Consider the following 112,279-nt stretch of genomic DNA (forward strand, 5'->3'; position numbering starts at 1 on the left):
CGTATCGCCGGCGCCAAAGGCACGTTCGGAAAAGGCGACATGCGCGGCCTCGCGGCGCCGGAAACCGCCATTGGTGGCGCCGCCTGCGGTGCACTGGTGCCGATGCTGACCCTCGGCGTTCCGGGTTCAGGTACGACGGCGGTGATGATCGGCGCGCTGTCGCTGTACAACATCACCCCTGGCCCGCTGTTGTTCCAGCAGCAACCGGATATCGTCTGGGGCCTGATCGCGTCGTTGTTCATCGCCAACGTGATGCTGGTGATCCTCAACATCCCGATGATCCGCATCTTTACCCGCATCCTCGCTGTGCCGAACTGGGCGCTGGTGCCGGTGATCGCGATCATCACCGGGATTGGTGTCTACGCGGTGCATGCGACAACGTTCGACTTATTCCTGATGATCGGCATCGGCATCTTCGGCTATATCTTGCGCAAGCTAGACTTTCCGTTGTCGCCCGTGCTGCTGGGCTTCATTCTCGGTGGCCTGATGGAACAAAACCTGCGTCGCGCCCTGTCGATTTCTAACGGTGCGCTGGAAATCCTCTGGTCGAGCCCAATCACGTTCGGTTGCTGGGTGTTGACTGCAATCATGTTGCTGATGCCGCTGCTGCGGATCTGGCGCAAACGTGCAGTCGCCCGGCGCGCTATCGCCGATGTCTGATCGCACCCCGTTCAAAAGCTGGTGGGGAACACCGCTGGTCGGTCTGCTGGGCGGTTACCTCGCCAGCCAGATCGGCTGGCCGCTACCGTGGATGGTCGGCTCGTTACTGGCGATCATCCTGATGCGCTGCCTGACTCCCTGGCAATTGGCGGAAATCCCGGGCGGGCGCAAGTGTGGCCAATGGGTTGTCGGTATCGGCATCGGCCTGCATTTCACCCCGGTGGTGATGGAGCAGGTGCTGAGTCACTTCGGTTTGATCTTCTTCGGTGCGCTGGTTACCAGCCTGTCCGCGGTGGTCGGCGTCTGGTTGATGCGGCGTACCGGGGAAGATCGCGCCACCGCATTCTTTTCCAGCATGCCCGGCGGCTCTGGGGAGATGGTCAATCTCGGCGCCCGCAACGGCGCGGTGCTCAGCCGTGTCGCGGCGGGGCAGAGTTTGCGAGTATTGGTGGTGGTGTTGTGTGTGCCGGCGGCGTTCAAGTATCTGTTGGGCGACGGTGCGCCGATAGGCCATACCGGTAGCGTCGACTGGCGCTGGCTGGCCATTCTGTTCCCGGCGGGCGCTCTTGCCGCCTGGATCTGGGAGCGGCTGCGACAACCCAATCCCTGGCTGTTCGGACCGTTGCTGGTGACTGCGACGGTGAGCATTGCCTGGGACCTGCACATCGGTCTGCCCAACGGCGGCAGTCAGATTGGCCAGTGGCTGATTGGCAGCGGGTTGGGGTGTCACTTCAATCGGCAGTTCTTCCGACGGGCACCGTCGTTCATGGGCCGAACTCTGCTCGGCACGGTATTGACCATGTTGATCGCCACTTTGGCGGCATTGGGTTTGAGTGCGCTGACCCATCTGGATCTGCGCTCACTGACCTTGGGCATGATGCCTGGTGGAATTGCCGAAATGAGCCTGACGGCGGAGACCCTGCAATTGTCGGTACCGCTGGTGACGGCGATGCAGGTGATGCGGCTATTGTTTGTACTGTTTCTGGCGGAGCCGTTGTTTCGGTATTGGAACCGGGAGCCGGATTCTCCCTGATAGACCGAGTCGCCTTCTTCGCGAGCAAGCCCGCTCCCACATTAGACCGTGTATGCCTGGACAACTCGGTCTAATGTGAGAGCGGGCTTGCTCGCGAAGGGGCCGTCCCGGTCAACACATCAGACCGACGGCAATCGCCACTCGATCGGCGTCTCGCCGTTCTGCTCCAGAAACTTGTTCGCCCGGCTGAAGTGCCCGCAGCCAAGGAAGCCGCGATAGGCGGATAACGGCGAGGGGTGGACCGAGGTCAGCACCAGGTGTTTGGTGGCGTCGATGAGTTTCTGCTTGCTCTGGGCATGCGCGCCCCACAGCAGGAACACCAAATGTGGCTGATGCTCGCTGACCACTTCAATAATCCGGTCGGTAAAATGCTGCCAGCCCTTGCCCGCATGGGCGTTGGCATTCGCGCGTTCCACGGTCATGGTGGTGTTGAGCATCAACACGCCCTGCTCTGCCCAACTCTGCAGGTAGCCATGGTTGGGAATGTCGATGTTCAGGTCGCGCTTCAACTCTTTATAGATGTTCACCAGCGATGGCGGTGCCGGCACGCCAGGTTGCACCGAGAAGCACAACCCATGGGCCTGACCCGGGCCGTGGTAAGGGTCCTGACCGAGGATGACCACTTTGACCTTGTCCAGCGGCGTGGAATTGAGCGCGTTGAAGATCATCGGTCCGGGTGGATAGATCTCTTTGCCCGCCGCGCGCTCCTGTTGCAGGAATGTGCGCAACTCTGCCATGTAAGGCTGGTCGAATTCGGCACGCAGAGCCTCCTTCCAGCTCGGTTCGAGTTTGATACGGTCGTCAGCAGTCATGGTTACATCCGGCAAAAACAATGGGGCGAACCCTAGGAAACCCTGTCTTCCTTGTCAATTGATCCGATACAGATCCGGCACTTTCCTATAGAGCGATCATACTAAACGCTCAATTTACCGATCGAGGTCACGATGAATCTGCACTTCGAAGAACTCACCGGCACCGACGGCGCACGCATCGGCATCGCCAGCCTGGATGCCGAAAAGTCCCTCAACGCCCTGTCCTTGCCGATGATCAACGCCCTGCGCGATCAACTGGACGCCTGGGCCAAGGAGCCACAGATCGTTTGCGTGCTGCTGCGGGGCAATGGCGCCAAGGCTTTTTGCGCCGGCGGTGAAGTACGCAGCCTGGTGGAAGCGTGTCGCGCCCATCCCGGCGAAGTGCCGCCCTTGGCTGCACACTTCTTTGCGGCAGAATATCGCCTCGACTTCACCCTGCACACCTACCCGAAACCGCTGATCTGCTGGGGTCATGGTTACGTGTTGGGCGGTGGCATGGGGTTGCTGCAAGGGGCGAGCATCCGCATTGTCACGCCGAGCAGCCGGTTGGCGATGCCGGAGATCAGCATCGGCTTGTACCCGGATGTCGGCGCCAGTTGGTTTCTGTCGCGGTTGCCCGGCAAGCTCGGATTGTTTCTCGGCCTGACCGGCGCCCAGATGAATGGTCGTGACGCGATCGATCTGGACCTCGCCGACCGCTTCCTGCGTGATGATCAACAACATGAGCTGCTCGAAGGTTTGCTGCAATTGAACTGGCAGGAACAGACAGCCATGCAGCTCAACAGCTTGCTCAAGGCCTTGCAACAGGAAGCGATCTCACAACTGCCCGAAGCGCAGTGGCTGCCTCGACGCGAGCTGATCGACGATCTGCTGGATGTCAGCGACGTTCGTTGCGCCTGGAAGGCCATCAGTGCGCTGCGCGATCATGCCGATCCGCTGCTCGATCGTGCCGCCAAAACCATGGCTGAAGGCTCACCCTTGACCGCTCATCTGGTGTGGGAACAGATCGTTCGCGCCCGGCATCTATCGTTGGCTCAAGTCTTTCAGATGGAATACACCATGAGCCTCAATTGCTGCCGTCATCCGGAGTTCAGCGAAGGTGTGCGGGCGCGGTTGATCGACAAGGATCAGAAACCTCGCTGGCACTGGCCGGACATCACTACTGTTCCGGAAGCGGCGGTGGAGGCGCATTTCCATAAGGTCTGGGAAGGACGGCATCCGCTGGCGGATTTATCGGAATACTAAAAATCAGGCACAAAAAAAGCGGCGCTTCATGCGCCGCTTTTTTTGAGTGTTTACCAGCGATTGCCTCGGCCATCGTGATCGCCACCACGGTGATCACTCCTATGGCCCCTTTCGCCACGATGATCTGACCTGCTGTGGCCTCGATAGCCATCACCCCGACCGCTGCGGTGACGGCCATCCCAGCCCCTACGGTCATGACGGTCCCATCCACGATTCTGATAGACCCGGTAGTCTGCTCGTGGTGCCGGCTGGTAATAGCGCGGTGCCGGTTGATAAACCCGCGGCTGGTGGTAATAACGCGGGGACGGCTGGTAATACCGTGCAGGCGGTGAGTAATACCTGCGCGGCGCGGTGTAGTAACGGCCGTCGGAGTAATAAGACCCGCCACCGGAGTAATACGGCGCTGGGGATGTGTAGACCTCGGAACGGTAATAGCCGGATCCTCCATCGGAATAGGGCACGCATGCCCCCAAAGACAATCCCGATAAAACAATCAGCAGAATTTGGCGGAGCTTTTTTTGACAGAGCATGGCGGCCTCCTGGACCGCGGGTGAGCCACACCAGCGACGCTGGCAGGCGACAGTCAATGGTTCGGCGACTGTCGAAATATCAGACAGTGGATTCGGAATCTGGTGCGCTCCCGCAACACGTTGAAACAAGTAGCCGATGAAAGGTTTTTCATCCAGCCCATCAGAAACGGCGCATCCGCAAGCCGGACGCGCCGTGGTATCCCATGAGCTGATCAGCGATGCCCGCGATGGTGTCCGCCGCGATGGTGATGACGGGGACCACTGAAATAATAGTAACGATAGCCCCCATAAAAACGCGGGCCGCCATAGTAGTACGGTGAGTAGTAATAGCCGGGGTAGTAATAGGGTGCCGGATAAATATCAGCGCCACCGGCATAGTAGTAACAGCCGGAGAGGCCCAAACCAAAAAACACACTAAGCAATATTTGGCGGAGCTTTTTTTGACAGAGCATTGAGGCCTCCTGAAAGACCTGCAAGAGCAGTCGACTGACACCTGTTTTGACTTTCAAACCGGTACCGAGTGCCAGACGGTTCCGGCCTTCGGATCAGCGGCCCGTTGCAGTTGGCTTGCGCATGGCTGCTTGCCGGCCGATCATGCGCAGCCTCGGGCCAGATAAACCGGCCGTAATCGAAAGCCCTTCATGAATAAACCTGACCTCTGCCCGGCCTGCGGCGCCTCCAACGATTGCAGCCTGGCTGATCCGCGAACCGTCGATCATGCCTGCTGGTGCTACGGCGTCAGCATTGATCCGGCGGTACTTCAGGCGCTGCCCATCGAATTGCGCGACAAGTCCTGCCTGTGCCCGTCCTGCGCCCAGGTCGAGATGCAGTTGCAAGCAGCCGGCGAGCCGATCACGTAAGATGCGCGGCGCTCTCCCACCGAATCCCCCCACCGAACCCTAGCCATGCGCGTTGACCGCTTCCTCAGCAACCTGCCCCGCTTCAACCGTAAGCAGGTACGCCTGTTGCTGGTGGAAAAACGCATCAGGATCGACGGCAATATCGTTTGCGACCCCCATGCCGAAGTGCTTGAGTTCAGCCGCGTAGAGGTCGACGACGAGGTGCTGCAAGTTGGCAAGCCAGCCCGCTACTTCATGCTGCACAAACCACCCGGCTGCGTCAGCGCCACCCGCGACCCGCAACACCGGACGGTGCTCGACCTGATAGATGAACCCGACAAGGAAGACCTGCACATCGCCGGTCGCCTGGATTTCAACACCACCGGCCTGATGCTGATCACCAACGATGGCAGCTGGTCACGACGCCTGACCCAACCGCAGACCAAACTGCCCAAGGTCTACTACGTCGAGACCGAGCAGGACATCACTGCCGAATACGCGATCACCTTCGCTAAAGGGCTGTATTTCGCCTTCGAAGACCTCACGACACAACCGGCCGAACTGGTCGTACTCGGGCCAAAATCTGCGCGCCTGAGCATCGTCGAGGGCCGCTATCATCAGGTTAAACGGATGTTCGGCCACTTCGACAACAAGGTGTTGCGCCTGCACCGCGAATGCATGGGGCCGCTGGTGCTCGACGACACGTTGAAGCCCGGCGAATACCGGCCGTTGAGCAGCGATGAGATCCGAATGATCTAAGCAGGCGACCGCTCAGCAGAAGCCGCTGAAAATTTTACGAAAGATACTTGCGCGATGACGTGACCCCTGCTTGAATCAGGACGTCGGCGCGAAATGTGACCGACGAGTCATCAAAACTACTCTAAGAAACTTTTTGCCGGCAGAGAACCCTCAGGTTCCGCCTTCCCCCGGCAGACTGCCCGCTTATAACAATACCCGTCGACCAGCGTGCAATGGATCGACATGGGCCTTCAAAAATTCCAGGCGTATGCCTACCTGTCACAAAGCTCGTGCAATCTGATTTGCGCGCATACCCGCTTGCCAGGAGTCTTATGTCATGAGGCCAGAAATCGCTGTGCTGGATATACAAGGTCAGTATCGGGTTTACACGGAGTTCTATCGCGCAGACGCCGCAGAGAAGACCATTATTCTGGTCAACGGATCGATGTCCACGACTGCGTCGTTTGCACAGACCGTGAAAAACCTTTATCCAGAGTTCAATGTGGTGTGCTACGACCAGCCCTACGCGGGCAAGTCCAAGGCTCACAACCTGCATGAAAAAATGCTGACCAAGGAAATCGAAGGGCAGATCCTCCTGGAGCTGATCGACCACTTCGCCGCCGAACACGTGCTGTCGTTTTCCTTTGGTGGCGCCGCCACGCTCGTCGCCCTGGCCCAACAGCCACGGCGCATCGAAAAGGCCGTGATCAGCTCATTCTCGCCGGTGGTCAACGCGCACATGCTCGACTACCTTGAGCGCGGGGTCGACTATCTCGGCAGCCGGGACGGTAACCGGGTCGGTGACTTGGTGAACAGCACCATCGGCAAACACCTGCCGTCGCTGTTCAAGCGTTTCAACTACCGTCACGTCAGTTCGTTGGCCGAACATGAATACGGGCAGATGCACTTTCACATCAGCGACGTGCTCAACAGCGACCGCCAGTGCTACCTGAACGCGGCGAAGAAAATCAACGTACCGGTGCTGTTCATGAATGGCGAATGGGACGAGTACACCGCCGCCGCCGATGCAAAGCTGTTCGCCGGTCACGTGCAGCACAGCACCTTCAGCACCCTGCAGGCCACCGGCCACTTTCTCGACATGGAGCACAAAGCCGCCTGCCGAGACAGCCGCAACGCACTGCTGGGCTTTCTGAAACCGACACAACAAGAAAGCCGACCGCGTTACCACTACGTCCAGGACCACCATGCATTGGCAATCTGAAACAGAGTCATCGCGAGCAAGCTCAGCCCTGCAGGAGCGAGGCTTGCCCGCGAATGACCGCAATGCGGTCTCTGCTTTCGTTTCCCCGTGTTAAAGCCAATCGCGTGCAAAGAAAAACTTCATTTTCACGCGCACATCTGGTACAAAGTCAGCCGCTCTGAGCGGGTGTCGTATAATGGCATTACTCCAGCTTCCCAAGCTGATAACGAGGGTTCGATTCCCTTCACCCGCTCCAATCGAATTTTTTGTCTCACGTCAATTTTTGACGGGGGATGCAGGTAAAGAAAAACCGGCCTTGATGGCCGGTTTTTTTGTGTCTGGGTTTGGTGGAATCGGGCTCTGAGACATCCCCCAATTTCGTCCATTATCCGCTGATCAATGAGTAAATGTGTTTGGGACATTAGCGACTACCTGAAGTCTGTTAGCGTTTTTATCGAAAACCCCAGATTTATTATCAAATTTCATCAAGCGTTAATGTTTTCACCTCTATGAAAATTAACGTTTTCGCATATGATCGATCTTCTGTTAGCGTTTTTCTTGCCCCAGTAAAGGATTTCGTCAATGCAAGTCGGTTTCAAAACCCTCGCAAGCCGTCACGACATCGCACTGGCACAGCCTCTACGAGTCGACTCGATGATCGGCACTGTACGTGTTAGTCGCGAAAGTGACGGAAATGTGGAGAACCGGTATCCGGCAAGCTATCGGCCCGCAGACGATTTCGCAGGACACTTCGAATTCGGCCTCAAATACGAAGAGATCCATCTCGAGTTCTTCGCCCGCCTGTTTGCGGCCATAGGTCCGCAGCCTGTCGAAGACTGGTGTCGACGGGAGCCATTCGGCCAGTACGCCCGTCGCACGGGGTTCCTCTACGAATGGCTGACAGGCGAACGTCTGGATGTGCCAGACGTGACCAATGGCGGCTACGTTGATGTACTTTCGCCACAAAATTACCTGACTCGTCGCGAGGCACTGCGAACACGGCGTTGGCGAGTCAATAACAACCTGCCGGGAACGGCTGGGTTCTGCCCCTTGGTTCGTCGTACGACGCCAGTGCAGGAGGCCCTGCAATTCGATCTACGCGAGGCATTGGATGAATTGGATCAGGCCTTTGGCCCCGACATCCTGATGCGTACCGCCAGTTGGCTGACATTCAAGGAATCGCGCGCGAGCTTTCTCATCGAAAAGGAAGCCGACCAGGCCGATCGCATTCAGCGGTTTGCCCATGTCATTGCCCAGTACTGCGGACATATCGAAGACCCGTTGAGCAACGACAGCCTGCAGTCCCTCCAAGCCGGCATTCTGGGGCGTGATGCTCTTGGACTGGGCTTGCGGCGCTCCACTGTGTTTGTGGGGCAGGCCACGATGCGCGAGGATATCGTGCATTACATTGCCCCCCATTTCGCGGATCTTGCGCAGCTATTGGCAGGACTCAACGAGTTTGAGGTCGCAACGCGCGGTGCGGAGTCAGTGGCACGTGCCGCTGTGTTGGCATTTGGCTTCGTGTACATCCATCCCATGCGCGATGGCAATGGCCGGATTCATCGCTTCCTTATCAACGACACCCTGATTCGGGATAAGGCAGTGCCCGACGGCGTAATACTGCCGGTGTCAGCCACCATCACGAGTTCGATCGACTTCAGGGCCGGCTACGACCGTACGCTCGAAGTGTTCTCGCGACCGTTCATGCGACGTTATGCGGCGGCCTATCGGTTCGGCGAACTCGTGACCTACAAGGACGGGACTCGCAGCAACTTCATCTTCGATGAATACGAAGACGCGTGTTTTGCCTGGCGGTATCCCGATCTAACCGAACATGTCCTGTACACCGCACGCGTCGTTGAACACACGATTCGAAAGGAAATGGCAGATGAAGCCCGAGTACTGGTGATCTTTCAGCGAGCTCAGGAGCAACTGAAAGAGGTACTGGAAATGCCAGACCTGGATGCGAACCGCATCATCCGCTCCATCAAGGAGAATGGCTGGGTGGTGTCCGGCAAACTAAGGAAAGGGTACCCGCAGCTTGAAGATGAGCGCATGGCGGGACGCGTCGTGGAGGCCGTGCGTTCTGCGTTTGAGGATCGAGAGATGGGTGCAGGCGAAGAAGGATCTTTCGGCGAATCTGGATAAGGCGCTGGGGTACTTCGCCCTCGTTAAGCACTTCGACACAGAATTCGTCGAGCTGTGCCAGGCACTACCGCCGCCCCTCAGACCTTGACGCCACCAGCCCAGCATGCTAGCGAATGCTATACTTCCTACGAATTGCATCAAGTGTGCAACGTTCCCCACGTGCACAGACATCGACTGCAAATCTCGGTTAGCGGCTGCAGGACAAGGGAGGTCTGCAGCCAACACGAGATGGGAGGTGTGGCATGAATCGGCACTATTACATCAGTGACAATCTCGATGATCTCGAGGCCGTTGAAAATGAACTGGAAGCCAACGGCATCAATACTGAACAAATTCATGTGCTCAGTGAACAAGTTGCCGAGATTGAAGAGCATCACCTTCACGAGGTCAACTCGTTAATGAAACAGGATGCTGTTCACTCTGGCGAGATTGGTGCGCTGATTGGCTTGCCACTCGCGGCGCTGGTCCTTGGCGGCGCCTATTGGATGGGCTGGACCGAATCCGCCGCAGGCTGGGTGCCTTTTATCTTCCTGGCCATCGTTATATTTGGCTTCTGCATCTGGGAAGGCGGCTTTTTTGGTTTCCAGGTGCCTAATGCTCACTTCCGCAATTTCAAACAGATGGTAGAAGAGGGAAAACATATCTTCTTCGTGGATGTTGAACCGGATCAGGAACCGGTATTGGATCGGGTAATCGAACATCATCCAACGCTGACGATTGCCGGCACGGGAACGGCAGCCCCCCACTGGACAGTGGCCTGGCAGCACAAATGGCATCAGTTCAAGCGGGTGATATCCGGTTAGCCCTGGAGACTCACGGCCCAACCGGAAGCTGTTTATTGGCCGAAGGAAATGACTCGGCTGAAGAACACATAATCTGCTTCGGAGGCCATCAGTCCAACGAGCACCAGCAAACTCAACGGTGGCACTAATATGGCGTAGACCATGGCCAACCGTTCCCAGGCCATGTGCATGAAAATGGAGACAATTAAACCTGCCTTCAACAGCATGAAAATGATAATCAGGGACCACCGGAGGTAACCCTGAAAGTGAAAATAGTCGACGAGATACGACAGCGTGCTGAGGACAAACAACAGCCCCCAGATCTTCAGATACAAACTGATTGGATGTTGCTGACCCTGAGCATGTGCCATCACCGGTGCTCCTCTACCATAAATAGAAGAAAGCAAAAATAAACACCCACACCAAATCCACGAAGTGCCAATAGAGCCCGGCTATCTCCACGTTCTGATAGTTGCCGGAGCGCTCATAATCTCCCCGCAATACTTTCATCGCCACAATGCTGAGGTACAGGGCACCGATTGACACATGCAGGCCGTGGAAACCGGTAATCATGAAAAAGCTGGCTCCAAATTGCGCCGCCCCCATCGGATTGCCCCAGGGGCGCACCCCTTCTGCGATGAGCTTGCTCCATTCAAATGCCTGCATACCGACGAAGGTCACTCCCAAGGCAGCGGTCGCCAGCATCAGGGCAGCCGTTTTCGCGCGATTACGGCGATAGGCGAAATTAACGGCCATGGCCATGGTGCCGCTGCTACTGATCAGCACGAAGGTCATGATGGCGATCAGAATAAGCGGGATTTCTTTACCGCCAATGGTCAAGGCGAACACTTCACTGGGGTTTGGCCAGGCGGTGGTGATGGTCATGCGTACCGACATGTAGCCGGTCAAAAAACAGGTAAAGATAAACGTATCGCTGAGCAGGAATATCCACATCATCGCCTTGCCCCAATGGACCTGCTTGAAAGCTTCCTTGTCCGAGGCCCAGTCGCTGACGATGCCCTGCCAGCCTGGTGGCGACATGACGGGTGAATTGGATGAATCGGACTCGCCGGGGGTGACCGGGTGCGTTGCCATGGTTTTTCACCTCAGGCCGCAGAATCTGGCGATGACTTCATAGGTTTGCGGCGTGCTGGCCAACAAAGCGAATAGCACGAACCAAAGACCCAACAAGTAATGCCAATAGAGGGTACAGAGCTCTACGCTGGCGCTGAGTTGCGCCAACGGCACGCGATGCAGGAATTTAGCGACGATGATGCTCCAGGCTATCAGCCCGCCCAGCAGATGAAGCCCATGCAGGCCGGTCAACAAGTAGAAGAAACTGTTGGCCGGATTGCTGGCGACAAAGTAGCCCCAGGCGACAAACTGCTGCCAGACCCAGAGTTGCCCTATTAAAAAGGCAATCGCAAATACGCCCCCCAATGCAAAACCAATGGCCGTTGCGCCCAGTCGAGCCTGCCGGGCAGCCATACGCGACCACTGCAGTGCGATGCAACTTAAGACCAGAAAAGCCGAATTCAGCCATAGCTGCCAGAGATCGGCTAAAGGCGCCAAGGGGTCTGTCAGGGGGCGCCAATCGGCCATTTGCGAACGGGCAATAAAGGCGAAAAGGAAGAGAAAAAATAACGAACTCACCACGACCAGAAACAAGCGCAGGCCCACTTTTGCGATTTGGCTTCTATCAGCCTCGGTGGCCTGAATATCCCCAGGGTCGCGACTCCAGCTGCCGCCGGGGTCAGCGCCATCGGCGTTTCTCAATAGCAGCTTTTTCATGTTTTAACGTCCGCTATCCTGGTTCCGGCACTCAGTTGCCGCATCTGCTCCAGCTCCTCGGCGGAGACCGTTTGCGGAACGAAGTCCTGCTCTATCCCCGGCACGCTGTAGTCATAGGCCCAGCGATGCACGACCGGCAACTTCGCTCCCCAGTTACCGTGTATCGGCGGTGTGTTCGGCGTTTGCCATTCCAGACTGGCAGCGCCCCAGGGATTACTGCCTGCGGGCTTACCCTTGAATGCACTCCAGGCCAGGTTGAACAGAAACAGCAACTGGGAAACGCCGACGATCAATGCGACCACCGTGATAAAGGCATTCAACTCTTGCGCCGACTGCGGGATGAAGGCGTAGTTTTCATAGACGTAGTAACGGCGTGGCATGCCCTGGAAACCCAGATAGTGCATGGGGAAGAAAATGGCGTAGGTACCCAGAAAGGTAATCCAGAAATGCAACTTGCCCAGGGTGTCGTTCAACATGCGCCCGGTGACTTTCGGGAACCAATGATAAATGCCGCCGAATACCACCAATACCGGTGCGACCCCCATGACCATATGGAAATGGGCGACAACGAAATAAGTGTCCGAGAGCGGAATATCCACAATCACATTGCCGAGAAACAATCCGGTCAGACCGCCGACCAGGAAAGTGACGATAAAGGCCAGGGCAAACAGCATCGGTACGGTCAGATGGATGTCACCCCGCCACAGCGTCAGCACCCAGTTGTAGACTTTCAGTGCGGTTGGCACCGCGATGATCAAGGTGGTGACGGCGAAGAAAAAGCCAAAATACGGGTTCATTCCGCTGACATACATATGGTGCGCCCAGACCACAAAGCTGAGTACGCCAATCGCAATAATGGCCCACACCATCATTCGGTAGCCGAAGATATTTTTACGCGCATGGGTGCTGATCAAGTCGGAGACCAGACCAAACGCAGGAAGAGCCACGATGTAAACTTCCGGATGACCGAAGAACCAGAACAGGTGCTGGAATAATATTGGGCTACCACCCTGGTGATCGATCTGCTGCCCCAGCGAGATCATCGACGGCATAAAGAAGCTGGTGCCCAACAACTTGTCGAACAGCATCATGACCGCACTGACGAACAACGCCGGGAAAGCCAGCAAGGCCATGATCGAGGCCATGAAGATTCCCCATACGGAGAGCGGCATGCGAAACAATGTCATGCCGTGCGTGCGCGCCTGCAACACCGTGGTGACGTAGTTCAGCCCGCCCATGGTGGCTGCAACAATAAAAATAGCCAGCGAGACGAGCATCAGGACGATGCCCCACTCGACCCCCGGTGTTCCCTGAGAAATGGACTGGGGCGGATAAAGCGTCCAGCCCGAACCGGTGGGACCGCCAGGAACAAAGAAACTTGCGAGCAACACCACTACCGCAAGCAGGTAAAACCAGTAACTCAGCATGTTGACGTAGGGGAAGACCATGTCGCGGGCGCCCACCATCAACGGAATCAGATAGTTACCGAAGCCCCCCAGAAACAAGGCCGTCAGCAAGTAAATGACCATGATCATGCCGTGCATGGTCATTGCCTGATAGTAAGCACTGGCGTCCATGAATTCCAAAGTGCCAGGGAAGCCAAGTTGTATGCGCATCAAACCGGACAACACCACGGCAATAACGCCCACGAATAAAGCCGTCAAGGAATACTGAATGGCAATGACCTTGTGATCCTGACTCCAGATGTATTTGGTCAGGAAGCTTTTGGGCTCGTGTAGTGCCTCTGTTTCGGCTTGCTCCGCATAGGCCATCACGTCATCCTCCTGTTCGAAGTTTCGGTGCATTCCTGGCTGCTTTACGGTTACTTCCCTGGCTCCGCCTTGCTCGCATCAGCGTCGGCATTCGCTTTGGATTTGATAAAAGCGATCAGTGCGTTCAACTCCTGATCATTCGGAGCATAGGCCGGCATGACAGCTGCATAGCCTTTAACGATTTTAGTGCCTGGATTAAAAATCGAATCCTCTATATAACCCTCATCGACCTTGATGCTCGTTCCGTCGGAAAGGGTTTCTGTCCCGCCATACAGGCCCTGCCAGGTGGGGCCGACACCTTTGGTGCCATCGACACTGTGGCAGGCCAGGCAGCCGAGCGACTCGGCCAGCCGCTGCCCCTGCGTCGCCATGTCGTCACCTCTGTCCAGCTTTTCGCTGGCAGAAGGTTCTTGCTGTGCAACCCCGATAGATTTGATCAGGGCGACGATAGCGTCCAGTTCATCTTCAGTGAGAGTATAGGCCACCATGACTGGCGGGTAGCCCTGTACCAGCCGGGCTTTCGGATCGAGAATCGACTCTTTCAGGTAGGCCTCATCGACCAGCGCACTGGTGCCGTCGGCAAACTGTTCAGTGCGGCCATACAGCCCCTTCCATCCTGGGCCGAGACGGGTATTGCCATCCTGGCTATGGCAGGCACCGCATCCGTACTTTTCGACCAACGCGCGACCTTTTTCCAGCACGCTGCCCTGACTGGGTTTGGCAGCTGTGGCTAATGTCTGCGCAAAAGTCGGTTGGCTGTTCAGCCATTGATCGAAGGCGCCCTGCTCTTCCACGATCATCTGGCCGCGCATGTTGTAATGACCGACGCCACAAAACTCAGCACACAGGATTTCATACTTCCCGGTTTTAGTTGGCGTAAACCAAAAGTACGACACCATACCTGGCACCATGTCCATCTTGCTGCGAATTTGCGGAATATAAAAATTGTGCAGTACATCTTTAGAGCGCAATAAAACTTTCACTGGCTGATCGAGCGGAAGGCGAACTTCATTGTTTTTTATAAGCACATCGTCCTGACCAACAGGATCTTTGGGATCCAGGCCGAGGGGATTGGCGAAATCAACAAACTTGATATCCGATTTACCCAGCTTCCCGTCCTGGCCGGGAAAACGAAAGGCCCACTGCCACTGCTGGGCGACCACTTCAAGTTCATAAGCATTTTTCGGCACCCGGATGAAATCATTGTAAACAATCAGACCTGGCGCCAACATCGCAGCAATACCTATCGAGGTCACGATAATCAACCAGGTTTCCAGTTTTTTACTTTCTGGCTGATAGTGCGCCTTGGCACCCTCCTTGTGTCGATAACGCATGACGGCGACCGCCATGAATACCGTGATGGCGATGAAAAATATTCCACTGATAATCAAGGTGATGAACAGGGTGGTATCTATAGACCCCCAGTTGGAAGCTGCCGGTGTTGCCTGCCAAGGCGCTATTAGATGGAACAATACGGATGCAATAACGATTAGTATCAGGATAATTGCTATTGCCATTTTCTGTTCATCCTATTCCTGTTGCTCACTGGTTATGCAAACGCATCGCCACTGACGTCCAAGCAGGGCAGAAAATACCGTCCCATTCGGCGGTAAAGTCCGCACGAAGTATAGTGCATGGACGGAACAAGTGCTTTTTTGAACAACCTGAGACAGGGATATCCCAACGAACATTAGTTAATCATTTAAAGCGATTCGCTATATACAACTATGGATATTCAGCATTACGTTTCTATGGACTCACGGGCGTAGCGGACAGCAAGCGAAACCCGGTGCCAGCTATACTCAAATCCTGATGACAGGATGGCAGAACTGGCCAGATGCGGATGGCTTGAGAAGACACTAGCGCTACACAATCCAGCAGTCCACGACGGAGGTTTCGTCATGAGTAACCTGACGATCAAAGGCTGGTGCAAAGCCAGCGGCGAGCAAAAGTCCACCCCAATGGGTGAGATCAGCTTTGATGTCGATGGTCCCCTCCATCTGCGTCTGGAGGAAGCCGAAGAACGCCTGCAGAAAACCCATGAGCCTGAAGCCATGGTTGATGTCGATATGAGCTCAATGGATTTGATCTTGCCAGAGGGATACGGCCCCTTGTCCGACTGCCAAATGCGCGTCTACTTGCAGCACGATCGCGGTCAGTTCCATTTGGTCGGGCATCAAGCGAGGGATGGAAGCTTGGTCTATACAAACGCGGTTTTGATTGATCAGCTGATTTAGAAGCTAAAGCATGATTGGTTTTCTTCAGGGTCGATTTCCCGCTGTCCGCGCCAATGAAGAAATCAAAAACCGGTCCGAAGTGACCGGTTTTTTATGCATGAAATTTGAACTCCCTCGCTCTACAGCACCTCGGCAAAACCCTGCAATACAGAAAGCCGGCCTTGCCCAAGCCATCGTCAAATGCCCTCCTAGACTCGTTTCATATCGCTAAGACATCGGTGCTCAGGATGGCATTGGTGGTTATAGTGTTGATCAATGGATTCTAGTAGATATAGTACCCACAAGCACACCACAGGGAGGTGATGTGAATAGCCGTTTTTTGATAAGCCAAATCGTGCGAATCAAGGGGAGCCATCACCATTTCAAGCATCCGACCAAGCCGGGGCTGGTAACGGTTCCTCATCCGAAAAAGGATCTGCTGAAAAAAACGGCCATCAGTATTTTGCAACAGGCGCTGCTCTGACGAATCACGGACAGCGTCTTCAGAGGATGACAAACATGCTTTACCCGATTGCGATTTCCATGGGCGATGACGAACACGCCTGGGGAGTGGAAGTACCGGATATTCCAGGGTGTTTCTCCGCCGGGGAGGATCTGGATGACGCCATGGCCATGGCGCGCGAAGCCATTGAAGGCCATTTCGAAATATTGGCCGAAGACGGATCCCCGATTCCGCACGCCAACAAAGTGACCTTGCATGCAGCCAATCCGCAATACGCAGGGTGTACATGGGCCGTGGTGGACATCGACGTCACCAAATACCTGGGCAAGGCCCAGAAACTCAACATCACCCTGCCCGGCTACTTGCTCAACCGCATCGACGAATACGTGCTGCATCATCCGGAAGAGAAAAGTCGCTCCGGATTTCTGGCTTCGGCCGCACTCAAGGTTTTGCAGCAGGGCTGATAGTTCAACGGTTGGTCAACCAAAGGGACAAACGACCAGGCGCGTCCCTTTGTAGGTCAGCGCGTGGCCACCATGAACAACCGCGGAAACGGCAACAGCACCGAACCATCGCTCAATGTCGGATAAGCCTTCTCGATCGCTGTCAGATACTGCTCGAGATATTGCTCCCGCTCCGCTTCATTCAGCGGTTCAAGAAAAGGCCGTAAACCGCTGCCCTTGAACCACTCGACCACGCCCGATGCGCCGTCGGCGAGCGGATGATAGTAAGTGGTGCGCCATACATCCACCCGGCTGCAGTGGGCACGCAGCATCGAGTAGTAACCATCCGCATCCTCCATTTCCGTTCGCAGGCCAGCGACACTTGCCAATTTGTCAGCCCAAGGGCCGCTCGCTGCGACTTCGCGCATCAACCTGTGCGACGGTTCGTTGAGGTTGTCGGGCATCTGAATCGCCAGGCTGCCACCGGGCACAAGCCTGGTGACCAATGACGGCAGCAACCGGGCGTGATCGGGAAGCCACTGCAATACTGCGTTGGCGAAAATCACGTCGAACGGGCCGGCATCGTTCCAGACATCGATGTCTGCGGTATTGAATTGCACCTGAGGTAAGCGCTGGCGGGCGGTCTCAATCATATCGGGCGAACTGTCCATCCCTCGCACTGCGGCATTGGGAAAGCGCTGCACCAGCAATTCGGTGGAATTACCGGGGCCGCAACCGATGTCGATGGCCGATCGGACATCCATTGGGGGAATGGCGGCCAGCAAGTCACGCGCCGGGCGTGTGCGCTCATCTTCAAACGCTACGTATTGTTTGGCGTTCCAACTCATATCGCTCTCCTGTCGGTGCAGATTGTAGCCAGAGGCAGACAACCGGTTCGCTACGATACATCGACCGGTCACTCTGCCCCAACCTGACGTCGGAGAAGACAGGAGTCTGAATGGTCATTTTCTTATCGCCAATTCATTGAAGGTAACAACCGTTCGTCGATAGACACACAAAGCGATTTTGACAGTATAAAAATGACATCTATAGTCCTAATCGCGGCTGTTGGAAGGAACCCGACCCGTCATTTCAAGGCAAGGAGCAAGGTCAGCTCGCACCCGTGATCGAGTGGGTTCCCCAGTAGTGTGTTCGCAACGGCCGCAAGGCAAACAAGCGTTGTCGTACCTGGCAGGTAGCCAGGTAATCACTATGTTCAAAGGAGCTTTACTATGTCTCGAGTCACGGATGTACTTGTTTCGATCGACACCGAAACCATTCTGAAAAACTACCCGAACATCAGCAAAAACCCTGCTGCGCCGACGCTGATCGACGTCAATCATGTCTACATGGTGACCAATCAGAACAACGTGGTGAGTGGCCAGGCCGGTGGCGAGCTCAACCTGAAAGCACAGGTAGGCGATCTGATTCGCTGGCGTGAAACCAGCCTGTCGCTAGGCTTCGAGCAAGCAGTGATTTTCTACAAGTTCGTCGGTAACGCCGGCAACGAGTTGATCTCTACGCCCACGCCGCGCATGGCTACCGCATCCTTTGCAGTCCCGAACACCAGCAATCCGTCGGTGCCCAGCTGCCAGAAGGTCGATAACCATTACTGGTCTTCGGAAACCCTTGCCTGCGGCAGCGTGACCTATCACTTCCAGTTTCTGATCGTGAATCGCGACTGCCAGATCATCGGCTGCTGCACATGGGATCCGTTCATTACCATCCATAACTGATGCTGGGCCGGGCCCCTTGACAACGAGGGGCCTACCAGGCTCGTTGCCGCCTCGGCTGGAATGGATTTCTTGCGTGACCGAAGCGGCTAACGGTATGCGTCAACATCATGAAAGGAATCCATGATGACTTCCGAACCGATTACCTCCCCTTCGGCGAGCATCGTGACAGCCAACAATGTGCTGCTGATCGTCGATGCCGAATCGCTGCTTTCCCGTTATCCGCAACCCAGTCTTGAATCGGAGAACCCGACGGTGATTGAAGATGGCTTCATCTTCCCCGTGACAGGTAGCACGGCAACGCAAAGTGCTGAAAATGACAGCAAAATCATACTAACAGGCAACGAAAATATCTTTCATATCCGTGGCAGAACCGTCAGCTTGCTGGCCGAACACAGCATTGTCTTTCACAATATTTCGGTGGTCGATACGGGGATTCTTTCGCCACCCAAATTGGTCGTTAACGGCGAGCAGACAGTCCCCGCGCCCGACCCCGCCAACCCGACCCAACCGGGCAGTCACAAAGCCGATGATCATTACTGGGAGTGCTCGCAACTGACTCATGGTGTGACGACCTGCGAACTGAGCTTCATGCTGATCAACCAGAGTTGTGACGTGTTGGGGTATTTCAGCTGGGAGACTGAGGTGACGTTGTCGGCGTGAATAGATAGATAAAAAAACCAATGCCAGTTCAGCGCGGAACCTGTGGGAGCGGGCTTGCTCGCGAATGCGAGGTTTCAGGCGACATCAATATTGACTATGCCGCCGTCTTCGCGAGCAAGCCCGCTCCCACATGGATTCGCACTTATTTCTTGGCTGCAACGATATAGCAGCCACTCACCGCTATTTACTGTCCGCCCCCTTCTCCTGCATCTGCACCGATGACTTGGTGCCATCAGTATTGTCTTTGGTCTCGTTATCCGAGTTATCGAAGCAGCCCTGCAACGCAAGCAGGCAGCAGCAAAGGTAAAACGTGCGAGCGAGGTTCATGCGGGTCTCCAGTTTCACAGGTTTGAAGTAGTGACCCCATGCCGGTGGAAATGGTTGCGCTTTTTTCGGCTCCGAGCGATCAGCCCTGACAAAGGGTTCACGCATCCAGGCGCAGGCAATGTTCAGCAGAATTTTCGTCATGCCGTTGCTGTCTGAAAATCAGGCGCTCCCCGATGAGGAATACGGCAATGAAATTCGCGAAAATCGCACAGAAACTCTCTCTGTGGGCCGGCCTGCCCCGTACATTTCTGGGGGCGATCGTTCTGATTATCCTGTGGGGTTTGAGCGGGCCGATTTTTCATTTCAACGATACCTGGCAATTGATCATCAACACCTCGACCACCATCATCACTTTCCTGATGGTGTTCCTTATCCAGAACACCCAGAACCGCGACACGGATATTTTGCACTTGAAGATCGATGAGTTATTGCGAGTAACCAAAGAAGCGCAAAACGCGATGCTGGGGCTTGAATCGCTGGATATCAAACAGCTGGAAGAGCTGAGAAAGAAATATCGCACCCTCGGCGAGGGCGAAACGATTCCTCTGGACGGCACTGTCGTCCCGGAAACAAAAAAACAGGATTGAAAGAATGTCGATCCATGCCACGCGGGTGACCGGCGACGTCACCCGCGCACGTGGTGTTAGCGACTGGCTTGCAGGGCCCTGGCCATCTGCAGGTGGTTTTGCAATTTGGGCAGGGTTTCTTCGGCGAACGCTTTGATTTGCGGCACGTCCGTGGTCTGTGCCTGTTGTTGAAGCTGCTCGATGGATTGCTGTGTGGTTTTCACCTGATGGGCAGCGTATGCCTGATCGAAGGACGCGTCGTCCTTCACCTCCGGGATCAACGCTTTGGCCTTGTCCATCACCTCTTCCCGTGGCGCAACCGGTAAATCAAGTTGCTTGGCAATTTTCGCCAGATGCTGGTTGGCGGTGGTGAGGTCGTTGATTACCACGATGGTGTAATCCTTGACCTCTTTGGACTCGGTTTTCTGATGCGCCAGACGATTGGCTTCGATGTCGGCCATGCCTTTGGCCGACGCTTCGTTAATGAATTCTGTGGCTGACTGGGCAAAGGCACTGCTGGCAAACAGACCCAATAAGGTGACAATACCGACATTGCGTAAACGGGTGGCCATCCGGCTCATGGTCGCGCCCTCCTTCTTTGAAAATTCCAACGGGGGCTTTCGCCCCCGTCTTTTAATAAAAACCACTTCACTATTACCGGGATTTTTGTCCACCTTTGCGGCCCATGCCGCCTTTCGCGGAGTCTTTATCAACGGTCGTCGTGGTAGTTTTCCCACCTTTGCGACCGGATTCAGACGCCTTTGTTCGATCGTGGGCACTACCCGGACTCGGATTTTTGGAAGTAGGCATGGTTCTCATCCTCTTGGTGATGATCGCTGCGAGCAGCCGCCCGCATAGAATAAGAATTTCCATCGCCAAAAAGGTTTAGAAAAACTGGCAACGCTGCGACGAACGGTGACGGGCTTTCAGGCTCCCAGACGCAAGTGCTGCTGGCGCTTGGCGCTGTACATCGCCTCATCGGCATGCCTGAACAACTGATTTTCTTCAGTCCCGTGTTCGGGGTAGCGTGCAACGCCAATGCTCGGCTGGATGTGCAGGTTATGTCCGTCCAGGCGCAGGGGTTGATCCAGCACCTGACGGATTTTTCCCGCTACACGCTCGGCATCCTCCGCGGCATGGATGCTGTGCAACAACACCACAAATTCATCACCGCCGATGCGCGCCACGGTGTCGGTTTCCCGCACGCAGCCCTTGAGCCGATTGGCGACCGCTTGCAACAGCATGTCGCCAACCGTATGACCGTGGGTGTCGTTGACAGCCTTGAAGCGGTCGAGATCGACGTAAAGCAACGCCATTCGCCCTGAGTCTGTTCGAGCCAGCGCCAGTGAGGCTTTGAGGCGTTCGCGCAACAATTCGCGATTGGGCAACTGGGTCAGTTGGTCGTATTGAGCCATCCGCTGGAGCCGGGCATGCAGTTGCTTGCGCTCGATAGCGGTTGCGACCTGCGCGCAAACATATTGCAACAGTTCCTTGTCTTGCTCGGTATAACGCTCGCCGCCCGGTACGCTTTTCACGATCAACGCGCCAATAGTGCCGTTCTTCGAACTCAATGGCACGCCCAGCCAGCAGGGCGAATCCTGGCCCGCGACCAGGGCCGCGAATCCCGCCGGTGGATTGTCCTGATCCGGGGTCAGCAGGATCGGCAAGCCGCTGCGAATCACTTCACTGCAAAGACGCCCAGTCACCGTCCCGGACTCCTCGGGTTGCGGTTCATGGTCGTCGACGTGATAGGGGAAGTTCAGCTGCGCGCAATGCTCGTCATACAGCGCCACGGAGAAACTCAATGCCGGAAGCCATTCGCCGATGATCGAATGGATGCGTTTGAACAGCGCCAGCAGATCTTCCGCCGCGTGGGCCGCCTCGGAGATGGCATACAGCGCCGCTTGCCGGGACTCGGCCTGCTTGCGCTCGGTGATGTCCCGCGCCACGGCAATGCGCAACTGATCGACTTCCGACCAGCGCGCCGACCAGAGAATGTGCACCACCCGGCCATCCTTGCGCAGGTAACGATTTTCAAAATTGAGCTTGGGCTCGCCGCCCATGATCTCCCGTGCCGCGTCGAGGGTGCGCTGTCGGTCGGCGGGATGCACCAGGTCGATCATCGACTGGCCGATCAACTCATCGGGGGTGTAACCGAAAATGCGTTCGCAGGCCGCGCTGACAAATACGAAGCGACCTTGTTTATCCACCGCACACACGGCGTCCAGCAAGAGGTCAATGTAGCTCGCCAGTGGGGCGGAATTTCTGGTTTCCATAATGCCGAGCGCGTGTCCGGACAATGCAACATTGAACAAACTTCCTTGACCGGTCATACGCCAGAGCGATGACTGTGCAGCCGAGGCTTCCCTGCGATCAGCTTCAAGCTTTGTTCGTCACCAGCCCCGGCAACGCATGCGCCAGGGCATTGATGGCAAAACCGATAAACATGACCCCGCACAACCGGGTGATCGCCAGTTCATGACGCTGATACAACGTGCGCACCTGACGCGCCCCGACGATGCCTATGAGAATAGCGTAGGCCAAAAGGCCACCAACGAAGCTCAGGATGATCAACCAGGGCAACATCGACCAATGCAGCAACTCTGCACGGCTCGACAGCAGCGCAGTAAAGGTCGCCACTGCTACAGGATAAGCCTTGGGGTTGGTCAAACCGAACAGGATGCCGTGCCAGAACGGCTGCCGCGCCGGGCCCTGAGGCGCCTCGGCACTGCCGCGACGAGCGCGAACCGCGCGCAGGCCCAACCAGAACAGGTAGAGCCCGCTGAGTACGCCCAGCACATCGAACGCGGTGCTACCGATTTCCCGCGCACCGACAATCGCGATCAGCGCCGTGCTGCACCAGACCACATCGCCCAGCAAATGCCCGCACAGAAACCCCGCTCCGGCCCGCCGTCCGCGCGCCGCCCCGATGCCGAACACCGCCAGCACTCCCGGACCCGGCGTAATGCCATAAATGAAGCCCGAAGCGAGAACGGCCATTAGCAGCGATGGAGTCATGGGAATTCCTATTGAAACGCCGGATGAATGGACGCAAGTCTATCTCAGGACCCCGAGCATCGACTTACTGATCGTCGAAGAACTTCATCCCCGCATATGGCCGTTGCCGACAAGCCATCAGCCGCGACGCCAGATCCCCGACATGCGCCTCCAGCTTGTGCCCGTCCGGGTCGAGAAAATAGAACGACGCCCCTTCGCTGCGGTTGTCCCGCCACTCCTGCACGTTGGCCGATCGCAGGCGTTCGACGAACAACGGGAAATGCGCAAAATCAATGCTGAAGGCGTAGTGGGTATAGTCAGCTGCGGGCGCGGATTGGCGTAGCGGATCGCGAGAAAGGCACAACCACAAACCGGGCAATGAGAGATAGGCGCCGGCGTCCCATGTGGCTTCCAGCTGGAATTGCAGCAGATCGCGATAGAACGCCACGCTGCGGTTCAGGTCGGTGACGGCGAGAGTCAGGTGGTTGAGGCCGGTTAGCATGGATTGAGTAACCTTGAGACTGGTTCCGACCGGAGCGTACAACTTAAACGGCCTTGAGCGTAGATCCACTAGTTCTTTGTTGCTGTGAGTCAGTCTTCGCGAGCAAGCCCGCTCCCACATTTAACCGTGTCCAGCTTTGGAATTCGGTCGAGTGTGGGAGCGGGCTTGCTCGCGAAAGCGGTATTCCTGACGCCGCTAATTTCAGAACTTGTCGAGCGTGCGCAGCTTCTGCGGCAACGCCCATAGCAACAACGCAGCAGCGATCAACGCGGCGACGCCGATGACGTACAGGGCCGGCGTGGTGCTGCCGGTCAGGTCCTTGATCCGCCCGACCATGACCGGGCTGACGATCCCGCCGAACTGGCCAAGGGTGTTGATCACCGCGATCCCGCCAGCGGCACCTGCGCCGGCACCGGCCAGCAGTTTCGGCGGCAGGGTCCAGAAACTCGGGATGGAGGCAATGATCCCCGCACCAAGCAAGCCCAGGGCAACAATCAGGAAAGTCGTGTGATTGGCAAAGATCCCTGCGCAAAAGAACCCCACCGCGCCTGCCGCCACCAGACCCGCGACAAACTTGCGTCGCTCGCCTGTCTTGTCGGACAATCGCCCGATTACCACCATGCTGATGGCGCCGCAAATGTAGGGAATGGCGGTCAGCAAGCCGATCATCACCGGACTCTCGGTGCCGGCGCTACGGATCAGCTGCGGTGCCCAGAAATTCAAGCCGTAAGACGCTACTTGGATCAGAAAGTAAATCAGCCCCAACATCAGGAAACCCGGGATCCGCAGCGCGGCCAACAACGAGCCGCCGCTTTTGTGCGGTTCATGGTGAGCGATTCGGCTGGCGAGCAGGGTCTTCTCCGACGGCGTCAGCCAATGGGCGTCTTCGATGCGGTCCTTGAGCAAGGTCAGCACCAATAGACCGAGGCCGATGCAAGGCACGCCACCGAGCAGAAACAGCCAATGCCAGCCGCGCATGTCAAGGACGCCATCAAGGTGTTGCAACACCAGTCCGGAGAACGGTGCGCCAACCAGCCCGGCAAACGCCGACGCGAGAAACAGCATCGAGGTGATGCGCCCGCGGTAGTGCTGCGGAAACCATAACGTCAGGTAATACAACACGCCTGGCGCGAATCCCGCTTCCATCGCACCGATCACGAAGCGCAAGACGTAGAACTGCCATTCGCTGTTGACGAAGACCATGAGAGCGGTGGCGACACCCCAGGACATCATGATCCGGGCAATCCAGCGCCGCGCACCAACCTTGTAGAGCATCATGTTGCTCGGCACTTCGAAGATCACGTAACCAACCACAAACAGCCCGGCGCCGAGGCCATAAGCGGTGTCGCTCAGGCTCAAGTCGGCCTGCAACTGGAACTTGGCGAAGCTGATATTGATGCGGTCGAAAAACGCGAACAGGTAGCAGACCATGATCAATGGCATAAGCCGCCAGGCGACTTTGTGGACCAGGGCTTTTTCGGCGTCGTGGCTAACGAACGGGCTCGCGCCCGCCTCCAGAACATTGAGACTCATAGTATTTCTCCAGATGGGCTTCACGAGGGGTGCCCGATTGTTTTTGTTGTCTGGTTGAGGTGATCTGTGTGGGTGCCTTTATGTGGGAGCGGGCTTGCTCGCGAAGGCGGAGTATCAGTCGACATCAACTCTGAATGTCAGACTGCTTTCGCGAGCAAGCCCGCTCCCACAGGTTTTTCGGTGGTTTCAGGAAGGTGTGGGGTGCAGGTCGCAGTTGCGCCCGGCCTTGGCAAGTTGCCCGGGGACTTCGTGACCCAGCAGTGCCGGCAACCCTCGGGACAACTTCAGCAACAACGGCAGATCGATGCCGGTGTGAATACCCATTTCATCGCACAGGTTGACCAGGTCTTCAGTACAGATGTTGCCCGAAGCACCCGGCGCAAACGGGCAACCGCCAAGGCCGCCGAGGGCTGCGTCGAAGCGTCGGGCACCGGCCTCGTAGGCAGCCAGCACGTTGCACAGACCGAGGCCGCGAGTGTTGTGGAAATGCAGGGTCAGATCCGCCGGAGAAACCCGCTGCAAGACCCGTCGCACCAAGCGATCGACTTGACGCGGATTAGCCATGCCAGTGGTGTCGGCCAGAGTAACGCCCTGGATCCCGAGTTCCTGATAGGCGTCTACGATCTGCAGCACTCGGTCTTCATCGATCGAGCCCTCAAACGGGCAACCGAAGGTCGTGGCGATGCTGCCGTTGAGCCGCACCGGCGTACCGCGAACGAATTCGACGATCTCGCCAAACGCCCTCAATGACGTTTCGCAGCGCATCCGCATATTCGCCAGGTTGTGGGTCTGACTGGCGGACATCACCAGGTTCAGCTCATCGGCCCTCGCGTCCAGCGCTCGTTGTGCGCCTTTGAGGTTGGGGATCAATGCGACATAAATCACGCCCGGCAGTCGGGCGATCCCCTGGAACACTTGCTCACCATCACGTAGCGCTGCAATGGCCTTGGGTGAAACGAACGAGCCCGCTTCGATGCGACTGAACCCTGCCAGCGACAACTGATCGATCAGCGCAATCTTGTCGACGGTTTCAACCCAGGTCGGTTCGATCTGCAAGCCGTCACGCGGGGAAACTTCCTGAACGATCAGCGTCTGCGAATAATCGGTGATCATTGCACCACCCCTTCAGCTTTCAGCCGTTCGATGTCGTGGTCAGTCAGACCAAGTCCCGCGAGGATGCCGTTGGTGTGCTGACCCAGACTCGGTCCCGACCAGTTCACGGCACCGGGGGTCTCGGACAGTTTCGGTACGATGCCCGGCATCTTCACCGTCGCGCCGCCGGGCAGTTCGGCGCTGAGCAGCATGCCCCGCGCCTGGTAGTGCGGATCGGCAATGATATCGGCTACCGAATAGATGCGACCGGCCGGGACTTCAGCGGCTTGCAGGACCGACAGCACTTCGTCGATAGGCAGGCTGCTGGTCCAGTGAGTGATGGCTGCGTCGAGCACATTGCTTTTGGCGGCGCGGCCATCGTTATGCGCAAACTCGGGCGCTTCGGCCAGGTCGACCCGGCCAATCACCGTCATCAGGCGCCGATAGATCGGGTCGCTGTTGCCGGCAATCACCACGTAGGCGCCGTCGGCCGTCAGGTAGGTATTGGACGGCGCAATGCCCGGCAACGCTCCGCCGCTACGCTCACGAACATGGCCCAACATGTCGTATTCCGGTACCAGACTTTCCATCACGTTGAACACGCTTTCGGCCAAAGACACGTCCACCACCTGCCCACCGCCCTGACCGGTCTTGACTCGCAGCAGCGACATCAAGGCGCCGATTACCGCATGCAGCGACGCCAGGGAGTCGCCGAGGCTGACACCGACCCGAGCCGGCGGTGAACCGGGGCTGCCAGTGGTGTAGCGAATCCCGCCCATGGCCTCGCCAATGGCACCGAAACCCGGACGATCACGGTACGGGCCGGTCTGGCCATAACCGGAAATACGCACCAGCGTCAGGTTGGGATTGAGGGCATGTAACACGTCCCAGCCCAGGCCGAGTTTCTCCAAGGCACCGGGGCGCAGGTTTTCGATCAGCACATCGGCGTCGCTCGCCAATCGCTTGACCAGTTCGATGCCTTCAGGGGATTTCAGATTCAGCGCCAGGGACTTCTTGTTTCGCGATTGCAGGTACCACCACAACGACGTGCCTTCGTGCAGCTTGCGCCATTTGCGCAGAGGATCGCCCTGGCCCATGGCTTCGATCTTGATGACGTCGGCGCCAAACTCGGCGAGCATGCGCGCCGCAAACGGCGCGGCGATCAGTGTGCCAATCTCGATCACTTTGATTGCACTCAAGGGGGCAGTCATCGCGGGGTACCTCGTGTTCTTGGAATTTGAGCCAAGGCTAGAGGACCAAGGGGCAAGGAATCCAACCTTCAGTTGGCAACGATCGTTCGCGAAACGCGAATGCCTGGCTGGGGGGATTGCCGCGACCTCAAGTCAGTCTTCGCGAGCAAGCCCGCTCCCACACTGGATCAGTGTCACGCCAAAGATCAAATGTGGGAGCGAGTTTGCTCGCGAAGAGGCCGGCGCTACCCATGAAAATCTCGGCATGAAAACCTCAGGCCGGGACGCGCAACTGCTCAAACAACATCCGGCTCACCGGCGACAGCGTTGCTTCATCGCGCACCACCAGAATCAACGCGCGATCCGACCAGTCATCCGTCAGCGGCACCGCGTGCAAACCCAACGCCCGGCCAAACAGTTCATAGGCCTTTTGCGGCAGGATGCCGATGCCCATGTTGGCCTGGACCATCCGGCACATGGCATCGAACCCCGGCACATGAATCCGCAACCTCAGCACCTTGCCGGCCTTGCGCGCGGCCGCATGGGTGCGCCGGTTGATGGAACTGGCGGCGTGCAAGCCGACGTAATCGCTGCCCAGCGTGTCGGCAAACGCCAGGGTCGAGCGACTCGCCAATGGATGATCGGGCGGCATCAATACCATCAGTTTGTCCTGGCGATAAAGGACACTGTGCAGCCCTTTGACGTCACTGTCGCTGGAGCAGATCCCGAGGTCCGCCACGCCATCGAGCACGCCCTGAATCACTCCGCTGCTGGGGCGTTCTTCGAGGTCAGTCTTGACCTGCGGATGGCGCTCGGAAAAGTCCCGCAGGTCTTCGGGGAGGAACTGAATGATCGCCGACAAATTGGCGAGCATCCGCACATAACCCCGTACACCGTGGCTATGCTCGCCCAGTTCAAGACCCATTTTCTCGACATTGAACAGCATCTGCCGAGCGTGGTGCAGCAGGGTTTCACCGGCTGGCGTCAAGGTCATGCCCTTGGCCTGGCGCACGAACAGGCTGATACCGAACGCCTCCTCCAACTCCATCAAGCGCTTGCTGGCCGCCGACACCGCGATCGCTTCACGGGCGGCGGCACGGGTCAAGGTGCCCTCTTCGTGGACGGCCACAAACAGTTGGAGAGTGATCAGGTCGAGGCGGCGGATCAGGCTTTTTTGCAGCATCAGGCACTCGGTAATGTCGGCTCGGACGAGATCGCAGCATAGCGTTCTTTCCCCCCGAACCGTGCCCTGGTTAAAACGCGCTGCGGAAAATCTCCTCGATCTGCCGCTGATCCGCCGCCCGTGGATTGGTCAGTCCACAAGCGTCTTTGAGGGCGTTGCTGGCCAGCACCGGGATGTCGTTGAGCCTGGCACCGAGCTCACGTAAACCGGCGGGGATTTCCACGTCCCTGGCCAGATCGCGAATGGCCGCGATGGCTGCCTGAGCGCCCTCTTCAGGGCTGAACCCGCGAATGTCGGCGCCCATCGCGCGGGCGACATCGGTCAGGCGATCAGCGCAGACCAGCGCGTTGAAACTCTGCACGTGAGGTAGCAGCACCGCATTGCACACGCCATGGGGCAAGTCGTAGAAACCGCCCAACTGGTGAGCCATCGCGTGAACGTAGCCCAGGGACGCATTGTTGAATGCCATGCCGGCCAGGAACTGCGCGTAAGCCATGTTCTCCCGCGCGATCATGTCACTGCCGTCGCGTACGGCCAGGCGCAGGTTATTGCTGATCAAGGTGATGGCTTTGAGCGCACAGGCATCGGTAATCGGGTTGGCCGCCGTTGAGACGTACGCTTCGATGGCATGAGTCAGCGCGTCCATGCCAGTGGCGGCAGTCAGCCCTTTGGGCATGGCGACCATCAGCGCTGGGTCATTGACCGACAGCAGCGGCGTGACGTTGCGATCGACGATGGCCATTTTCACGTGACGGGATTCGTCGGTGATGATGCAAAAACGGGTCATTTCGCTGGCAGTGCCGGCGGTGGTGTTGATGGCGATCAGCGGCAGTTGCGGTTTGGCCGACCGATCGACGCCTTCGTAGTCACGAATCGTCCCACCGTTAGTGGCGCACAAGGCGATGCCCTTGGCGCAGTCGTGAGGCGAACCGCCGCCCAGAGAGACCACGAAATCACAACGACTTTCCTTGAGCAGACCCAGGCCAAGTTCGACGTTGGCAATGCTTGGATTCGGCTTGGCGCCGTCGAAGATCACTGAGTCGATGTCCTGCAATGCCAGTTTCTCGGCAATCATCGTCGCCACGCCAGCCTTCGCCAACCCGGTGTCGGTGACGATCAGCGCCTTGCGAAAACCATATTTGCGAATGGCGTCCATGGCTTCGTCAAGGCAACCGGTGCCCATGATGTTCACAGCGGGAATGAAAAACGTACTGCTCATGCGCGAGTCTCCTGGCTGAAGCCGAATCAACAGCACAGATCCGGCGGGTGCGCACAGAATCGACTCATTAGTCGTGCGGTAACTTGATCTGGCTCAAGTCCGGGTCGTGATAAAGTCGCCGTCCATCAGACCTTTTGCTTTGAGACGACAAACGCAATGACCGATTTCCAGGATGTCGATGCCCAACTTGAAGACTGGAACGCCTTGCGCACCACCGCCTCTTTCGGCGGCCTGCTGGTGGGTAACGGTGCCAGTCGTGCGGTATGGGACGACTTCGGCTACGACTCGCTGTTCGAAAACGCCCGCACCGTCGAAGAAAAGCCTCTGAGCCAATCCGAGTTGAGTGTGTTCGAGGCGATGCAGACGCGCAGTTTCGAACAAGTGCTTGGTGCGCTGAAAACCACCAGCCGGGTCAACAAGGCGTTGGCCGTCAGCTCTGCCGCACCGCGCAATCGCTATTACGCGATCAAGGAAGCGCTGATCAACACCGTGCATGCAGTGCACATCCCTTGGCGCTTGGTGGTGCCCTCGACGCTGGCGACGATCAATCAGGAGTTGGGCAGCTATCGGACGGTGTTCACCACCAATTACGATTTGCTCAATTATTGGGCGGTTCAACACCGGCCTGACGCTATTACCGATCTGTTCCAGGGCACGGAGCCGCGTTTTGACTTGAGCCTCACCGCGACCGACAAAACCCGGCTGCTGTACCTGCACGGCGGCCTGCATCTGGTGCGCAATCAGGACGGTACCGCGCGTAAATTGATGTCGACCGAAGGTACGTTGCTGGGCAGTTTCGCCATCAACAATACGATCAAGACCCTCGACGACGTGCCGCTGTTCGTCAACGAAGGCCCGACCCAGGACAAGCTCAAGACCATTCGCAGCTCAGATTACCTGTCGTTCTGCTACGACCAGTTACTGGGCCATGGCGATGGGCTGTGCATCTTCGGGCATGCCCTTGGCGAGCAGGACAGTCACATCATCCATGCATTGCGTCAGGCGAAGCCGAAGACAGCGGCGATCTCGATTTACCCGCGCAGCAAGGCGTTCATCCAGCATCAGAAGCGGCATTACATGAAGGTGTTCGAAGGGACGGGAGTGCAGCTGCGGTTTTTTGATTCGAAGACGCATGCGCTGGGCAGCCCGAAGCTGACGGTACCGGTTGAGGTTTAGTGGCGCCGAGGCCGGCCCCTTCGCGGGCAAGCCCGCTCCCACAGGAATTTGTGAACACCGCCGAACCTATATGTGGGAGCGGGCTTGCTCGCGAAGGGGGCTGAACCTTCAACGAAGATGCTGAATGTCAGACTGCTTTCGCGAGTAAACCCGCTCCCACACTGGATGTGTATTGGACTTATCAAGCGGTGTGTTTAGAGCACCGGCAAGGTCTTGTCCTTGATCACCGTGGTCGGACCGTTGGCTTTAACGCTGGCGATGCCTTTATCCCTCGCGGCATCCGATGAGTAGGACTCGCTGCTGCCGATGATCTCGTGGTTACCGGCCTTCAGGTTGAAGTAAGGATGACCGTCCTTGGTGGTTTTTTTCTCGTAGCGTTCGTCCAGCGGACTGTTGGCCTGAACCGAGGCGATACCGCCATCGGCCGCACCGCGAGAGGTGTACAGCTCACTGGTCAGAATGGTTTCGGCATTGGCCGCTTTCAATACAAACTTGAATTGACCGTTGACGGTTTTGCTCACTTCGTACCATCCAGACATGCTTCTACTCCTTGGCGATTGAGAGGTTTCGCGCTTCAGAGTAAAGACCACCTCAACCGCAAGATCAAAAGATCGCAGGCTTCGCCAGCTCCTACATGAGATTGCGTACCTCTGTAGGAGCTGGCGAAGCCTGCGATCTTTTGATGTTCAGGCCGACCGAACCACGCTCATCTGAGGCGGAGCAACCCGGCGCTGGCTCAGATACCGCATACAACTCACTCGCAAGAACGAGGCGAAATTCACCACTTCGCCGCGGTAGTCCATCACCTCTTCATACAGCTTTGCGATCAACTGATTGGTGGTCATGCCGTCGACCTCGGCGATTTCGCTGAGGATGTCCCAGAACTGGTTCTCCAGCCGCAGGGTGGTCACCACCCCGCAGATGCGCAGCGAGCGGGAGCGCGATTCGTAGAGAATCGGATCGGCCTTGACGTAGAGCTCACACATGGAAACGTCCCTCGTTACAGCGTGATTTTGGTGCCCAGCAATCCGAGAAAACCGGCCAGCCAGCTCGGGTGCGCCGGCCAGGCTGGTGCAGTGGCCAGATTGCCTTGAACATGACCTTGCGTCACCGGGATATCGATGAACGTGCCACCGGCCAGACGCACTTCCGGGGCACACGCCGGATAGGCGCTGCACTCACGCCCCTCAAGAATGCCTGCCGCGGCCAACAGTTGCGCACCGTGACACACGGCGGCGATCGGTTTGCCTGCCTTGTCGAACGCTCGCACCAGGTCCAGGACTTTTTCGTTCAGGCGCAGGTACTCCGGCGCCCGACCGCCCGGCACCAGCAGTGCGTCGTAATCTGCGGCGTCTACCTTGGCGAAATCGAAGTTCAGGGCAAACAGGTGACCGGGTTTCTCGCTGTAGGTCTGGTCGCCTTCGAAGTCATGAATCGCTGTGCGGACGGTCTGGCCGGCGGTTTTGTCCGGGCAAACGGCGTGTACCGTGTGGCCGACCATCAGCAACGCCTGGAACGGCACCATCACTTCGTAGTCTTCGACGTAATCGCCGACCAGCATCAGAATTTTTTTAGCCGCCATGGGGAAGACTCCTCTGGAAAATGCATGGGCATGCAGGAGTATTCAAGGTAGTCCTTATCCGGCAGGTCGGGTAATAACCAGCTACTACGCCGATAACCCAGGGCAGATCATTTGATTTGCGGATATGCACGGCCTATGCAGGAGCTGGCGAAGCCTGCGATCTTTTGGCGGTTCTGGAAATGCAAAAGATCAAAAGATCAAAAGATCAAAAGATCAAAAGATCAAAAGATCGCAGCCTGCGGCAGCTCCTACAGGAGCTGCGATCAGCTTAGGTAACCATCAGCCCGCAGCAGTGTTTCCAGGCAATGTTCGCTGATGTGGTAGAAATCCTTCAGTTCCTGGATCTTCACCAACAGCTGAGCCGGGTCCACCGGCTCGGCGCGTTTGACCGCCAGGATCATCTTGTTCTTGTTGGTGTGGTCCAGCGAAATGAACTCAAAGACCTTGGTCTCGTAGCCGCAGGCTTCCAGAAACAGTGCACGTAAACTGTCGGTGACCATTTCCGCCTGCTGGCCCAGGTGCAGGCCGTATTGCAACATCGGCTTGAGCAGCGCCGGGCTCTGGATCTGCAGGCGGATCTGTTTGTGGCAGCACGGCGAGCACATGATGATCGAAGCGCCGGAACGAATGCCGGTGTGAATTGCATAGTCGGTGGCAATGTCGCAGGCATGTAGCGCGATCATTACGTCCAGCTCACTCGGCGCGACGCTGCGCACGTCACCGCATTTGAATACCAGCCCCGGATGTTCCAGCTTCGCAGCGGCGCTGTTGCACAGGCTGACCATGTCTTCGCGCAGCTCGACGCCGGTCACCTCGCCCTCGGCCTTCAGGGTATTGCGCAGGTAGTCGTGGATCGCGAACGTCAGGTAGCCCTTGCCCGAGCCGAAATCCGCCACCCGCACGGGTTTGTCCAGCGCCAGCGGCGACGAGGTCAGCGCATGGCTGAAGACTTCGATGAACTTGTTGATCTGCTTCCACTTGCGCGACATCGCCGGAATCAGCTCATGTTGCGCGTTGGTCACGCCGAGGTCTTTGAGGAACGGCCGACTCAGGTCGAGGAAACGGTTCTTTTCGCGGTTGTGTTCGGAGGACGGCACTTCGCGCAATTGCTGAGGTTTGCTCTTGAACAGCGAAGATTTGCCCTTTTTGCTGTATTCGAGCTGGGCTTCGTCGGTCAATGACAGTAAATGCGCATTTTTGAACGATGCAGGCAACAGCGCAGCAATGGTCGCCACGCCTTCGGCAAGCGGCAGGTTTTTGGTGATGTCGCGGGTCTTGTAGCGATAGACGAAGGACAGGCACGCCTGATCCTTGACCGTCAGTTGCTTGATGATCAGCCGCTGCAAATCCGCTTCGCCACCGACGTACTTGGCCAGCACCAGTTTGATGAAGGCGTTCTGCTCGAGGCTGGCTTGCAGCAGGTCGATGAACTGGGCGTGATGATCCGGCGCGAGGCTGGCGGGAGTGGCGGTGACTGACATGGAAAAAAACGGCCTCGGGCGGTGCGGATCGGGGAATGGTGGGTATTTTAGGGGGGATGGAGTTCATGAACACTGTTATTTGCCAAACGGCAAAGATTCTGTGGCGAGGGAGCTTGCTCCCGCTCGGCTGCGCAGCAGTCGCAAAGCACACAACGAGGTTTATCTGATGGAGTGCGTTCACCGGTTTTGGGGCCGCTTCGCAGCCCAGCGGGAGCAAGCTCCCTCGCCACAAAAGCTGCCGAAGGTTCGGGCCGCGTTCGGACGATCTTTTGATTTAGCTCAACACCACCAACCGATTCGGCAACTCATTGCGCACATGGGTCACCGGCACATGCACCTTGAGCAATTCGCCGCAGGCCTCGATGCATGTCACAAAGCCCTGCAACGTCTGCCCCTGTTTCACCTGTTGCGTAAACGCCGCCACAATCGCGTCCCAGTTCTTGTTGTCCAGCCGTTTGGAAATCCCTTCATCCACCAGAATCTCTACATAACGCTCGGCTTCGGAAACAAAAATCAGCATGCCGGTGCTGCCCACGGTGTGGTGCAGGTTTTGCTCAAGGAACTGCCGCCGCGCCAGGTTCGACGCCCGCCAGTGACGCACCGAGCGCGGGATCAGGCGCGTGGTGACTTTCGGGATTCGGAACAGCAGGCACAACACGATGAAACTGAACCATTGCACCAGCAACAGGCTGTGCATGGTCAGCCAGCCCGTCAGGTAATGCACGATACCCGGCACCACCAGCGCCAGCAGACTGGCCCAGAGCAGCGGGATATACGCGTAATCGTCGGCGCGGGCCGCAAGCACCGTGACCAGTTCGGCATCGGTATCGCGCTCGACCCGGGCAATTGCCTCGGCGACTTTGCGTTGTTCGTGTTCAGTCAGTAATGCCATGGTTATGAATGCCTGCTCGCTATTGTTGTTTTTACCTGCAGTGTTATTACCAGCCGCCAGACGAGCCGCCGCCCCCGAAACTCCCCCCGCCGCCGCTGAAGCCCCCGCCGCCACCGCCAAAACCTCCGCCGCCGAAACCGCCTCCCGAGCCGCCACGGCCGCCGCCGCTAGGCAGAATACCGAACATCTGGCCGACGAAGATCGTCAGGATGAACAGCAACACCAGGAACACGAACAACCCCGGCGGCCGTTCAACGGCATCACTCTCCTGATCACCACGCGGTTCAAACACTGTCGACGGTTCGTCCAGCGGATTGCCGCCCAGCACCACCAGCATCGCCGCGACCCCGTCGCTGATGCCTTTGCTGAAGTTGCCGGCCTTGAACGCGGGCGTGATCACCTGATTGATGATCACCGAACTCTGCGCATCGGTCAGGCGCCCTTCCAGGCCATAACCGACTTCGATCCGCAGCTTGCGCTCGTCACGCGCGACGATCAGCAATGCGCCGTTGTTCTTGTCCTTCTGGCCGATGCCCCAATAGCGCCCCAATTGATAACCGAAATCCGCGATGTCGGCGCCCTGCAAGTCCGGCAATGTGACCACCACCAACTGCTCGCCGGTGGTTTTTTCGTGGGCGTTGAGCTGTTGCGTCAGTTGCTCGCGCACCGCAGGCTCGATCATCTGGGCGTTGTCTACCACCCGACCGGTCAACTCCGGAAACTTCAGCTCGGCCTGGACCGTGAGTGCAAACACCCAGAACACCAGAACCAAGCCTACTTTCAACATGCGCATTGGCAACCTCATCCTTGGCGACGCTTCAAGCCCGTTCCGGCGCTTACTGGAACTTCACTTCAGGCGCTTTCTCGGCACCGGGGCTGGTCGCCTCGAAGGTTTCGCGGATCGGCAGATCGCTATACAACACGGTGTGCCACAGGCGACCGGGAAAGGTGCGGATCTCGGTATTGTATTTCTGCACCGCCAGGATGAAGTCGCGACGCGCCACGGCGATGCGGTTCTCGGTGCCTTCCAGTTGCGATTGCAGCGCCAGGAAGTTCTGGTTGGCCTTCAGGTCCGGGTAGCGCTCGGACACCACCATCAATCGACTCAGCGCACCGGTCAGCTGATTCTGCGCCTGCTCGTACTGTTTGAGCTTTTCCGGATTGTCCAGCGTGCTGGCGTCCACCTGAATCGAGGTGGCCTTGGCGCGGGCTTCGATCACCGCGGTCAGGGTTTCTTGCTCATGCCGGGCATACCCCTTGACGGTTTCCACCAGGTTGGGAATCAGGTCGGCGCGACGCTGGTACTGGTTCTGCACCTGGCCCCAGGCGCCCTTGGCTTGTTCGTCGAGGGTCGGGATATTGTTGATGCCGCAGCCGGTCAGCAGTGTGGTCAGCCACATCAAGGCTGCAACCTGCAGGCTCGACCGATAGTGAAGTCGTACATTCATCTGGTTGATGCTCCCTTGCCTATTCCGTTTGATGAAACAACCTGCGAACTTGAAGCCGACTCTTGGGGCATAATCTGCGCCGCTACTGGATTGCATCGAGCCAATGGGCTAAAAGATGCTCCGGCGCTGACACATAACTGTGCTGCACTCACCTGAACAACAATAGTCGCTCCCAAAATTTTGGCTGACCGGCGTGTATTCACTGCCGTTTAGGCTTTTGAGAAAACCATTCATGAAGAAGCTGTGTTTGCTGGGCCTGTTCGTCAGCCTGGCCAGTCATCCCGTATTGGCCGCCACGACGCCCGCACCGATAGAGGACAAGGACGCCTTCATCAGCCACCTGATGAAGCAAATGACCCTCGATGAAAAGATTGGCCAATTGCGCCTGATCAGCATCGGCCCGGAAATGCCCCGGGAGATGATCCGCAAGGAGATCGCTGCCGGCAATATCGGCGGCACCTTCAACTCGATCACCCGCGCCGAAAACCGTCCGATGCAGGACGCGGCCATGCGCAGCCGGTTGAAAATCCCGATGTTCTTCGCCTATGACGTGATCCATGGCCACCGCACCATTTTCCCGATTCCGCTGGCCCTGGCCTCGAGCTGGGACATGGACGCCATTGGTCGCTCCGGGCGCATCGCCGCCAAGGAAGCGGCGGCTGACAGCCTCGACATCACCTTCGCGCCGATGGTCGACATCTCCCGCGACCCACGCTGGGGCCGCACCTCCGAAGGCTTCGGCGAAGACACCTACCTGGTTTCGCGGATCGCCGGCGTCATGGTCAAGGCGTTCCAGGGCACCGGGGCAAACGCGGCCGACAGCATCATGGCCAGCGTCAAGCATTTTGCCTTGTACGGCGCGGTCGAGGGCGGTCGCGACTACAACGTCGTCGACATGAGCCCGGTCAAGATGTACCAGGATTATCTGCCGCCATACCGCGCCGCCATCGACGCCGGCGCTGGCGGGGTCATGGTTGCGCTGAACTCGATCAACGGCGTGCCGGCCACCGCCAACACTTGGCTGATGAACGACCTGCTGCGCAAGGAATGGGGCTTCAAGGGCCTGGCGGTCAGCGACCACGGGGCGATCTTCGAGCTGATCAAGCACGGCGTCGCCGCTGACGGGCGCGAAGCCGCGAAGCTGGCGATCAAGGCCGGCATCGACATGAGCATGAACGACACCCTCTATGGCAAGGAATTGCCAGGGCTGCTGAAGGCCGGTGAGATCGAACAGAAAGACATCGACAATGCCGTACGTGAAGTGCTCGCCGCCAAGTACGACATGGGCCTGTTCGAAGACCCGTACCTGCGCATCGGCAAGGCCGAGGATGACCCGGTCGACACCTACGCCGAAAGCCGTCTGCACCGCGCCGAGGCCCGTGATATCGCACGCCGCAGCCTGGTATTGCTGAAAAACCAGGGCGACACCCTGCCGCTGAAGAAAACCGCGAAAATCGCGCTGGTCGGTCCATTGGCCAAGGCGCCGATCGACATGATGGGCAGTTGGGCCGCTGCTGGCCGTCCTGAGCAATCGGTGACCTTGTTCGACGGCATGACCCATGCGCTTGGCGCGCAGTCGACGCTGATCTACGCCCGTGGCGCGAACATCACCAGCGACAAGAAAATCCTCGATTACCTGAACTTCCTCAACTTCGACGCGCCGGAAGTGGTGGATGACCCACGTTCGGCCAATGTGTTGATCGATGAAGCGGTCAAGGCTGCCAAACAAGCGGATGTAGTGGTGGCCGCGGTGGGCGAATCCCGTGGCATGTCCCACGAATCGTCGAGCCGTACCGACCTGAACATTCCGGCCAGCCAGCGCGAGCTGATCAAGGCGTTGAAAGCCACCGGCAAACCGCTGGTATTGGTGTTGATGAACGGCCGGCCGCTGTCGATTCTCGAAGAGAACGAGCAAGCTGACGCGATTCTGGAAACCTGGTTCAGCGGCACCGAAGGCGGAAACGCTATCGCTGATGTGCTGTTCGGCGACTACAACCCCTCGGGCAAACTGCCGATCACTGTCCCGCGCTCGGTGGGTCAGATTCCGACCTATTACAACCACCTGAGCATTGGCCGGCCGTTCACGCCGGGCAAACCGGGCAACTACACCTCGCAGTATTTCGAAGACACCACCGGGCCGCTGTTCCCGTTCGGCTTCGGCCTGAGCTACACCCAGTTCAGCCTGACCGACATGGCCTTGTCCTCAACCACTCTGAACAAGACCGGCAAGCTCGACGCCAGCGTCGTAGTGAAAAACACCGGCAAGCGTGACGGCGAAACCGTGGTGCAGTTGTACATCCAGGACGTGACCGGTTCGATGATCCGCCCGGTCAAGGAACTGAAGAACTTCCAGAAAGTAATGCTCAAGGCCGGCGAACAGAAAGTCGTGCACTTCACCATCACCGAGGATGACCTGAAGTTCTACAACGCCCAGCTCAAGTACGCCGCGGAACCGGGCAAGTTCAACGTGCAGATCGGCCTGGACTCCCAGGACGTGACGCAGCAGAGCTTTGAGTTGTTGTAATACCACTTAAAAGCAAAAGATCGCAGCCTTCGGCAGCTCCTACAGGGTGTACACAAAACCTGTGTAGGAGCTGCCGAAGGCTGCGATCTTTTGATCTTGAAAAGACCTACCCCCGCCGATCCAGCAGATTCACCACCAGCCGATCCACCCATCCCCACACCCTTTGCTTGACCCGCCGCCACAACGGTCGGCGTTTCCATGCCTCGAGGCTGACTTCCTGGCTCAGGGCAAAGTCATTTTCGAAACTCGCCGCCACCGCCAGGGTCAGCCCGGGGTCCAGGGCTTCGAGGTTGGCTTCCAGATTGAAACGCAGATTCCAGTGATCGAAATTGCACGAGCCGATGCTCACCCAGTCATCGATCAACACCATTTTCAGGTGCAGGAAACACGGCTGGTACTCGAAGATTTTCACCCCGGCCCGCAGCAAACGCGGGTAGTAGCGATGCCCGGCGTAGCGCACCGACGGGTGATCGGTGCGTGGCCCGGTCAGCAGCAAACGCACATCGACGCCACGAGCGGCCGCCCGACGCAGTGAGCGGCGGACTTTCCAGGTCGGCAGGAAATACGGCGTGGCCAGCCAGATTCGGCGCTGTCCGCTGTTCAGCGCGCGAGTCAGTGATTGCAGAATATCGCGGTGTTGGCGGGCGTCGGCATAGGCGACCCGGCCCATGCCCTCGCCCATGACTGGCACTCGCGGCAAGCGTGGCAAACCAAAGTGCGCAGTGGGTTTCCAGGCGCGACGATAGCGGTTGGCGATCCATTGGCGGTCGAACAGCAACTGCCAGTCGATGACCAAGGGACCGTTGATTTCCACCATCACTTCGTGCCATTCGCTGGTGTCTTCGCCCGGGGTCCAGAACTCATCGGTGACCCCGGTGCCGCCGACCACCGCCAGGCATTGATCCACCAGCAGCAGCTTGCGGTGATCGCGATAAAAGTTGCCCACCCAACGGCGCCAGCTCAGGCGATTGTAGAAACGCAACTCGACACCGGCGGCCATCAGGCGCTGACGCAAGGTCAGGGTAAAGGCCAGGCTGCCGTAGTCATCGAACAGGCAACGCACCCGCACACCGCGTTCGGCAGCCTGGACCAGTGCCTGAACCATCGCCTCGGCGCAGGCTCCCGCTTCCACCAGATACAGTTCCAGTTCGACTTGTTCTTCGGCACGGGCAATTGCCACCAGCATTCGCGGAAAAAACTGCGGGCCATCAATCAGCAGTTCAAAGCGGTTGCCTTCGCGCCACGGGAAAATTGCGCCGCGCATCTCAGCGCGCCGTGAAAATCAGCACCGCACCCACCGGCACCGACAGACTGATGGCCGACAAACCGGCAACCTTGCGCAAGCTTTCCAGGCCCGGGGCCAGGTCGAAGTCTTCAGCGTTGATCACCAACGGTTCGAGGGTCACCACTTGAAAGCGCCGGTCATCGAGACGGGTCGCCAGCAGTTCGGCGTTGTACTGGTGTTGTTTGCCATGCAGGTTGACGGTCAGCGGCAAGCGCAACTCCAGTTGCGCACCGGGCGCCAGGTCGTTGATCGGCCGCAGATCGATTTGCGTGGTGATCAGTGCTTCAGGAAACGTCTGGATATTGAACAGTTCCTTGCGCATGCGTTCGTCACGCAGCGGAATGCCGCTGTTGACCGACTCCAGCTCGACCTCCACCTGCGCCAGGCCCTTGGGATCGACTTTGCCGTGCAGTACCAGAAAGCGCTGCACTTCGGAAATGTTGGCGTTTTTAGTACTGATGAACGACAGCCGCGAAGACTCGCCATCCAGGTACCAATTGGCCTGGGCCGACACGGTGACACCGGCCAGCAGCAGGGAGGCGAGGGTTTTGCAGACAAAGCGGTTGAACATAGAGACTCATGGGCAGATAAACCTGAGCGAACCTTAACTGGCCTGAGGCAGGTTGCAAACTTTCTGTTGCTCCGACCCAACCTTTGTGGCGAGGGAGCTTGCTCCCGCTGGAGTGCGAAGCGCTCCCAAAATCAGACAATGAGTTCTTCCTGTAAGACCTCGGCCGCTGGCATTACGACTGCTTCGCAGCCGAGCGGGAGCAAGCTCCCTCGCCACAAAAAACTGACCGCTTTCACGGTTGCAGGCGACATCCCTGCCGTTCACCAATCCAAACAGCGCTATGGCTGCGTCCCATACCACCCACCGTCACGCGCTTGTTCGCGGCGTCATCGACGAACCCGCTGGTGGGCAAATACTGCCTCACATAGCCCTGGCAATACTCGGCCGGATTGTTCATCACATAGCGGCACGAGCAGTATTCCTTGGCGGTGTAGGCGCTGATGATGTCCGGGAAGGCCCACAGCGCCACCCGCTCCTGCCAGGCCCAACCGAGCAAGGCGATCAGCAGCACCAGCAACAGCGTGCTGAGCGGTCGACGACGAATAAAGCCGCGGCGGCTCAAGGCTGCACCTTCATGGCAAACGCCTTGAGCGCGAATTTGAGCAATTCGTTGTGCCGATAACTGCCATCGCGATCATCGCCGTAGCGCACGATCACCAGCTTTTCGCTGGGAATCACGTACATCGCCTGGCCCCAATGGCCCAGCGCGGCGAAGGTATCGGCGGGGGCATCGGGCCAAGGTTGGGTCGCGCCCTCCACCGCGCGATTAAGCCACCAGTGACCGCCAGGCACGGCTTCATCCTGGTGGGCTTGATAGCGGGCGAAAGGCTCACGACTGAAGTCGACCCAATCCTTGGGCAGCAATTGCTGCTCACGCCAACGACCGTCGCGCGCCATAAACAGGCCGACCCGCGCCAGGTCCCGGGCGGTGAGGTAGGCATAGGACGATGCGACAAACGTGCCCGTGGCATCCGCTTCCCACACCGCACTGCGAATCCCCAAGGGTTCGAACAGCGCGGTCCAGGGATAATCCGGATAACGGGCCGGGCCGACGATGGTTTTCAGTGCGGCGGACAGCAGGTTGCTGTCGCCACTGGAGTAGCGGAATGCCTGACCGGGTTTGGCGTACTCGTCGTGGTCGGCAGTGAACGCGGCCATGTCGCGGTGTCCACGGGTGTAGAGCATGGCCACCACCGAGGACTTCAATGGGGCGTATTCATAATCTTCCTGCCAGTCCAGGCCCGAGGCCCAGTGCAGCAGGTCGGCCATGGTCATGGCGGGGTGTTTCTCCAGCGCAGGATAGAATTTGCGCACCGGATCCTGGAGTTTGAAAAGCCCTTCGCCATAAGCCACACCGAGCACCGCGCCCATCAGGCTTTTGCTGATCGACCAGGTCAGGTGCGGCGTTTGCGCAGTGGTCGGGCCGGCGTAGCGTTCGTAAATCAGTTGGCCGTCGCGGATCACCAGCAAGGCATCGGTGCGAATGCCTTGGTGAGTGGCATCGTCGCGGGGCGTGAAGGCGTAGTTCTCCAGGGCTTGAAGTGCCGGGCCGGTGATTTTCGGGCCGGGCGCCCATTGCTCGGCCGGCCAGTTTTCGGCCTGGGCTGTGAGGCTGAGCAGCATGAGAACCAGGGACAAACCTTTGAACATGAGGGGCGCTCGGAGGAATGAACCTGCAGAGCCTAGTCGAGATAAATGACAGTCTCACGCTACATCCGGTCCCTGTAGGAGCTGCCGAAGGCTGCGATCTTTTGATCTTGATCTTTTCTGAAGATCAAAAGATCGCAGCCTTCGGCAGCTCCTACAGGGGAAATCAGAATCCCGCCAACGCCTTGGCCAACCGCTTGCCCCGCGCCCCCGCCGCCAAATCCATCACCGCCTGATCGCGCTGCCACATCGCCGCCCATTGTGGCGGGCCATCGGCCAGGGCCTGGTTCACTTCAGCCTTGAGCCCGTCGAACTGCGCAAACAACCCGCCCAGCAACACATGCCCGGCCGGATTGTTCGGCGCCTGGTGGCTGACTTCCGCGCACCCGGCCAGCAGCGCCAGCAAGCGCAGTTGCAAGGTTTGCGGCCAGTCGCTGTCCTGGCCAACGCCGAACAGCCACGCCGTCATGGCGCTCAGCACATAGATGTCTTCCAGGGTGCGGAACGGTTTGACGTACGCATCCCAGCCATCCCCCGCGAGCAATTCACATAACGCGTTATCGAGAAACAACCGGCCGTGGCCAATGTCCGGCATCAGCGGCATCGGCGCGAGTTTTTCCAGACGCACACCCGGTTCGCCGGGGTAAACCACCGCAAGGTTCAAGCGCGGTGCTTCGCCGGGTTCTTCACTGCGAGCGGCGACCAGCAACCAGTCGGCAGCATCGCCGGCGGTGACGAAATCCTTGCGCCCACTCAGGCGCAGATCACGCAGCCGGGTTTGCATGTCCGCCACTCGCAAGCTGCGCTGTTCGGTCGCGCACAACGCGCCCAGGCTCAGCGGCGCGCTCGGCCAGAGCATGCGCAACGCCGCCTGATAACCCACCAAAAACGCCAGCCCCGGTGTCGCCATCAGCCGTCCACCGACCACCGCCAATTCGAACGGCGACACCGCGCCCAATTGTTGCAACAAACTTGCAAAGCCTTCCCCCAGATCAGGGTTGGCGGGCAGGCGACCACGGCGTTTCAACAGGGTTTGCCAGGGCATAAGAGGCTCCTTGTGGGCTGTCATATAAGCATCACCAAAGCTTCATGGCGATGACACCGGGGCTACATAGCCTGACTTTGCACAACACGGCTGCATAAAGAAAGTCGATGGCTGTAACCCAAGACGGGTGGCCAGCCCGTACGGAGACTCACAATGACTCAGATCGCCCGCATCAGCGACACCGGCAATGAACGCCGCCTGCAAGCCGAACGCCTGGTGGGCGCCGAGGCGTTGCAAGAAGCCCAGGCCTTGCGCTTCAACGTATTCAGTGGCGAATTCAACGCCAAGCTGAAAGGCGCGGAGCTGGGTCTGGACATGGATGATTATGATGTTCACTGCGCCCACATCGGCGTGCGTGACTTGAACACCGGGCGCCTGGTGGCGACTACCCGTTTGCTCGATCACACAGCGGCCAGCAGCCTGGGCAAGTTCTACAGCGAAGAAGAATTCCGCCTGCACGGTCTGGTCCATTTGAAAGGCCCGATCCTAGAAATCGGTCGCACCTGCGTCGACCCGGCCTACCGCAACGGCGGCACTATCGCTGTGCTTTGGGGTGAACTGGCCGACGTGCTGAACCAGGGCGGCTACAGCTATTTGATGGGGTGCGCGAGCATTCCGATGCAGGACGGCGGCATCCAGGCCCACGCGATCATGCAGCGCCTGCGCGAACGCTACCTGTGCACCGAACACCTGCGGGCCGAACCGAAGAAGCCACTGCCGACGCTGGATATCCCGTCCAACGTCATCGCCGAAATGCCGCCGCTGCTCAAGGCCTACATGCGCCTGGGCGCTAAAATCTGCGGCGAGCCGTGCTGGGACGAAGACTTCCAGGTGGCCGACGTGTTCATCCTGCTCAAGCGCGACGAGCTCTGCCCGCGCTACGCCAAGCACTTCAAGGCGGCTGTGTAATGAGTCGCTTGCGGGTGTACGCGCGAATTGCGCGAGTGCTTTTGGTGGTGGCGCTGGGTTTGAGCATGGCCAGTGTGTTCGGGTTGTTCGAGCGATTGGGAATTGCCCATTCGATGGTCCGTCGCCAGCGCTGGTCGCGGTTTTTCATGGCACGGCTGAGCAATGCCCTGCCCTTTCGCGTCACCGTCCACGGTGAATTGCCCAAGCAACCGATGCTCTGGGTCAGCAATCACGTGTCCTGGACTGACATTCCGTTGCTGGGCATGCTCACGCCGCTGTCGTTCCTGTCCAAGGCCGAAGTGCGCACCTGGCCGGTGGCGGGTTGGCTGGCAGCCAAGGCCGGCAGCCTGTTCATTCGCCGTGGGTCGGGCGACAGTCAGTTGATCCGCAAACAGATGACCCGTCATCTGGAGCAGGAACATCCGCTGCTGATGTTCCCCGAAGGCACCACCACCGATGGCCGCTCACTGCGTACGTTTCATGGTCGTTTGTTGTCCGCGGCGATCGATTCCGAAGTGGCGCTGCAACCGGTGGCGATTCGTTATCTGCGCAATGGCGAGCTCGATACCCTGGCACCGTTCATTGGCGATGATGATTTGCTCTCGCACCTGATGCGCTTGTTCGCCAATGATCGGGGCGAGGTGGAGATTCATCTGCTCAAGCCGATCGAATGCCAGGACCGGGAACGTGCGGCGCTGGCGTTCGAAGCGCAGCAGGCGGTGCAGAGGGCGTTGTTTGGGGCGATTCCGCAGACACAACAGGAGCCGCTACGCCCTGCGATCGCGGCCTGACACAAATCCCCTGTGGGAGCGGGCTTGCTCGCGAAAGCGGTTTGACAGTCAGCACATGTGTTGAATGTGAAGCAGCCTTCGCGAGCAAGCCCGCTTGTATGGTAGGACTTGAAGGGAGGAGGAGGGACAAAGCCCGATTCTGACTGTTAGCGCAGTACAGATCCGTGGGAGATTTCGCCCCTCCTCCTTTCACCCAAGCGCCGATAAAGAATGCATCTGGCTAGACCGACGATAGGAACAAGCCTGCGCCTCTGGGTGAGCCCTTCAAGTGCTCAAAACCATATCCCGGAGGAAATCCAATGGCAATGCCGGTTCCTGTCACAAAGCCGATCGTGGGCGTGGATGTCGCCAAGAACGAACTGATGATTTATCAAGCCGAGCTTGACCTGCTTGAAGAGATTCCCAACAACAAGGCAGCCATCCAGAAGTGGCTGAAGGCCTTGTCGGGACCCGTCGCTATAGCCATTGAGTCGACCAATATCTATCACCTGGAGTTTGCCGATCTGGCTTACGAGGCCGGTTGCACGATTTACATGGTGGGTGGCTATGAACTCAGCCATTACCGCAAAGGGGTGAATGTCCGCGCCAAAACCGATGCGCTGGATGCCCGACTGCTCGCCCGCTATCTGAAGAATGAAGGTGATGATCTTCATCCTTGGACCCCGCCATCCCCGCTGTACCGCCAGCTCTTGAGCCTTTTCCGCCGCCGGGCGGCCTTGGTTCAGGCACGGGTCGGCCTGGTGCAAAGCTGGGCGAATGAACCGTTGCTGAAGGCGGCGTTTGCAGAGCAAGTGAAATCGATGCAGCAGCTTGAGACGCTGGTCGAGAAGACAATTAACGATCATCTGAAAGAAGCCGGTTTACTCGGCCAGTTGAAGCGTTGCCGGAAAGTTGAAGGGATTGGATTTCTCACCGGTGCCCGCCTGCTCACGGCATTTCAGCGGGGCGACTTCAGAAACGCGGATGCCTTCATCGCCTTTCTGGGAATGGATCTGCGCGTGTCGAAGTCAGGGCAAAAAGACGGTCGCCGGAGCTTGACCAAGCGAGGTGACCCGGAAGCTCGCCGGCTTCTGCACAACGCAGCCATGTCGGCCAGCCGTACGCCAGCATGGAAAGGCTTTTACGAAGAGCAAAGAGCTCGCGGATTCAGCACCACTCAGGCGCTGGTGATACTGGCTCGCAAGCTGGCTCGGGTCGTATTCGCCCTGCTGAAAGGACAGAGCGAATATCAACCCAAAGCCGGTTGAGGGCTTCCCCTCAACCATAGAATCTCCCACATTAGATTCGCGGTGTCGCAGCGAATGCCTGCAACTCGGGATAGAACAACCGGAAATCCTCGCTCAACGGTTCATACAATCGTCGTAATTCCTGCATCGCCCCGGCCAACTCCTCCGGCCGGGTCAACCGGCGCGAAATCCCGCGCAGCACCTGCTCCAGCACTTCGAATTCCTGATATGAACCCAGCCAATCATTGGCCACCATGTGCGGCGCAATCTTCGCCAGGCGCTCCGGCAATTGGGACTCGGTGGACAGTACCCTGTACACGTCCGAAGTGAACTGCTCCAGTGGCTGATCCGAGTAAAGCACCCAGTCCCGCGCCAGGCAGTGGTCGAAAAACACATCGAGCACGATCCCGGCGTAACGCCGGCGCGTGAGGGAAAACCGCGACAGGGCGATGTCCACCCGCGGATGGCGATCGGTAAACACGTCGATGCTGCGATGCAACTGGATGGCCGCTTCGATCTCCGGATCGAACTGCCCTTGCAGCCTTCCTTTGACGAAATCGCCATACAGACTGCCGAGCAGTTGACCGGGGCGCTGGCCACCGAGGTGCAGATGTGCGAGATAGTTCATGCGCGCAGCTTAACACTGCGCCATCCATATCGTTATAACCCGATATACCGATTTATGCGGTCATCAGACGAAAATCATATTGGTATATCGCGAAGTACCGATTTAAAGTTCGCCTCATCGCGATATAGCGTTTTACTCATCACGAGCCCAAACCATGACCATCGACCTCGACGAAATAATAAAAGCGCTGGCACACCCAGTACGCCGAGACATCCTCATCTGGCTGAAAGACCCCAAGGTCCAGTTCCCGGAACAACTCCACAACCATGAGTACGGCATTTGCGCCGGACAGATCGATCAACGCTGCGGCCTGTCGCAGTCGACCGTGTCCGCCCATTTGGCGACCTTGCAACGGGCGGGACTGATCAGCAGCCAGAAAGCCGGTCAATGGCACTTCTTCAAACGCAACGAGGACGTGATTCAGGCGTTCCTCGACGCCATCGACAAGGAGCTCCGCGCTCCGACAAGGAACTGACAATGCCCCTCTCGCTACTCATTCTGGCCTTGAGCGCCTTCGCCATCGGCACCACCGAGTTCGTCATCATGGGCCTGTTGCCCGAGGTGGCGGCCGACCTGGGTGTGTCGATCCCCGGCGCCGGCTGGCTGGTGACCGGTTATGCCTTGGGCGTGGCCATTGGTGCACCGTTCATGGCACTGGCCACCGCCAGACTGCCGCGCAAGGCCGCTTTGGTAGCGTTGATGGGCATCTTCATCATCGGCAACCTGCTCTGCGCCCTGGCCAGTGACTACAACGTTTTGATGTTTGCCCGTGTGGTCACCGCGCTGTGCCATGGTGCTTTCTTCGGCATCGGTTCGGTGGTGGCGGCCGGTCTGGTGCCAGCCAACAAACGTGCATCGGCCGTGGCCCTGATGTTCACCGGCCTGACGCTGGCCAACGTGCTCGGCGTGCCGCTGGGCACTGCGCTCGGTCAGGAAGCCGGCTGGCGTTCGACCTTCTGGGCGGTGACCGTGATCGGTGTGATTGCACTGATCGGCCTGATCCGCTTCCTGCCGGCCAAACGCGATGAAGAGAAACTCGACATGCGCGCCGAACTGCGTGCCCTCAAGGGCGCCGGTATCTGGCTGTCGTTGAGCATGACCGCATTGTTCGCCGCTTCGGTCTTCACCTTGTTCACCTATGTCGCCCCGCTGTTGGGCGAGGTCACCGGAGTCTCGCCACGCGGCGTGACCTGGACCTTGATGCTCATCGGCCTGGGCCTGACGGTCGGCAACATCATCGGCGGCAAGCTGGCAGACAAAAGCCTGGCCGCGACGCTGATCGGGGTGTTCGTCGCCATGGCGGTCGTATCCACCGTGTTGACCTGGACCAGCATTGCCCTGATCCCGACCGAAATCACCCTGTTCCTCTGGGCCACCGCGTGCTTCGCCGCCGTGCCTGCCCTGCAAGTGAACGTCGTGACCTACGGCAAGGCGGCACCGAATCTGGTGTCGACCCTCAACATCGGCGCTTTCAACGTCGGCAACGCGCTCGGTGCCTGGGTCGGCGGCAGCGTCATCGCCCATGGCTTCGGTCTCACCCGCGTGCCGCTCGCGGCAGCCGCATTGGCGGTACTCGCACTGCTGGTGACCTTGATCACTTTCCGTCAGAGCGGCAATGCCGAGCTGGCCCCTGTTACTCACTGATCTTTAACGAGGGTTGTATTAAATGACGACTATTTTCGATCCGATCAAACTGGGCGACCTCGAGTTGGCCAACCGCATCATCATGGCACCGCTGACTCGCTGCCGCGCCGATGAAGGCCGTGTGCCAAACGCGCTGATGGCCGAGTACTACGTACAACGCGCCTCTGCCGGCCTGATCCTCAGCGAAGCGACTTCAGTGACGCCAATCGGCGTGGGCTACCCGGACACTCCCGGTATCTGGTCCAACGACCAGGTGCGCGGCTGGAGTAACGTGACCAAAGCCATCCACGGCGCGGGCGGCAAAATCTTCCTGCAACTGTGGCACGTGGGCCGGATTTCCCACCCCTTGTACCTGAACGGCGAAGCACCGGTTGCGCCGAGTGCCATCCAGCCTAAGGGTCATGTCAGCCTGGTGCGTCCATTGGCCGACTTCCCGACCCCGCGCGCCTTGGAAACCGCTGAAATCGCCGACATCATCGACGCTTACCGCGTCGGTGCAGAGAACGCCAAGGCTGCCGGTTTCGATGGTGTGGAAATCCACGGCGCCAACGGTTACCTGCTCGACCAGTTCCTGCAAAGCAGCACCAACCAGCGCACCGACAACTACGGTGGTTCCCTGGAAAACCGTGCGCGCCTGTTGCTGGAAGTCACCGATGCCGCCATTGAAATCTGGGGCGCAGGCCGCGTGGGTGTGCACCTGTCGCCGCGTGCCGATCTGCATGACATGGGCGACGACAACCTGTCCGAGACCTTCACTTATGTCGCTCGCGAACTGGGCAAGCGTGGCATCGCCTTCATTTGCTCGCGCGAAAAAGAAGCCGGCGACAGCCTCGGCCCACAACTGAAGGAAGCCTTCGGCGGCCCGTACATCGCCAACGAACGCTTCACCAAGGACAGCGCCAACGAGTGGCTGGCCAGTGGCAAGGCTGACGCAGTGGCCTTCGGGGTACCGTTCATTGCTAACCCGGACCTGCCGGCGCGTTTGAAGGCCGATGCGCCGTTGAATGAAGCACGTCCGGAACTGTTCTACGCGAAGGGTCCGGTCGGTTACATCGACTACCCGGTGCTGTAAACATCTGCCGTTGAAATGCAAAAGCCCCGACTCGAAAAGTCGGGGCTTTTGCGTATGGAGGATCAAAAGATCGCAGCCTTCGGCAGCTCCTACAGGTGTATGCCATTTGAATGCAGGAGCTGCCGAAGGCTGCGATCCTGTCAGCGCTTGCGCTGCCCCCAGGCAACCGCAAGACCGCTGAGGCAAATCACCGTGATCCCGATCACACCGAAGCTGTCCGGGGTATGGTCGAAGATCAAATACCCGTATATCCCGGCAAACAGAATCTGCCCGTAACTGAACGGTGCCAACATCGCCGGCGCTGCATGGCGGAAGGCCTGGGTCAACAACATGTGACCGAGCATGCCGCAAGTGCCCAGCCCGATCATGAACAGGCCGTGCAGCCATGTTGGCGTGCTCCAGAAAAACGGCAACAACGCAGTCATGATCAGGCTGTTGAGAATACCGGTCAGAAAGTTGCTGGTGGTCGGGCTGTCGATACCGCTGAGCAGGCGGGTGAGCAACTGATAGAAGCCAAAACACAGCGCCGAACACAGCGGCAGCAGAATCGCCGGGGTGAACAGCGCACCACCAGGCCGCACGACGATCAGCACGCCAACAAATCCACCCAGCACCGCCAGCCATTGGTTACGTGTCACCCGCTCATGCAGCAATGGCACCGAGAGCGCCGTCACTAATAGCGGTGCAAGGAAGTTAACGGCCGTGGCTTCGGCCAAAGGGATGTAACGCAGGCCGGTGGTAAAAAACAGACTGGTGCCGATCAGGCACAGGGCCCGCAGCAACTGCAACCCGGGCCGTTTGGTGCGCACCACCGCTGAAAAACCAGTGCGCGGCACGAAAATCACCAGCATCAACAAGGTGTGCACCACGTAGCGTGCCCACACTACCATCACAATCGGGTAAAACCCGGACAGGTATTTGGACAACGTGTCGTGACTGGCGAATAACAACACCGCCAGGCAAATTAGTGCGATGCCCTTGATCGGCTGCTCGGCGCCCTTGTAGCCCGGGTTGTTACCATTCATTCACAGACTCGACACAAAATTCCTACAAAATACGTAGCTCGCTACCTATCAAGTTAGCGAACGTACCTATATAAAAGCACCCGATTACAAAAAGGCGAATGAAGCGAAGATCTTCTCGCTTCACCCTTGACATAAATGGATCCAATTACGCATTTTGTTTCATTTGCGCAGGCTGGGACTCAAGCGCAGCATATCCAACCCTGTATCGACACAGCGCTCGGCTTCGGTGTGCAGTTGAAAGCTGTCGGGAGCCAATAGCCACTGATACAGAATGCCATCGACGTACGCATGCAGGCTGATGGCCGCGCGAGCAGTGTCGAGATTTTCCGGCAACTGCCCGCGATTCACCGCATTACTCAGGGCCAGAGCGATTCGCACATTGCAATCGAGACTGACCGTTCGGCGCTGCTGGCGCAGGTCGCACATTTCATCAGTGAATTCGCACTTATGAAACAGAATCTCATTGATGCGTCGGGTTTTCGGGTCCAGCGCAACTTGATGGAACAGATGAATCAACAGCTTGCGCATACAGCCCAGCGGATCGAGTTCATCTTCGCTTTCACTGGCCTTGGCCATTTCATCCAGCGGCTCATGCAAGGTATCGAGCATCGCCTGCACCAGATCCGCCTTGTTACTGAAATGCCAGTAGATGGCCCCGCGAGTCACGCCGGCCAGGGTAGCGATATCCGCCAGTGTCGTGCGGGCCACGCCTCGCTCGTAAAAGGCTTTTTCTGCCGCTTCGAGTATCTGGCTTCGGGTTTCTTGAGCTTCCTCTTTGGTACGACGGACCATGGCAGTAAAACCTCAATCAGGGGTGCTTCAGCGAAATCTGAATATCAGCTGAAGAAAAGTGGGGCGAGCGCTCGCGAACCTTTGGATGGCTTTTGTAACCGTATGGATACATCGCCAAGACCTTTACAAACAACCATGAACGTAAGTATATTCCTTAGCAAGCTACTTATCCACCCGGCAAAAATTTTTTAACCTTCCACATTTCTTGTGCGCCATGTGCGCGCCTGACCCGAGGATCTTCATGCAATTCAAGCCAGCTGTTACCGCTCTGGTTACTGCCGTCGCCCTGGCATCGCTGCTCAGCGGATGTAAAAAGGAAGAGGCGGCACCTGCCGCACCAACCCCTCAGGTCGGCGTCGTAACCCTGCAACCTCAAGCCTTCACCCTGACGTCCGAACTTCCGGGGCGCACCAGCGCGTTCCGCATCGCCGAAGTTCGCCCACAGGTCAACGGCATCATTCTCAAGCGACTGTTCAAGGAAGGCGGCGACGTCAAGGCCGGTCAACAGCTTTATCAGATCGACCCATCGGTCTATGACGCGACCCTGAAAAGCGCCGAAGCCAACCTGCGTTCGACCAAGTCGATCTCCGACCGCTACAAGCAACTGGTCGACGAACAGGCTGTCAGCCGTCAGGAATACGACACCGCGCTGGCCAACCGCCTGCAATCGGAAGCGTCCCTGCAAAGCGCCCAGATCAACGTGCGCTACACCAAGGTTTACGCACCGATCTCCGGTCGCATCGGCCGTTCGTCGGTGACTGAAGGTGCGCTGGTCAGCAATGGCCAGACCGACGCCATGGCCGTTATCCAGCAACTGGACCCGATCTATGTCGACGTCACCCAATCTTCGGTGGAGCTGCTTGAGCTGCGTCGCGAACTGGAAAGCGGTCGTCTGCAGAAGGCTGGCGATAATGCCGCCGCGGTCAAGCTGACGCTCGAAGACGGCAGCCAGTACCCGCTGGACGGCAAACTCGAGTTCTCCGAAGTGTCGGTTGACCAGACCACTGGCTCCGTGACCCTGCGTGCCGTGTTCCCGAACCCTGATCACACCCTGCTGCCGGGCATGTTCGTTCACGCGAAGTTGCAGGCTGGTGTGGACAGCGCGGCGATCCTGGCCCCGCAACAAGGCGTGACCCGCGACCTCAAAGGCTCTCCGACCGCGCTGGTCGTCGGTCCGGACAACAAGGTCGAACTGCGTCAGCTCAAGGCCAGCCGAACCGTCGGTAACCAATGGCTGATTGAAGACGGGCTGAAGGCAGGCGATCGCGTGATCACCGAAGGGCTGCAATTCGTCAGACCTGGCGTTGAAGTGAAAGCCACTGAAGCCACTAACGTTGCCGCAAAGAGCCCAGCCACCGCACAGGCAGCTAATACTGCTACCGGCGGCAAAGGGGAGTAAACCATGTCGAAATTTTTTATCGACCGTCCGATTTTCGCCTGGGTAATTGCCCTGGTGATTATGCTGGTCGGGGCTCTATCGATTCTCAAACTGCCGATCAATCAATACCCGAGCATTGCGCCTCCAGCTATTGCAATCTCGGTGACCTACCCGGGCGCATCCGCACAAACCGTGCAGGACACCGTGGTGCAAGTGATCGAGCAACAGCTCAACGGTATCGATAACCTGCGTTATGTCTCGTCGGAAAGTAACTCCGACGGCAACATGACCATTACCGCGACCTTCGAGCAGGGCACCAACTCCGATACCGCGCAGGTTCAGGTCCAGAACAAGCTGAACCTGGCCACCCCGCTGCTGCCGCAAGAAGTGCAGCAACAGGGCATCCGCGTGACCAAGTCAGTGAAAAACTTCCTGATGGTCATCGGCGTGGTGTCGCGCGACGGCAGCATGACCAAGGACGACCTGTCCAACTACATCGTGTCGAACATGCAGGACCCGATCTCGCGCACCGCCGGTGTCGGTGACTTCCAGGTCTTCGGTGCCCAGTACGCAATGCGGATCTGGCTGGACCCGGCCAAGCTGAACAACTTCAACCTGACCCCGGTAGACGTGAAAACCGCCATCGCGGCGCAGAACGTCCAGGTCTCGTCCGGTCAACTCGGCGGCTTGCCTGCCCTGCCCGACCAGCAACTGAACGCGACGATCATCGGTAAGACCCGTCTGCAGACTGCCGAGCAGTTCAAGGCGATTCTGTTGAAGGTCAACAAGGACGGCTCGCAAGTACGTGTCGGCGACGTTGCGGAAGTCGGTCTGGGTGGCGAAAACTACTCGATCAGCGCCCAGTTCAACGGCGCCCCGGCTTCCGGTCTGGCGGTGAAACTGGCCAACGGCGCCAACGCCCTCGACACCGCAAAAGCCCTGCGCAATACCATTGACACCCTCAAGCCGTTCTTCCCGGAAGGGATGGAAGTGGTGTTCCCGTACGACACCACCCCGGTGGTGACCGAGTCGATCAAGGGCGTGGTTGAAACCCTGGTCGAAGCGATCGTGCTGGTGTTCCTGGTGATGTTCCTGTTTCTGCAAAACTTCCGCGCCACCGTCATCACCACGATGACCGTGCCGGTGGTATTGCTGGGTACGTTCGGGATCCTCGCGGCGTTCGGCTTCAGCATCAACACCCTGACCATGTTCGGTATGGTGTTGGCCATCGGCTTGCTGGTGGACGATGCCATCGTCGTGGTGGAAAACGTCGAACGGGTCATGAGCGAAGAAGGCCTGTCACCCAAGGAGGCCACCAAGAAATCCATGGGGCAGATCCAGGGTGCCCTGGTCGGTATCGCCCTGGTGCTGTCGGCGGTACTGCTGCCGATGGCGTTCTTCAGTGGTTCTACCGGTGTGATCTACAAGCAGTTCTCGATCACCATCGTTTCGGCCATGGCCTTGTCGGTATTGGTGGCGTTGATCTTCACCCCGGCGCTTTGCGCAACCATGCTCAAGGCGATACCGAAAGGTGAGCACGGCACGCCGAAACGCGGCTTCTTCGGCTGGTTCAACCGCAGCTTCGACCGTGGCGTCAAAAGCTACGAGCGCGGCGTGGGCAATATACTCACGCACAAGGCTCCCTACCTGCTGGCGTACCTGATCATTGTGGTCGGCATGATCTGGCTGTTCACCCGTATTCCAACAGCGTTCCTGCCGGAAGAAGACCAAGGCGTACTGTTTGCTCAAGTGCAGACACCGGCCGGTTCCACCTCCCAGCGTACGCAAGTGGTCGTGGACGAAATGCGCGAATTCCTGCTGCGTCCGAGCTCGGAGGGCGGTGAAGGCGATGCAGTTGCCTCGGTGTTTACCGTGACCGGCTTCAACTTCGCCGGCCGTGGTCAGAGTTCGGGTATGGCGTTCATCATGCTCAAACCATGGGAAGAACGTAACGCCGACAACAGCGTGTTCAAACTCGCGGCCCGTGCCCAGCAGCACTTCTTTACCTTCCGTGATGCCATGGTGTTTGCCTTCGCCCCGCCGGCGGTACTGGAACTGGGTAACGCCACCGGTTTCGACGTGTTCCTTCAGGACCGCGCCGGTATCGGTCACGAAAAACTGATGGAGGCACGTAACCAGTTCCTCGGCATGGCAGCGCAAAGCAAAGTCCTGTCGCAAGTCCGTCCTAACGGCCTGAACGACGAGCCGCAATACCAGCTGGAAATCGACGATGAGAAGGCCAGCGCCCTGGGCGTGACCCTCACCGACATCAACAACACCCTGTCGATTGCCCTGGGCAGTAGCTATGTGAACGACTTCATCGACCGCGGTCGAGTGAAGAAGGTTTACATCCAGGGCCTGCCTGGTGCTCGCATGAGCCCTGAGGACCTGAAGAAGTGGTACGTGCGCAACAGCGCCGGCACCATGGTTCCGTTCTCGTCGTTCGCCAAGGGTGAGTGGATCTACGGTTCGCCGAAACTGGCCCGTTATAACGGCGTGGAAGCGATGGAAATCCTCGGTGCCCCGGCGCCAGGTTATTCCACCGGTGAGGCGATGGCCGAAGTCGAAGCCCTGGCCAAGAAACTGCCGGCCGGTGTCGGTATTTCCTGGACGGGCCTGTCGTACGAGGAACGTCTGTCCGGCTCGCAAGCGCCAGCGTTGTACGCCTTGTCGCTGCTGATGGTGTTCCTGTGTCTGGCGGCGCTGTATGAAAGCTGGTCGATCCCGATCGCGGTGATGCTGGTGGTACCGCTGGGGATTATCGGTGCGCTGATGGCCACCAGCATGCGTGGCCTGTCCAACGACGTGTACTTCCAGGTGGGGCTGTTGACCACGATCGGTCTGGCAGCGAAAAACGCCATTCTGATCGTCGAGTTCGCCAAGGAACTGCATGAGCAAGGACGTAGCCTGCGCGATGCGGCGATCGAAGCCTGCCGGATGCGCCTGCGACCGATCATCATGACCTCGCTCGCGTTCGTGCTCGGTGTGGTTCCGCTGGCCATTTCCACGGGCGCAGGTTCGGGTAGCCAGCATGCGATCGGTACCGGTGTGATTGGCGGTATGATCACTGCCACTGTGCTGGCGATCTTCTGGGTCCCCTTGTTCTTTGTCACCGTGTCGTCCATGGGCCAGCGCAAAGTCGCCGACCAGGATGACGCCATTGAACCATCTAAAGAGGCTGGCTAATGAGCAAGTCGCTACTCTCCATCGCAGTCGCCGCCTTCGTGCTGAGCGGCTGCTCGCTGATACCCGATTATCAGCAGCCTGAAGCTCCGGTGGCGGGCCAATACCCGCAAGGCCCGGCGTATTCGCCGGCCCAGGCGCCTAACCAGGCCGCTGCCGAACAAGGCTGGAAGCAGTTTTTCCACGACCCGGCGCTGCAACAGCTGATTCAGACCGCGCTAGAGAACAACCGTGACCTGCGCGTCGCTGCGCTGAACATCGACGCTTATGCGGCTCAATACCGCATTCAGCGTGCCGATCTGTTCCCGGCCGTTTCGGCCAACGGTAGCGGCAGCCGTCAGCGAGTTCCGGAGCGGGCCTCGCAGACCGGCGAAGCGAACATCAGCAGTTCCTACTCCGCCACCGTCGGCATCAGCGCCTATGAACTCGACCTGTTCGGTCGGGTTCGCAGCCTGAGCGAAGAAGCCCTGCAGAAATACTTCGCCACTGAAGAAGCACGCCGCAGCACGCAGATCAGTCTGGTGGCCAGTGTGGCCAATGCCTACCTGACCTGGCAGGCTGACAAAGAGCTGTTGAAACTGACCCAGGAAACCCTCGGCGCTTACGAGGAGAGTTACAAGCTCACCTCGCGCAGCAACGAAGTGGGTGTCGCTTCGGCGCTGGATCTGGCCCAGTCGCGTACCTCGGTGGAAAACGCCCGTGCGCAACTGGCCAAATACACCCGTCAGGTCGCCCAGGATGAAAACAGCCTGGTGCTGCTGCTCGGCACCGGTATTCCGGCCAATCTGCAAGCGGCCAAGCCACTGTCGGACGACGTGCTGAGCGAAGTGCCGGCCGGCCTGCCATCGGACTTGCTGCAACGTCGTCCAGACATCCTTCAGGCCGAGTACAACCTCAAGGCTGCCAACGCCAACATCGGCGCGGCACGGGCTGCGTTCTTCCCGAGCATCAGCCTCACCGCCAATGCCGGCTCCCTGAGCCCGGACCTGTCCGGTCTGTTCAAGGGCGGTTCGGGCACCTGGTTGTTCCAGCCGCAGATCAACTTGCCGATCTTCAACGCCGGCTCCCTGCGCGCCAGTCTGGATTACTCGAAAATCCAGAAAGACATCGGCGTGGCCAACTACGAGAAGTCCATTCAAACGGCCTTCCAGGAAGTTGCCGATGGCCTGGCCGCACGCCAGACCTACACCGAGCAGTTGCAGGCTCAGCGTGATTTCGTCAGCGCCAACCAGGACTACTACCGTCTGGCCGAGCGTCGCTACCGCATCGGTGTCGACAGCAACCTGACCTTCCTCGATGCCCAGCGCCAGCTGTTCAGTGCCCAACAAGCGCTGATCACCGACCGTCTGGCGCAGCTGACCAGTGCGGTCAATCTGTACAAGGCGTTGGGTGGTGGCTGGAATGAACAGACGGCGAAGCATGAGCCGTTGAAAGAAGAAGCGCCGAAGATGAAATTGTTCTGATAGCGCCGTAAAAACACGAAGCCCACCGATTGGTGGGCTTTTTGTTGGCGGCGGGAAAAGCCAGATCAAAAGATCGCAGCCTTCGGCAGCTCCTACGAAGGTGCGATTTTATGTAGGAGCTGCCGAAGGCTGCGATCTTTTGATCTTTTGCCGTTCGATAATCGCCCAGAACCCGCCCTCGCCGATTGAACCGTTTAGTCCCTTTCCCTCACCATCTGTCGCACAAAACCAATAACAACAGGTTCGACACCATGTCCTCGCGCCCTGCCCTGTCCGGTTGACTTCGTCCTCGCTTTTCTGAATTCGACATCTTATGTCTGCAACCCAAACGTTGCGGCACCGCCCCGTTTCATCCCCAAGAATTAGAGAGACCCGAGCCCATGACCCCTTCCACCGCGCAGTATTTCTTTCCCAGCCTGATCGCCATCGCATTGGCCACTGCGGCTCTGCCCGCCATGGCCGAGGAAGCCGGTTTTGTCGAAGGCGCCAAGGTCAACCTGAACCTGCGCAATTTCTACATCAACCGTAACTTCACCAACCCGACCAAAAGCCAGGGCAAGGCTGAAGAGTGGACGCAAAGTTTCATCCTCGACGCCAAGTCCGGGTTCACCCAGGGCACCGTCGGGTTTGGCATGGACGTGCTGGGTTTGTACTCGGTCAAGCTCGACGGCGGCAAAGGCACCGGCGGTACGCAGTTGTTGCCGCTGGATCACGATGGTCGCCCGGCGGACAACTTCGGTCGCACCAACGTGGCGCTCAAGGCCAAGCTGTCCCAGACCGAAGTGAAGGTCGGCGAATGGATGCCGGTGCTGCCGATCCTGCGTTCCGACGACGGTCGCTCGCTGCCGCAAACTTTCCGTGGCGGCCAGATCACCTCGAAGGAAATTGACGGCCTGACCCTCTACGGCGGCCAGTTCCGCGCCAACAGCCCGCGCGATGACAGCAGCATGAATGACATGTCGATGACCGGCAAAACGGCATTCACTTCAGACCGCTTCAACTTCCAGGGCGGGGAATATGCCTTCAACGGCAAACGCACTCAGATCGGCCTGTGGAACGCTGAACTCAAGGACATCTACAGCCAGCAATACGTCAACCTGATCCACACCCAACCGCTGGGCGACTGGACGCTGGGCGCCAATCTCGGGTTCTTCTACGGCAAGGATGATGGCAGCGCCCGGGCCGGCGAGCTGGACAACAAGACGTGGTCGGGCCTGTTCTCGGCCAAATATGGCGGCAACACCTTCTACATCGGCCTGCAAAAACTGAGCGGTGACAGCGCCTGGATGCGGGTCAACGGCACCAGCGGCGGCACGTTGGCCAACGACAGCTACAACGCCAGCTATGACAACGCGAAGGAAAGATCCTGGCAATTGCGCCACGACTACAACTTCGCCGCCCTCGGCGTGCCGGGCCTGACCTTGATGAACCGCTACATCAGCGGCGACAACGTACACACCGCAACCACCAGCGACGGCAAGGAATGGGGCCGCGAAAGCGAACTGGCCTATACCGTGCAGAGCGGCACGCTCAAAGACCTCAACGTCAAATGGCGCAATTCCACCATCCGCCGCGACTTCAGCAACAACGAGTTCGACGAAAACCGGTTGATCGTCAGCTATCCGATCAGCTTGCTGTAAACACAGACCAAATGTGGGAGCGGGCTTGCTCGCGAAAGCGGTGCATCAGCTTGCATCAATGCTGAATGTTAAACCGCTTTCGCGAGCAAGCCTGCTCCCACAGGTGGGTGGTGGACAGTTACTCCCGCGATTCAACCCCCAACTCATCCCACACCGACTCGGCCAGGTGGAAGGTCGCGTTGGCCGCCGGGATGCCGCAGTAGATCGCGCTCTGCATGATCACTTCCTTGATCTCGCCGCGGGTGACGCCATTGTTGGCGGCGGCGCGCAGGTGCAGTTTGAGTTCTTCGTTGCGGTTCATGCCGATCAGCATCGCGAGGGTGATCAGGCTGCGGGTATGGCGCGGCAGGCCCGGGCGGGTCCAGATGTCGCCCCAAGCGTGGCGGGTGATCATCTCCTGGAACTCCGAGTTGAATTCGGTCAGCGCATTCAGGCTGCGATCGACATGGGCGTCGCCCAGTACTGCGCGGCGAACGTTCAGGCCCTCGTCGTAACGTTGTTTCTCGTCCACAACAATCCCCTCAATGAGCTGACAAAAATGCCAGAACCCGGTCGCTGAACGCAGCGCTGGCCTGGACGTTGGACAGGTGTGCGGCGTAGAACTCGGCGTACTCGGCACCTTGCACATGTTCCTGAATGAAATGCCCGCCGGACGGTGGCGTCACCGCGTCTTCAGTGCCGGCGATCACCAGCAGCGGCACCTTGATCGAAGACAACTGATCGCGGAAATCGGCATCACGTACCGCCGCGCAATTGGCCGCGTAACCTTCAGGCGAAGTTGCCGCGAGCATGTCGGTAATCCGCTTAACCGCTGCCGGATTGGCCTCGGCAAAATCCGCAGTGAACCAGCGCGCAATCGACGCATCGCGCAGGGCAACCATCGCCGCCGAGCCGTCACGCAGCACGGTTTCGATCCGTTGATTCCACACCGATGGGTCGCCGATTTTCGCCGCGGTGTTGCACACGATCAGTTTGTTCAAACGCTGACCGGCATTGATCCCCAGCCATTGGCCGATCAACCCGCCCATGGACAGCCCACAGAAATGCGCGCGGTCGATGTGCAGCGCGTCCAGCAGCGCCAGTACGTCGCGGCCCAGTTGCTCGATGCTGTACGGCCCCGGCGTCACCAACGACTGGCCGTGACCACGGGTATCAAAGCGCAACACCCGAAAATGCTCGGTGAACGCAGGGATTTGCGCGTCCCACATGTGCAGGTCGGTGCCCAGCGAGTTGGACAGCACCAACACCGGCGCATCCGCCGGTCCATCGAGTTGCGGCCCTTGAATTTGGTAGTGCAGTTCGCCCTCGGCGAGTTGTACGAATGCCACGGCAGTCTCCTTCAAGCTATCAACGCAAAATGTTCAGCCACCGCTCGCTCGACCCAGGTATGGGCCTGACCGAGGTAATGGGCGGGGTTCAGCAGATGATCGAGTTCGGCGTCCGACAGCTCGGCAGTCACCTGCGGCTCGTCACCGAGCACCGCGCGCAGATGACGTTGCTCGGCCACTGCGCGTTTGCAGCACTGCTCCAACAGATGGTGCGCAGTGTCGCGGCCGACCCGTTGCGCCAGCACGATGCTCACGGCTTCGGCCAGCACCAGGCCCTGGGTCAGATCGAGGTTGCGCGTCATGCGGTCGGCGTCCACTTCCAGTCCATCGGCCACCAATAGCGCTTGTTGCAGGCTGCCTGACACCAAACAGCAAATCTCCGGCAGGGTTTCCCATTCGGCATGCCACAGGCCCAGGCTGCGTTCGTGCTCCTGCGGCATCGCGCTAAACAAGGTCGAGAGCAAACCCGGCACCCGCGTCGCCGCGCCGATCAGCACCGCCGCACCCACCGGGTTGCGTTTGTGCGGCATGGTCGAGGAACCGCCCTTGCCCGGCGCCGACGGTTCGAACACTTCGCCGGCCTCGGTCTGCATCAACAGGCTGATGTCACGACCGAGTTTGCCGAGGCTGCCGGCGATCAGTCCGAGCACCGCGCCAAACTCCACCAGACGATCGCGCTGGGTGTGCCAGGGTTGTTCCGGCAAGGTCAGTTGCAGTTCTGCGGCCAAGGCTTCGGCAATCGGCATTGCCTGCTCGCCGAGGGCCGCGAGGGTGCCGCAGGCACCACCGAATTGCAGCACCAACAGGCGCGGTTTGAGTTCCAGCAGACGCTGACGGCTGCGCGTCACCGCCCCCAGCCAACCGGCGATTTTCATGCCGAGGGTGACCGGTGTCGCATGCTGCAGCCAGGTGCGCCCGGCCAGCGGCGTGGCGACGTAACGCCAAGCCTGGGTCGCGAGGGTTTCCCCCAGGAGCGCCAGATCAGCTTCGATCAATTCCAGCGCGCGGCGCAGTTGCAGCACCAGGCCGGTGTCCATTACATCCTGGCTGGTCGCGCCCAGATGCACGTAACGCTCGGCTTCGGCATCGTTCTTGGCGATCTGCTCGCCCAACGCCTTGACCAGAGGAATCGCCGAATTGCCCGCCGTGGCAATCGCCTCACCCAGCGCGGCGAAGTCGTAATGTTCGGCCCGACATGCCGCGTCGATAGACGCAACAGCCGTCTGCGGAATCAGCCCAACCCGCGCCTCGGCCCGGGCCAGTGCCGCTTCGAAATCAAGCATGGCCTGAACCCGGCCCTGATCGCAGAACACCTCACGCATGTCGCGTGCCGTGAAGTAGGCATCGAACAATTGATTGCCCGGTCGCTGGTTCATAAACAGTCCTTGCAAGCGTGGGGCCGGTCAGGCCGACGCGTAGAAATCAAAGGTCGTTGTGCAGGCGCCAAAAGATCGCAGGAGACGCCAGCGCCTACAGGAACCATACCCCTTCCCGGTAGGAGCTGCCGAAGGCTGCGATCTTTTGATCTTGATTTCAATAATCGAAGAACACCGTCTCGGCATCCGTCCCCTGCAAAATCACATTCCACTGATAAACACCCGCAGCATCCCGCTTCGCCAGCAAGGTGCTACGGCGTTCGGCTGGCACGCACTCCAGCAACGGGTCCGCCACGTTGGCCGGTTCGCCATCAAAGTAAATCCGCGTCAGCAAGTGCTTCACCAACCCGCGAGCAAACACCAGCACCACCAAATGCGGCGCCTGGGTCGTGCCCTTCAGGCCTTCCACTGTGCCCGGTTTGATCGTGGTAAATCGAAAGCGCCCTTCTGCATCCACCGGCACCCGGCCAAACCCTTCGAAATTCGGGTCCAGGGGTTTGTCTTGGTCGTCTTCGGGATGGTCGTACTTGCCGGCGGCGTTGGCCTGCCAGACTTCGAGCATCGCGTCGTTGACGAAGTCGCCGTTGCCATCGACGACTTGCCCGGTGATCGCCACGCGCTCGCCGAGGGTTTGTGCAACGGTCAGGTCTTCACGGTTCAGCCAGGTCAGGCCGATGTGGTAATACGGCCCGACGGTGTGGGACGTGGTCGCGTTCAGCGTCATCTTATTTCTCCATCGGCGTGGCTTCGCGGCCGCGCAAGACGATGTCCCAGCGATAACCGAGGGCATAGGAAGGGATGGTTTTTTCCAGGTCGAAGCGGGCGATCAGGCGCTCTTTGGCACTCGTATCCGGCACGCAGTTGTAGATCGGGTCGTAAGCCAGCAACGGGTCGCCCGGGAAATACATCTGGGTCACCAGCCGCGTGAGAATACTCGGCCCGAACAGTGAGAAATGGATGTGCGCCGGGCGCCAGGCGTTGTGATGGTTACCCCACGGATAGGCGCCTGGCTTGATGGTCTGGAACTGATACCAGCCATCGGCGTCGGTCACGGTACGGCCGGTGCCGGTGAAGTTAGGGTCCAGCGGCGCGTCGTGCAGGTCACGCGCATGGTTGTAGCGACCGGCGGCGTTGGCCTGCCAGATCTCTACCAAAATGCCCGGCACCGGCAGACCGTTTTCATCCAGCACACGGCCGTGAATGATGATTCGTTCACCCAATGGTTCGCCCGAGTGCTGGGCAGTCAGGTCATTGTCCTGCTCCTGGATGCGCTCGGCGCCGATGGTCGGCCCGGTGATTTCCGACAGTGAATGAGGCAAAAACACCAACGGCTTGGAGGGCGAGCGAAGGTTGGTGGATTGATAAGGAGGGTGCAGGTATTCCGGCTGAGTGCCCGCCTGCGGGCGACGGTAACCAGGCTTGTCAGTCATTACGCTTTCCTCAGTTCTTATTAGTCGACGCTTTATTCACAGCCAAGCGTGTCAGACCCGTTCGATCGCCAAGGCCAGACCCTGGCCGACACCGACGCACATGGTCGCCAGACCTTTCTTGCCACCGGTTTTTTCCAGCTGATGCAGCGCGGTCAGTACCAGTCGTGCGCCGCTCATGCCCAACGGATGGCCCAAGGCAATGGCGCCACCGTTCGGGTTGACCTGCGCCGCGTCATCTGCCAATCCCAGTTCACGCAACACCGCCAAGCCTTGGCTGGCGAACGCTTCGTTGAGTTCGATCACGTCGAAATCGCTGACCGCCAGGCCCAGGCGCTCGGTCAATTTGCGCACAGCTGGCACCGGGCCGATGCCCATCACCCGAGGTGCAACGCCGGCACTGGACATGCCGAGCACTTTGGCGCGGGCGGTGAGGCCGTGCTTTGTTAACTGCTTCGGCCGAGGCCAGAATCAACGCCGCCGCACCGTCGTTCACCCCGGAGGCATTGCCAGCGGTGACGGTTTTGTCGGGGCCATTGACCGGTTTGAGTTTGGCCAGGTTTTCCAGTGTCGTGTCAGCACGGGGATGCTCATCCTGCGTGACAACGCTTTCACCCTTCTTGTGGGCAATCCGCACTTCGACGATTTCTTCGGCGAAAAATCCTGCTGCCTGCGCTGCGGCCGTGCGTTGCTGACTGCGCAGGGCGAACGCATCCTGATCAGCACGGGAAATCCGGTAGTCGTCGGCCACGTTATCGGCGGTCTGCGGCATCGCATCCACACCGTATTGGGCTTTCATCAACGGGTTGATGAAACGCCAGCCGATGGTAGTGTCTTCCAGTTTCATGTTGCGCGAGAACGCCGCATCGGCCTTGCCCATCACGAACGGTGCGCGAGACATCGACTCGACGCCGCCGGCAATCGCCAGCTCCATCTCGCCGCTGGCGATGGCCCGAAACGCCGTACCGATCGCATCCATGCCTGAAGCGCACAGGCGATTGAGGGTGACCCCGGGAATGGTTTCCGGCAGGCCCGCCAGCAACAACGCCATGCGTGCCACGTTACGGTTGTCTTCGCCGGCCTGGTTGGCGCAACCGAGGAACACCTCGTCCACCGCGCTCCAGTCCACCGAGGGGTTGCGCGTCATCAGTGCCTTGATCGGCACGGCGGCCAGATCATCGGCGCGAACCGTCGACAGGCCGCCGCCGAAACGGCCGATGGGGGTGCGAATGGCGTCGCAGATATAAACGTCACGCATCAGGCTTCTCCGGGTGCTTGGCCGTGGGCGGCAGCGGTGCGGGCTTCCAGATCGCGCAGCGCCGTCAACTCGACCTCGGTGGGCTCGGCGGTGTTTTCCACCTGATCGGCAAAACGAATCGCCCAGCCGGTGGCGGCAATCACTTGCTCGCGGGTCACGCCTGGGTGCAGCGCGGTTACCACGAATTCATGAGTATCCGCTTCGGGTTCCATGATGCACAGGTCAGTAATAATGCCGACAGGGCCAGCGCCCGGCAGGCCGAGACGCTTGCGTGAATCACCGCCCTCGCCATGGCCGACCGAGGTGATGAAGTCGAGCTTGTCGACAAAGGAGCGCGCCGACTGCTTGAGGATGATCAATACGCTCTTGGCGGAACCGGCGATTTCCGGCGCGCCACCGGCGCCTGGCAAGCGAACTTTCGGCTGATGGTAGTCGCCCACCACGGTGGTATTGATGTTGCCGAAGCGATCGACTTGCGCGGCGCCGAGGAAACCGACGTCGATGCGCCCGCCCTGCAACCAGTAGCGAAAGATCTCACCGGTCGGGACAACGGTGTCGGCGGTTTCCGCCAGCTCACCGTCACCGATCGACAACGGCAATACGCTCGGCTTGGCACCGATCGGCCCCGATTCATAGATCAGGACTACATCTGGTGAGGAAGTCAGACGTGCCAGGTTGGCGGCTTTCGACGGCAGGCCGATGCCGACGAAGCATACCGAACCGTTTTTCAGACGGCGGGCGGCGGCGACGGTCATCATTTCATGGGTGGTGTAAGTCATTACTTGGCCTCCGAAGCAGCGGCCAGCTTGGCCTGGAACTCACTGAAGTCAGCGCAACCGTGGATGTACTCGTTGATCCACGCGGTGAAGGTTTCACGGTCGCGGGCAATCGGGTCCCAGGCTTGATAGAAGCGGTTGTCGCGCTCGGTGTAACCGTGGGCGTAGGACGGATGCGCGCCCCCCGGTACATGGCAGACCGCGCTCAAGGCCCAGGTCGGCAGCACGCAAGCGTTCATCGGAGCATTGAGGTCGTCGACGATTTCTTCAACAGTGACGATGCAGCGCTTGGCGGCCAGCGCCGCTTCTTTCTGCACGCCGAGAATGCCCCAGAGCAGTACGTTGCCTTTGCGGTCGGCTTTCTGCGCGTGAATCACGGTGATGTCCGGGCGCACCGACGGCACCGCCGCCAGCACTTCGCCGGTGAACGGGCACGTGACAGTTTTGATCAGCGGGTTGACCTTCGGCAGGTCGGAACCGGCGTAGGCACGCAGCACCGCGAAGGGTAAGCTCGAAGCGCCTGCGACGTAGGCATTGGCCAGGTCGGCGTGGCTGTGTTCTTCGATTTCCAGCGCATGCGGCCATTGCCTTTCGACCGCATCACGCAGACGGTGCAGCGAGCCCACACCTGGGTTACCGCCCCAGGAGAAAATCAGCTTGCGAGCACAACCGGCACCGATCAACTGGTCGTAGATCAAATCGGGCGTCATCCGCACCAGGGTCAGATCTTTCTTGCCCTGACGGATGATTTCGTGACCCGCCGCCGTAGGAATCAGGTGAGTAAAGCCTTCGAGCGCGACGGTATCGCCGTCGTTGACGAACTGCTTTACCGCGTCATGCAGCGAAAGGATTTCAGCCATGGGGCAGGCTCCCGTGTTGTTATGAATCGACAGTGGTAGAAAAAGGCGCGAGGTTCGGCGCCGGAATGACTGAAGGTTAAGCCCCTGAAAAACGCTAAACAATCCGATAATCGACTGAGTGTTCGTTTATCGAACAGATTGTTGTCTCGCTACCGATCCCTAAAAGCTTCGCGAGCAAGCCCGCTCCCACAGGTTGATGCGCAATCCTTGTGGGAGCGGGCTTGCCCGCGAAGAGGCCATCAAACTCGCTGAAGAATCTGAAACTTGCCCTCAGGTCGCATCCGCATGGCTGACCATGCCCTTGATCACCACTGCCGTGGTCGCCAACGCGGCCGGAATCACCAGCGCCGTCAGCACCTGCTCGAAGTTCCAGCCCAGGCCCAGCAACGTGGCGCCCATCCATGCACCGAGGATCGCGCCGAAGCGGCCAATCCCGAGCATCCACGACACACCGGTCGCCCGCCCTTGAGTCGGGTAAAACCGCGCCGCCAGCGACGGCATCGCCGATTGCGCGCCGTTGACACACATCCCGGCCACCAGCACCAGGGTCGCCAGCAATGTGATGCTGCCCAGGCTCTGCCCTACCGCGTAGGCAAACACCCCGGCGAACAAGTAGAAAATGCCGATGACCTTGTGCGGATTGAACCGGTCCATCGCCCAGCCCACACCCACTGCGCTCAACACCCCACCGAACTGGAACAGCGCACCGATGAACGCCGCCTGCTCCATGCTCGCACCACTGTCGCGCATCAGTGTCGGCAACCAACTGGTCAACAGGTAAACAATCACCAGGCCCATGAAGTACGTCAGCCACAGCAACAACGTGCCGGTGCTGTAGGTGCCGGAAAAGATCACCGCAAACACATTGCGCGCCTTCACGGTTTTCTGTTCCGGCACGCTGAAGCTCGAAGCCTGTGCCACCACCGTCGGGTCGATCGGCGCCAAGGCCTTGCGCACCTTGTCCGTGCCACGATTGCGCACCACCAGATAGCGCGCCGATTCCGGCAACCAGAACAGCAAGACGACAGCGAGGATCAACGGCAGAACCCCGCCGATCATCAACAGACTGTGCCAGCCGAAGGCCGGGATCAGTTTGGCCGAGATGAACCCGCCCCCGGCCATGCCAAGGTTGAAGCCGCAGAACATGCTGGTCACCAGCAGGGATTTCTTGCGCTCCGGGGTGTATTCAGACAGCAGCGTGGTGGCGTTCGGCATGCCGGCGCCCAGGCCCAGGCCGGTGAGGAATCGCAGTACCAGCAGTTGGTCGACGTTGGTGCTATAGGCCGACGCCAGGCTGAAAGCGCCGAACACCAACACCGCGCCCACCAATACGACTTTTCGCCCGAAGCGGTCAGCCAATGGGCCGGAGCCCAAGGCGCCGAAGACCATCCCGATCAACGCCGCACTCATCACCGGGCCGAGACTGGCGCGATCGATGCCCCAGTCCTGGGACAGTGCCGGCGCGATAAACCCCATGGCCGCAGTGTCGAGGCCATCGAGGAAAACAATCAGGAAACATAAAATCACCACCCGCCATTGGTAGCGCGAAATGGGTTGAGTGTTGATGAAGGACTGCACGTCGAGGCAGTTTCCTACAGCAGACTGAGGCTGGTTCATTATTTTTATTCCACGCAAAGAACGCAGTCGAACAGGTGTCAGCCGGGGCTGACGCTACGACAAGAAAGGAGGTCGGGATCAGGCAATCCGGTTTCGGCAGCTAAACCGATGGGAACAGCGACAGTCGGGAAACGTGCGCATGACGATGCCTCTTCTCATTATTATTGGGGCGTGATCCGGCGACTGGCTGAAGGCCAACAGTGCCGGATGACGCTGCCGCGACATTAATGATCCGAGGGAAAGAGCGTCAATTCGATAAACGCGACTCTGTGCGTTTATCGAACAGCTTAGGCAAAGAGCTGCGCGCTCAGGTCACGACTGGCACTTAACAGGCCGGGCAAGAAACGTTGTTCCAGCTCATTGCGACTGACCCGACCGGCATGGGTGCTGACGTTTAACGCCGCCACCACTTGGCCAGAAGCGTCGTACACCGGAACGGCAATTGAGCGCAGGCCCTGCTCCAATTCCTGATCAACGATGCACCAGCCTTGTTGCCGTACCTCTTGCAGGCATTCGAGCAACGTCTCGGGGGTATGCAAGGTGCGACTGGTCTTGGCTTGCAGCTCTGCATGGTCGAGGTATTCGCGCAGTGACGTGTCGTCCAGGGCGGCGAGAAGAATCCGGCCCATGGACGTGCAATAGGCCGGTAATCGCCCGCCCACCGAAAGGTCGACGGAAATCAGCCGCTGGGTGGTCGCCGAGCGCGCAATGTACAAAATGTCATCGCCTTCCAGCGTGGCCATGTTGCAGGCCTCATGCAGTTGCTCACTCATGCGGTCCAGATACGGCTGGGCCGAAACCGCCAATGGCGTCGACGACAAATAGGCATGGCCCAGGGTCAATACTTTGGGCAGCAGCGAATAGGTACGCCCATCGGTGGTGGCGTAACCGAGCTTGATCAGCGTATGCAGGCAACGTCGCACAGCGGCGCGGGGAATTTCTGTGCGATGGCTGATCTGCGCAATGGTCAGGTGCCGCTTGCGCTCCTGGAATGCTTGCACCACCGCCAAGCCACGAGCCAAAGAGGTCATGAAATCCGGGTCACCGGTCAGCGCCTGGATGCGCTTGGCGGGCGAGGCAACGATCGGCGGTGCCACTGAAGCGAAGGAATTGCGCATTTGATCGTTCATATCGGTTGTTTCCCACACGGGTCAGCGACTATTACAAGCGGCTCCCGGTCTGACGCACAAGCCACCGGCCACCAAGATTGGGCGATTATCGAACCATGGACCGATAATCGCAATCGGTGGTTGCTCAGGGTGAGCCCTGCTGTTTTTAGTCCTCATGCAATACGCTCGTTATTTTCGGTCACGTTTTAAAGAAGCGCCGGTGTATTAATTCGTTCGGCTTAATGACGCCAGAAAGTCACCGCGGTAACTGGCATCACGGCACCGTAGTTACCGGTAAAAGTTTGCGAGTACCAAAACAATCACACACGAGGAACTACTTTTAACTCTCAAGATATAGTGTTCTTCGGATCGACCGCTATAATGCATCTCAGTGGCGAGCGGTTTTTTACCTGCCGATTTCGCCAACCGGCAGCGCAATATCCATTGCCGCTGTCCGCAGCAAGCGCCTGACGCTCATTTCATAAGCTTCGCCAACGCGCTCGCTGAAACAGGAGACTGATGCTACGTCAGCTGTTTTTCTCTGGTGCCGTGGCCGCCTGCAACAAGGACGAATTGATTGCTCCGAGGGAACGATGCCGAGTCAGGCATTGTCCCTTCAACGAACGCGGTCAATAAATCGATGCAGCGCGTTTCACCAGAATTAATCTCAACTCAATCAGGTAGCACTGTGACGAAAGACGAACTGCGCGCGGAACTTGAGCGCCAGGAACAACGTTACAAGGAAGTTTACGGCGGGGAAGTCACCACCTACGCCGCTCAGCCCGAACCCGAACGCAAACCCTGGCGTAAACGCGCCACCGTTCAGGACCAGGCCTTCTCCCAGGAATTACAGAAGATGGAAAAGGAACTCAAAGCCGAAGAGCCATGACTGCCTCGGTTTGAATTCTTTCAAGAGCCTGCATCTACACCTGTTAAAAGCGGGCTGTATCGATGATGCTTTTCGCGCCCGCTACAAGCGGGCGGCGGTCCCCTCATTCACTGGATGAGGTAAATGGCTCCTGTCCGACTCTCTTCTCAGATATTTCACGCACGCGTTCAAGCCTCTCGCCTTGCCGGGAGAAACCCTTGTGGCTACGGCCTTTGCAAGCGAATTCAATGACTTGTAAAACCCTGAAAAAATCTGGGGCCGGGAGGATTGCCACAAATTAATTCGTTGAAGAATGTAACCGATGAGCAGCTAGTGCATCGATTACCCATCTTTTCTGGCATAATCGCGCCCCCTTACGACCGGGTCAGAAAACCTTCATGATCGATTTATTCAGCGGACTGGATGCTTGGGTGCTTGTGAGCCTCTTCCTCGCCCTGGCTTTTGTCCTCGCCTTCGAGTTCATCAACGGCTTTCATGACACCGCAAACGCGGTGGCCACTGTTATCTACACCAAAGCCATGCCGCCTCATCTGGCGGTGTTCTTTTCCGGTGTGTTCAACTTCCTCGGCGTGCTGCTGGGCGGTGTGGGCGTGGCGTATGCCATCGTCCATTTGCTGCCGGTAGAACTGCTGATCAATGTGAATACCGGTCACGGACTGGCCATGGTGTTCTCGTTGCTCGCCGCCGCCATCACCTGGAACCTGGGCACCTGGTACTTCGGTATCCCCGCCTCCAGCTCGCATACGTTGATCGGTTCGATCCTCGGTGTCGGCCTGGCCAACGCCCTGATCAACGATATTCCGTTGGCCGATGGCGTGAACTGGCAGAAAGCGATTGATATCGGTGCCTCCCTGGTGTTCTCGCCAATGGCCGGTTTCCTGATCGCCGCCCTGGTGCTGATCAGTCTTAAATGGTGGCGTCCGCTGTCCAAGATGCACAAGACACCGGAACAGCGCCGCAAGATCGACGACAAGAAACACCCGCCATTCTGGAACCGTCTGGTGCTGGTGATTTCGGCGATGGCTGTCAGCTTCGTACACGGCTCGAACGATGGCCAGAAAGGTATCGGCCTGATCATGCTGGTGCTGATCGGCATCGTGCCGGCGCAGTTCGTTCTCGACCTGAACAGCACCACCTACCAGATCGAACGTACTCGCGATGCGACCCTGCACCTGAGCCAGTTCTACGAGCGCAACCGCGAATCCCTGGGTGAGTTCCTGGCACTGGGCAAAAGCGTGAAAGGCGATCTGCCGGAGAAATTCCGTTGCAACCCGCAACAGACCGAACCGACCATTTCAGCGCTGCTTGGCACCCTTAAAGGTGTAGCCGACTACCATTCGTTGCCGTCGGAAAGCCGCATCGAAGTACGTCGCTATCTGCTATGCCTGGACGACACCGCGAAGAAAGTCGCCAAGCTGCCAGGCCTCGCTGCCCGTGAAAAGGCTGACCTGGACAAACTGCGCAAGGACCTGACCACCACCACCGAATATGCCCCGTTCTGGGTAATTCTGGCGGTCGCACTGGCCCTCGGCCTGGGTACCATGGTTGGCTGGAAACGCGTGGTCCTGACCATCGGCGAGAAAATCGGCAAGCAAGGCATGACCTACGCCCAAGGCATGTCGGCGCAGATCACCACAGCGTGCATGATCGGCGCGGCGAACATCTTCAGCTTGCCGGTTTCCACCACCCATGTCCTGTCTTCAGGCGTGGCCGGCACTATGGTCGCGAACAAAAGCGGCCTGCAAGGCGGCACCGTCAGAACCATCCTGCTGGCCTGGGTCCTGACCCTCCCCGCCACCGTGGCCCTGTCGGCCGGCCTGTTCTGGCTGGCGTCGAAGGCACTCGGCAGCTGATACACAGCGGCACAAAAAAAGGCGCGTTCCGTGAGGTTCGCGCCTTTTTTATTGCTGCAATCTTCCCAAAAAACACCACAAATCAAATGTGGGAGCGGGCTTGCTCGCGAAAGCGGTGTGTCATTTAACATTGATGTTGGCTGACCTGACGCCTTCGCGAGCAAGCCCGCTCCCACAGTAGTTCTATGTACATCCGACAGTTTTTTGCAGGCAAAAAAAAGGGCGACCGAAGTCGCCCAAAATGCCTTGCGTGCTCATTGCTCCAGAAAGACCCTACGGTTTTTTCCGCTTGTGCGAATCTTTCCAGATAAAAAATCCAAACCCTGCAAAAAACAGAACCATGAGGCCGACAGTCAGCACTCCGGCGATCACCACGTTGTCAAAAAACATGACTGGCCTCCTGCACTTGCCCTGTTGCGATGGAGCTAAGTTAACCAATCGGGCAGGAGAGAAAATTGACCGGGATCAATGCCGCCCTACAAGGGCGTGAAAGGAAGGGAAATAACTGACCTGCATCAATCGATGCAGGGTGTTTCAACGCTTTTTCGGTTTGTTCTTCGGCTTTTTCTTCGCTTTGCCCAACGGCATCGCCTGCTCGAACGCCTGGCGCACTTCATTCAGGCGCTTTTCATTAAGGTCATGAACCCGCTTGGCGCGTTCGGTATTGAGGTCGATCAGCTTGTCATCTTGGCTCATGGTGTTCAGTGCATCGCTTGGAAATGAATTCAACTGCCGATTAAAGGCGACAGGATTACGCCAATAATGCGGTCTGGCGCGGACGCTGACCAGTGATCCGATGCTCAGATCTCAATATCGACCCACAAGCCCTGACGCGGCTGATCCTCCATCAACGGCACCACCGGTACGGTGTTGTCGGCATTGAGCTCATTGCCGGGAATCGCCAGGTGCTCTTCGGGATCTTCATCGGCCTCACGACGGCGGCGCTCCCGTTCCTGTTGCCGACGCTGTTCCTCGCGCAGCTGCAGGCCTGCCTCCTCCGGATCGCGCTTTTGCAGGTCGATGGTGCTTTCGTTGGAGCTTTCCTGCACCGGCACCACGGGCGGAATATCCGGGCGTTGGCGAATCGGATCCTGCTGTGACGTGATCGGTACGGCGCTCAAGGGGAGCATCGGTGGCAGCATATTATCAGTCTCCTGTCAGCAGGCTGTCGGCTGCGGGAATGGCGACTTGAGCCATCGGTCGCAAACTTGTGATCCGCTTGGCACCGGAGGCACTGGCGCAGCCTGCGATCTTTTGATCTTCAGCTCCCGAAAAGTTCGTATCCTCCATCGGCGCGCGCATGTAATCCTTTGGTCCTGAAGGCTCATTCCGTTAAGATAGCCCGCTTTTTCAAGGTGGGAGTCAGGCAGCATGGCGCAGCAGTATCAACCGGGGCAACGCTGGATCAGTGACAGCGAAGCCGAGCTGGGTTTGGGCACCGTTCTGGCACAGGACGGCCGCTTGTTGACCGTGCTCTATCCGGCCACTGGCGACACTCGCCAGTACGCGCTAAGGAATGCGCCCCTCACCCGCGTGCGGTTTTCGCCGGGTGACAGCATCACTCACTTCGAAGGCTGGAAACTGACGGTCCAGGAAGTCGACGATGTCGATGGCCTGCTGGTCTACCACGGCCTCAATGCGCAGAACGAAGTGGTCACCCTGCCGGAAACCCAGCTATCGAATTTCATTCAATTCCGTCTGGCCAGCGACCGTTTATTCGCCGGCCAGATCGATCCGCTGGCCTGGTTCTCCCTGCGTTATCACACCCTGGAACACACCAGCCGCCAGTTGCAGTCCTCCCTTTGGGGCCTGGGCGGCGTGCGTGCGCAACCGATCGCTCACCAGTTGCACATTGCCCGTGAAGTCGCCGACCGCATCGCGCCGCGGGTTCTGCTGGCAGACGAAGTGGGGCTGGGCAAGACCATCGAGGCTGGTCTAGTGATTCATCGCCAACTGCTCTCGGGCCGCGCCAATCGCGTACTGATCCTGGTGCCGGAAAACCTCCAGCACCAATGGCTGGTGGAGATGCGCCGCCGCTTCAACCTGCAAGTCGCACTGTTCGACGAAGAACGCTTCATCGAGAGCGATGCCGCCAACCCGTTCGAAGACACCCAGCTTGCTCTGGTTGCCCTTGAATGGCTGGTGGATGACGAAAAAGCCCAGGACGCGTTGTTCGCCGCCGGCTGGGATTTGCTGGTGGTCGACGAAGCGCACCATTTGGTATGGCACGAAGATCAAGTCAGCCCTCAGTATTCGCTGGTAGAGCAACTGGCCGAAGTCATTCCCGGCGTCTTGCTGCTGACCGCGACCCCGGAACAACTGGGTCAGGACAGTCACTTTGCGCGTCTGCGCCTGCTCGACCCGAACCGTTTCCATGACCTGCACGCCTTCCGCGCCGAGAGCGAAAACTATCGCCCGGTGGCCGAAGCCGTTCAGGAGCTGCTGGACAAGGGGCGCCTGTCGCCTGAAGCGCACAAGACCATCCACGGTTTCCTCGGCAACGAAGGCGAAGCCCTGCTGGCCGCCGTCAACGATGGCGACACCGAAGCCAGCGCCCGTCTGGTCCGCGAACTGCTGGACCGTCACGGCACCGGCCGCGTGCTGTTCCGTAATACCCGCGCCGCCGTGCAGGGTTTCCCTGAGCGCAAACTGCACCCGTACCCGCTACCGTGCCCGGCCGAGTACCTCGAACTGCCATTGGGCGATCACGCCGAGCTGTACCCGGAAGTCAGCTTCCAGGCCCAGCCGGACGCCAACGAAGAAGAGCGCTGGTGGAAATTCGACCCACGTGTCGAATGGCTGATCGACACCCTGAAAATGCTCAAGCGCACCAAAGTGCTGGTGATCTGCGCCCACGCCGAAACCGCCATGGACCTGGAAGACGCCCTGCGCGTGCGTTCCGGCATTCCGGCCACGGTCTTCCACGAAGGCATGAACATTCTTGAGCGTGACCGCGCCGCCGCCTACTTCGCCGACGAAGAATTTGGCGCTCAAGTGCTGATCTGCTCGGAAATCGGCAGTGAAGGTCGCAACTTCCAGTTCTCGCACCATCTGGTACTGTTCGATCTGCCGTCGCACCCGGACCTGCTGGAGCAGCGTATCGGTCGTCTCGACCGGATCGGTCAGAAGCACATCATCGAGCTGCACGTGCCGTACCTGGAAACCAGCCCGCAAGAGCGGCTGTACCAGTGGTATCACGAAGCGCTGAACGCGTTCCTCAACACCTGCCCGACCGGCAACGCCTTGCAGCATCAATTCGGCCCGCGCCTGCTGCCGCTGCTGGAAACTGCCGATGACGGCGAGTGGCAAGCGCTGATCGACGAAGCCCGCGCCGAACGTGAGCGTCTGGAAGCCGAACTGCACACCGGTCGCGACCGCTTGCTGGAGCTCAATTCCGGCGGTGCCGGCGAAGGTGAAGCGCTGGTCGAGGCCATTCTCGAACAAGATGATCAGTTCGCCTTGCCGATCTATATGGAAACCCTGTTCGACGCCTTTGGCATCGACAGCGAAGACCATTCGGAAAACGCGCTGATCCTCAAGCCAAGCGAAAAAATGCTCGACGCCAGCTTCCCGCTGGGCGACGACGAAGGCGTGACCATCACCTACGACCGCAACCAGGCGCTGTCTCGCGAAGACATGCAGTTCATCACCTGGGAACACCCGATGGTTCAAGGTGGCATGGACCTGGTCCTGTCCGGCTCGATGGGCAACACCGCCGTGGCACTGATCAAGAACAAGGCGCTGAAACCGGGCACCGTGTTGCTGGAACTGCTCTATGTCAGTGAAGTGGTTGCCCCGCGCTCGCTGCAGTTGGGCCGTTACCTGCCACCGGCCGCCCTGCGCTGCCTGCTCGATGCCAACGGCAACGACCTGTCGACTCGAGTGTCGTTCGAAACCCTGAACGATCAACTGGAAAGCGTACCCCGCGCCAGCGCCAACAAGTTCATCCAGGCCCAGCGCGACCAGTTGACGCCACGGATCAACGCCGGCGAAGAGAAAATCACCCCGCGTCACGCCGAGCGCGTGGCCGAGGCGCAACGTCGTCTGGCGGCGGATACCGACGAAGAACTGGCACGCCTGAGCGCGTTGCAAGCGGTCAACCCGACCGTGCGCGACAGCGAACTGGTTGCCCTGCGCAAGCAACGTGAGCAAGGCCTGGCCATGCTCGACAAAGCCGCGCTGCGACTGGAAGCGATTCGGGTGTTGGTGGCGGGTTAATCTCCTGCTCCACCGCTGAAACAAGAAGGCCCGCAGCGATGCGGGCCTTTTTGCTTTCTGAAGATCTGTGGTGAAACAACCGCCGCCCAGATCGCAGCCTTCGGTAGCTCCTACAGGGTCCCGCCGATCACGATGCCCCTGTAGGAGCTGCCGAAGGCTGCGATCGTTTGATCTTAAACCGCGGGCGCCGCTGCAATCCCAGGCTCAACCATCGCCACCAACCCCTCTTTCATCCGCTTGGCATCCCTGACAAAACACCGCGAGGCCAAAAACAGAAACACCATGGTAAAGAACAGCGCCACCGGGATCAGGAACATCGCATCATGCAAACCGACCGCCTTGTACGCCTCGGTCATCTGTTCGGCACCCGCCGAGAGCATCGCGCTATGGGCAAAGTGATCCGACAATCCGCCGACCACCACCGGCCCCAATCCCCCACCCAGCAAATACAACCCGGCAAAGAACAACGCCATCGCCGTGGCGCGCAGACGCGGTTCAACCACGTCCTGAATCGCCGTGTACACGCAGGTATAAAAGTTGTAGGCAAACAGCCAACCCAGGCTGAATACCGCGACGAATACTCCGATCTCGATGCGTCCGGCGTGCAGCGCCCAAGCGGTGCACACGGTCGAAATGACCAGGCTGAACGCCGCGAACAGCAGCCGACCATTGGCCACGCGTTGGTGAATTTTGTCGGCGATCCAGCCGCCGAGTGTCAGGCCGAACAGCCCGGTCACCCCGACGATCACCCCGGTCGCCACTGCTGCCTCCTGCAATGGCATCAGGAAATATCGCTGCAGCATCGGCACCAGAAACGAGTTGCAGGCATAGGTCGCGAAGTTGAAACACAGCCCCGCCATGACCAGCCACAGGAAAGTCGGCACCGCCAGCACTCGACGGATCGGCCGGTCCACGCGTTCCTGAGACACTTGCACGCTTTCCGCCGCGCCGCGTTTTGGCTCTTTGATGAAGAACATGAACACCGCCAGGATCAGCCCCGGCACTGCCGCTATAAAGAACGGCGCGCGCCAGCTGTCGAACGTCTTGACCATCCAGCCGATGGTGAAGAACGCCAGCAGTAACCCCAGCGGAAGACCCAGCATGAAAATGCCCATGGCCCGAGCTCGACGATGGGCCGGGAACAAATCGCCGATCAGCGAGTTGGCGGCCGGCGCGTAACTGGCTTCACCGATGCCGATGCCCATGCGCACGATCAGGAAACTCCAGAAACTGCCCACCAGCCCGTTGACCGCCGTCAGCCCGCTCCAGGTTGCCAGGCCCCAGCCCATCAACTTGCTGCGCGAACCGGTATCGGCCAATCGCCCAAGAGGCAGGCCGGCAATGGCGTAAACGATGGTGAATGCGGTGCCGATGATCCCCAGTTGAAAGTCGCTGAGGTGCCATTCCATGCGGATCGGCTCGATGATGATGGCCGGGATGGTGCGATCGAAGAAGTTGAACAGGTTGGCCAGGAACAGCAGGAACAGAATGCGCCAGGCATTCGCCGCTTGGGTCGAGTTCTGCATGGGTCCGTCTCTTTATTGTTATTGGGGCTTCACTGCCAACGCATTCGAGCCCGGAACCGACAATCTAGTCAGGCGCACCCGCGCTGTCTGTAATTATTCGTAATGTTGATACCCATCCATGGCAGCCAACGCGTGCCATAAAACAATTTATTTCCAATCGTTCTAAAGACCATTCCAAAAACATTGGCACTACTGTGCCATCACCGCTTGCGCTCCTTGCAAGGCCTCTATACTGCAAGCATTCGCCAGCGTGCATGGCGCTGGCCAGGATGACTCAGAGACGGGATATGCTATGGAGTGGCTTGGTTTGCATTTCATGACCGGGCTACCGGAGAGCGGGCAGGTCATACTCAATTGCACCCATAACCCGTTTTTGGTGTTGCTGGCCTATCTCGTGGCTTGCGCAACCGGTTTCGCCACGCTGGGCATGACCGAGCGGGTCGGCCATGTGGAAAACCCCGCCTCCCAACGACTCTGGTGCTGGGTCGGTGCGGGGTGTCTGGCGGGCGGTATCTGGGCCATGCATTTCATCAGCATGCTGGCGTTCCAGGCGCCGATCGAAATCCATTACCACTTGCCCACTATCCTGCTCTCGCTGTTGTTCGCCCTGACCGCCTCGTGGCTGGCCATGCATACCCTCAGTCATCCTCAGCTAAATTTCTGGCAATACCTGCGGGCCGCCGTGTGGATCGGCCTGGGCATCGCAACCATGCATTACGTGGGCATGGCCGCCTTTCGATCGAACGCGATGGCTTATTACCAACCCGTTCTGTTCGTGCTTTCCATTGTGATCGCCATCGGTGCCAGCCTGGCCGCCCTGTTGATCTCTAGTCACCTGCGCGATGGCGCCGGCGTGTTTCATCAGTTGCTCAAATACGCCGCCAGCCTGGTGCTTGGGGCTGGCATCGTGAGCATGCATTTCACCGGTATGGCGGCGTTCAGCCTGGTGCTGCCCGCCGGCAGCCTCGAACCGCTGCCCGCTGACAACAATCACCTGCAACTGGGGCTGACGGTAGCGGTCATGACGCTGCTGATCATCGGCAGCGGTATCAGCGCGGCATGGGCAGACAAGAAACTGCAACACAAAGAGCATGACCTGCAACGGGTCAACGCCCTGCTCAGTCAACTGGATCAGGCACGCATGTCGCTGCAACAGGTGGCGCATTACGACCCCTTGACCAACCTGATCAACCGACGAGGCTTCAACCAGATCTTCGCCGAGAAACTCATCGAGAAAACCAATGAAGGCGGCATGCTCGCGGTGATGTTCCTCGATATCGACCATTTCAAGCGGATCAATGACAGCCTCGGCCATGACGCCGGTGACGAATTGCTCAAAGTCCTGGCCAGCCACATCAAGGCCTCGGTGCGCAGCCATGATGACGTGGTGGCGCGCTTCGGAGGCGACGAATTCTGCATCCTCATCACCTTGTATGACCGTGAAGAAGCGCGGCAAATGGCCCAGCGCATCATGCTGAAAATGAAGGAACCCATCGAGTTGTCGGGGCGGCGCATGGTCATGACCACCAGCATCGGCATCAGCCTGTTTCCCGAAGACGGCAAGACGTGCGAAGAACTGCTGAAAAACGCCGACCTGGCGCTCTATCAATCCAAGGATTGCGGTCGTAATGCCCTGCATTTTTTCAGTTCAAACCTGAAAACCCGCGCCACCCTGGAGTTGCAACTCGAAGAAGAATTGCGGCATGCCCTGCGCGAAAACATCGGGTTGATGCTGTATTACCAGCCGATCTATGACCTGAGAATTGGCGAGGTCACCAAACTCGAAGCGCTGATTCGATGGCAACACCCGGTTCATGGATTGCTCACGCCGGATCGGTTCATCACCATTGCCGAAGCCAACGGCCTAATTGCCGATCTGGACAACTGGGTGCTGCGCAAGGCCTGTGAAGACTTGGGCGAGCTATCCCACCATGGCTGCGAAGAACTCCGAATCGCGGTGAATTGCTCGCCCCTGAACCTGGCGCGAGAAGAACTGGCCGACGAAATCGAACACGCCCTGCACGCCTTCGGGGTAGCACCACAGCGGCTGGAACTGGAAGTGACGGAGAATGCGCTGATGGGCAATATCACCAACACCCTGGTGTTACTGCGCCAGATTCGCGCCCTCGGTGTCTCGTTGTCGATCGATGACTTCGGCACCGGCTATTCATCCCTGGCCTACCTCAGGCGCCTGCCATTGAACACGTTGAAGATCGACCGCTCGTTCATTCAGGACATTCCCAAGGCCACCCAGGACATGGAAATCGTCCAGGCCATTATCGTCATGGCCCATACCCTGCATTTGCAGGTCGTTACCGAAGGCGTTGAAACCTTCGAGCAATACGACTTTCTCGAACGCCATGGCTGCGATTTCGTTCAGGGCTACCTGCTCAGCCGTCCGGTGCCGCTGGCCGAGCTGCGCCCGGTGCTGGCCGAAATCAATCAGCGCAAACACCCCGTCAATCCTTTGAGCCTGGCTCGCGGTACAACTGCACTAGCGTCGACGGATCCTTTTCCAGGAAGCCCTGGCCCCCATGGAGGCGCATCCGTTGTGCGGCCAATCCGCTGATCGGTGAAAAACGATTCCGGCAAACCCTAGCGCTGGCAACGTTGCCATCATTTAGCCTCCTTTTGATTAAAGATCATCGAGTACTGGCCGATTCATCATGATCAAGGAAAGGATTCCCCCGAGCGATGCACAGGCCAGCCCCTGACGCTTGGGCCATATTCGCGCTGCACAAAGACGCGAGATCTTCTTCCGTGATGACTCGATGACACTTGTCGCCGAGCCGACCAGTCCAGGTATATGGCGCACAATGACTTCTAAAAATAATCCGGCCACCGCGATATCCGACCTGACCCTGAGCCCCGCGGCGAACAGCCCCTCATCTTCAAAGCCATTGCCCCCATCGCGCCCGCTGTCGACTCAGCAATACCTGTACTTCACCGAAACCAATACCGACCGCATTCTCGATAACCTCGACGGCCTGCGCGACATGGTGTTCCCGCGCCCGCCCCATCTGGAAGGCGACAACGAACAGCACAGCGATCAGGAATTCCCGTCGGTGTGCCTGATCGGCCTGGGCCGTTGTGGTTCGAACATCGCGCTAGACGTCGCGGAGCTGGTGTACAACGCCCGCAAGTTCTATCTCAACGAATTCAACAACGAAGACCGTCTGTCGCCAGACAAACGCTACGCCGAAAAGGGCTACAGCCCGGCGCAGTGGATTCGCAACAACCTGCGCCTGGGGCCGAACAAGGCCAGCAAACCGGTGTTTCTGGTCGAGCCGCTGGTGATGCTCGGCGACCTGGACAAGGACATCGCCGGTCGCATCCGTTTCTCGCGCAAGGGCGAAAAAAGCGGCTTTTTGCGCGACTACAGCAAAATGAAAATCATGGACTTGTCGGAAGTCCACGCCGGTGGCGCCGGTAACGCGCCGATCCTCGGCCAGTACCTGGCCAAAATCATCCTGAACAAGGATACCCAGCGCTTCTCCAGCCCTGACTGGAAGATGATTCACTCATACCTGATCGACAGCTGCGGGATCAAGGCTAACCAGTCGCGCCTGTATTTCTCGATCTTCAGTGCCGGCGGCGGTACCGGTTCGGGCATGGCCTCGGAGTTCGGCCTGGCCCAGCAGCACTCGTACATGAACAAGACATTCGACACCAAGCCGATGGACGAGCACGACAGCAAGAGCGGTCACTCCTTCGTCTTCGAACCGATCTTCACCAGCGGCATTTGCGTACTGCCCAATATTTCCGATCACCGCAGCGAAATGTCCGAGGCGCTGCACATCAACGCCGGTCGCCTGCTGTGCAAATACCTGTCGGAAGAGTGGGACTTCTCCTACAACTTCGCCAACGAAGACAGCAGCGAAGCCAGCGTCATGGGCCGTATCCGCCCATGGAACGCGATGATGCTGATCTCCAACGACATCATGCGTTACGCCGAAGAAAGCGATGACGGCAACATCCAGAACATTGATGTCAATGCCATGGAAAAGCACGCCAACCAGTACATCTCACAACAGATCTTCAACATTCTGACCGCGCAGGCGGTCACCACCGACTACGACCAGAACTATTTCCGTCGTGCCGGCATCGATATCGGCGAAACCATTCGCCTGGACGCCAACGACCTGTTCATGAGCCTGGCCGGCCCCGTGGCGATTGCCTACGCCGAGTCCGTCGTACCGGAAACTCCGCCGCCGAGCAGCGACAAGTTCAAGGTGTTCGAAAAAGAGCCGCAACGCCTGAACATCGACGACCTGTTCTTCCGCTCCATCGACCTGCCGCACTTCAACAAGGTCACGCAGGCGATCGAAGGCATCAGCCTGTTGCCGATCGAGTCCAAGCGCTATCGCGCCTCGCTTGAGCAGTACAAGAATTCGGGCTATGACGCAGCCGCGTTGCACGACCTGCACTTCTTCAAGAATTGTTCGTCGGTGGTGTCGATTGTGTCCTTGCCCAAGGACTACAAACTGTCCTACATGGACCTGAACCGGCTGAAGACTCACCTCAACAGCCTGTTCCCCAACACCACGCTCAAGCGTTACGCGCTGGTAATCGGCGCCTCGGCCAACCTGTCGCTGACCACTTTGATCGCCAAGAGCCCGTGCCTGTCGGACGACTTTTTGACCCTGATCGTGGCCTTCATCAAACGCTGCTTTGCGAAAAACCCGTACCGCTTCGACGAGACGCTGGATAACTCGATCCTGGACTTCATCATCAATGAAGACTTCGACGAAGGCCGGATCGATGAACTGCTCAACGAATTCGAAAACCCGGCGAAAATCCTCGATACAAACTGGTACGCGATCAAACCGATGTACGAGAAGAAGTACCGCGAGCTGATCAACGACAAGGACAAGTTTGTCTCGATCAATGACATTCGTTTGTCCCGGGATTGCGTGAAGAAGTCGATCAAGTATTTGCGCGAGATCTATCGTCACCGGATTGGCAAGACCAAGGTTATTTCGCTGAATAACCATACCGGCAAGACCGCTTGAGCTAAGCCCGAAAAGATCGCAGCCTTCGGCAGCTCCTACGGGCTGCGGTTCACATGACATCGCAGCGTGCCTTTGTAGGAGCTGCCGAAGGCTGCGATCTTTTGATCTGATCCTGATCTTTTTTCCAACATCCAGAAACAATTAAGCAGCCAATCGGCTGCTCAATAAACTGTTCCCGTTACGTTTACGTCACCCTCGCCAAGACCCTTCTGTGGCCTTTCTCTACGGCAACATGCCATCACGCTACTCGGCTACACACTTTTAACCGGCCACACAGCGCACTAATTAAGTGCAAGCGTTCAGCTCGTCGCCCTTTCCTGGATCAGAATCCATGGCGAAACCACCACAGCCCACAGCTCGGGATCGCGCTCGAAAAGATCCAGCGCCCGCGTTTCAGACAGCTTGGCGACCTTGTCGGCAGCCAGCCAGGCAGCGACTTTCTCGCCTTCATCGGTTGCTACCGCCTCTGCCGCAGCGATCAAATCCAGGCCGGAATCGACCCACAATAGGGCACCCCTGGCGAAGAACGGCTCCAACTCTTTCCAGGTAATAGATGCGGTCTCACCAAGCAGTTTGGCATAGAGGGTGCTAGGTTCTTGAGTCATGGGTTTCTATCCGCAAATAAAATCGACGTGAATGATAACGTCGGTAGCGCGCCAGAAAAACCCGGATGCAATTGCGTTACCGATCGAGAAATGCAGGAAAAGCCAGGGAATGCTGCTGAATCCAAGTAGTAGCCAGCTAACATCCCGCCGTGATTCTGTCTTTTTCTTTCAATAAAGCGACACCCTCAGGTTTTGCCCCCCGGCGCTGCCTTCCCAGGCTGACAATCGGCGCTCTACACTGTACCGGTACAGTTGCCGGGGGCATTTTCCGGAGGATATCAACGATATCTGACCCGGTTCTGCTGCTACGGCGCCAGGACTATAAAAACTACAACAGTAAGAGTGGAGCACTATGACTAAGGCTACTAAGCAGATTTCAAAACTGTTTGCCGCTATGGTTCTGGCCGGGGTTGCCAGCCATTCGTTCGCCGCTGACACCATCAAGATCGGCATTGCCGGCCCTAAAACCGGCCCTGTAGCCCAATACGGCGACATGCAGTTCAGTGGCTCGAAAATGGCCATCGAACAAATCAACGCCAAGGGCGGCGTCGACGGCAAGAAGCTCGAAGCCGTTGAATACGATGACGCCTGCGATCCAAAACAAGCGGTTGCTGTTGCGAACAAAGTCGTCAACGACGGCGTCAAGTTCGTGGTGGGTCACCTGTGCTCCAGCTCCACTCAACCGGCGTCCGATATCTACGAAGACGAAGGCGTGATCATGATCACCCCGGCTGCCACCAGCCCGGACATCACCACTCGCGGCTACAAAATGATCTTCCGTACTATCGGTCTGGACAGTGCCCAGGGCCCTGCCGCCGGTAACTACATTGCCGATCACGTCAAACCGAAAATCGTTGCTGTGCTGCACGACAAGCAGCAATACGGTGAAGGCATCGCCAGCGCCGTTAAAACCACCCTCGAGAAGAAAGGCGTCAAGGTTGCCGTGTTCGAAGGCATCAACGCCGGCGACAAAGACTTCTCTTCGATGGTCTCCAAGCTCAAGCAAGCCAACGTCGACTTCGTCTACTACGGCGGCTACCACCCGGAGCTGGGTCTGCTTCTGCGTCAATCCCAGGAAAAAGGCCTGAAAGCCAAGTTCATGGGCCCGGAAGGCGTGGGTAACGACTCCATTTCGCAGATCGCCAAGGAAGCTTCCGAAGGCCTGCTGGTAACCCTGCCGAAATCCTTCGACCAGGATCCGGCCAACATCGCCCTGGCTGACGCGTTCAAAGCCAAGAAAGAAGACCCGAGCGGTCCGTTCGTGTTCCCGTCCTACTCGGCTGTGCAAGTCATCGCCGAAGGCATCAAGGCCGCCAAGAGCGAAGACACCAACAAAGTGGCTGAAGCTATCCACAAAGGCACGTTCAAAACCCCGACCGGCGACTTGTCTTTCGACGAGAAGGGCGACCTGAAGGACTTCAAATTCGTGGTTTACCAGTGGCACTTCGGCAAACCTAAAACTGAAGTTTCGCCTCAGTAAGGCCTTGGCCTGACTGACTGCCAATAAAGCCCACGGCGTGCCGTGGGCTTTGTTTTACGAACGTATTGGGCCGCGCTGGCGTGATCCGCCAGTCTCCCCACCTGAAAATCTCAAAACCGTCATCAGCGGTTCGCTGGCAAACCTCGAATTCGAAGTGGATGCAGATCCACGGGACTCGAGCGGGAAAATGACTCCACCAGTGAAATGCGTATCAGGTTTTTAGGAGCGCTGTAATGCCTGACATCTATCACTTCTTCCAACAGCTGGTTAATGGTCTGACCATTGGCAGCACGTATGCCCTGATCGCCATCGGCTATACGATGGTTTACGGCATCATTGGAATGATCAACTTCGCCCACGGCGAGGTGTACATGATCGGCTCTTACGTGGCGTTCATCGCCATCGCCGGGCTGGCCATGCTGGGACTCGACAGTGTCCCTCTGTTGATGACCGCGGCTTTCCTCGCGACCATCGTCGTGACCAGTGCCTACGGTTACAGCATCGAACGGATCGCCTACCGCCCCCTGCGCGGAAGCAACCGTCTGATCCCGCTGATTTCCGCCATCGGCATGTCGATCTTCCTGCAGAACACGGTTCTGCTGGCGCAAGACTCCAAGGACAAATCCATCTCCAACCTGATCCCGGGCAACTTCGCCATCGGGCCAGGTGGCGCACATGAAGTGCTGATTTCCTACATGCAAATCGTGGTGTTCGTGGTGACCCTGGTCGCCATGCTCGGCCTGACGCTGTTCATCTCCCGTTCTCGCCTGGGTCGCGCCTGCCGCGCCTGTGCCGAAGACATCAAGATGGCCAACCTCTTGGGTATCAACACCAACAACATCATCGCCCTGACCTTCGTCATCGGTGCGGCACTGGCGGCCATCGCGGCCGTGCTGCTGAGCATGCAATACGGCGTGATCAACCCGAACGCCGGTTTCCTGGTCGGCCTAAAGGCCTTCACCGCCGCAGTATTGGGCGGTATCGGCAGCATCCCCGGCGCGATGCTCGGCGGGCTGGTGCTTGGGGTGGCGGAAGCCTTTGGTGCCGATATCTTCGGCGACCAGTACAAGGACGTCGTGGCGTTCGGTCTACTGGTTCTGGTGTTGTTGTTCCGGCCAACCGGCCTGTTGGGCCGTCCGGAGGTTGAGAAAGTATGACTAGGAATCTTAAACAGGCGTTGTTCAGCGCCTTGCTGGTGTGGGCGGTTGCCTACCCGGTACTCGGTCTGAAACTGACCATTGTCGGCATCAACCTCGAAGTCCATGGCGCCAGCACTGCCACGCTGATCACCATCGCCGTGTGCTCGGTGCTGATGTTCCTGCGGGTGCTGTTCGACCAGCAGATCAGCTCGGCCTGGAAAGCCTCGCCCAACCTGCCGGTGATGCCGGCCAAGGCCAGTCATTTCCTGACCCTGCCGACGACTCAACGCTGGATCATCATCGCGTTAATCGTGGGTGCACTGGTCTGGCCGTTCTTCGGCTCTCGCGGGGCGGTGGACATTGCCACGCTGGTGCTGATCTACGTGATGCTCGGCCTGGGCCTGAACATCGTGGTCGGCCTGGCTGGCCTGCTCGATCTCGGTTACGTCGGCTTCTACGCCGTGGGCGCCTATAGCTACGCGCTGCTGTCGCACTACTACGGCCTGAGCTTCTGGATCTGCCTGCCGATCGCCGGGATGATGGCGGCCACCTTCGGCTTCCTGCTCGGTTTCCCGGTACTGCGTTTGCGCGGTGACTACCTGGCAATCGTGACCCTGGGTTTCGGTGAAATCATCCGTCTGTTCCTGCGTAACCTGACCGACCTCACCGGCGGTCCGAACGGCATCAGCAACATTCCCAAGCCCACGCTTTTCGGCCTGAGCTTTGATAGAACTGCCGCAGAAGGTCTGCAGACCTTCCACGAGTACTTCGGCCTGGAATACAACTCGATCAACAAGGTGATCTTCCTTTACCTGATCGCGGTGTTGTTGTCGTTGTTCGCGCTGTTCGTCATCAACCGCTTGCTGCGCATGCCCCTGGGCCGTGCCTGGGAAGCGCTGCGTGAAGACGAAATTGCCTGCCGTGCACTGGGTCTCAATCCTACGGTCATCAAGCTGTCGGCCTTCACCCTGGGTGCCTGCTTCGCCGGTTTCGCCGGTAGCTTCTTCGCCGCGCGCCAAGGCCTGGTGACACCGGAGTCCTTCACCTTCATCGAATCGGCGACCATCCTCGCCATCGTGGTGCTGGGCGGCATGGGCTCGCAACTGGGCGTCGTACTCGCCGCCACGGTGATGATCCTGTTGCCGGAAATGATGCGTGAGTTCAGTGAATACCGCATGTTGATGTTTGGCGCCTTGATGGTGCTGATGATGATCTGGCGTCCTCAAGGTCTGCTGCCGATGCAACGCCCCCACATGGAGCTGCGCAAATGAGCCGTGAGATCCTGAAAGTCACTGACCTGAGCATGCGCTTCGGCGGCCTGCTGGCGGTCAACAGCGTGGCCCTGACTGTCAAAGAGAAACAAGTGGTATCGATGATCGGCCCCAACGGCGCCGGCAAGACCACCGTGTTCAACTGCCTGACCGGTTTCTACCAGCCAACCGCTGGCAGCATCGTGCTGGACGGCGAGCCAATCCAGGGCCTGCCGGGCCACAAGATTGCTCTCAAAGGTGTGGTGCGCACCTTCCAGAACGTGCGGCTGTTCAAGGACATGACAGCGGTCGAGAACCTCTTGATCGCGCAACACCGTCACCTGAACACCAATTTCCTGGCCGGTCTGTTCAAGACCCCCGCGTTCCGCAGAAGCGAACGCGAGGCCATGGAATACGCCGAGTACTGGCTGGAAAAGGTCAACCTCAAGGAGTTCGCCAACCGTCCGGCCGGCACCCTGGCCTACGGTCAGCAACGTCGCCTGGAAATCGCTCGCTGCATGATGACCCGCCCGCGAATCCTCATGCTCGACGAACCGGCTGCCGGTCTCAACCCGCGGGAAACCGAAGACCTCAAGGCACTGATCGGCATCCTGCGTGAAGAGCATGATGTGACCGTGCTGCTGATCGAACACGACATGAAACTGGTCATGAGCATTTCCGACCATATCTTCGTGATCAACCAGGGCACGCCTCTGGCCGACGGCACGCCGGAACAGATCCGCGACAATCCTGAAGTGATCAAAGCCTACCTGGGGGAAGCGTAAATGCTGCAGTTCGAAAACGTTTCCACCTTCTACGGCAAGATCCAGGCGCTGCACAGCGTCAACGTCGAAGTCCGCCAGGGCGAGATCGTGACCCTGATCGGCGCCAACGGTGCCGGCAAGTCGACCCTGCTGATGACCCTCTGCGGTTCGCCGCAGGCCCACAGCGGGAGCATCCGCTACATGGGCGAAGAGCTCGTCGGCCAGGACTCGTCGCAAATCATGCGCAAGAGCATCGCCGTGGTCCCGGAAGGTCGTCGGGTGTTTGCCCGTCTGACCGTGGAAGAAAACCTCGCCATGGGCGGATTCTTCACCGACAAGGGCGATTATCAGGAACAGATGGACAAGGTCCTCGGACTTTTCCCACGCCTGAAAGAACGCTTCGCCCAACGCGGTGGCACCATGTCGGGCGGCGAACAGCAAATGCTCGCCATCGGCCGCGCGCTGATGAGCAAGCCCAAGTTGTTGCTGCTCGACGAGCCATCGCTGGGCCTGGCACCGATCATCATCCAGCAGATCTTCGACATCATCGAACAGCTGCGCAAGGACGGTGTGACGGTGTTCCTGGTGGAGCAAAACGCCAACCAGGCACTGAAAATCGCTGACCGTGCCTATGTGCTGGAAAACGGCCGGGTGGTGATGACAGGGACAGGCGAAGCGCTGTTGACCGACCCGAAAGTGCGTGAAGCGTACCTCGGCGGTTAAGCCTTAGCGGCAAACAAAAAACGGCCTTCGCAGGCCGTTTTTTTGTGCCTGCCAAATGAGATCCCCGTAGGAGCTGCCGAAGGCTGCGATCTTTTGATCTTGCTCTTCGGTGATCCGGGTGAAAATCAAGATCAAAAGATCGCAGCCTTCGGCAGCTCCTACGGGGTCTGCGTATTTACAACACGAACAAGCTTGCTCCATAGAGACATATTTCATATATTTGCATCTATAGACCAACTCAAAGTGATCACCATGACAGCAACCTCCCAGGCCCAAGCATTCAGCAAAGACCAATGCGTGACGGGTTTGCGAGCGGCTGTAGGCATACTCGAAAAGTGGCAGGCGTCGAGCGATCAGGCCTGTCGTATCTTGCGCATTTCCCGCAGTACGTATTCCCGGGCAAAGCAGCGCGATCCCGATTGGTCCGTCAGCCTGGATTCAGACCAGATGCAGCGCATCAGTTTTATTCTCAACATCCATGCCACCTTGCGCCTTGTCTTTGATAACCCTGAAAACGTCTATGGTTTTGCGGCGATGGCGAACGAGAACCAGTTCTTCAACGGGCGTAGCCCGCTCGAAATCATGTCCCAAGGGGATATGATTTCCCTGTACGAGACGTTTCGACGGATCGATATGCTGCGAGGCGCACAATGGTAACGGTGAGCCAGCTGGCTGTATTGGCCGGTGAACGGTTGCAGGCCTACCGATTGATCAATTCAAAATTTCCGCCCATTGCGCTGTTTGACGACGTGGCAAACGCGGACGAATTTGATGTGCTGTATCAGATCCAGGCCCTCACCAATCCGAGGCTGCAAAATGAAGTCGGCCGGCTTGAGCTGATACCGCGTGCGCAGATTCCCTTCGGCATCCCCGGATGCTCTTACGCAATCGCTCCTTTCACCCACATCAACCCAGCGGGTTCGCGCTTCAGCGATGGCAGTTTCGGCGTGTTGTACCTGGCTGCCACGATGGAAACCGCACTGGCCGAGGTGCAGCATCATCAGAACCAGTATTGGTCGAAAGTCCAGGGGCTCAATTACGAGAGGTTTGTTTTCCGCGGGTTATCCTGCACTTTCGTTGACGAAGCCATGAGGGATGCGGTGTCCATTGCGATGGACGATCCTGTCTACGATCCTGTCGATTACACGCACTCCCATCGCTTGGGAAAGGCCATCAAGGATGCCGGAATCCCTGGTCTGCGGTACAACTCCGTGCGCATGCAGGGGAGCCACTGCTGGGCATTGATGACTCCCAACCCCCTCTCATCGATCACTCAAACAGCCCATTACGAGATGGTCTGGAACGGTCAGATCACCAGCGTCAGTAAAATCAGCATTGCCTGAGGATCTTATCGGCCTCCTCTGCCAGAGGGGATTGATAGTGTTTTCGAGGATTTCTGAAAAAAATTCCGGGCAAGCTGTAACGCATCACCCTATGGTTTCTCTAGAGCAGTAAGCAAGCACAAACGCTTGCCAATCAAAGCTCAATTCCGGAGAAAACATCATGACTGCTACCACTCGCACCCTGTCCGCCACCGCTCTGGTTCTGGCTCTCGGGTCTGCCCTGAATATCGCCGCGGTGTCCACTGCCCATGCCGCTGACGACAACATGGAAAAATGCTTCGGCGTGGCCATGAAAGGCAAAAACGATTGCGCCGCAGGCCCTGGTACTACTTGCGCCGGTACGGCAAAAACCGACTATCAGGCCAATGCCTGGAAACTTGTCCCCAAGGGCACCTGCACCACCACGATGAGCAAAACCTCGCCAACCGGTTACGGCCAACTGGAAGCCTACAAACCCAAGTCGTAATCCGTACCCAGCCTGAGTGTCGACCATGAACCCTATACTTTCCGGGCTCCCGCCCCGCTCCGGGCTGGGGCTCAAGACCGAGCACTTTCGTGAAGTGCTCGGTGCGCAACCGGACATCGGATTTTTCGAAGTCCACGCCGAAAACTACATGGTGGCCGGCGGCCCGTTTCATCATTTTCTGGGGTTGATTGGCGAGCAGTATCCGCTGTCGCTACACGGCGTTGGCCTGTCCATTGGTGCCGAAGGTCCGCTGGATCTCCAGCACCTGCGAAGGCTTGCCGCGCTGATTGAACGCTATCAACCCCAATCCTTTTCCGAACACCTGGCCTGGTCCAGTCATGGCCCGGTGTTCCTCAATGACCTCCTGCCCCTGGCCTATGACGCGCCGACGCTGAACCGCGTCTGCGAGCACATCGATCAGGTGCAGAGCACCCTCAAACGCCCGATGCTGCTGGAGAACCCGGCGACATATCTGGCGTTCCAGCGCTCGACCATCGATGAAGCCGACTTCATCAGCGAAGTCATTCGCCGTACCGGCTGCGGCCTGCTACTGGACGTCAACAACGTCTACGTCTCCTGCATCAATCACCAAAGGGATCCGCTGGCCTACATCGACGCACTGCCGCTGCACGCAGTGGGAGAGATTCATCTGGCCGGGTTTGCCGAAGACACCGACAGCCTCGGCGACCGCCTGCTGATCGACGATCACGGTGCGCCCATCGATAACGCGGTGTGGACGCTATACCGGCAAGCACTGGAACGAGTCGGCCCGATCGCCACGTTGATCGAGCGCGACAACCAGTTGCCGGCCTTCAGCGTGCTGCACGCCGAAGCCCGCCAGGCCGATGAGTTGCTGCATTGCGCGGGGAGCCGATCATGAGCACTCAAGCTGCGTTTGCCGCCGCCCTGCTCGATCCGCAACGGCCCTGCCCCGATGGCTTGCTCAGTGCCAATGGCGCTGATCCCGCCAGCCGCTTCGCGGTGTATCGCAACAATGTGCAGAGCTCGCTGATCAATGCCCTGGCCGACAGTTACCCCGTGGTTTCGCAGTTAGTCGGCGATGAGTTCTTTCGAGCGATGGCGGGGCTGTATGTGCAGCGTTGCCCGCCTCAAAGCCCCCTCATCAACGATTACGGCAAGGACTTTTCCGAGTTCATTGACAGCTTTGAACCGGCAGCCAGCGTGCCTTATCTGGCCGACATGGCGCGGCTGGAACGGTTGCGCGTCCAGGCCTATCACGCCGCCGACGCGCAGCCTCTGAGCCATGGCCAAATCGCCGCCGTGCTGTCGGACCCGCAGGCGCTGATTGAGCTGACGGTCGGGTTTCATCCCTCCTTGAATCTGCTGACTTCAACTTTTGCCGTGGTTGCGATCTGGGCCGCGCATCAACAGGACGACGCGACGCTGACCGGTATTGACATTGACCATGGGCAACATGCGCTGGTGTTGCGCAATAGCCTGGAGGTTGAAGTTTTCGCCATCGACCACGGCGCCAGCACGTTCATTCAGAACCTGCGACTCGGCCAGCCTCTGGCCCAAGCGCTGGAAACAGCGCCCGCCTTCGACCTCAGCCAAACCCTGGCGCTGTTGATCAGCCACAACGTCATTACCCATTTACATCACAAGGTATTGCCATGAGCCTTCATCAAAATCCCGTCGCCCGCGCCATCGAGTGGCTGGAAAAAATCCCCCACAGCCTGATTGCCTTTATTGCGCGTTTTTCCATTGCCGCGGTGTTCTGGAAGTCCGGACAAACCAAGGTGGAAGGCCTGGCCATCGACTTGATCGACGGCACGTTACAACTCGGCGTACCAAGGCTGGCGGACTCGACCATCCCGTTGTTCAAGAGCGAATATCACCTGCCACTGCTCTCCCCGGAACTGGCAGCGCACCTGGCGGCCTTCGCCGAGCATTTCTTTCCCGTGCTGATCCTGATCGGCTTCGCCACCCGCTTTTCGGCTCTGGCGCTGTTGGGCATGACCCTGACCATTCAACTGTTCGTGTACCCCGATGCCTATCCAACCCACGGCACCTGGGCTGCGGTGTTGCTGTACTTGATGGCGACCGGGCCGGGCAAGTTGTCGATTGATCATCTGATTGCCAAGCGTTACGCCCACTAACCGCGAACCATCGCCGGATAGGGATCCCCTGTAGGAGCTGCCGAAGGCTGCGATCTTTTGATCTTGATTTTCAGCGGCTCCGAAAAGAGCAAGATCAAAAGATCGCAGCCTTCGGCAGCTCCTACGCCGATCGTCATTAGCCGATCCATTCCAACACCATTACCGCTACAGCCGATCCAGTTACGCCAGTTCCCGTCATCGTTGAAGCCTGTCCAACGCCTCGCCACTGCGCTTGAACCAACCCATCAAATAATCCGCCAGCACTTGGGTGCGCTTCGGCAAACCGCCTTGATACGGGTGCACCAGGTACATCGGCATGCTGCGGGTCTGATAATCGCGCAGGAGCCAGCGCAAGCGCCCGTCAGCCAATTCCTCTTGCAGCAAGTACGACGGCAAACGCGCAATGCCCGCATCCGCCAGCGCGGCTTTCTTCAAGAGGTTGTAGTGGTTGCTGGCGAACGGCCCCGACACTCGCACCCGCAGTAACTCGTGCTGTTGGTGATAGAGCCATTCTTCGCGCCCGCTGTAATGGCTGTTGAGCAGGCAGCGGTGTTCGGCCAGTGCCTGAGGCGTCAGTGGTTCACCGAATCGCTCAAGGTACGCGGGGCTGGCGCAGGTCATCTCGTGCCAGGCCAGCAGCGGGCGGGCGACCAGGCGTTCGTCGTTGGCCACTTCCGAGCGGATTGCCAGATCGAAACCGTCCCGGGACAGGTCGCGGTAGTTATTGTTGAGCTCCAATTCGATCTGCACCTCGGGGTATTGCCGGGAAAACTCCAGCAGCGCACCGTCAAAGAAGGTTTCCCCCAATGAAACCGGAACCGTCATCCGCACAGGACCGGCCATGTCGTCTTTCAACCGCGCCAAGGCCTGACGTGCTCGCTCGACTTGAACCACCAGTGCCTGGGCTTGCGGCAATAGCGCCGCACCCGCCGCCGTCAGGCTCAAGCGGCGCGTAGTGCGTTGCAGCAACACTACGGAAAACCGCGTTTCCAGCAGACTGATGCGCTTGGAGAGTTGCCCCTTGCTACAACCCAATTGCTGGGCGGCCAGGGTAAAACTGCCCGCCTCGATCAACACCGCGAACGCCGCCAGATCGTCCATTTCGCTCATGGATTGTTTCCATTTGAAAACCAAAGGTTGCCTATTAGCCCGCTTATCTATGGAAAAAACCACTCTAAACTTAAATTCAATCCAACCCATTCAGGTACAGCACGATGAAAATTCTTTTGATTGGCGCCTCTGGCACCATCGGTTCGGCGATTGACCATGAACTGTCCCAGCGCCACGAAATAGTCCGTATCGGCCGTAAAAGCGGTGAATTCCAGGTCGACATCAGTGACAGCGCCTCGATCCGCAAACTGTTCCAACAGACCGGCAACTTCGATGCGCTGATCTGCGCCGCCGGCAGCGTCAACTTCGTGCCGCTGGCCACCATGACCGAACAAGACTTCGAGCTTGGCTTGCGGGATAAGCTGATGGGCCAGGTCAACTTGCTGCTGATCGGCCGGGAATTCGCCAATGACGGTGCGTCATTCACCTTCACCACCGGCATCCTCAGCCACGATCCGATTCGTACCGGCAGCTCGGCCTCCCTGGTCAACGGCGCCCTCGACAGTTTCGTCCGTGCAGCAGCGATCGAACTGCCGCGCGGTTTGCGCATCAACTCGGTCAGCCCGAACGTGCTGGCCGAAGCCATGGGCAGCTACGCCCCGTACTTCCGTGGTTTCAAACCGGTTCCCGCCGCCGAAGTGGCGCTGGCCTACGCCAAAAGCGTGGAAGGCTTGCAGACCGGCCAGACTTACCACGTCGGCTAAACGACTGCCAAAATCAGAAGATCGCAGGCTTCGCCAGCTCCTACAAAAGCACCACGTACACCCCGTAGGAGCTGCCGCAGGCTGCGATCCTTTGATCTTGATTTTCAGCAGCTCTGAAAAAGCAAAAAGCAAAAAGCAAAAAGCAAAGATCGCAGGCTTCGCCAGCTCCTACAAAGGCTCGGCGTACTTCCTCTCTTCTGGGGCGCGAGGACACCGCAGGGTTGTGAGGAACGGTCAGCCTGAGTAACGTGGCGGCACTTGTCAGGAGACTCAAAGATGCGTGTTGCCCGTTCCTTGGTACTTGTTGCCGTGCTTCCGTTGTTCGCCGCCTGCCAGTTGCTTGATGGCCCACGGGAAAGCGCGTCCCATGTGGGCCAGACCCGCCTGCAGGGCCAATTGACGGCGGCCGACGGCAAGTTGCTGTTCCAGCCGTGCAATGAGCAGCGCAGTTTGGTGGTCAACGACACCGGCGGCACCAGCGTCCTGCAAGAGGCCGCGATCTTGGCCGATGACCAAGGCAAGTTGTTTGCTGACGTCCGCGGCCGGATCACTGCCGGCACCCAGCTCGATCTGGAGCAGTTGTACCGCGTCGAACGCTCGGGCACGGCGTGCGACGATCCCGATTTCAAGCAACTGACGCTGCGCGCCGCCGGCCATGGCCCGGAATGGAGCGTCAGAGTCAGCGGCAAAGGCATGGTCATCGACCGCGCCGGTCAGCCGCCCCTGGCCCTGCCGTACGTTGAAGAGCAACTGGGCGATGGCCGCTTCAACCTCAGCACCGAAGCCAATAACCAGCGCATCGAGCTCTGGGTCGCGCCGCAACGTTGCGTCGATAGCAGCACCGCCAGCGTGCAGCACATGAGCGCCGAGCTGCGCATCAATGGCCAGGTGCAACGCGGTTGCGGGTATTTTGGCGGTTCGCGTAACGACTGATCGTTTTTGCCTCACGGGAATCATCCGTTGAGGCTTATAATCGCGGGCTTCAAACGCCTTGGCGCAGTTGTGCGCCCCGCGAACCGGATCCCGTCATGTTACGAATCACCGAACTCAAGCTGCCGATCGACCATCCCGAAGAAGACCTGCGCCCTGCCATCGTGCAGCGCCTGGGCATCGCCAGTGATGACCTGCTCGATTTCACCTTGTTCAAGCGCAGCTACGATGCGCGCAAAAAGTCCTCCGAACTGTGCTTCATTTACACCATCGACCTCAACGTTCGCGATGAGGCGTCGGTGCTGCACAGATTCGCCGATGACCGTAACGTCAACGTGGCGCCGGATGTCAGCTACAAAGTGGTCGGCCAGGCGCCGGCCGACCTGAGCCAGCGCCCAATCGTAGTCGGGTTCGGCCCGTGCGGAATCTTCGCCGGCCTGCTGCTGGCGCAAATGGGCTTCAAGCCGATCATTCTCGAGCGGGGCACCGAAGTGCGTCAGCGCACCAAGGACACCTGGGGCCTGTGGCGCAAAAGCGTGCTCAACCCCGAATCCAACGTGCAGTTCGGTGAAGGCGGCGCGGGGACGTTCTCCGATGGCAAGCTCTACAGCCAGATCAAGGACCCGAAATTCATCGGTCGCAAAGTCTTGCACGAGTTCGTCAAGGCCGGTGCGCCGGAAGAAATCCTCTACGTCAGCAAACCGCACATCGGTACGTTCCGTCTGACCGGTGTCGTGGAAAACATGCGTGAACAAATTCGCGCCTTGGGCGGTGAAGTGCGCTTCCAGCAGCGCGTCACTGACGTCTTGATCGAGGACGGCCAACTGGTCGGCGTCGAGCTCAATGGCGGCGAGCAGATCCATTCGAAACACGTGATTCTGGCCCTCGGCCACAGCGCCCGGGACACCTTCCGCATGCTCCACGGCCGCGGCGTGTACATGGAAGCCAAGCCGTTCTCGGTGGGTTTCCGCATCGAGCACCCGCAATCGCTGATCGACCGCGCGCGCCTGGGCAAATACGCCGGGCACCCGAAACTCGGCGCTGCCGACTACAAACTGGTGCACCACGCCAGCAACGGACGTTCGGTCTACAGCTTCTGCATGTGTCCGGGCGGCACCGTCGTGGCGGCGACCTCCGAGCCGAATCGCGTGGTCACCAATGGCATGAGCCAGTACTCGCGTAACGAGCGCAACGCCAACTCCGGGATCGTCGTCGGGATCACCCCGGAAGTCGATTACCCGGGTGGCCCACTGGCTGGCATCGAATTGCAGGAACGTCTGGAATCCCACGCCTTTGTGTTGGGCGGCAGCAATTACGAAGCGCCAGCGCAATTGGTCGGCGACTTCATTGCCGGCAAACCGTCGACCGAATTGGGCAGCGTCGAGCCGTCCTACAAGCCGGGCGTTGCCTTGGGCGATTTGGCCCTGGCGTTGCCGACGTTCGCCATCGAAGCCATTCGCGAAGCCTTGCCGGCGTTCGAGAAGCAGATTCGTGGCTACTCGCTGCACGACGCCGTATTGACCGGGATCGAAACGCGCACGTCATCGCCGCTGCGCATTACCCGTAACGAGTCGATGCAAAGCCTGAACGTGAAGGGCTTGTTCCCGGCGGGTGAAGGTGCGGGTTATGCGGGCGGGATTCTGTCGGCGGGTGTCGACGGGATTCGGATTGCCGAAGCGGTGGCCCGAGACATTCTTGGCCTCGAAGCCTGACCGGCAATTCCTGAAACAACGCAAACCCCCTGTGGGAGCGGGCTTGCGAAAGCGGCGGATCAGTCAGCATCTTTGTCGACTGATCCGCCGCTTTCGCGAGCAAGCCCGCTCCCACATTTGATCTTTGGTGAGTCAGATGTTTGCGCGTAACACGCTGGCCGGCAGCGGCTCGCCGCGCTCGACACTCGCCGCCACGGCATCCATCAACTCACTCAACTCATACCCCTGGGCCTTGAGCCAGGCCTGATCGTAATAGGTGGTGGCATAGCGCTCGCCGCCATCGCACAAAATAGCCACGATCGACCCAGACTCCCCCGCCGCTTTCATCTGTTGCGCCGCCATCAACGCGCCGATCAGGTTGGTGCCGCTTGATCCGCCCACATGCCGACCCAAACGCTGCGCCAGATAATGCATGGCCGCCAACGACAACGCGTCCGGCACTTTGACCATCGCATCGATCACCTTGGGCAGGAACGACGCTTCCACCCGTGGCCGACCAATACCTTCAATCCGTGACCCGCAATCCAGGCGCAGGCTGGCATCGCCAGTCTGGTAGTAATCGAAGAACACTGAACGCTCGGCATCGGCGCACAGCACGCGGGTGCAGTGCTGGCGATAGCGTACGTAACGGCCGAGCGTCGCGGTGGTGCCACCGGTGCCGGGGCTGGAAATCAGCCAGCTCGGTTCCGGGTGCTGCTCGAAACGCATCTGCTGGAAGATCGATTCGGCGATGTTGTTGTTCGCCCGCCAGTCGGTGGCGCGCTCGGCGTAGGTAAATTGATCGATGAAGTGCCCGTCATGTTCGCGCGCCAGGCGTTCGGACTCGGCGTAGATCTGCGTCGGATCGTCCACCAGATGGCTCTTGCCACCGTAGAAAGCGATCTGCGCGATCTTTTCCTTGGACGTGCTTGCGGGCATCACGGCAATGAACGGCAACCCCAGCATCCGGGCGAAGTACGCCTCGGAAATCGCCGTCGAACCGCTGGAGGCCTCAATCACCGGCGCACCGGGTTTGAGCCAGCCGTTACACAAAGCGTAAAGAAACAACGAGCGCGCCAGCCGATGTTTCAGGCTGCCGGTGGGATGGCTCGACTCATCCTTGAAATACAACTCGATGCCCGGCAACCCCGGCAGCGGCAAGGGAATCAGGTGGGTATCGGCGCTGCGCTGGAAGTCGGCTTCGATAATCCGGATGGCTTCGCGGGCCCACTGTCGGTTGTCGCTCATGATGGTTTTCTCGTTGAATCAGCAAAGAGTCGGCCTTGTCGCAAGGCTCAGCCCACAAGCTTAGGAAAGAACCTACATCATGCACAGATACAGCTGAGGTCCAATACGTCTGGCAACTGCTAGGCTCGCCTTTGCTGACCGTCCGCGTTGTAACGGTATATAACAAAAAAGAATATAACTTTTGTTTTAACAACTAACGGTACGGGTTAGGGTGTGTCACCTTTTGAATTCATCGATGGAGAGCGACCTTGCCTCTGCGTAGCACGTTCACGCGTTTCTTTCAGTTGGAAGCTGCCAGCGGTCTGTTATTGATCGCCGCGGCCGCTCTCGCCCTGATCATCAACAATTCATCCCTGTCGTGGCTCTATAGCGGGCTGCTGGACACCCCCGTGGTGGCTCAGATCGGCGCGCTGAAAATCGCCAAGCCGCTGCTGCTGTGGATCAACGACGGCTTGATGGCCCTGTTCTTCCTGCTGATTGGCCTGGAAGTGAAACGCGAAGTCCTCGACGGCCAGCTATCGAAGCCCTCGCAAATCGTCCTGCCCGGCGCGGCGGCGATTGGCGGCATGGTGGTGCCGGCGCTGATCTATTGGTTCCTCAACCGTGACAATCCGTCCGCCCTGAGTGGCTGGGCCATTCCGACCGCCACCGATATCGCCTTCGCCCTCGGTGTATTGGCCCTGCTGGGCAAACGCGTGCCGGTGTCGCTGAAACTGTTCCTCATGACCCTGGCAATCATCGACGACCTGGGCGCGATCATCATCATCGCGATCTTCTATTCCGGCGCACTGTCGACCTTGTCCCTGGCATTGGCCGCAGCCTGTATCGCAGCGTTGATCGGGATGAACCGACTCGGCGTGGTCAAGCTCGGGCCGTACATGATCATCGGGCTGATCCTCTGGGTCTGCGTGCTCAAGAGTGGCGTGCACGCCACGCTGGCCGGCGTGACCCTGGCCTTCTGCATTCCACTGCGCACGAAAAACGCCGAGCCTTCGCCGCTGCTGACCCTGGAGCATGCCCTGCATCCGTGGGTGGCCTACGGCATCCTGCCACTGTTCGCCTTCGCCAACGCCGGTCTGTCCCTGAGCGGCGTGACGGTCGAAAGCTTTACCCACGACGTGCCAATGGGCATTGCCGTGGGCCTGCTGCTGGGCAAGACCATCGGTGTCTACGGCCTGACCTGGCTGGCGGTAAAAATCGGCATCGCTACCCTGCCCCTAGGCGCCAATTGGGGCCAGGTGCTGGGTGTGGCGATCCTTTGCGGCATCGGGTTCACCATGAGCCTGTTCGTCGGCTCCCTGGCCTTTGTGCCTGGCACCAGTGAATACGCCGGGATGGATCGAATGGGAATTCTGACCGGCTCGATACTGGCGGCATTGATCGGTTATGCGGTGACGGCGGCAGCGAGTCGCAAGAGCACCGCACTGCCTTCCTGAGCGATAGAGAACACTCTTAGCGACATTCAGGATTCGTCCTACAGCCACGCTTAGCCACGTTCGTTAACGTCGTGCAGCCCCTCTTTCAGGGGTTGCCGATGGACGAGCGAAAGGACAATCAGTGGCTGGCAACAAGGACATTCCCCGGGTTAAAAACCCACCGTCAGGCGATGGGCATCACGTCACCCACCGCTACATGACGGCCACCGAACTGGCCGAGCGCGATGCCAGGCAAAATGCCTACGACGCCATGCTCGCCAGGCAGCATATCTTCGAAGACAACCTTCAAGTCGCAGCGAAAAAAGACAACGTTGTCCACGCGGGCTGCGTATTCGCCAAGTCCTGCAAACTGCCCGACGCAATCATCGACTACACCAATCCCTCCGGTGTTGTTCCGACTGACAGTCTGAAAGACTACGGCGAACTGATCCTGCTCGGTGCTCGCGAGGCCGATGAAAGCGGTGTCGTGCCGCTCAAGAAAATCAGTGGCACTGCGGTTCCGGCAGGTTTCGGCAGCTTCGCGCTAGCCGGCTCGGCATTCACCGCACTGCCCGCCGTCGCCGCCAGCACCGCTGCGGCCACCTTGGCAGGCCTGGTGGCCCTGGTCATACCGTCGAGCCTTGGCGACAGCTCGCTCTATACCGAAAACCAACTGCGATCCCTCAAACAGGCCCGCACTCGCGTACGTCTCAGAGTCGAGCAACAGGCTGACGGCAGTCTCAAGGGATACGGTTTCTACACCGGTAAAAACCGTGACTGGGAAATGGTCGATGTCGCGCAATTCACCTTGCGCGGCAGTCAGCAGGTGGCTGATCTTGGGGACGGCATCGAGCTGATCTGGACACCGGCCGAGGACGGTTCAAACATCCTCGGCATCCCCGCTTTGGAAGCCGCACCGCAAGCACCGCACATCTGGGTTTACCCGCCGACGAAGGCGGCCGACACCATCATCGTGAACCCGGTGTACCCGCCTGAGTACAAGGATTTCATTCTTGTGTTTCCGGCGGATTCGGGGGTGTTGCCGGTTTATATTGTGGTGAGTGTTTCAGGAAGACGGGCTCCTAATCCCGATCACGACTATCACTCTGCACCTGAAACAGAGGAAATCACTGGTTTCTTGGGCTTGAAAGAAGCAAAAAAGAAAACCCCACGACAAGGAGGCGGCGGACTTCGAGAGCGTTGGATTGATGCCAAGGGTCGAACAATTTATGAATGGGATTCTTTGCATGGAGAGCTGGAAGCTTATCGGGCAAGTGATGGAAGCCATCTAGGCTCGTTCGACCACCTGACAGGCAAGCAAATAGACCCGCCTAAAAAAAACCGCAGCATCAAAAAGTATTTGTGAGGCCAAGATGGGACTGAAGATCAGATTGGACTGGTATGACAAAGAAACGGAAATAGCAGCCGGAAAAGAATACTCCGCTGATCTTGGTGATGACGGTTCAGTAATCGATGCATTAGGCCTGATGGCGGAAAGCGAGATCTACGATGGTGGATTTGACGTTTTATCGGCGTGGGTGCCAGAGCTTCAGCCTCTGTTCAAGCATAAGATCAATATTGCCGCTTTTGATTACCAAGTTGCATTTCGATATCGGAAAGTATGGTAATTCCCCCAAAAATACAAAACCCCGACCAGTCACCTGATCGGGGTTTTCTTTCACCCTACATTCCCGCTTAGTGCGTAACGCGGCTGGTGCCATCAACCGTGGCAATCCGCACCCGCTCACCCACGCGGAACACTTCGTTTGGCTGAACTTCCTGCACGTAGGCGCGCATGCTGCCATCATCTTCACGCACGGTGATTTCAACACCTTGCGTACGGGTCAGGCCTTCTTCGGCAGCCGAGCCTATCAGGCCGCCGGCGACAGCACCGATGACCGCTGCGACAATGCTGCCGCGACCGCCGCCGATGGAGCTACCGCCGACACCACCCACGGCGGCGCCCGCGACGCTGCCGATTGGGGTTTTGGTGCCTTCGATTTTCACCGGACGCAGCGCTTCGATAGTGCCCATGCGAATCGTCTGCACACGACGCGCTTCGTCACGGGAGTAGGAGTCACCGGTCAGGCTCGATTGGCAACCGGAGAGCAACATCGCCATCGTGGAAAAGGAAGCAACCAGCAGAACAGACTTACGCATAGCATCAAACTCCATAGGACAGGTATCCATTAAACTCCGCAGCTTGACGCCTGTCACGGCATTGCCCGGATAAAATTGGTTTCATTCAGGCCCGATACAGGCACTTTTTCGAACACGGCACACAGTAGCGCCAAATTACAAAATCTGCGCCACTGACCCAAGGATTTTCATGGATTACTTCATCATTGTTGTCACGACCGTCGCCGGCTTGTACTTCCATTGGTGGCTGTACGTGCGGATCAAACGCTGGATGGACCGCGATCTGGCGTTGTCATTGGCGGGTAAAGACGCACAGAAAAGAGCCTTCATGCTTCAGCAACTGGCGAACGCTCAAAGGCAGAAGATCAAGCGGCGGGACCTGCCTCAGTGGCTGGCGGCCGCTGCGGCAGGGTATCCCGATCGGTAGGCTATTTACGTTACGGTGCCAGGCGTTCACGAACCCAGTCGGTGCCTTGCAAGCGGTAGTTGAGGCGATCGTGCAGACGGCTCGGACGGCCCTGCCAGAATTCGATGCGTTCGGGTAGCAAGCGATAACCGCCCCAGTGTTCGGGGCAGTGAGGTTGGGTATCGCTGAAACGTTGCTCGGTATTCTTGAGCAGCGCTTCCAGTTCGCCGCGATCGGCGATCACCCGGCTCTGGGGCGAGGCCCAGGCACCGAGGCGGCTGCCCAGAGGACGAACCTGATAATAAGCGTCGGACTCTTCAGGCGTGACCTTCACGACCCGCCCTTCGATACGCACCTGACGTTCCAGGGCTGGCCAGAAAAACGTCATGGCCGCAAATGGATTGGCTGCCAGTTGCTGACCCTTGTCGCTTTCGTAATTGGTGAAAAAGGTGAAGCCCTGCTCGTCCAGGCCCTTGAGCAGCAGGATGCGGCAATGCGGCCGTCCCTGCTGATCGACGGTGGCCAGCGTCATGGCATTCGCCTCCACCGGCACTTGCTCGGTGTTCACCGCGTCGGCAAACCACTGATGAAACAACTCGAACGGCTCGGCCGGGGCTTGCGCCTCGGTCAGGCCATCTCGGGTGTAATCGCGACGCATATCTGCCAAGGGCCGGGTCATGGCGCATTCCTTTTGGTTAACGAATCACTTCTTTGTGTCATCGGCGACGGCGACTTTCTTGGTGTCGACCGCCGCTTTGGCGGGCGCAGTCTTTTTCACCACGGCTTTTTTGGCTGGCGCCTTGGCAGCCGCTTTCTTGGCCGGTGCCTTTTTCGTCGCCGGCACAGCCGCTTTCTTCGCAGCAGGCGCCGGGGTCACAGGCTTGGCCACTGGCTTGATGTCTTGCGCAGCGACCATGGTTTTCACCGGTGCCGGAGCCGGCATGTTGTACTTGCTGAGCAACGCGACCATGGTGTTTGCCGGCGTCACCAACAGCTCGACGCGGCGGTTCAGGGCACGCCCTTCAGAACTGTCGTTGGCGGCACGCGGAGCCTCGCCACCCATGCCGCGCAGCATCAGGCGATCACGCTGCAGACCGCTGAGACGGAAGATCGCCGCCACCGCTTGGGCACGCTCCTGGCTCAGCTTCACGTTGGCCGGTGCGGCGCCAGTCGTATCACTGTGACCGAGTACCAGCACGGCAGTCTTTGGATCGACTTCGAGGATTTTCGCGACACGGGTGAACGGGCCGAGAGTCACCGGCAGCAGCATGGACGGACGGTCAGGGTTGAACGAGCCTTCTACCGGTGCCGTGACGACCAGCACGTTTTCGCGGCGCTCAAGTTTCAGGTTACTGTCCTTGATCGCCTCGCGCAGGCGCGGTTCGTAGTCGTCGAGCCAGGCCTGGGTGACTTTCGGGTCGGGCATCGGCACGGCCTTGGCGGTGCTTTGTTCCTTGCCACCGAACGGCCACCACCAATTGCCACCGGCATCGGCTTCAGCCTTGGCCACAGCGACCGGCTTGGTTTCAGGTTTTACGTCCGGTTTGGCCATCTTGTCGGCAGTGTCTTCGGAACCGAACGGCCAGTACCAGGGGGATGCACTGTCAGCCTTGGCGACGGGGGCTGTTGCAGCAGGTTTCAACGGAGCCGGGGCCGGTTCTTTGGTCGCAACCTTGTCGGAAGAACCGTCGGAAGAACCGAAGGGCCACCAGCTGCCGCCGTCTGCATCATTTTGTGGGGTTTGTGCGCAACCGGTGATAGCGAAGCACAGGGCCAGGGCGAGCGTTTTATTGGATGACATCGGATATCCACAAAATGAAGTAATGAAAAATCAGACCGGGTTAGCCCGGATAAACAGCGCTTTGAAACCACAAAGGCTTTCGGGTTCCGGCCCTGGCCCCCTTAAGCGTGATTTACAGACAAGTGGCCAGTACTCGCACAAGTTTTTGCGCTCGTGGATCCATCAAGACGTACGGTCCCAAGGTATTTGTCACAAAGCCGAAGGCCACATCGTATTGCGGGTCAGCAAAACCGATGGAACCGCCGGCGCCCGGGTGACCGAACGCCCGTGGGCCGAGGCCATAGGTGGCGTTGGGTACATCCGGTTGATCGAGCATGCAACCCAGGCCGAAGCGGGTCCGGGTCAGTAAAGTCTTGTCTTCGCCGACGCTGTGTTCGCGGGTCAGCTCGTCGAGCATTTCACTTTCCAGCAGGCTGCCGTCGAGCAAACCGGCGTAGAACCCGGCCAGGCTGCGGGCATTGCCATGGCCATTGGCGGCCGGCTGCTGCATGCGCCGCCATTCCGGTTTGTTGGTGCTAGTCATTATAGACGGCGGGTTGGTGAAGGCCCGGGTGCTCATGGCCGTCGGCTCGCGCATGGTCACTTGCAGCAAGCGTTGGGCTGCGGCGTCGCCGAGGTTGCCCTTGCTACGGGCAATATGCGCCACGCGATGGAACTCTTTGTCGGCGAGGCCAACGTGGAAGTCCAGCCCCAAGGGCTTCGCGACCCGTGCCACGATGGACTCGCCCGGCCCACGACCGTCGGCGCGACGCAGCAATTCACCCACCAGCCAACCATAAGTGATCGCCGCATAACCGTGACCTTGACCTGGCGTCCACCATGGCGCTTCGGCAGCCAGGGCGTCGACCATGGTCTGCCAGTCGTAAAGTGCTTCTGGCGCCAGCAATTCGCGCAGCGCAGGCAGGCCCGCCTGATGGCAGAGCAAGTGGCGCAGAGTCACGTTCTCTTTGCCGGCGGCAGCGAACTCGGGCCAGTAGCGAGCGACGGGAGCATCCAGTTGCAGTTTACCTTCGGCCACCAGTTGCAGCGCGGTCACGGCGGTGAAGGTCTTGGTGCAGGAAAACAGGTTGGCAATGGTGTCGCTGTGCCAGGCTTCGGTGCCGTCCTTGTCGGCGGTACCGCCCCAGAGGTCGAGGACAGTTTCCCCGCCAATGCGAATGCACAACGCCGCGCCACGCTCCTGAGGATCGTCGAACAGCGCCGCAAAAGCTTCACGCACCGCTTCGAACTTAAGCTCGTAATGACCCTGAATCTGCACCCACAACGCTCCCGGATATTCGCTCTATAAAGTGGCCCGCATTGTTCCAGCCCTTGAGGGTTTTGGGAACAGGGTCGGGCCGGGCGGTCGCCCATGGAATTAATCAGGAACCTTTGTGGCGAGGGAGCTTGCTCCCGTTGGGGCGCGGAGCGGCCCCTTATCCCCAAAAAGAATGGGACTGCTGCGCAGTCCAACGGGAGCAAGCTCCCTCGCCACAGGGATCTCAGTGCTTAATGACCATTGCCCGAATGCCCACCCGCATGGCCGGCGCCCTGCTCTGCACCTTTGTCGGCAGCACCTTGCTTGCCGCCCTCGCCTTCCTGGTTCCCGGCGGCTTTTTCCGCCTCGGCCCTGGCCTTCTCGGCCTCTTTGCCAAGTTGATCGACGGTCTGCAGATTGCTTTTGCGCACCGTGTCGACAAAGCCCTGGAACGGCAGATCAGTAATACCCACCAGGCCGAAGTGACCGTTCTCACCGTCCAGCAGGCGACCCGTCACGGGTTGATCGAGGTACTGGAACCAGTGCACCCCGACAATCGAGGGTTCGCTCATCGCCTGTTTGAGGAAATTGGCGTAGGCCGGGCCACGGTCTTCTTCTTTCGCCAGTTGCGTCACGCCTCCCCAGAACGGGCCGCGATCCGTCGAACCGAAATTGAATTCAGTGATCAGCACCGGTTTGTCCAGGCTGCGCAGTCTGGCGAAGTCGTAACCGTCCTGGGGTTGCAGGGTGTACATATTGAAGCTCAGCACGTCGCAGTATTGCGCGCAGGACTCGACGGCTTCCGGGGTACTTACGGCAAAACGGCCACCCAACAACAACTGGTTCGGCGCATGCCATTTGAGCGAGTCGGAGACGGTTTTGAAGTAGGTGTCGGCGAACACTTTCTGGAAGTATTTAAAGTCGGCTTCGACTTCCGGGTACTCGGCGCTCGGCTGCGGCGGCACGAAGCCCGGGTCTTCCATCAGTTCCCAGGCCGGCAGATCAATGCCCCAGGCTTTGGAAAGCCCCGCCTGATTGCGGTACTTGTCACGCAGCTGTTTGAGGAAGGCACGTTTGGCCGGCACATCAGTGGTCATTTTCAAAGTGCCGTAGGCCAGCGCGTAACGGGCCTTCGGGTCATCGCCGGGCCCGGCCCAGGCCAGTTCGTTGTCTGCGAAGTAACCGATCAGCCACGGATCGTCGCGATGGTCGCGGGCGGCGATGGCCACCGCGCGCTCGGTGGCCATGGCGAAACGCGGATCGAACGGATCGGGCATGCCGCCCCACCAATCGGTGCCGGTGCTGATGCTGGCGTAATCGCCGACGATCGACAGCGGCAGGGTGTATGGCACTCGGTCAGCGTTGCCAAACACCGGTGCGCTCCAGTTGCCGAGGGTGTTGAAACCCCAGGCTTGCAGGCGATCGAGGGTGTGACTGGCCCAACGCTTTTCGTCGAAAACCACTTTGCAAGGTTCGACGGTTGTTTGCTCGGCCGCTTTTTCGACTGACGCTTCAACAGCGCCGGTCCTGGCCGCTTCAGCAACCCCGGCCGCGGATTCGGTTGCCGCAGGATCGGCTGATGGTGCGGCGGTCTTATCGGCCGTCGCCTCGCCCGCATCGGCCTTGGCCGCTTCGGCGACACCGGCCTTGGTATCGCTGCCCGGAGTGCAAGGCTCGCCATACAGACGCTGCAAGTTGGCGCCATAGAAATCGTACCAGCGCCCGGCGTTGTAGGCTCGGCCCTGACCGGCGCCATTGCCGCCGCGGTTGTCGCCTTCGCCATAGTAGCTGGCAAGGGGCTCATCGGGTTTGGGCAGGGACTCGAACATCCATTCGCGACCAGCAACGTAAGTCTGGTTGACGCTAGGGGTCACAGTGTTGACGCCAAGGGAATAGAACGGATGCCCTTCCGGGGTCACCAGGTACCAGCGGCCGTCACGTTTTTCTGTGCGGAAAAAGCCGCTGGCCTTGAATGCCGGGCCTTTGGTCCAGCCGCCGAACTTGTCCACGGACTGCTTCTCGCGCTCGGCCAGCCAGCTTTTCAGTTGTTGCTGTTCTTTGGCCGCGGCGGATTTCAGTTGCTCGTCGCTGCTGACCTTCTCCGGCCATTTGGCCCGGGTCGATTGGCCGTAGGCGTCCACCAGACCGCTGTAAGCGGCCTTGGTGACAGCCTCGCCATCCTGCACGCCGAAGCGCTCGAGCAGGATGCTTTGGGCGACTTTTGGCTGATCCATCGACAAGGTCACCGACACCACCTGGCTGCGGTCCAGCTCACCGGCGCTGCTGGCCAGCAATACACGCTGGCCTTCGAAATTGATCGGCATCGGCGGGCCGGCTTTCATGCCTTGGCTCAAAGGCGAACTCGGTTGCAGTGGCACCAACAGGGTTTGCGCCGGACCGGCCGGCAGATCGACGCGGCTGACCAGGGTCTTGCCATCGTTGCTCTGGATGGTCACGTTCAGGGTCACCGCCCAGTTCATCGCACTCTGGATTCGCAGGCTCATGACACCCGACTGTGACCAGTCCCAGGCACCGGTCTGCGGCGTCAGGCGCAAGGTCGGCCGGGCGACCGGGTTGAAAGTCACGCGGCGCAGCACTTCGCCTTCGGCCGTTTGCTCCGCGTTGGACTGCGGCAGGCTGGCGTCCTGGGTCGCCACCTGGACCACATCGGCGGGACGCACAAAGTTGAACAACGTTTGCTGGCCGATAGGGGCCGCCAGCAAAGGGGCTGCGAACATCAAGGCAAAAACAGCAGGCAACGAACGGCGAATCATAGGAACGTGGATCTCCCAAGCGACCATCAATGGGCCAGTGGAAAAGCGGTGGCAGTGAGGTAGACAACGCGGTGGGCTTATTTGCCCACCGGTGCATCAGGAAATTTCACGACGAAATGGCGGCAATGCATTGAGAATAGCTTTGCCGTAGCGCTGCGTGACCAGACGACGGTCGAGCAAGGTGATGGTGCCGCGATCTTCTTCGGTCCGCAGCAAGCGACCGCAGGCCTGGACCAGTTTCAGCGAGGCGTCTGGCACGGAGATTTCCATGAACGGATTGCCACCACGGGCCTCGATCCATTCCGCCAGCGCCGCTTCGACCGGATCGTCGGGCACCGAGAACGGAATCTTGGCGATCACCACGTGCTCACAGTACGCACCGGGCAAATCCACGCCTTCGGCGAAACTCGCCAGGCCGAACAGCACGCTGGAATCCCCGCCATCGACCCGCGCCTTGTGTTTATTCAGGGTTTCCTGCTTCGACAGGTTGCCTTGAATGAACACTTGCTTGCGCCAGTCGCGGTCCAGCCCGTCGAACACGTCCTGCATCTGTTTGCGTGAGGAGAACAGCACCAGGGTGCCGCGTGAACCTTCTACCAGTTGCGGCAGATCGCGGATAATCGCGGCGGTGTGAGCCGGCGCGTCCCGCGGGTCGGCTTTAAGGTCCGGCACCCGCAACACACCGGCGTCGGCATGGTGAAACGGGCTCGGGACCACGGCGGTGACGGCTGTTTTAGGCAGGCCGGCACGCATGCGGAAGCGGTCGAAAGTGCCGAGAGCGGTCAGGGTCGCCGAGGTCACCAGCGCTCCGTAAGCCACATTCCACAGGTTGCGCCGCAGCATGTCCGCCGCGAGGATCGGGCTGGCATTGACCTCGATGTCGAACAGCGAACCGCTTTCGGCCAGGGTCAACCAGCGGGCCATGGGCGGATTGTCTTCCGGGTCTTCGACGGTGAAAGCGGTCCACAACTCCCAGTTGCCCGAAGAGCGTGACAACAGGCTGCCGAACAGTGGATACCACTCTTCGGCCTGGTTACTGGCGATGCCGATATTGACCTCGCCGTCCATGCCTTCCTTGAGCAGGTCGGTGAGCCGGGTAAACACGTCGGTCAGGCGGGCAAAGCCCTTCTTCAGCTCGATGCCCATTTCGCGCATGTGCTCGGGAATCACCCCGCCGACGAAACGGTGACGTGGCCGCTCGCGACCTTCGACGTCTTCGCCGGGCTTGAAGTCGGCGGCTTGTTCGCAGGCGCTGAACATGAATTGTTGCTGGGTCTTGATCTCCCGGGCCAGCTCCGGCACCTGCTCGATCAACTTGCCCAGATCGCCCGGCAGCGGGTGCTGGGCGAGTAATTTGGTGAGGTTCTTGGCGGTGGTTTCCAGCCAGTCGGCGGTGGAACGCAGACGCGTGTAGTGCGCGAAGTGGCCAATGGCCTTGTCCGGCAGGTGGTGGCCTTCGTCGAACACGTAGATGGTATCGCGCGGGTCCGGCAGAACCGCACCGCCGCCCAGGGCCAGGTCGGCCAGGACCATGTCGTGGTTGGTGACAATTACGTCGACCTTGCCCATTCCTTCGCGGGCCTTGTAGAAGGCGCACTGGCCGAAGTTCGGGCAATGACGGTTGGTGCACTGACTGTGATCGGTCGTCAGGCGCGCCCAGTCGGCGTCTTCCAGCGCCGTCGACCAACTGTCGCGGTCGCCATCCCACTTATTGCCGGCGAGCTTCTCGATCATGCTGGTGAACAGCTTCTGGCTGGCCTCATCGACCTCGATCTTGAAGCCTTCTTCTTCGAACAACTGCGCGGTGGCAGTCTGCGCGTGACCTTCCTGAAGCAACATGTCCAGCTTGGACAAGCACATGTAGCGCCCGCGACCCTTGGCCAAGGCGAAGCTGAAATTCAGCCCGCTGTTGCGCATCAAGTCGGGCAAATCCTTGTAGACGATCTGCTCTTGCAGGGCCACCGTGGCCGTGGCAATCACCAGACGTTTGCCGGCAGCCTTCGCGGCAGGGATTGCCGCCAGGCTATAGGCCACGGTTTTGCCGGTACCGGTGCCGGCTTCCACCGCAACAATCGCGGGGTCGCCACTGCGCCGGCCTTCGTCGTCGGTGTTGATATCACCGAGGACTTTGGCAATTTCGGCGATCATCAGGCGTTGGCCGTAGCGCGGCTTGAGGCTCTTGGCTTCGAGAAAACGCGAATAGGCGCCCTGGATCGTGGTTTTGAGTTCGGTGCTGATCATTAGTTGTCGGGCGCAAAAAATGCTGGATAAATTTTCAGTGGTTCGGATCGGCGGCTATCATACCGCGCTAATCAATCCCGCGCAGAACGGAGTACCTCAATGACACCTTTTGGCATCGTTTATACCCTGCATGTCATCGCTGCCCTGGTGTGGGTCGGCGGCATGTTTTTCGCCTGGATGGTCTTGCGCCCTGCGGCGATGAAGGCGCTGGAAGGCCCTGCCCGGTTGAAGCTGTGGGTAGAAGTGTTTCAAGGTTTTTTCCGCTGGGTCTGGATCGCGGTGGTGCTTTTGCCGATCAGCGGCGTGGGCATAATTCATCTGCAGTTCGCCGGATTTGAAGCGGCGCCGTGGTATGTGCAGGTGATGATGGGGTTGTATGTGGTGATGACGGCGCTGTTCATCCGGATTCAGGCGTTGATGCTGCCAGAATTGCGCACGGCGGTGGCGGCTCAGGACTGGCCGACGGGTGCGGCGGTGCTGGGGAAGATTCGCCGCTTGGTGGGGATAAACCTGATGGTCGGGTTGGTGTTGGTGGCGATTGCGGCGGCTCGGCCGATGTTCTGAGGAGTGTAGGCCTCCGTGGCGAGGGAGCTTGCTCCCGCTGGGCTGCGCAGCAGTCGTAAACCAGTCACCGCGCTCATTCTGAAAGAATGGGGTTGCTGGTTTTGGGGCCGCTTCGCGACCCAGCGGGAGCAAGCTCCCTCGCCACAGAGGGCTCGGTCGTGCTTACAACCGCTGAATCGTCACCGAACCCGCCACTCCCGCAGACCCTGGCTGACCGTCGGCACCGGGGCGGCCGCTCTTGCCGCCATCGGCTTTATAGACGAAACAGCCCTTGGCCTTGCCGCCCGCCCCTGGTTTTCCACCGGGGCCAGCCAGACCACCTTCCCCGCCCGCAATCTCGACTTTGATCTGCTCAGCAGGGTAATCACGCGGCACTTCCAGCCGAACCAGCGCGCCTGGCGCTCCCGATTGGCCGTCGCTGCCATTACTGCCATCGGCGCCGCGACCGGCCTGGCCCCAGGTACAACCCGGTGCTTGACCATTGGCCCCATCGAGGCCGACAAAACCTGGCGCACCCGCGCCACCGCGAGCGTCAACCGACAATTGCGGCGCGTTCAACGCTTTGATCTGCAAATCCAGATTGCGCCCGGAGCGGGCAGCCTTGAGGTATGTCCCCGGCGCGCCCCGTGCAGTGATCTGGCTGCCTTCGGCCAATTCGGCACGGTTGATCTTCAATGCCAGAGCTTGTTCGCTCGGCACAATGGCGATCCGCGCGTCACGTCCCAGATGCAACTCACCGACCGTCACTTCGGTCACGTTCGAAGGAACCAGCAAAGTGCCGTAATCGGCGACTTCCAGCCGTTCCAGTTGCAAGGTACTGGTGGTGTTGGGCAAGCGCATCAGCGAGTTGGTTTCGACACTCACCACCTGCGCACAGGCCAATGGGCTGATAAATGCAGCGAGCAGACAGAGTTTACGCATGGGAGGCCTTCGAAGCGGCCGGGGCCGGAATGGTTTGCAGATGGAAAACGCCGAAAAAGACAATCTTCAGACGATCGCGCCAAGGGTGGGCTCGACCTTTGAGGCTACGGTTGCAGAACACCAGCTCCAGAAGATGAAGCCCTGCCAACACAGTGCCGGCAAAATTGACCAGCAGGTGAAACGGATGAACAAACGGCATGAGCAGATTGACCAGCACCGTCAACCAGAACAGCAGGGTCAACAACTTCCCCAGCCCCCAAAACACCTTCATACGCTCCCCCGTTGAGAATTATTCTTTGCGCGCACAGTAACGGCTTACACGCGGGATAAGCCAGAGGGCAACAAAAAATTCTTCCCGAAGGTCGCGGATTGGCCGTCGGATCAACCTGAGTCGGTGTCCGACGGCTCTATTACAAGGCTTAGCGATTGATGTGCAATTCCACGCGACGGTTTTGCGCCCGTCCTTCTTCCGTGTCGTTCTCGGCCACTGGCTGGCTTTCGCCCCGGCCTTCGCTGGTGAGTTTGTTGGGCGCGACGCCCTGGCTCAACAGGTAAGCCGCGACGCTGCTGGCACGACGTTCCGACAGTTTCTGGTTATAGGTGTCCGAACCCTGGCTGTCGGTATGACCGATGACTTTAATGCTCGCCACATCGGTGTTCTGCAATTTGGCCATCAGCGAATCCAGCTCACTGCGCGCTTCGGGCATCAGCTCGGATTGGTTGTAAGCGAACAAAACGTTGCCGTTCAAGGTGATGACTTCGGAGACCGGAGGTTCAACAGGCTTCACGCTGGCCGGGTATTGCGGCAGCGGGCAACCATGATGTTCGACAGGGGTATCGGCGGGCGTATCGGGGCAGCGATCACGTCGATCGAAGACG

111 protein-coding genes, 1 tRNA gene and 1 pseudogene (2 of these 113 only partly in view) are annotated in these 112,279 nt (G+C 58.8%); 51 read left to right on the top strand and 62 right to left on the bottom strand.

Features of this window, described 5'->3' with window-relative positions:
- Both ABH909_RS25755 and ABH909_RS25760 read left to right on the top strand, forming a co-directional pair.
- Positions 1–660, top strand: the final stretch of a protein-coding gene (locus ABH909_RS25755; RefSeq protein ID WP_429438512.1) for a tripartite tricarboxylate transporter permease. The gene continues 855 nt to the left of window position 1, outside the view; 660 of the gene's 1,515 nt are visible here — the last part of the coding sequence; its start codon lies beyond the left edge, outside the window; the stop codon is at positions 658–660.
- Positions 653–1,693 carry an AbrB family transcriptional regulator gene (locus tag ABH909_RS25760; protein WP_429438515.1) on the top strand — a complete coding sequence of 347 codons (1,041 nt, stop codon included), beginning with the start codon at positions 653–655 and terminating at the stop codon, positions 1,691–1,693. Before ABH909_RS25755 ends, ABH909_RS25760 begins: the two co-directional genes overlap by 8 nt.
- A 119-nt stretch (positions 1,694–1,812) precedes the next feature.
- On the opposite strand, the gene ung is transcribed toward ABH909_RS25760, so the two are convergent.
- Positions 1,813–2,505, bottom strand: a complete 693-nt coding sequence (gene ung, locus ABH909_RS25765) for a uracil-DNA glycosylase (RefSeq protein ID WP_095630982.1) — start codon at positions 2,503–2,505, stop codon at positions 1,813–1,815.
- 132 nt (positions 2,506–2,637) lie between these two features.
- Here ung and ABH909_RS25770 point away from each other — a divergent pair, with 132 nt between their 5' ends.
- Positions 2,638–3,750 carry an enoyl-CoA hydratase/isomerase family protein gene (locus ABH909_RS25770; protein WP_429438518.1) on the top strand — a complete coding sequence of 371 codons (1,113 nt, stop codon included), beginning with the start codon at positions 2,638–2,640 and terminating at the stop codon, positions 3,748–3,750.
- A gap of 50 nt (positions 3,751–3,800) precedes the next feature.
- Here ABH909_RS25770 and ABH909_RS25775 read toward each other — a convergent pair whose 3' ends face one another.
- Together ABH909_RS25775 and ABH909_RS25780 are read right to left on the bottom strand one after the other, a co-directional pair.
- A complete protein-coding gene (locus ABH909_RS25775; protein ID WP_429438521.1) occupies positions 3,801–4,280 on the bottom strand; it encodes a hypothetical protein in 480 nt (159 codons plus the stop codon).
- Positions 4,281–4,492: 212 nt separating this feature from the next.
- Positions 4,493–4,732, bottom strand: coding sequence for a hypothetical protein (locus ABH909_RS25780; protein ID WP_429438524.1), 240 nt, complete (start codon positions 4,730–4,732; stop codon positions 4,493–4,495).
- A 189-nt stretch (positions 4,733–4,921) separates the two neighbouring features.
- Between ABH909_RS25780 and ABH909_RS25785 the strand changes: the two genes are divergently transcribed.
- The 6 genes from ABH909_RS25785 (at position 4,922) to ABH909_RS25810 (ending at position 10,009) form a co-directional block, all read left to right on the top strand.
- Entirely contained in the window at positions 4,922–5,140 is a 219-nt protein-coding gene (locus ABH909_RS25785) for a cysteine-rich CWC family protein (protein WP_429438527.1), read from the top strand.
- A gap of 45 nt (positions 5,141–5,185) precedes the next feature.
- Positions 5,186–5,878 (top strand): pseudouridine synthase, encoded by a 693-nt coding sequence (locus tag ABH909_RS25790; RefSeq protein WP_429438530.1) that lies wholly within the window; start codon positions 5,186–5,188, stop codon positions 5,876–5,878.
- A 316-nt stretch (positions 5,879–6,194) separates the two neighbouring features.
- Positions 6,195–7,079, top strand: a complete 885-nt coding sequence (locus tag ABH909_RS25795) for an alpha/beta fold hydrolase (protein ID WP_123499126.1) — start codon at positions 6,195–6,197, stop codon at positions 7,077–7,079.
- A gap of 161 nt (positions 7,080–7,240) precedes the next feature.
- Positions 7,241–7,314 (top strand) — tRNA-Gly (locus tag ABH909_RS25800).
- Positions 7,315–7,640: 326 nt separating this feature from the next.
- Positions 7,641–9,206: a Fic family protein gene (locus tag ABH909_RS25805; protein ID WP_429438533.1), complete on the top strand. Its 1,566-nt coding sequence runs from the start codon at positions 7,641–7,643 to the stop codon at positions 9,204–9,206.
- Positions 9,207–9,448: 242 nt separating this feature from the next.
- Positions 9,449–10,009 (top strand): magnesium transporter, encoded by a 561-nt coding sequence (locus ABH909_RS25810; protein WP_429438536.1) that lies wholly within the window; start codon positions 9,449–9,451, stop codon positions 10,007–10,009.
- A gap of 32 nt (positions 10,010–10,041) precedes the next feature.
- Here the strand turns inward: ABH909_RS25810 and ABH909_RS25815 are convergent, their stop codons facing one another.
- Genes ABH909_RS25815 through ABH909_RS25835 form a run of 5 tightly spaced genes read right to left on the bottom strand, consistent with a single transcriptional unit; the run spans position 10,042 to position 15,068 of the window.
- Entirely contained in the window at positions 10,042–10,359 is a 318-nt protein-coding gene (locus ABH909_RS25815) for a cytochrome C oxidase subunit IV family protein (RefSeq protein ID WP_007903273.1), read from the bottom strand.
- 13 nt (positions 10,360–10,372) lie between these two features.
- On the bottom strand, positions 10,373–11,083 hold the full coding sequence (locus ABH909_RS25820) for a heme-copper oxidase subunit III family protein (RefSeq protein ID WP_429438539.1): 711 nt from the start codon (positions 11,081–11,083) through the stop codon (positions 10,373–10,375).
- A gap of 6 nt (positions 11,084–11,089) precedes the next feature.
- A complete protein-coding gene (locus tag ABH909_RS25825; protein ID WP_429438541.1) occupies positions 11,090–11,779 on the bottom strand; it encodes a cytochrome c oxidase subunit 3 in 690 nt (229 codons plus the stop codon).
- The gene (ctaD, locus tag ABH909_RS25830; RefSeq protein WP_429440107.1) at positions 11,776–13,551 is read right to left on the bottom strand and encodes a cytochrome c oxidase subunit I; all 1,776 of its coding nucleotides are present in this window, start codon (positions 13,549–13,551) and stop codon (positions 11,776–11,778) included. Before ctaD ends, ABH909_RS25825 begins: the two co-directional genes overlap by 4 nt.
- A gap of 50 nt (positions 13,552–13,601) precedes the next feature.
- Entirely contained in the window at positions 13,602–15,068 is a 1,467-nt protein-coding gene (locus ABH909_RS25835) for a c-type cytochrome (protein WP_429438543.1), read from the bottom strand.
- Positions 15,069–15,452: 384 nt separating this feature from the next.
- On the opposite strand from ABH909_RS25835, the gene ABH909_RS25840 reads away from it, so the two are divergent.
- From ABH909_RS25840 to ABH909_RS25850, 3 genes are all read left to right on the top strand, one after another.
- Positions 15,453–15,788, top strand: coding sequence for a hypothetical protein (locus tag ABH909_RS25840; protein ID WP_429438546.1), 336 nt, complete (start codon positions 15,453–15,455; stop codon positions 15,786–15,788).
- A 304-nt stretch (positions 15,789–16,092) separates the two neighbouring features.
- Entirely contained in the window at positions 16,093–16,251 is a 159-nt protein-coding gene (locus ABH909_RS25845; RefSeq protein WP_429438549.1) for a type II toxin-antitoxin system HicA family toxin, read from the top strand.
- A 35-nt stretch (positions 16,252–16,286) separates the two neighbouring features.
- Positions 16,287–16,694: a type II toxin-antitoxin system HicB family antitoxin gene (locus ABH909_RS25850; RefSeq protein WP_429438552.1), complete on the top strand. Its 408-nt coding sequence runs from the start codon at positions 16,287–16,289 to the stop codon at positions 16,692–16,694.
- Positions 16,695–16,750: 56 nt separating this feature from the next.
- On the opposite strand, the gene tam is transcribed toward ABH909_RS25850, so the two are convergent.
- Entirely contained in the window at positions 16,751–17,521 is a 771-nt protein-coding gene (gene tam, locus ABH909_RS25855) for a trans-aconitate 2-methyltransferase (RefSeq protein ID WP_429438555.1), read from the bottom strand.
- 384 nt (positions 17,522–17,905) lie between these two features.
- Here tam and ABH909_RS25860 point away from each other — a divergent pair, with 384 nt between their 5' ends.
- Together ABH909_RS25860 and ABH909_RS25865 are read left to right on the top strand one after the other, a co-directional pair.
- Positions 17,906–18,409, top strand: a complete 504-nt coding sequence (locus ABH909_RS25860; RefSeq protein WP_429438558.1) for an inclusion body family protein — start codon at positions 17,906–17,908, stop codon at positions 18,407–18,409.
- Between the two features lie 123 nt (positions 18,410–18,532).
- The gene (locus tag ABH909_RS25865; protein ID WP_429440110.1) at positions 18,533–19,069 is read left to right on the top strand and encodes an AidA/PixA family protein; all 537 of its coding nucleotides are present in this window, start codon (positions 18,533–18,535) and stop codon (positions 19,067–19,069) included.
- A 180-nt stretch (positions 19,070–19,249) separates the two neighbouring features.
- On the opposite strand, the gene ABH909_RS25870 is transcribed toward ABH909_RS25865, so the two are convergent.
- Entirely contained in the window at positions 19,250–19,537 is a 288-nt protein-coding gene (locus ABH909_RS25870) for a hypothetical protein (RefSeq protein ID WP_429440148.1), read from the bottom strand.
- A gap of 47 nt (positions 19,538–19,584) precedes the next feature.
- Between ABH909_RS25870 and ABH909_RS25875 the strand changes: the two genes are divergently transcribed.
- A complete protein-coding gene (locus ABH909_RS25875; RefSeq protein ID WP_429438559.1) occupies positions 19,585–19,983 on the top strand; it encodes a low affinity iron permease family protein in 399 nt (132 codons plus the stop codon).
- A 56-nt stretch (positions 19,984–20,039) separates the two neighbouring features.
- Here ABH909_RS25875 and ABH909_RS25880 read toward each other — a convergent pair whose 3' ends face one another.
- The 10 genes from ABH909_RS25880 to yiaY form a co-directional block, all read right to left on the bottom strand.
- Entirely contained in the window at positions 20,040–20,543 is a 504-nt protein-coding gene (locus tag ABH909_RS25880) for a DUF4142 domain-containing protein (RefSeq protein ID WP_429438562.1), read from the bottom strand.
- A gap of 73 nt (positions 20,544–20,616) precedes the next feature.
- Positions 20,617–20,772 carry a stress protein gene (locus ABH909_RS25885; protein ID WP_429438564.1) on the bottom strand — a complete coding sequence of 52 codons (156 nt, stop codon included), beginning with the start codon at positions 20,770–20,772 and terminating at the stop codon, positions 20,617–20,619.
- 116 nt (positions 20,773–20,888) lie between these two features.
- Complete coding sequence (locus ABH909_RS25890) at positions 20,889–22,238, bottom strand: diguanylate cyclase domain-containing protein (protein WP_429438567.1); 1,350 nt, start codon at positions 22,236–22,238, stop codon at positions 20,889–20,891.
- A 103-nt stretch (positions 22,239–22,341) separates the two neighbouring features.
- Positions 22,342–22,980, bottom strand: coding sequence for a LysE family translocator (locus ABH909_RS25895; protein ID WP_123499156.1), 639 nt, complete (start codon positions 22,978–22,980; stop codon positions 22,342–22,344).
- A 64-nt stretch (positions 22,981–23,044) separates the two neighbouring features.
- Entirely contained in the window at positions 23,045–23,461 is a 417-nt protein-coding gene (gene fos / locus ABH909_RS25900; RefSeq protein WP_429438570.1) for a fosfomycin resistance glutathione transferase, read from the bottom strand.
- Positions 23,462–23,662: 201 nt separating this feature from the next.
- Positions 23,663–24,994: an MFS transporter gene (locus tag ABH909_RS25905; RefSeq protein ID WP_429438572.1), complete on the bottom strand. Its 1,332-nt coding sequence runs from the start codon at positions 24,992–24,994 to the stop codon at positions 23,663–23,665.
- 186 nt (positions 24,995–25,180) lie between these two features.
- Positions 25,181–26,107: a hydroxymethylglutaryl-CoA lyase gene (locus ABH909_RS25910; RefSeq protein WP_429438575.1), complete on the bottom strand. Its 927-nt coding sequence runs from the start codon at positions 26,105–26,107 to the stop codon at positions 25,181–25,183.
- Positions 26,104–27,297, bottom strand: a complete 1,194-nt coding sequence (locus ABH909_RS25915) for a CaiB/BaiF CoA transferase family protein (protein ID WP_429438578.1) — start codon at positions 27,295–27,297, stop codon at positions 26,104–26,106. The genes ABH909_RS25910 and ABH909_RS25915 overlap by 4 nt, the downstream gene beginning before the upstream one ends.
- 253 nt (positions 27,298–27,550) lie before the next feature.
- Entirely contained in the window at positions 27,551–28,459 is a 909-nt protein-coding gene (locus tag ABH909_RS25920) for a LysR family transcriptional regulator (protein WP_429438581.1), read from the bottom strand.
- Positions 28,460–28,529: 70 nt separating this feature from the next.
- Positions 28,530–29,678: an L-threonine dehydrogenase gene (yiaY, locus tag ABH909_RS25925; RefSeq protein WP_429438584.1), complete on the bottom strand. Its 1,149-nt coding sequence runs from the start codon at positions 29,676–29,678 to the stop codon at positions 28,530–28,532.
- Positions 29,679–29,834: 156 nt separating this feature from the next.
- Between yiaY and ABH909_RS25930 the strand changes: the two genes are divergently transcribed.
- On the top strand, positions 29,835–30,854 hold the full coding sequence (locus ABH909_RS25930) for a DUF4917 family protein (RefSeq protein ID WP_429438587.1): 1,020 nt from the start codon (positions 29,835–29,837) through the stop codon (positions 30,852–30,854).
- A 194-nt stretch (positions 30,855–31,048) separates the two neighbouring features.
- Here ABH909_RS25930 and ABH909_RS25935 read toward each other — a convergent pair whose 3' ends face one another.
- The 7 genes from ABH909_RS25935 to ABH909_RS25965 all read right to left on the bottom strand — a co-directional run bounded on the left by ABH909_RS25935 (position 31,049) and on the right by ABH909_RS25965 (position 36,257).
- On the bottom strand, positions 31,049–31,393 hold the full coding sequence (locus ABH909_RS25935; protein ID WP_095632345.1) for a YegP family protein: 345 nt from the start codon (positions 31,391–31,393) through the stop codon (positions 31,049–31,051).
- A gap of 147 nt (positions 31,394–31,540) precedes the next feature.
- Positions 31,541–31,840: a ribbon-helix-helix domain-containing protein gene (locus tag ABH909_RS25940; protein ID WP_429438589.1), complete on the bottom strand. Its 300-nt coding sequence runs from the start codon at positions 31,838–31,840 to the stop codon at positions 31,541–31,543.
- A 14-nt stretch (positions 31,841–31,854) separates the two neighbouring features.
- Positions 31,855–32,436: a DJ-1/PfpI family protein gene (locus ABH909_RS25945; protein ID WP_008010833.1), complete on the bottom strand. Its 582-nt coding sequence runs from the start codon at positions 32,434–32,436 to the stop codon at positions 31,855–31,857.
- Positions 32,437–32,699: 263 nt separating this feature from the next.
- A complete protein-coding gene (locus tag ABH909_RS25950) occupies positions 32,700–33,917 on the bottom strand; it encodes a class I SAM-dependent methyltransferase (protein ID WP_429438591.1) in 1,218 nt (405 codons plus the stop codon).
- Positions 33,918–34,191: 274 nt separating this feature from the next.
- Complete coding sequence (locus ABH909_RS25955; protein WP_123499169.1) at positions 34,192–34,809, bottom strand: TPM domain-containing protein; 618 nt, start codon at positions 34,807–34,809, stop codon at positions 34,192–34,194.
- 46 nt (positions 34,810–34,855) lie between these two features.
- Complete coding sequence (locus ABH909_RS25960) at positions 34,856–35,602, bottom strand: TPM domain-containing protein (RefSeq protein WP_429438594.1); 747 nt, start codon at positions 35,600–35,602, stop codon at positions 34,856–34,858.
- A 43-nt stretch (positions 35,603–35,645) separates the two neighbouring features.
- Positions 35,646–36,257: a LemA family protein gene (locus tag ABH909_RS25965; protein WP_429438597.1), complete on the bottom strand. Its 612-nt coding sequence runs from the start codon at positions 36,255–36,257 to the stop codon at positions 35,646–35,648.
- A gap of 232 nt (positions 36,258–36,489) precedes the next feature.
- Here ABH909_RS25965 and bglX point away from each other — a divergent pair, with 232 nt between their 5' ends.
- Positions 36,490–38,781: a beta-glucosidase BglX gene (bglX, locus tag ABH909_RS25970; RefSeq protein ID WP_429438600.1), complete on the top strand. Its 2,292-nt coding sequence runs from the start codon at positions 36,490–36,492 to the stop codon at positions 38,779–38,781.
- Positions 38,782–38,887: 106 nt separating this feature from the next.
- On the opposite strand, the gene ABH909_RS25975 is transcribed toward bglX, so the two are convergent.
- From ABH909_RS25975 to ABH909_RS25995, 5 genes are all read right to left on the bottom strand, one after another.
- Positions 38,888–40,045: a phospholipase D-like domain-containing protein gene (locus ABH909_RS25975; protein ID WP_429438603.1), complete on the bottom strand. Its 1,158-nt coding sequence runs from the start codon at positions 40,043–40,045 to the stop codon at positions 38,888–38,890.
- Between the two features lies 1 nt (position 40,046).
- A complete protein-coding gene (locus ABH909_RS25980) occupies positions 40,047–40,637 on the bottom strand; it encodes a YceI family protein (protein WP_429438605.1) in 591 nt (196 codons plus the stop codon).
- Between the two features lie 232 nt (positions 40,638–40,869).
- The gene (locus ABH909_RS25985) at positions 40,870–41,199 is read right to left on the bottom strand and encodes an amidase (RefSeq protein WP_429438608.1); all 330 of its coding nucleotides are present in this window, start codon (positions 41,197–41,199) and stop codon (positions 40,870–40,872) included.
- On the bottom strand, positions 41,196–42,287 hold the full coding sequence (locus ABH909_RS25990; RefSeq protein ID WP_429438610.1) for a serine hydrolase domain-containing protein: 1,092 nt from the start codon (positions 42,285–42,287) through the stop codon (positions 41,196–41,198). Before ABH909_RS25990 ends, ABH909_RS25985 begins: the two co-directional genes overlap by 4 nt.
- 163 nt (positions 42,288–42,450) lie before the next feature.
- Complete coding sequence (locus ABH909_RS25995; RefSeq protein WP_429438612.1) at positions 42,451–43,329, bottom strand: acyl-CoA dehydrogenase; 879 nt, start codon at positions 43,327–43,329, stop codon at positions 42,451–42,453.
- Between the two features lie 153 nt (positions 43,330–43,482).
- Between ABH909_RS25995 and olsB the strand changes: the two genes are divergently transcribed.
- The 3 genes from olsB to ABH909_RS26010 all read left to right on the top strand — a co-directional run bounded on the left by olsB (position 43,483) and on the right by ABH909_RS26010 (position 46,276).
- Positions 43,483–44,238: an L-ornithine N(alpha)-acyltransferase gene (olsB, locus tag ABH909_RS26000; RefSeq protein ID WP_429438615.1), complete on the top strand. Its 756-nt coding sequence runs from the start codon at positions 43,483–43,485 to the stop codon at positions 44,236–44,238.
- Complete coding sequence (locus tag ABH909_RS26005; protein WP_429438618.1) at positions 44,238–45,029, top strand: lysophospholipid acyltransferase family protein; 792 nt, start codon at positions 44,238–44,240, stop codon at positions 45,027–45,029. Before olsB ends, ABH909_RS26005 begins: the two co-directional genes overlap by 1 nt.
- Before the next feature lie 299 nt (positions 45,030–45,328).
- Positions 45,329–46,276, top strand: coding sequence for an IS110 family transposase (locus tag ABH909_RS26010; protein ID WP_429438621.1), 948 nt, complete (start codon positions 45,329–45,331; stop codon positions 46,274–46,276).
- A 31-nt stretch (positions 46,277–46,307) separates the two neighbouring features.
- On the opposite strand, the gene ABH909_RS26015 is transcribed toward ABH909_RS26010, so the two are convergent.
- Positions 46,308–46,883: an ACP phosphodiesterase gene (locus ABH909_RS26015; RefSeq protein WP_429438624.1), complete on the bottom strand. Its 576-nt coding sequence runs from the start codon at positions 46,881–46,883 to the stop codon at positions 46,308–46,310.
- 154 nt (positions 46,884–47,037) lie between these two features.
- Here ABH909_RS26015 and ABH909_RS26020 point away from each other — a divergent pair, with 154 nt between their 5' ends.
- The 3 genes from ABH909_RS26020 to ABH909_RS26030 are packed head-to-tail and all read left to right on the top strand — an operon-like array spanning position 47,038 to position 49,599.
- Entirely contained in the window at positions 47,038–47,358 is a 321-nt protein-coding gene (locus ABH909_RS26020; RefSeq protein ID WP_007903797.1) for an ArsR/SmtB family transcription factor, read from the top strand.
- A gap of 2 nt (positions 47,359–47,360) precedes the next feature.
- Complete coding sequence (locus ABH909_RS26025) at positions 47,361–48,527, top strand: MFS transporter (protein ID WP_429438627.1); 1,167 nt, start codon at positions 47,361–47,363, stop codon at positions 48,525–48,527.
- 22 nt (positions 48,528–48,549) lie between these two features.
- Complete coding sequence (locus tag ABH909_RS26030; RefSeq protein ID WP_192344313.1) at positions 48,550–49,599, top strand: alkene reductase; 1,050 nt, start codon at positions 48,550–48,552, stop codon at positions 49,597–49,599.
- Positions 49,600–49,739: 140 nt separating this feature from the next.
- Here ABH909_RS26030 and ABH909_RS26035 read toward each other — a convergent pair whose 3' ends face one another.
- Together ABH909_RS26035 and emhR are read right to left on the bottom strand one after the other, a co-directional pair.
- Positions 49,740–50,624 carry a DMT family transporter gene (locus ABH909_RS26035; RefSeq protein ID WP_429438630.1) on the bottom strand — a complete coding sequence of 295 codons (885 nt, stop codon included), beginning with the start codon at positions 50,622–50,624 and terminating at the stop codon, positions 49,740–49,742.
- 159 nt (positions 50,625–50,783) lie between these two features.
- Positions 50,784–51,416, bottom strand: coding sequence for an efflux system transcriptional repressor EmhR (gene emhR, locus ABH909_RS26040; protein WP_429438633.1), 633 nt, complete (start codon positions 51,414–51,416; stop codon positions 50,784–50,786).
- Positions 51,417–51,657: 241 nt separating this feature from the next.
- Here emhR and emhA point away from each other — a divergent pair, with 241 nt between their 5' ends.
- From emhA to ABH909_RS26060, 4 genes are all read left to right on the top strand, one after another.
- On the top strand, positions 51,658–52,815 hold the full coding sequence (gene emhA, locus ABH909_RS26045; RefSeq protein ID WP_429438635.1) for an efflux RND transporter periplasmic adaptor subunit EmhA: 1,158 nt from the start codon (positions 51,658–51,660) through the stop codon (positions 52,813–52,815).
- 3 nt (positions 52,816–52,818) lie between these two features.
- The gene (gene emhB, locus ABH909_RS26050; protein WP_429438638.1) at positions 52,819–55,980 is read left to right on the top strand and encodes an efflux RND transporter permease subunit EmhB; all 3,162 of its coding nucleotides are present in this window, start codon (positions 52,819–52,821) and stop codon (positions 55,978–55,980) included.
- Positions 55,980–57,440, top strand: a complete 1,461-nt coding sequence (gene emhC, locus ABH909_RS26055) for an efflux RND transporter outer membrane subunit EmhC (RefSeq protein ID WP_429438641.1) — start codon at positions 55,980–55,982, stop codon at positions 57,438–57,440. Before emhB ends, emhC begins: the two co-directional genes overlap by 1 nt.
- 380 nt (positions 57,441–57,820) lie before the next feature.
- Entirely contained in the window at positions 57,821–59,080 is a 1,260-nt protein-coding gene (locus tag ABH909_RS26060) for an OprD family porin (protein ID WP_429438644.1), read from the top strand.
- A gap of 118 nt (positions 59,081–59,198) precedes the next feature.
- Here the strand turns inward: ABH909_RS26060 and pcaC are convergent, their stop codons facing one another.
- The 10 genes and pseudogenes from pcaC to pcaR form a co-directional block, all read right to left on the bottom strand.
- Entirely contained in the window at positions 59,199–59,591 is a 393-nt protein-coding gene (gene pcaC / locus ABH909_RS26065; protein WP_017336845.1) for a 4-carboxymuconolactone decarboxylase, read from the bottom strand.
- 10 nt (positions 59,592–59,601) lie between these two features.
- Entirely contained in the window at positions 59,602–60,408 is an 807-nt protein-coding gene (gene pcaD / locus ABH909_RS26070) for a 3-oxoadipate enol-lactonase (RefSeq protein WP_429438647.1), read from the bottom strand.
- Between the two features lie 11 nt (positions 60,409–60,419).
- Positions 60,420–61,784, bottom strand: a complete 1,365-nt coding sequence (locus tag ABH909_RS26075; protein ID WP_429438650.1) for a 3-carboxy-cis,cis-muconate cycloisomerase — start codon at positions 61,782–61,784, stop codon at positions 60,420–60,422.
- Positions 61,785–61,941: 157 nt separating this feature from the next.
- Positions 61,942–62,508 (bottom strand): protocatechuate 3,4-dioxygenase subunit alpha, encoded by a 567-nt coding sequence (gene pcaG / locus ABH909_RS26080; RefSeq protein ID WP_429438653.1) that lies wholly within the window; start codon positions 62,506–62,508, stop codon positions 61,942–61,944.
- Between the two features lies 1 nt (position 62,509).
- Positions 62,510–63,214 (bottom strand): protocatechuate 3,4-dioxygenase subunit beta, encoded by a 705-nt coding sequence (gene pcaH, locus ABH909_RS26085; RefSeq protein ID WP_095632375.1) that lies wholly within the window; start codon positions 63,212–63,214, stop codon positions 62,510–62,512.
- A 51-nt stretch (positions 63,215–63,265) separates the two neighbouring features.
- Positions 63,266–64,472, bottom strand: a pseudogene (gene pcaF, locus ABH909_RS26090) (3-oxoadipyl-CoA thiolase).
- Positions 64,469–65,248, bottom strand: a complete 780-nt coding sequence (locus ABH909_RS26095) for a CoA-transferase subunit beta (protein WP_429438656.1) — start codon at positions 65,246–65,248, stop codon at positions 64,469–64,471. The pseudogene pcaF and the gene ABH909_RS26095 overlap by 4 nt, the downstream one beginning before the upstream one ends.
- On the bottom strand, positions 65,248–66,105 hold the full coding sequence (locus ABH909_RS26100) for a CoA transferase subunit A (RefSeq protein WP_429438658.1): 858 nt from the start codon (positions 66,103–66,105) through the stop codon (positions 65,248–65,250). The genes ABH909_RS26095 and ABH909_RS26100 overlap by 1 nt, the downstream gene beginning before the upstream one ends.
- A 270-nt stretch (positions 66,106–66,375) precedes the next feature.
- Positions 66,376–67,722: an MFS transporter gene (locus ABH909_RS26105; protein WP_427625736.1), complete on the bottom strand. Its 1,347-nt coding sequence runs from the start codon at positions 67,720–67,722 to the stop codon at positions 66,376–66,378.
- 287 nt (positions 67,723–68,009) lie between these two features.
- Positions 68,010–68,852 carry a pca regulon transcriptional regulator PcaR gene (gene pcaR, locus ABH909_RS26110; protein ID WP_429438661.1) on the bottom strand — a complete coding sequence of 281 codons (843 nt, stop codon included), beginning with the start codon at positions 68,850–68,852 and terminating at the stop codon, positions 68,010–68,012.
- 667 nt (positions 68,853–69,519) lie between these two features.
- Here pcaR and ABH909_RS26115 point away from each other — a divergent pair.
- Both ABH909_RS26115 and ABH909_RS26120 read left to right on the top strand, forming a co-directional pair.
- Positions 69,520–69,720: a hypothetical protein gene (locus tag ABH909_RS26115; RefSeq protein WP_007903846.1), complete on the top strand. Its 201-nt coding sequence runs from the start codon at positions 69,520–69,522 to the stop codon at positions 69,718–69,720.
- A gap of 377 nt (positions 69,721–70,097) precedes the next feature.
- Positions 70,098–71,573 carry an inorganic phosphate transporter gene (locus tag ABH909_RS26120; protein ID WP_429438664.1) on the top strand — a complete coding sequence of 492 codons (1,476 nt, stop codon included), beginning with the start codon at positions 70,098–70,100 and terminating at the stop codon, positions 71,571–71,573.
- Positions 71,574–71,846: 273 nt separating this feature from the next.
- On the opposite strand, the gene ccoM is transcribed toward ABH909_RS26120, so the two are convergent.
- From ccoM to ABH909_RS26135, 3 genes are all read right to left on the bottom strand, one after another.
- Entirely contained in the window at positions 71,847–71,963 is a 117-nt protein-coding gene (gene ccoM / locus ABH909_RS26125; RefSeq protein ID WP_007906619.1) for a cytochrome c oxidase subunit CcoM, read from the bottom strand.
- 144 nt (positions 71,964–72,107) lie between these two features.
- Positions 72,108–72,269 carry a hypothetical protein gene (locus ABH909_RS26130; protein WP_007906621.1) on the bottom strand — a complete coding sequence of 54 codons (162 nt, stop codon included), beginning with the start codon at positions 72,267–72,269 and terminating at the stop codon, positions 72,108–72,110.
- Positions 72,270–72,373: 104 nt separating this feature from the next.
- Positions 72,374–72,715 carry a hypothetical protein gene (locus ABH909_RS26135; protein WP_052966937.1) on the bottom strand — a complete coding sequence of 114 codons (342 nt, stop codon included), beginning with the start codon at positions 72,713–72,715 and terminating at the stop codon, positions 72,374–72,376.
- Between the two features lie 229 nt (positions 72,716–72,944).
- Here ABH909_RS26135 and rapA point away from each other — a divergent pair, with 229 nt between their 5' ends.
- Positions 72,945–75,791: an RNA polymerase-associated protein RapA gene (gene rapA, locus ABH909_RS26140; protein ID WP_429438667.1), complete on the top strand. Its 2,847-nt coding sequence runs from the start codon at positions 72,945–72,947 to the stop codon at positions 75,789–75,791.
- A gap of 173 nt (positions 75,792–75,964) precedes the next feature.
- On the opposite strand, the gene ABH909_RS26145 is transcribed toward rapA, so the two are convergent.
- Positions 75,965–77,317 (bottom strand): spinster family MFS transporter, encoded by a 1,353-nt coding sequence (locus ABH909_RS26145; RefSeq protein WP_429438669.1) that lies wholly within the window; start codon positions 77,315–77,317, stop codon positions 75,965–75,967.
- Positions 77,318–77,609: 292 nt separating this feature from the next.
- Here ABH909_RS26145 and ABH909_RS26150 point away from each other — a divergent pair, with 292 nt between their 5' ends.
- Both ABH909_RS26150 and ABH909_RS26155 read left to right on the top strand, forming a co-directional pair.
- Entirely contained in the window at positions 77,610–79,886 is a 2,277-nt protein-coding gene (locus ABH909_RS26150) for a putative bifunctional diguanylate cyclase/phosphodiesterase (RefSeq protein WP_429438672.1), read from the top strand.
- Positions 79,887–80,133: 247 nt separating this feature from the next.
- Positions 80,134–82,329 carry a hypothetical protein gene (locus ABH909_RS26155; RefSeq protein WP_429438674.1) on the top strand — a complete coding sequence of 732 codons (2,196 nt, stop codon included), beginning with the start codon at positions 80,134–80,136 and terminating at the stop codon, positions 82,327–82,329.
- A 299-nt stretch (positions 82,330–82,628) separates the two neighbouring features.
- Here the strand turns inward: ABH909_RS26155 and ABH909_RS26160 are convergent, their stop codons facing one another.
- Complete coding sequence (locus tag ABH909_RS26160; protein WP_429438677.1) at positions 82,629–82,934, bottom strand: DUF2288 domain-containing protein; 306 nt, start codon at positions 82,932–82,934, stop codon at positions 82,629–82,631.
- A gap of 352 nt (positions 82,935–83,286) precedes the next feature.
- Between ABH909_RS26160 and ABH909_RS26165 the strand changes: the two genes are divergently transcribed.
- From ABH909_RS26165 to ABH909_RS26185, 5 genes are all read left to right on the top strand, one after another.
- Positions 83,287–84,414 carry a branched-chain amino acid ABC transporter substrate-binding protein gene (locus ABH909_RS26165; RefSeq protein ID WP_429438679.1) on the top strand — a complete coding sequence of 376 codons (1,128 nt, stop codon included), beginning with the start codon at positions 83,287–83,289 and terminating at the stop codon, positions 84,412–84,414.
- Between the two features lie 233 nt (positions 84,415–84,647).
- Entirely contained in the window at positions 84,648–85,571 is a 924-nt protein-coding gene (livH, locus tag ABH909_RS26170) for a high-affinity branched-chain amino acid ABC transporter permease LivH (RefSeq protein WP_008074580.1), read from the top strand.
- Entirely contained in the window at positions 85,568–86,824 is a 1,257-nt protein-coding gene (locus ABH909_RS26175) for a high-affinity branched-chain amino acid ABC transporter permease LivM (protein ID WP_429438682.1), read from the top strand. Before livH ends, ABH909_RS26175 begins: the two co-directional genes overlap by 4 nt.
- Positions 86,821–87,588 carry a high-affinity branched-chain amino acid ABC transporter ATP-binding protein LivG gene (gene livG / locus ABH909_RS26180; RefSeq protein ID WP_429387279.1) on the top strand — a complete coding sequence of 256 codons (768 nt, stop codon included), beginning with the start codon at positions 86,821–86,823 and terminating at the stop codon, positions 87,586–87,588. The genes ABH909_RS26175 and livG overlap by 4 nt, the downstream gene beginning before the upstream one ends.
- Entirely contained in the window at positions 87,589–88,290 is a 702-nt protein-coding gene (locus tag ABH909_RS26185) for an ABC transporter ATP-binding protein (RefSeq protein ID WP_030128348.1), read from the top strand.
- 3 nt (positions 88,291–88,293) lie between these two features.
- Here the strand turns inward: ABH909_RS26185 and ABH909_RS26190 are convergent, their stop codons facing one another.
- The gene (locus ABH909_RS26190) at positions 88,294–88,506 is read right to left on the bottom strand and encodes a hypothetical protein (RefSeq protein WP_429438685.1); all 213 of its coding nucleotides are present in this window, start codon (positions 88,504–88,506) and stop codon (positions 88,294–88,296) included.
- A gap of 36 nt (positions 88,507–88,542) precedes the next feature.
- Between ABH909_RS26190 and ABH909_RS26195 the strand changes: the two genes are divergently transcribed.
- From ABH909_RS26195 to ABH909_RS26220, 6 genes are all read left to right on the top strand, one after another.
- Complete coding sequence (locus tag ABH909_RS26195; RefSeq protein ID WP_429438688.1) at positions 88,543–88,947, top strand: antitoxin Xre-like helix-turn-helix domain-containing protein; 405 nt, start codon at positions 88,543–88,545, stop codon at positions 88,945–88,947.
- Positions 88,941–89,633, top strand: coding sequence for an RES family NAD+ phosphorylase (locus tag ABH909_RS26200; protein ID WP_429438691.1), 693 nt, complete (start codon positions 88,941–88,943; stop codon positions 89,631–89,633). Before ABH909_RS26195 ends, ABH909_RS26200 begins: the two co-directional genes overlap by 7 nt.
- Positions 89,634–89,793: 160 nt before the next feature.
- A complete protein-coding gene (locus ABH909_RS26205; protein WP_429438694.1) occupies positions 89,794–90,099 on the top strand; it encodes a BufA1 family periplasmic bufferin-type metallophore in 306 nt (101 codons plus the stop codon).
- 25 nt (positions 90,100–90,124) lie between these two features.
- Complete coding sequence (bufB, locus tag ABH909_RS26210) at positions 90,125–90,979, top strand: MNIO family bufferin maturase (protein ID WP_429438697.1); 855 nt, start codon at positions 90,125–90,127, stop codon at positions 90,977–90,979.
- Positions 90,976–91,737: a DNA-binding domain-containing protein gene (locus ABH909_RS26215; RefSeq protein WP_429438700.1), complete on the top strand. Its 762-nt coding sequence runs from the start codon at positions 90,976–90,978 to the stop codon at positions 91,735–91,737. The genes bufB and ABH909_RS26215 overlap by 4 nt, the downstream gene beginning before the upstream one ends.
- The gene (locus ABH909_RS26220; protein ID WP_429438703.1) at positions 91,734–92,219 is read left to right on the top strand and encodes a DoxX family protein; all 486 of its coding nucleotides are present in this window, start codon (positions 91,734–91,736) and stop codon (positions 92,217–92,219) included. The genes ABH909_RS26215 and ABH909_RS26220 overlap by 4 nt, the downstream gene beginning before the upstream one ends.
- Before the next feature lie 195 nt (positions 92,220–92,414).
- Here ABH909_RS26220 and ABH909_RS26225 read toward each other — a convergent pair whose 3' ends face one another.
- On the bottom strand, positions 92,415–93,329 hold the full coding sequence (locus tag ABH909_RS26225) for a LysR family transcriptional regulator (protein ID WP_429438706.1): 915 nt from the start codon (positions 93,327–93,329) through the stop codon (positions 92,415–92,417).
- A gap of 104 nt (positions 93,330–93,433) precedes the next feature.
- Here ABH909_RS26225 and ABH909_RS26230 point away from each other — a divergent pair, with 104 nt between their 5' ends.
- The 3 genes from ABH909_RS26230 to ABH909_RS26240 all read left to right on the top strand — a co-directional run bounded on the left by ABH909_RS26230 (position 93,434) and on the right by ABH909_RS26240 (position 96,675).
- A complete protein-coding gene (locus ABH909_RS26230; RefSeq protein WP_429438709.1) occupies positions 93,434–94,033 on the top strand; it encodes a short chain dehydrogenase in 600 nt (199 codons plus the stop codon).
- Positions 94,034–94,309: 276 nt separating this feature from the next.
- On the top strand, positions 94,310–94,966 hold the full coding sequence (locus tag ABH909_RS26235; protein ID WP_429438711.1) for a COG3650 family protein: 657 nt from the start codon (positions 94,310–94,312) through the stop codon (positions 94,964–94,966).
- A 95-nt stretch (positions 94,967–95,061) separates the two neighbouring features.
- A complete protein-coding gene (locus tag ABH909_RS26240; protein WP_429438714.1) occupies positions 95,062–96,675 on the top strand; it encodes an NAD(P)/FAD-dependent oxidoreductase in 1,614 nt (537 codons plus the stop codon).
- A gap of 132 nt (positions 96,676–96,807) precedes the next feature.
- Here ABH909_RS26240 and ABH909_RS26245 read toward each other — a convergent pair whose 3' ends face one another.
- Positions 96,808–97,905, bottom strand: coding sequence for a PLP-dependent cysteine synthase family protein (locus tag ABH909_RS26245; protein WP_429440112.1), 1,098 nt, complete (start codon positions 97,903–97,905; stop codon positions 96,808–96,810).
- 245 nt (positions 97,906–98,150) lie between these two features.
- On the opposite strand from ABH909_RS26245, the gene nhaA reads away from it, so the two are divergent.
- The 3 genes from nhaA (at position 98,151) to ABH909_RS26260 (ending at position 100,945) form a co-directional block, all read left to right on the top strand.
- The gene (gene nhaA, locus ABH909_RS26250; RefSeq protein WP_429438716.1) at positions 98,151–99,338 is read left to right on the top strand and encodes a Na+/H+ antiporter NhaA; all 1,188 of its coding nucleotides are present in this window, start codon (positions 98,151–98,153) and stop codon (positions 99,336–99,338) included.
- A 121-nt stretch (positions 99,339–99,459) separates the two neighbouring features.
- A complete protein-coding gene (locus ABH909_RS26255) occupies positions 99,460–100,683 on the top strand; it encodes a colicin E3/pyocin S6 family cytotoxin (RefSeq protein WP_429438719.1) in 1,224 nt (407 codons plus the stop codon).
- 7 nt (positions 100,684–100,690) lie between these two features.
- A complete protein-coding gene (locus ABH909_RS26260) occupies positions 100,691–100,945 on the top strand; it encodes a colicin E3-like toxin immunity protein (RefSeq protein ID WP_123360561.1) in 255 nt (84 codons plus the stop codon).
- Positions 100,946–101,012: 67 nt separating this feature from the next.
- Here ABH909_RS26260 and ABH909_RS26265 read toward each other — a convergent pair whose 3' ends face one another.
- Positions 101,013–101,477: a glycine zipper 2TM domain-containing protein gene (locus tag ABH909_RS26265; protein ID WP_123499264.1), complete on the bottom strand. Its 465-nt coding sequence runs from the start codon at positions 101,475–101,477 to the stop codon at positions 101,013–101,015.
- A 169-nt stretch (positions 101,478–101,646) separates the two neighbouring features.
- On the opposite strand from ABH909_RS26265, the gene ABH909_RS26270 reads away from it, so the two are divergent.
- Complete coding sequence (locus ABH909_RS26270) at positions 101,647–101,883, top strand: hypothetical protein (protein ID WP_429438722.1); 237 nt, start codon at positions 101,647–101,649, stop codon at positions 101,881–101,883.
- Between the two features lie 10 nt (positions 101,884–101,893).
- On the opposite strand, the gene pdxH is transcribed toward ABH909_RS26270, so the two are convergent.
- The 5 genes from pdxH to dinG form a co-directional block, all read right to left on the bottom strand.
- Positions 101,894–102,541 carry a pyridoxamine 5'-phosphate oxidase gene (gene pdxH, locus ABH909_RS26275; RefSeq protein ID WP_095632404.1) on the bottom strand — a complete coding sequence of 216 codons (648 nt, stop codon included), beginning with the start codon at positions 102,539–102,541 and terminating at the stop codon, positions 101,894–101,896.
- Between the two features lie 24 nt (positions 102,542–102,565).
- The gene (locus ABH909_RS26280) at positions 102,566–103,663 is read right to left on the bottom strand and encodes an OmpA family protein (protein WP_429438725.1); all 1,098 of its coding nucleotides are present in this window, start codon (positions 103,661–103,663) and stop codon (positions 102,566–102,568) included.
- Between the two features lie 112 nt (positions 103,664–103,775).
- Entirely contained in the window at positions 103,776–104,921 is a 1,146-nt protein-coding gene (locus ABH909_RS26285) for a serine hydrolase domain-containing protein (protein WP_429438728.1), read from the bottom strand.
- Between the two features lie 230 nt (positions 104,922–105,151).
- Positions 105,152–107,674, bottom strand: coding sequence for a beta-agarase (locus tag ABH909_RS26290; protein WP_429438731.1), 2,523 nt, complete (start codon positions 107,672–107,674; stop codon positions 105,152–105,154).
- 96 nt (positions 107,675–107,770) lie between these two features.
- The gene (gene dinG / locus ABH909_RS26295; RefSeq protein WP_429438733.1) at positions 107,771–109,915 is read right to left on the bottom strand and encodes an ATP-dependent DNA helicase DinG; all 2,145 of its coding nucleotides are present in this window, start codon (positions 109,913–109,915) and stop codon (positions 107,771–107,773) included.
- A 99-nt stretch (positions 109,916–110,014) separates the two neighbouring features.
- Between dinG and ABH909_RS26300 the strand changes: the two genes are divergently transcribed.
- Entirely contained in the window at positions 110,015–110,479 is a 465-nt protein-coding gene (locus tag ABH909_RS26300) for a CopD family protein (protein ID WP_429438736.1), read from the top strand.
- 162 nt (positions 110,480–110,641) lie between these two features.
- Here the strand turns inward: ABH909_RS26300 and ABH909_RS26305 are convergent, their stop codons facing one another.
- The 3 genes from ABH909_RS26305 to ABH909_RS26315 all read right to left on the bottom strand — a co-directional run.
- Positions 110,642–111,400, bottom strand: a complete 759-nt coding sequence (locus tag ABH909_RS26305) for a collagen-like protein (protein WP_429438739.1) — start codon at positions 111,398–111,400, stop codon at positions 110,642–110,644.
- A complete protein-coding gene (locus ABH909_RS26310) occupies positions 111,393–111,671 on the bottom strand; it encodes a DUF1145 domain-containing protein (protein ID WP_429438742.1) in 279 nt (92 codons plus the stop codon). Before ABH909_RS26310 ends, ABH909_RS26305 begins: the two co-directional genes overlap by 8 nt.
- Positions 111,672–111,819: 148 nt before the next feature.
- A protein-coding gene (locus ABH909_RS26315) for an OmpA family protein (RefSeq protein WP_429438745.1) crosses the window boundary here: on the bottom strand, positions 111,820–112,279 show its 3' portion. 254 nt of this gene lie beyond the right edge of the window; 460 of the gene's 714 nt are visible here — the last part of the coding sequence; its start codon lies off the right edge, out of view; the stop codon is at positions 111,820–111,822.

Origin of the sequence: Pseudomonas sp. BS3782 TE3695, from assembly GCF_050435305.1 — a bacterium.
Classification (GTDB): Bacteria; Pseudomonadota; Gammaproteobacteria; order Pseudomonadales; family Pseudomonadaceae; genus Aquipseudomonas.

What these genes read in the sequence shown, in the direction of transcription:
- ABH909_RS25760 (WP_429438515.1), top strand. Translation starts at nt 653, where the DNA reads ATGTCTGATCGCACCCCGTTCAAAAGCTGGTGGGGAACACCGCTGGTC.
- ung (WP_095630982.1), bottom strand. Translation starts at nt 2,505, where the DNA reads ATGACTGCTGACGACCGTATCAAACTCGAACCGAGCTGGAAGGAGGCT.
- ABH909_RS25770 (WP_429438518.1), top strand. Translation starts at nt 2,638, where the DNA reads ATGAATCTGCACTTCGAAGAACTCACCGGCACCGACGGCGCACGCATC.
- ABH909_RS25775 (WP_429438521.1), bottom strand. Translation starts at nt 4,280, where the DNA reads ATGCTCTGTCAAAAAAAGCTCCGCCAAATTCTGCTGATTGTTTTATCG.
- ABH909_RS25780 (WP_429438524.1), bottom strand. Translation starts at nt 4,732, where the DNA reads ATGCTCTGTCAAAAAAAGCTCCGCCAAATATTGCTTAGTGTGTTTTTT.
- ABH909_RS25785 (WP_429438527.1), top strand. Translation starts at nt 4,922, where the DNA reads ATGAATAAACCTGACCTCTGCCCGGCCTGCGGCGCCTCCAACGATTGC.
- ABH909_RS25790 (WP_429438530.1), top strand. Translation starts at nt 5,186, where the DNA reads ATGCGCGTTGACCGCTTCCTCAGCAACCTGCCCCGCTTCAACCGTAAG.
- ABH909_RS25795 (WP_123499126.1), top strand. Translation starts at nt 6,195, where the DNA reads ATGAGGCCAGAAATCGCTGTGCTGGATATACAAGGTCAGTATCGGGTT.
- ABH909_RS25805 (WP_429438533.1), top strand. Translation starts at nt 7,641, where the DNA reads ATGCAAGTCGGTTTCAAAACCCTCGCAAGCCGTCACGACATCGCACTG.
- ABH909_RS25810 (WP_429438536.1), top strand. Translation starts at nt 9,449, where the DNA reads ATGAATCGGCACTATTACATCAGTGACAATCTCGATGATCTCGAGGCC.
- ABH909_RS25815 (WP_007903273.1), bottom strand. Translation starts at nt 10,359, where the DNA reads ATGGCACATGCTCAGGGTCAGCAACATCCAATCAGTTTGTATCTGAAG.
- ABH909_RS25820 (WP_429438539.1), bottom strand. Translation starts at nt 11,083, where the DNA reads ATGGCAACGCACCCGGTCACCCCCGGCGAGTCCGATTCATCCAATTCA.
- ABH909_RS25825 (WP_429438541.1), bottom strand. Translation starts at nt 11,779, where the DNA reads ATGAAAAAGCTGCTATTGAGAAACGCCGATGGCGCTGACCCCGGCGGC.
- ctaD (WP_429440107.1), bottom strand. Translation starts at nt 13,551, where the DNA reads ATGGCCTATGCGGAGCAAGCCGAAACAGAGGCACTACACGAGCCCAAA.
- ABH909_RS25835 (WP_429438543.1), bottom strand. Translation starts at nt 15,068, where the DNA reads ATGGCAATAGCAATTATCCTGATACTAATCGTTATTGCATCCGTATTG.
- ABH909_RS25840 (WP_429438546.1), top strand. Translation starts at nt 15,453, where the DNA reads ATGAGTAACCTGACGATCAAAGGCTGGTGCAAAGCCAGCGGCGAGCAA.
- ABH909_RS25850 (WP_429438552.1), top strand. Translation starts at nt 16,287, where the DNA reads ATGCTTTACCCGATTGCGATTTCCATGGGCGATGACGAACACGCCTGG.
- tam (WP_429438555.1), bottom strand. Translation starts at nt 17,521, where the DNA reads ATGAGTTGGAACGCCAAACAATACGTAGCGTTTGAAGATGAGCGCACA.
- ABH909_RS25860 (WP_429438558.1), top strand. Translation starts at nt 17,906, where the DNA reads ATGTCTCGAGTCACGGATGTACTTGTTTCGATCGACACCGAAACCATT.
- ABH909_RS25865 (WP_429440110.1), top strand. Translation starts at nt 18,533, where the DNA reads ATGACTTCCGAACCGATTACCTCCCCTTCGGCGAGCATCGTGACAGCC.
- ABH909_RS25870 (WP_429440148.1), bottom strand. Translation starts at nt 19,537, where the DNA reads ATGACGAAAATTCTGCTGAACATTGCCTGCGCCTGGATGCGTGAACCC.
- ABH909_RS25875 (WP_429438559.1), top strand. Translation starts at nt 19,585, where the DNA reads ATGAAATTCGCGAAAATCGCACAGAAACTCTCTCTGTGGGCCGGCCTG.
- ABH909_RS25880 (WP_429438562.1), bottom strand. Translation starts at nt 20,543, where the DNA reads ATGAGCCGGATGGCCACCCGTTTACGCAATGTCGGTATTGTCACCTTA.
- ABH909_RS25885 (WP_429438564.1), bottom strand. Translation starts at nt 20,772, where the DNA reads ATGCCTACTTCCAAAAATCCGAGTCCGGGTAGTGCCCACGATCGAACA.
- ABH909_RS25890 (WP_429438567.1), bottom strand. Translation starts at nt 22,238, where the DNA reads ATGGAAACCAGAAATTCCGCCCCACTGGCGAGCTACATTGACCTCTTG.
- ABH909_RS25895 (WP_123499156.1), bottom strand. Translation starts at nt 22,980, where the DNA reads ATGACTCCATCGCTGCTAATGGCCGTTCTCGCTTCGGGCTTCATTTAT.
- fos (WP_429438570.1), bottom strand. Translation starts at nt 23,461, where the DNA reads ATGCTAACCGGCCTCAACCACCTGACTCTCGCCGTCACCGACCTGAAC.
- ABH909_RS25905 (WP_429438572.1), bottom strand. Translation starts at nt 24,994, where the DNA reads ATGAGTCTCAATGTTCTGGAGGCGGGCGCGAGCCCGTTCGTTAGCCAC.
- ABH909_RS25910 (WP_429438575.1), bottom strand. Translation starts at nt 26,107, where the DNA reads ATGATCACCGATTATTCGCAGACGCTGATCGTTCAGGAAGTTTCCCCG.
- ABH909_RS25915 (WP_429438578.1), bottom strand. Translation starts at nt 27,297, where the DNA reads ATGACTGCCCCCTTGAGTGCAATCAAAGTGATCGAGATTGGCACACTG.
- ABH909_RS25920 (WP_429438581.1), bottom strand. Translation starts at nt 28,459, where the DNA reads ATGCTGCAAAAAAGCCTGATCCGCCGCCTCGACCTGATCACTCTCCAA.
- yiaY (WP_429438584.1), bottom strand. Translation starts at nt 29,678, where the DNA reads ATGAGCAGTACGTTTTTCATTCCCGCTGTGAACATCATGGGCACCGGT.
- ABH909_RS25930 (WP_429438587.1), top strand. Translation starts at nt 29,835, where the DNA reads ATGACCGATTTCCAGGATGTCGATGCCCAACTTGAAGACTGGAACGCC.
- ABH909_RS25935 (WP_095632345.1), bottom strand. Translation starts at nt 31,393, where the DNA reads ATGTCTGGATGGTACGAAGTGAGCAAAACCGTCAACGGTCAATTCAAG.
- ABH909_RS25940 (WP_429438589.1), bottom strand. Translation starts at nt 31,840, where the DNA reads ATGTGTGAGCTCTACGTCAAGGCCGATCCGATTCTCTACGAATCGCGC.
- ABH909_RS25945 (WP_008010833.1), bottom strand. Translation starts at nt 32,436, where the DNA reads ATGGCGGCTAAAAAAATTCTGATGCTGGTCGGCGATTACGTCGAAGAC.
- ABH909_RS25950 (WP_429438591.1), bottom strand. Translation starts at nt 33,917, where the DNA reads ATGTCAGTCACCGCCACTCCCGCCAGCCTCGCGCCGGATCATCACGCC.
- ABH909_RS25955 (WP_123499169.1), bottom strand. Translation starts at nt 34,809, where the DNA reads ATGGCATTACTGACTGAACACGAACAACGCAAAGTCGCCGAGGCAATT.
- ABH909_RS25960 (WP_429438594.1), bottom strand. Translation starts at nt 35,602, where the DNA reads ATGCGCATGTTGAAAGTAGGCTTGGTTCTGGTGTTCTGGGTGTTTGCA.
- ABH909_RS25965 (WP_429438597.1), bottom strand. Translation starts at nt 36,257, where the DNA reads ATGAATGTACGACTTCACTATCGGTCGAGCCTGCAGGTTGCAGCCTTG.
- bglX (WP_429438600.1), top strand. Translation starts at nt 36,490, where the DNA reads ATGAAGAAGCTGTGTTTGCTGGGCCTGTTCGTCAGCCTGGCCAGTCAT.
- ABH909_RS25975 (WP_429438603.1), bottom strand. Translation starts at nt 40,045, where the DNA reads ATGCGCGGCGCAATTTTCCCGTGGCGCGAAGGCAACCGCTTTGAACTG.
- ABH909_RS25980 (WP_429438605.1), bottom strand. Translation starts at nt 40,637, where the DNA reads ATGTTCAACCGCTTTGTCTGCAAAACCCTCGCCTCCCTGCTGCTGGCC.
- ABH909_RS25990 (WP_429438610.1), bottom strand. Translation starts at nt 42,287, where the DNA reads ATGTTCAAAGGTTTGTCCCTGGTTCTCATGCTGCTCAGCCTCACAGCC.
- ABH909_RS25995 (WP_429438612.1), bottom strand. Translation starts at nt 43,329, where the DNA reads ATGCCCTGGCAAACCCTGTTGAAACGCCGTGGTCGCCTGCCCGCCAAC.
- olsB (WP_429438615.1), top strand. Translation starts at nt 43,483, where the DNA reads ATGACTCAGATCGCCCGCATCAGCGACACCGGCAATGAACGCCGCCTG.
- ABH909_RS26005 (WP_429438618.1), top strand. Translation starts at nt 44,238, where the DNA reads ATGAGTCGCTTGCGGGTGTACGCGCGAATTGCGCGAGTGCTTTTGGTG.
- ABH909_RS26010 (WP_429438621.1), top strand. Translation starts at nt 45,329, where the DNA reads ATGGCAATGCCGGTTCCTGTCACAAAGCCGATCGTGGGCGTGGATGTC.
- ABH909_RS26015 (WP_429438624.1), bottom strand. Translation starts at nt 46,883, where the DNA reads ATGAACTATCTCGCACATCTGCACCTCGGTGGCCAGCGCCCCGGTCAA.
- ABH909_RS26020 (WP_007903797.1), top strand. Translation starts at nt 47,038, where the DNA reads ATGACCATCGACCTCGACGAAATAATAAAAGCGCTGGCACACCCAGTA.
- ABH909_RS26025 (WP_429438627.1), top strand. Translation starts at nt 47,361, where the DNA reads ATGCCCCTCTCGCTACTCATTCTGGCCTTGAGCGCCTTCGCCATCGGC.
- ABH909_RS26030 (WP_192344313.1), top strand. Translation starts at nt 48,550, where the DNA reads ATGACGACTATTTTCGATCCGATCAAACTGGGCGACCTCGAGTTGGCC.
- ABH909_RS26035 (WP_429438630.1), bottom strand. Translation starts at nt 50,624, where the DNA reads ATGAATGGTAACAACCCGGGCTACAAGGGCGCCGAGCAGCCGATCAAG.
- emhR (WP_429438633.1), bottom strand. Translation starts at nt 51,416, where the DNA reads ATGGTCCGTCGTACCAAAGAGGAAGCTCAAGAAACCCGAAGCCAGATA.
- emhA (WP_429438635.1), top strand. Translation starts at nt 51,658, where the DNA reads ATGCAATTCAAGCCAGCTGTTACCGCTCTGGTTACTGCCGTCGCCCTG.
- emhB (WP_429438638.1), top strand. Translation starts at nt 52,819, where the DNA reads ATGTCGAAATTTTTTATCGACCGTCCGATTTTCGCCTGGGTAATTGCC.
- emhC (WP_429438641.1), top strand. Translation starts at nt 55,980, where the DNA reads ATGAGCAAGTCGCTACTCTCCATCGCAGTCGCCGCCTTCGTGCTGAGC.
- ABH909_RS26060 (WP_429438644.1), top strand. Translation starts at nt 57,821, where the DNA reads ATGACCCCTTCCACCGCGCAGTATTTCTTTCCCAGCCTGATCGCCATC.
- ABH909_RS26075 (WP_429438650.1), bottom strand. Translation starts at nt 61,784, where the DNA reads ATGAACCAGCGACCGGGCAATCAATTGTTCGATGCCTACTTCACGGCA.
- pcaG (WP_429438653.1), bottom strand. Translation starts at nt 62,508, where the DNA reads ATGACGCTGAACGCGACCACGTCCCACACCGTCGGGCCGTATTACCAC.
- pcaH (WP_095632375.1), bottom strand. Translation starts at nt 63,214, where the DNA reads ATGACTGACAAGCCTGGTTACCGTCGCCCGCAGGCGGGCACTCAGCCG.
- ABH909_RS26095 (WP_429438656.1), bottom strand. Translation starts at nt 65,248, where the DNA reads ATGACTTACACCACCCATGAAATGATGACCGTCGCCGCCGCCCGCCGT.
- ABH909_RS26100 (WP_429438658.1), bottom strand. Translation starts at nt 66,105, where the DNA reads ATGGCTGAAATCCTTTCGCTGCATGACGCGGTAAAGCAGTTCGTCAAC.
- ABH909_RS26105 (WP_427625736.1), bottom strand. Translation starts at nt 67,722, where the DNA reads ATGAACCAGCCTCAGTCTGCTGTAGGAAACTGCCTCGACGTGCAGTCC.
- pcaR (WP_429438661.1), bottom strand. Translation starts at nt 68,852, where the DNA reads ATGAACGATCAAATGCGCAATTCCTTCGCTTCAGTGGCACCGCCGATC.
- ABH909_RS26120 (WP_429438664.1), top strand. Translation starts at nt 70,098, where the DNA reads ATGATCGATTTATTCAGCGGACTGGATGCTTGGGTGCTTGTGAGCCTC.
- ccoM (WP_007906619.1), bottom strand. Translation starts at nt 71,963, where the DNA reads ATGTTTTTTGACAACGTGGTGATCGCCGGAGTGCTGACTGTCGGCCTC.
- ABH909_RS26130 (WP_007906621.1), bottom strand. Translation starts at nt 72,269, where the DNA reads ATGAGCCAAGATGACAAGCTGATCGACCTCAATACCGAACGCGCCAAG.
- ABH909_RS26135 (WP_052966937.1), bottom strand. Translation starts at nt 72,715, where the DNA reads ATGCTGCCACCGATGCTCCCCTTGAGCGCCGTACCGATCACGTCACAG.
- rapA (WP_429438667.1), top strand. Translation starts at nt 72,945, where the DNA reads ATGGCGCAGCAGTATCAACCGGGGCAACGCTGGATCAGTGACAGCGAA.
- ABH909_RS26145 (WP_429438669.1), bottom strand. Translation starts at nt 77,317, where the DNA reads ATGCAGAACTCGACCCAAGCGGCGAATGCCTGGCGCATTCTGTTCCTG.
- ABH909_RS26150 (WP_429438672.1), top strand. Translation starts at nt 77,610, where the DNA reads ATGGAGTGGCTTGGTTTGCATTTCATGACCGGGCTACCGGAGAGCGGG.
- ABH909_RS26155 (WP_429438674.1), top strand. Translation starts at nt 80,134, where the DNA reads ATGACTTCTAAAAATAATCCGGCCACCGCGATATCCGACCTGACCCTG.
- ABH909_RS26160 (WP_429438677.1), bottom strand. Translation starts at nt 82,934, where the DNA reads ATGACTCAAGAACCTAGCACCCTCTATGCCAAACTGCTTGGTGAGACC.
- ABH909_RS26165 (WP_429438679.1), top strand. Translation starts at nt 83,287, where the DNA reads ATGACTAAGGCTACTAAGCAGATTTCAAAACTGTTTGCCGCTATGGTT.
- livH (WP_008074580.1), top strand. Translation starts at nt 84,648, where the DNA reads ATGCCTGACATCTATCACTTCTTCCAACAGCTGGTTAATGGTCTGACC.
- ABH909_RS26175 (WP_429438682.1), top strand. Translation starts at nt 85,568, where the DNA reads ATGACTAGGAATCTTAAACAGGCGTTGTTCAGCGCCTTGCTGGTGTGG.
- livG (WP_429387279.1), top strand. Translation starts at nt 86,821, where the DNA reads ATGAGCCGTGAGATCCTGAAAGTCACTGACCTGAGCATGCGCTTCGGC.
- ABH909_RS26185 (WP_030128348.1), top strand. Translation starts at nt 87,589, where the DNA reads ATGCTGCAGTTCGAAAACGTTTCCACCTTCTACGGCAAGATCCAGGCG.
- ABH909_RS26190 (WP_429438685.1), bottom strand. Translation starts at nt 88,506, where the DNA reads ATGAAATATGTCTCTATGGAGCAAGCTTGTTCGTGTTGTAAATACGCA.
- ABH909_RS26195 (WP_429438688.1), top strand. Translation starts at nt 88,543, where the DNA reads ATGACAGCAACCTCCCAGGCCCAAGCATTCAGCAAAGACCAATGCGTG.
- ABH909_RS26200 (WP_429438691.1), top strand. Translation starts at nt 88,941, where the DNA reads ATGGTAACGGTGAGCCAGCTGGCTGTATTGGCCGGTGAACGGTTGCAG.
- ABH909_RS26205 (WP_429438694.1), top strand. Translation starts at nt 89,794, where the DNA reads ATGACTGCTACCACTCGCACCCTGTCCGCCACCGCTCTGGTTCTGGCT.
- bufB (WP_429438697.1), top strand. Translation starts at nt 90,125, where the DNA reads ATGAACCCTATACTTTCCGGGCTCCCGCCCCGCTCCGGGCTGGGGCTC.
- ABH909_RS26215 (WP_429438700.1), top strand. Translation starts at nt 90,976, where the DNA reads ATGAGCACTCAAGCTGCGTTTGCCGCCGCCCTGCTCGATCCGCAACGG.
- ABH909_RS26220 (WP_429438703.1), top strand. Translation starts at nt 91,734, where the DNA reads ATGAGCCTTCATCAAAATCCCGTCGCCCGCGCCATCGAGTGGCTGGAA.
- ABH909_RS26225 (WP_429438706.1), bottom strand. Translation starts at nt 93,329, where the DNA reads ATGAGCGAAATGGACGATCTGGCGGCGTTCGCGGTGTTGATCGAGGCG.
- ABH909_RS26230 (WP_429438709.1), top strand. Translation starts at nt 93,434, where the DNA reads ATGAAAATTCTTTTGATTGGCGCCTCTGGCACCATCGGTTCGGCGATT.
- ABH909_RS26235 (WP_429438711.1), top strand. Translation starts at nt 94,310, where the DNA reads ATGCGTGTTGCCCGTTCCTTGGTACTTGTTGCCGTGCTTCCGTTGTTC.
- ABH909_RS26240 (WP_429438714.1), top strand. Translation starts at nt 95,062, where the DNA reads ATGTTACGAATCACCGAACTCAAGCTGCCGATCGACCATCCCGAAGAA.
- ABH909_RS26260 (WP_123360561.1), top strand. Translation starts at nt 100,691, where the DNA reads ATGGGACTGAAGATCAGATTGGACTGGTATGACAAAGAAACGGAAATA.
- ABH909_RS26265 (WP_123499264.1), bottom strand. Translation starts at nt 101,477, where the DNA reads ATGCGTAAGTCTGTTCTGCTGGTTGCTTCCTTTTCCACGATGGCGATG.
- ABH909_RS26270 (WP_429438722.1), top strand. Translation starts at nt 101,647, where the DNA reads ATGGATTACTTCATCATTGTTGTCACGACCGTCGCCGGCTTGTACTTC.
- pdxH (WP_095632404.1), bottom strand. Translation starts at nt 102,541, where the DNA reads ATGACCCGGCCCTTGGCAGATATGCGTCGCGATTACACCCGAGATGGC.
- ABH909_RS26280 (WP_429438725.1), bottom strand. Translation starts at nt 103,663, where the DNA reads ATGTCATCCAATAAAACGCTCGCCCTGGCCCTGTGCTTCGCTATCACC.
- ABH909_RS26290 (WP_429438731.1), bottom strand. Translation starts at nt 107,674, where the DNA reads ATGATTCGCCGTTCGTTGCCTGCTGTTTTTGCCTTGATGTTCGCAGCC.
- dinG (WP_429438733.1), bottom strand. Translation starts at nt 109,915, where the DNA reads ATGATCAGCACCGAACTCAAAACCACGATCCAGGGCGCCTATTCGCGT.
- ABH909_RS26300 (WP_429438736.1), top strand. Translation starts at nt 110,015, where the DNA reads ATGACACCTTTTGGCATCGTTTATACCCTGCATGTCATCGCTGCCCTG.
- ABH909_RS26305 (WP_429438739.1), bottom strand. Translation starts at nt 111,400, where the DNA reads ATGCGTAAACTCTGTCTGCTCGCTGCATTTATCAGCCCATTGGCCTGT.
- ABH909_RS26310 (WP_429438742.1), bottom strand. Translation starts at nt 111,671, where the DNA reads ATGAAGGTGTTTTGGGGGCTGGGGAAGTTGTTGACCCTGCTGTTCTGG.